Source organism: Deltaproteobacteria bacterium (assembly GCA_016178705.1).
Taxonomy (GTDB): Bacteria; Desulfobacterota; Binatia; order HRBIN30; family JACQVA1; genus JACOST01.
The window spans coordinates 1-115343 of the sequence record JACOST010000031.1 but is presented as its reverse complement, the minus strand read 5'-3'; the positions used below and the strand labels follow the sequence as shown (position 1 = coordinate 115343).

The window sequence follows — 115343 nt, the reverse complement described above, 5'->3', positions numbered from 1 at the left end:
ATTCAGGTGCCCGAACTGTTGCGGGTGCTCGGCGATCTCTCAGACGGTGGGATCTACGTCGTCCGCAACGCCGCCTGAATTGGCGGCGCGCGCTTCGCGGGTCGCCAACTCGCGCTCGCGCAGGCGCTGAATCTGGTCCCGCACTTCCGCCGCGCGTTCGAATTCCAGATCACCGGCGGCTTGGCGCATCTGCTTTTCGAGTGCGGCGATGCGTTTGGAAAGTTCCTTGAGCGACAAGTACTCCGCATCGGCTTCGGCGACAATCGGCACATCGACGTAGTCCGCTTCGGCACTCTCGACGAGCCGCGGATCAATCGCCTTTTGGATCGTTGACGGCGTGATGCCGTGTTCCTGGTTGTATGCAGCTTGCTTGGCCCGCCGGCGATCGGTTTCGTCGATGGCCCGACGCATCGAATCGGTCACATGGTCCGCATACATGATCACGGTGCCATTGACGTTGCGCGCCGCGCGGCCGGTGGTTTGAATCAACGAACGCTCCGAGCGGAGAAATCCTTCCTTGTCGGCGTCGAGGATCGCCACCAACGAGACCTCGGGCAGGTCGAGCCCCTCGCGCAGCAAGTTGATACCGACCAGCACATCACAGACCCCTTTGCGCAGGTCGCGGATGATGTCGACGCGCTCGATGGTCTCGATATCGGAATGCAGATAGCGCACTCGCAAGCCAAGTTCCTGAAAGTAGTCGGTGAGGTCTTCGGCCATCTTCTTGGTCAACGTGGTAACCAGCACGCGTTCGTTTCGCGCGATGCGCTCGCGGATTGCCTCCAGCAGATCGTCGACCTGGTTGCGCGCCGGTCGCACACTGATCTGCGGATCCGTCAGCCCGGTGGGCCGGATAACCTGCTCGACCACCACGCCGCGGGCCTGCTCGAGTTCGTAGTTCCCCGGCGTTGCGGACACGTAGACGATCTGGCGGATCAGCGCGTCGAACTCCTGGAAATTCAGCGGCCGGTTGTCGAGCGCGGAGGGCAAGCGGAAGCCGAAATCGACCAAGGTTCCCTTGCGGGCGCGATCGCCACGATACATGCCGCCGATTTGCGGAACGGTCACGTGACTCTCGTCGACAATGAGCAACCAGTCCTCCGGAAAGTAGTTGATCAGCGTCGGGGGTGGTTCGCCCGTCTGACGACCGGTGAGATGGCGCGAGTAGTTCTCGATCCCCGGGCAGAAGCCCATCTCGGCGAGCAGTTCAAGATCGTAGAGCGTGCGCTGCTCGAGTCGCTGCGCTTCCAGCAGCTTGTTGTCGGCGCGGAACTCTGCGATGCGCGCCTTCAGTTCGGAACGAATAGCGGCGACGGCCTTCTCCATTCGCTCCGGAGCCGTCACGTAGTGGCTGGCGGGATAGATCGCCACCTTGTCCAATCGTCGCAGCACCTGGCCACGCAGTGGGTCGATCTCGCCGAGCGCGTCGATGGTGTCGCCGAACAGTTCGATGCGTATGGCGCGCGCCTCTTCGTACGCCGGAAACACTTCGATCACGTCGCCCCGCACCCGGAAGGTCCCGCGGTGGAAGTCGTAGTCGTTGCGCTGGTACTGAATGTCCACCAGTTTGCGCAGCAGCGCGTCGCGGTCGACGGTGCCGCCGCGCTCGAGGAAGATCAGCATCTCGAAGTACGCTTCCGGCGACCCTAAGCCGTAGATGCAGGAGACGCTGGCGACGATCAGGGCATCGTTGCGTTCCAGCAACGCCTTGGTGGCGGAGTGGCGCATCTTATCGATGTCGTCGTTGATCGAGGAATCCTTCTCAATGTACGTGTCGGTGCTCGGCACGTACGCTTCGGGCTGGTAGTAGTCGTAGTAGCTGACGAAGTAGCGCACGGCGTTTTCGGGAAACAGCCCCTTGAACTCGCTGTAGAGCTGCGCCGCTAAGGTCTTGTTCGGAGCGATCACCAGCGTCGGCTTGTTCACGCGGGCGATGACGTTCGCCATCGTAAACGTTTTGCCGGAGCCGGTGACGCCCAACAGCACTTGGCTGCGCAGGCCGCGCGCCAAGCCATCGATGAGCTGGGTGATTGCCTGCGGCTGATCGCCTTGTGGGGTGAAGTCCGCCACCAGGCGAAAGGTACCCTCGTGTGCCACGGGATCGTCTATAGCAGAGCTGCCCGATTGAATTCATCCGCCGCTTGTGGCGAGATGCGATCCATCTTACTTAGGCGTCAGGGAGGTGACTTATGCGGAAGTGGATCGCAGTGGCGGCAATGGCCGCTGCTTCAACGCTGGCGACGGTCGGCACTGTGCGTGCGGAAGAGCAATCCTTCACCATCGTCAACATCGAATACGAGGGCTCCAAGTTGTGGCTACCCTCGACTTTGGTCGTGCACAAGGGCGACAAAGTGAAACTGAAACTGATCAACAACGTGAAGGCCGACCCCAATCAGCACGGGTACAAGATCGCAGCCGTCAATGTCGAAGAAGTCGTCACCCGCGGCGAACCGAAGACCGTCGAGTTCACTGCCGACAAGGAAGGCATCTTCCCGATCACTTGCCAACTCCATCCCGCGCACGTTGGCGGGCAGCTCGTCGTGTTACCATAGTGAGCGCTGGCGGGGGCCGAGCCCCCGCCGCACTCCCAGACGCTCAGTGCTGCAACGCCGGCCGTGTGGTGACCAACTCCGGCCTGGGTGTCGCTCGCTCACTGTTCAGAATCAACCCCAGCAACGACACCAAGAGACCGAAACCCAGCACCATTCCGACCGTGCCGGCATCTCCATACCCGAAAGCGAGTTCGGTGAGCGGCTTCGCCCACATGAGTGTTCCGATTCCGGTTGCGATCATGACGAGCCTCCTATCCTGAACATCTGTCCACGCTGCGAAATTGAAACTGCAGTCGGCGTGCCACAGATTACGGACGACGTGCGCACCTCCGTTGCGCACGTGGTAGCGAGACCGCGGGCAAGTTGGTAATAGATTCCGAGACGTGGCAGTGCTGAAACAGCGCACGAGCACGGAAGGAGCTGCGATGGAGCCGGTCTACGATTCTTCGCTCGAAGCCCACTTGCGGCGTATCGAAGGCTACATGCGTGGCTGCCACCTGCTCACGTATCCGCGCGAACACAGTGCGCTGCGCGACGAACTCGCCAACTTCATCCGCACGGCCTGTCCAACCGTGCTCGACACCTGGGTGGAACTGATCGGCACCGCGTTCAACATTCCCGAATGGGAATGGCCGGGGATTCACGAAGGCATGAGTGACGCGCTGGGGCGCTGGATCGCGCACATCGTCAATCCCGCGGACATCGACACCTACGTCTACCTGCGGAGCCACGCCCGCCGTGGATTCATTTCTCAATTCTCCGCGTCCCGCTTCCTCAGCGGCCAAATGAAGTTGCGCCATATGCTCGCCGACCGCCTGCGCGAGCAATACGCCGATCAGCCCGAAAAGCTCGATGCGCTCTCGGCCCTGCTCCAGCAAGAGTTCCAGGAGCGGCTGCTGCATATCACCGACTTCTTCGTCGAAGGACGAGAAGAAGAGTTGCGCGAACAGGAAGCCAGTTACCGCAATCGCATCGACAACTCGCCGGCCGTGATGTTCAAACTCGACTACGACATTGGCACCGTGCTCGACGCCAACATCGTCGCCGAGAAGCTCATGGGCTACCGTCGCGATGAGATGGCCGGCATGCGTCTGTGGGACCTGTTACCGCCGACCGAACGCCCTCGCGCGCAGCGGCTGTTGGAAGAGACCAAGGTGCGCGGACACTCCGAACGCGAAGATCTTCACCTGCAGACTCGCCGCGGGGAGATCGTGCCGGTATTTTTCAACGCGGGGCTGATCGAGTACGGCCATCAGCGCTATTTTCAAATCATCTGTGTCGATATTTCGGATCGCAAGCGCCTGGAGAGCCAGCTGATCCAGTCAGAGAAGATGGCGGCGATCGGCCAACTCGCCGCCGGCATCGCGCACGAGATTCGCAATCCCCTCGGCATCATTTTGAACGCGCTCTACGATCTCAGTGAGCTCGTCGACCGCAGCAATCCGGAGATTCAGGAAGATCTCCAGATCGCCAAAGACGAGATGGGGCGCGTGCAGGAGATCATCAACAACCTGCTCGAATTCTCGCGCGAGTCGCGGGCCGAGTTGGAGCCGGTCGACATCAACGATCTGCTCCGCAAGACATTGCAGCTCATTCACAAGAGCCTGCAGAACGCCGATGTCCGCGTCACCACCGACCTCGGCCTGTCGGCGCCCTGCTTGGCCAATCAGAACGCGCTGCGGCAAATCTTCCTCAACCTGATTACCAACGCCGTGCAAGCGATGCCGCACGGCGGCGAGCTGCGTCTCCGCACCGCCTCGCTACCCAACGGACGCGTGCAGATAGAGTTCAGCGACAGCGGCGTGGGCATTCCGGAGGATAGCCTCAAGGATATCTTCAATCCGTTCTTCACCACCAAAGCACCCGGGCAAGGCACCGGGCTCGGCTTGTCGGTCGTCCACTCCGTGGTGCAGCGCTATCAAGGCGAGATCACCGTCCGCAGCAAGCCGAATGAAGGCTCGACTTTCATCATCGAGCTGCCCTGCCAGTGCGGCACCGAGTCCCAGGCGATCGACGCCCACCTACACGCGGCCGCGCCCGCTGCGTCTCCTGTTCACTGAGCATGCCGAACGCACGCATTCTCCTCGTCGAGGACGAGGCCAACATGATTCGCACGTTGGCCAAAATTCTCGAACGCAAGGGTTACATGGTCGATACCGCCGCCAATGGCGAGATGGCCCTGCAGCGACTCACCGAACAGCCCGCCGACATCGTCATTACCGACCTCAATATGCCGGTGATGGATGGCATGACGCTGCTGCGCATGATGCACGAGCGTAACCTGACGCCGACCACCATCGTGTTGACCGGCCATGGCACGATTCAATCGGCGGTCGATGCCATGAAGCTTGGGGCCGCCGACTACCTCATCAAGCCGTGTCATCCCGACGAGCTGCTCATCGTCGTCGAGCGCCTGCTCGAAACCCGGCAACTGCGCCGCGAGGTCACGCACCTCAAGCAGCAACTGCGCCGGTACGACCGCTTCGGCGAGATCGTCGGCAAGAGCCGCCCGATGCAGGGCATTTACGCGATCATCGACGCGGTCAGTCGCAACAAGAGCAATGTCCTGCTCTTCGGCGAGAATGGGACCGGCAAGGAGTTGGTCGCGCGCACAATCCACGCCAAGAGCCCGCTCGCCGCGCAACCCTTCTTCGCCGTCAACTGCGGCGCGCTGGCCGAAACCCTGCTCGAGAGCCAGCTGTTCGGTCATCGCAAGGGCGCATTCACTGGGGCCGTCGAGGATCACGACGGCGTGTTCGTGGCGGCTGACGGCGGCACGTTGTTCCTCGATGAGATCGCCGAGATCCCTCTGCCGCTGCAAGTGAAGTTCTTGCGTGCGATCCAAGAGAAGGAGGTCACGCCGCTGGGGTCGACGAAGGCGGTGCGCGTGGACGTTCGGATCATCGCCGCCACCAACCGCGATCTCGAAACCGCGATGGCCGAAGGCGGCTTCCGCAGCGACCTCTACTATCGTCTCAATGTCGTGTCGATTCATCTGCCACCGCTGCGCGAGCGCCGGGATGACATCGCGCCGCTGGTCACTCATTTCACCGCCGAATTCAGCCGTGCCTATGGCGTCGAGCCGAAACAGGTGACCCCAGAGGCGATGCAACGCCTACTCGGCTATCGCTGGCCGGGCAATATTCGCGAGTTGCAGAACGTGATCGAGCGCGCCTTCGCACTGTCGCCCGCCCCGGAAATCACGGAACGTGACCTGCCGCCCGCGCTGTTCACTTCGGGGAACGGTACGCCCGCTATCGAAGGGCTGGCAGAACCGATCCCGTTCGAGGATCTCGAACGACTCAACATCCTTGCCGCGCTCCGCAAGAGCGGAGGAAACAAGAACGAGGCGGCGCGTCTGCTCCACATCGATCGCCAGCGCCTCTACCGCAAGCTCGGAAAATATGGTCTCGCGTAGCCCGCGTCTCGCCCCTCGTCGCGTTTCAACACACGTGGACGGGCAGATCGTGACCGTTCACTACTGCTACTTTGCCTCACACCTCCGCTCCGCCTTTCGCGCCCCGTGGCATTGATCCTGCTCAGCAGCTCTCCCCGCGAGGTGCGTCCGGGAATGTCAGCCGAGTGCGAGTGTAGTGAAGACAAAAAGCGGCTGCTCTTAGTCGCGTGCAATCCGAACTTTCGACGGACCCTCGAGCGCATTCTCTCCCGCTGCGGGTACGAGGTCGACGGTGCGGATTCTGGCGAAGCGGCCCTCCGCCTCTTCGAATCCAAGTCCTATGATGCCGTCATCTCCGAGGTCGCGTTGCCCGGCACCATTTGCGGCCTGACCGTGTTCGACCGAGTGCGACGCTCGCGCCCGGGGTTGCCGATTATTTTTCTGACCGAATGCGAGACCACGCGCCTGCGAGCGGTGATCGAGCAGACGATCCGAGTGAACTGCCTCTCCCTGCCGGTTGACGTCGATCAACTCAAGCAAGTCATCGCGCGCACTACCGCCAACTCGGCGGCCTCAGCCGGTTAAGGATGCCCGCAAGGGCGCGGCCGCCTGCCACAGCTCGTCGAGGCGAGCCCCGCTAATCCGTCCCCGCAGTTGCTCCACCCGTAGCAGCAACAGGTACGTCTGAATCACATCGGCCTGACAGTACCGCTCAATCGCTGCCAGTTCACCGGCTTCCCACAACTTCTGGACATCTCCACCAGCCACCGACGTCTTCCCGGGAAGTCCGATCAGCTTGGTCAACAGATCCAAACCACCGCGCACCCGATACATGCCGAAATTCGTGATGAACTCGTGGAGATCATAGTGCTTGTCAGAGTAACGGGCGCGCGCGCCGTGGCGATCGTTGAAGTGGCGTGGCGCCGGCACCCCATGGCGCAGCGCCTGGAGCTCCATGACCGGCAAATCGAAGCCGCGACCGTTGAAGGTCACCAACGTACCGCTGAAACTCTCCACTCGCGACCAGAAGTCCTGCGCGATATCGCGACCTGAGCCGTCGGCACTGCTGAGAATCTGCGCGCCCTCCCAACTCAAGTCGTCGCGTATCGCCGCCAAGACGATCACGATCGGTAGGTGAAACGACAGGGGAAAGAAGTCGCTCTGGTGCTCGGCGAGCAGCTGTTGCCGAACTTGGGCAAAGGCCTCGTCGTCGCTCACGGCTGCGCCGGGAAGATAGATGCTGCGCACCAGCCCCTTATCGATGCGCGTTTCGATGTCGAACACCAGGTAGCTCATCGTTACCGCCTTCCCTGTAGGACTCGCACCCAAACCCGATGGCCGTCCTCGATTTCGATGAGTCGCTGCTCGTGGACGGCGAAGTGTCGCTTCATCAACTGCGGCAGCGTCGCCTCTTCCGCTCGTACCGACTCGGCAATCCACGCCTCGCCGTCAGAAGCCAGAGCACCAATCAGAAAATCCATCAAGCGCTCATTCGCCGTCGGATCGTAGGTCACATCCGCGGCCAAGCAAAGATCGAACGGACCGCAGATCGCGGGCTGCCGCCAATCCATGACTGCCACGGAGCCGTGCAAGCCATTGCGACGGAGATTGCGGTTTGCAAACCGCGCCGCAGCAACGTTGCGATCAGTGAGAACAACGGCGGCACCGCAGCGAGCCGCGACCAAAGCCGGAACCCCCAAGCCACACCCAACTTCGAGCACGCGGCGACCATCCAGCCGAGCGCCCGCATTCGCCACGAGCCGCGCCAGCGCCAGTGCCGCCGGCCACAGATGCGCCCAGTACGGCGGCTCGCTTGCCCGCTCGTCGCGCAAAAGCGCGTCGCGATCGACGTGATCCGCCAAGTTGGCGAGCCGCGTGAGCCATAGAGGACCTCCGGGCAGATCGGTGAGACTGTCCTCGGTAGCGCGCGAGATACCGGTTGCAACGCTCACAGGAATGGCGCGAACACGCGCATCGCCGACAGCAACGCCTCAATGTCCGCATAGGGTTCGAGATCCTGATACAGGGCTTGGTAGTAGCCTGCGGCGCGCACCTCATCCGCCGCGCTCTCAGCTGCGGCAACCGTGCCTTCGAAGATCTTCAGCAAACCTTGCACGTTCAGCTTGGTCTCGACCGGAATCTCGTCGGAGATCGCGACCAGTAAGCGCACTCGATCGCTGAGTTTGAGCACACGTTCGACGTCAGTGAGCGGTTCAGCCATGACCGTTCCTCTCGCTAGTACCCGGCGGCGCGAACCTCGTCCTCGTCGAGGCCAACGAAATGCCCGACTTCGTGAATCACCGTTCGCAAAATCTGCCGTCGAATCGCCTCCGGTGACCGGCACGCCCGCGTCAACGGCCTGTAGAAGATTGTGATACGGTCCGGCAACCTCCCCGTGGCCAGCGCAGTGCGTTCACTCAAAGGCACACCTTCGTAGAGACCGAACAACGTATCGCGCCGCGGGTCGAGGCCCATTTGCAGCAAGACGTCGCCCGACGGCTCATCCTCGACGAGCACGGTGACGTTATCAAGGCGTTTCGCAAACTCTTGCGGGAGTGCATCCAACGCCTCGGCCACCAACTCTTCGAACCGCTCTCGATCCATACGCGCGCGGATCATACACCATCTTGACCGCTGCGCGGAATGCTGACACAAGCTGCCCACACATGCAGCGACTATTCCTTGCGATCGTGGTGTTCGCGTGCGCCACGCTGGCCGCCTGCAGTGGTAGCTCTCCGACGCCGACCCGCCCAGACGAACTGCTATTCGCCGTGGTCGGAACAAGCGGTGAAGGATTTCAGGTCGTCGACTTCAAGACCTCGAACGGCCCGGTGCATACGATCGCTCAACCGTGTAGTAAGGAGAACGCCCGCAATGACTTCACTAGCCCGTACGCGTTCTTCTTGTTGAATGCGCAACAGCCGGTGCGGGGTACCTTCCAACGCGCCGTCGAGAGCAGCGACTGCCCCGCCCCGTCTTCGACTACGTCTCCGGTTCCGCTGCAACTCTACAACTTCGGCTTCAACACCAGCACACCGTTTCGAAGCGGCGAGATTCCGCCTGACTCGGACCTCCCGGTTTCCCTCGCGACCTCCGCCCAGGAGATCAAGCCAGTCAATGGTCCCGATGTTCGCGTCGAGGTCTGCGATCAAGATCAAACTCCTCCGATCTCGAACCTATGCAGCGACCAGGTCAATCAACAACCGATCCCGTTCACGGCCTCGATTGGCGACGAGGTCGCAACTTTCATCGCCTGTAGTTTCTTCGAAACCGCCGACACCGGTCGCCCGGCCGGGACGTGCGGCACTCCCGCAATCTTCTACCTCGAAGCCCCACAGAGCTTCGCGGTAGCGTTTGTGGCCAACCAGAGCCCTAATACCGGTGACGTCGTGCTCGTCAATCTGTATATTAATGGTGTCTTGCAAGGCACCGACACTGCGTCGACGAGCAACCGCAACGCCAAGGTCCAGTTCCGATTCTGAAGATTCGCGGCAACTGTTATCCACAACGTCTCGAGCGGACACCGGTTGCGGCCGAAAACTGAACCGTCAACCGATTCGACTCTAACTCGGCAGATCTAAGCCGCCGTCGACCCAACTCTTTCTGATCGACGGACCGCTGACCACTTTTGTGGCAATTCAAGCAAACCCTTCTCTGACAAGAACCAGAGCCTTCCTGTCCACAGCTTATCAACAGAAGCTGTGGACTTGACGCGCTCAGGCGACCGTTTGTGCGGCCTTAACCGCCTTTTGCGCGGCGTCGGCCATGTCGGTAGCCGCAATAACGTTGAGTCCGGAGTCGGCCAAAATACGCCGACCGATGTCGACGTTCGTCCCCTCGAGTCGCACCACGAGCGGCACGTTGAGTTTCACCTGTCGCGCCGCCTCCACCACGCCACTCGCGAGCACGTCGCACCGCATGATGCCGCCGAAGATATTGATCAGCACCGCGCGTACCTGCCGATCGGAGAGCAGAATCTTGAACGCTTCGGCCACACGCTCGGCGGTCGCGCCACCACCGACATCGAGGAAGTTGGCCGGTGAGCCGCCGCAGTGTTTGATGATGTCCATCGTCGCCATCGCCAAGCCCGCGCCGTTCACCATGCATCCGATGGTTCCGTCGAGTGCGATGTAGCTGAGGTCGTGCTTAGCCGCCTCGGTCTCCTTCGGATCCTCCTCGTTGAGGTCGCGCAGCTCACGCACGCCGGCGCGGTAGAGGGCATTGTCATCGAAGCCCATCTTGGCATCGAGCGCCACAACGCTGCCTGCTTTGGTGATGACCAGCGGATTGATCTCCATCAGTGACGCATCGTGCTCGACGAACGCTCGATACACACCGTCCATGAACTTCACCGCTTCACGGATCGAACTCGAGTCTAGTCCCAAGGCGAAAGCCAGCTTGCGCGCCTGGAACGCTTGCAGCCCGACCGCCGGGTCGATGCTCTCGCGCAAAATCTTTTCCGGGGTTTTGGCGGCGACCTCCTCGATCTCCATGCCGCCTTCGGTGCTCGCCATCATGACCGGGCGACCTATCGCACGGTCGATCACCATGCCGAGATACAACTCGCGCGCGATCGCGCTGGCCTCCTCCACGAGCACGCGCCGCACCACGCGGCCGCTTGGCCCGGTTTGATGCGTCACCAGCATCTTGCCGATCAGAGAATTCGCAAAGTCGCGAGCTTCCTCCGGCGTGCGACAGACCTTTACCCCGCCAGCCTTGCCACGGCCGCCGGCGTGAATCTGCGCCTTCACCACGCAGGTCCCCCCGATCTCGCGCGCAATCGCTGCGGCTTCGTCGCCGCTGCTCGCCGCGCTCCCATTCGGGACCGCGACGCCGTACTTTCGGAGGATATCCTTCGCCTGGAACTCGTGAATGTTCATGCCGCTCCTTCAACCCCAGAGAAGATCTTTGACCGCCTTGATCGTCGTCTGCCGACCGAGCTCCGCGATCGCCGTCGTCAGCGGAATTTCCTTCGGACACACCTGCACACAGTTCTGCGCGTTGCCGCAATCGGCGATCCCGCCTTCGCCCATCACAGCGGCCAAGCGCTCGTCCTTGTTCAGTGCGCCGGTCGGATGCATGTTGAACAATACCACCTGCGCCATCGTAGCGGCCCCCATGAACTTCGATGCGTCGTTCACCTGCGGGCAAACTTCCAAGCAACAGCCGCAGGTCATGCAGCGCGACAGCAGGTACGCGAACTCTTGCCGGTCGGCCGGCACGCGCGGCCCGGGACCAAGGTCGTACGTGCCGTCGATCGGAATCCAAGCGTTGACGCGCTTCAGCGACTCGAACATGCGACTGCGATCGACGACGAGATCCCGCACCAGCGGAAACTTTGTCATCGGCTCCAACGTGATCGGCTGGCTGAGATGATCGACGAGCGCCGTACACGCCTGCCGCACCCGTCCATTCACCACCATCGTGCACGAGCCGCAGACTTCTTCGAGGCAGCTGGCTTCCCACACCACCGGCGACGTAGGCGTGCCGTCCTTGGTCACCGGGTTGCGGCGGACCTCCATCAGGACCGACAGCACGTTGTGTTGCGCCTTGTACGGGATTTCAAACTCTTGCCAATACGGCGTCGCCCCCGGTCCGTCCTGCCGTTTGATGCGAAGGGTGATCGAGCGCGCTTCCATCGCCTGCTCACGCCGCCTGCTTGTCGACATCGTACTTGCGCGGCCGCGGCTTGATCAGCGAGGTGTCGACCGGCTCGTAACTCAACTGTGGTCCGTCGGAACTCCAGCGCGCCACCGTCGTCTTGAGAAACTTCGCATCGTCACGTTCGGGAAACGCCGGCTTGTAGTGCGCGCCGCGACTCTCATCGCGGCGCAGCGCCCCCTGCGTGATGACCCGCGCCAGTTCGAGCATGCTCCACAGTTGCTTGATGAACGACACTTCCTGATTGGCCCATCGGCTCTTGTCGTTGAGCCCGATGTCGCTCCAGCGGTCCTTCAACTCGATCAGCTTGTTGTCGGTTTCACGGAGCTTCGCGTTGTCGCGGATCACGGTGACGTTCGCCGTCATCCACTCGCCGAGTTCCTTGGCGATCGAGTAAGCGTTTTCCTTGCCGTTCATGCGGTAGATCTTGGCGAACGCTTCCTCTTGCCGCTTCTTCTCCAGATCGAGCGCGCGCTCGGCGCCATTTGCGTGCTTCCCGCGCGCGTAGTGCGCCATCGCTGGCCCCGCGATCTGGCCGCTATAGAGACACGAAAGCAGCGAGTTCGCCCCCAATCGATTGGCGCCGTGGTACTGATAGTCGACTTCGCCGGCCGCGAACAGCCCCGGGATGTTGGTCATGTGCGAGTAGTCCACCCACACCCCGCCCATCGAATAGTGCATGCCGGGAAAAATCTTCATCGGCACTTTGCGCGGATCGTCGCCCATGAACTTCTCGTAGATCTCGAGCACGCCACCCAATTTTCGATCGAGTACGTGCGGATCGATGTTGGTCACATCGAGATAGACCATCGGCTCGCCGTTGACGCCGAGGTTCATCTCGAAGACGACCTTGAAGATCGCGCGCGTCGCGATATCGCGCGGGACGAGATTGCCGTAGGCGGGATACATTTCTTCGAGGAAGTACCACGGCTGACCGTCCTTGTACGTCCACACCCGGCCGCCTTCCCCGCGCACCGACTCGGAGATCAGCCGCAGCTTGTCGTTGCCGGGAATCGCCGTCGGATGCACTTGGATGAACTCACCGTTGGCGTAGGTGGCTCCCTGTTGGTAGGCGATCCCCGCCGCGGCACCGGTGTTGACGATCGAGTTCGTACTCTTGCCGAAGATGATCCCCGGCCCGCCAGTGGCGAGCATGACCGCGCCGGCCGCGAAGGCTTGAATCTCCATCGTGCGCCCGTTCATCGCGATGATGCCGCGGCAGCGTCCGCCTTCATCTTGCACCGCAGACAGGAACTCCCAAATCTCGAATTTTCGCACCAACCCGGCGGCCTCGTGGCGACGCACTTGCTCGTCGAGGGCGTAGAGCAATTGCTGTCCGGTGGTGGCGCCGGCAAACGCGGTCCGATGATGCTTGGTGCCGCCGAAGCGGCGGAAGTCGAGGAAGCCTTCGGGTGTGCGGTTGAACGGCACGCCCATGCGGTCGAGCAGAAACACGATCCCGGGCCCGGCCTCGCACATCGCCTTCACCGGCGGTTGGTTGGCGAGAAAGTCACCGCCGTAAATTGAATCGTCGAAGTGCTCCTGCGGGGTGTCGCCCTCGCCCTTCCAATTCACCGCGGCATTGATGCCGCCCTGCGCGCACACCGAGTGCGAGCGTTTGACCGGCACCACCGAGAAGAGATCCACCGGGATCCCCATCTCAGCGATCTTGATCGTGGTCATCAACCCCGCGAGGCCGCCGCCAACGACTATCAATCGCTCGTCTGCCATTGCGATGCGTCCTTCACTGCTTCGTCTACTGTTTTGGCGGGCCCGGACTCACCGGAACGCCGCGACAATCGCCACGCCGGACACGCCCATCACCACGAACAGCAGCGTACACGCGTTCTGCACCGCACGTTGGGCGCGCACGCCAACCGTGATGCCCCATGTGATGCAGAAGGTCGAAACGCCGTTGGTCAGATGGAACGCCGCCGCTAGAATCCCGATGAGGTAGACGCCGAACCACAGCGGATTGCTGATCCACCCGTGCATGGTCTCGTAACTGATCGGCACACTCCAGACGTAGTTGTAGAAGCGCGTGGTGAACATGTGGAAGGCGAGGAACAGGAACGCCGCAATCCCGCTGATCCGCTGCAGCGAGAAGTACACGTTGCGCGTGTAGCCATAGCTGGTGAAATTATGTTGCGCTTCTTGCACGATGAACAGCCCGTAGATCCCGTGAAACGCGATCGGCAGCCACAGCAGGAAGATCTCGATCAACAGCAAGAGGAACCACGGCGTCGACTCCAGCGTCTCGGCCGCGTGATCGAACACCTTGGGCCCGGCCAGGATCGTCACGTTGATCGCGTACACATGCACCAGCATGTAGAACCCGATCGGCACGATGCCCGACAGGCTATGTAAGCGGCGCAGCAAGAAGTGTCTGCGGTCATCCATCGGCATACGCTCAGCGTCCCCCGACATTCTCTCCATCCCTACAGAGCCATCGAACCGCCGCCAAGAAAAATGAAATCGAATTGCGGCTGGCAGAAGTGTCGCTGCTACGCCTTGGGAAGAAACTTCTCCGTCGCCTCGACCAGCTCGCGCACGTGGCTCACCGACACATCGAGGGCCTTGCGCTCGGCAGCCGTCAGCTCGATCTCCACGACCCGTTCCACGCCGCCGCTGCCGATCACGACCGGGACGCCGACGTAGAACCCATTCACGCCGTACTCGCCTTCCAACAATGCCGCGCACGGGAGCACCTGCTTGCGATCGAACAGGTATGCCTCGGCCATCTGAATCGCCGCGTGCGCCGGCGAGTAGTACGCCGACGTCTTGAGCAAGTTGACGATCTCTCCGCCGGCCTGACGGACGCGCTGCTCGATCGCATCGAGTCGCGCCGCGGGAATCAACTTCTCGACCGCGACCCCGCCGACCTGACAGTAGCTACGCACCGGCACCATGTCGTCGCCGTGGCCGCCGAGGACGATCGCGTTCACGCTCTGCACAGACACGCCCAACTCCATGGCGATGAAAGTGCGATAGCGCGCCGAGTCCAGCACGCCAGCCTGCCCGACGACGCGCTGCTTGGGAAACCCGGTCAACCGCTTCATCGCCGTCACCATCGCATCGAGCGGATTGGTGATAACGATGACGAACGCGTTCGGCGCGCGATCGCGGATGTTGCTCGCCACATCACCCATGATTTTGGAGTTCACCGACAGCAGATCGTCACGGCTCATCCCTGGCTTGCGCGCCAAGCCGGCAGTGACGATGCATACGTCGGCGCCCTCGATGTCGTCGTACTTATTGGTGCCGACGATCGCGGCGTCGAAGCCTTCGATCGGACCCGCTTCGAGCAAGTCGAGCGCCTTACCCTGCGGCAGCCCCTCGACTACATCGAAGAGCACCACATCGCCCAAGCCCTTGATGGCGCTCAAATGCGCCAGAGTCCCACCAATCATACCGGCCCCGATCAGGGCGATCTTCTTGCGTGCCATGCTGTACCTTTCTGCGCGAGAATTCGGAGACGTAAAATGCAAAACGCAATCCGGGAACCTTCTACGTTTTACGTTTCACGCGCGCAAGTCAGGCCACCTCCACCCCGACTACCGGATCGGCAGGAGCGTAGTCGAGCCTGCCGCCGATGCTCGTCAACGCAACTCTGCTCACCCTCACGATTCTTCCCGCAGGCCCGCCGGACGATATTCCCATGCCGCCGAGGAACAAATTCCGTCCATCCGGCCCGCGCGAATCGACGTACTCGTGCATATACACGGCAGCTACGCCTGGCGTAGGCTTTGCTGTTTGTAGTGCGCCGTGACCTGGATACAGACCTCACCTAGTACCCGCGACCGAACCCAGACATTGCTTCGGTTTCTACACCAGGTGGGGCGACTCAGTTCCCGCGATGCCGCGCGGCTCGTGGAGTTGGCGAGCGCCAACGATCGACCGGTCGAGCGTCTGCTGGAGCAAGAAGGGCTGATCACGCAGCGGAACCTCGCCATCCTGTTGGGTGACGCACTGCAATTGCCCCTCGTGCAACGCTTCCGCCAATCGATCTCACGTCCGCAGAGCCAACTGTCGGAGACGGCCGCTCGCGTGGCAATCGAGATGCTAATCGAGGACGGCCTTGTCCGGCTCGCAGAAGGCGCGACACCTCACATACCGAGTGGAGCAAGCGAACAGACCGTCCAACCGTCGGCACAGCCTGCGCCGCAACCGACTCCGCAGCCGAAACTCGCCACCATCGTTCGTGCCGCTCTCGCGACCCCGACGGCGGCGCGGAGTTTCCGAGCCTTAGTGGTGGACGATGACCCCGACTTGCGCCGCATCGTTCGGGCAACCATCGAGCGGTCCGGCCTCGGCCTGACGGTGATCACCGCCCAGGACGCCGACGAAGCACTCACGCTCACCGAACTTGAGCGTCCCGACGTGGTCATCCTCGATCTTTCGATGCCCGGCCTCGACGGCTACGACATGTGTCAGCGCCTGCGTCGCGCCCGCCACACGAAGCGTGTGCCGGTGTTGATTTTGAGCGCGAACGGAACCCCAGAAAGCGTCGATCGGGCCCGCCGGGCCGGTGCCAGCGATTATGTCGTCAAGCCGTTCAAGCGCGAAGACTTCATCGCCCGGATTCGCCAGCTCATCGACGGTGCCTTTGGACCGACCGTCATCACCGAGCACACTCCGGAATCGCCCTACTGAATGTCTTCCCCCTGCCTGTAGAATTCCTACGAGATCATCGAATGCCAAACGGCGACCTTCGCGCATCAACCATTGTCCGACTGGATACACTGGAGTCGCAGCGCAAGATTCTCGCGGGGCTGCTGGCGCGCTTCACCGCTGACCGCGACATGTTGATTACCACCGTGCAAGCCTGCGAGCGGCGACTCCACTCGCTCGCTGCCCGGGTCGAGAATCAACCTACTGTCGATGCCAGCGCGGCTATCGCCTCGCCCGCCATCAGCGAGATCCGCGATTCGATCGCCCAGCTTCAGGACGCGCAAACTCATGCGACCGCCGAAGCGCGCGCCACCGCCGCGCAGGCGTTAGCACGCGCCGAGGACGCCTTGCAGCGAATCGAGGGCGTCCTCAGCAACCTCTCGGACAACGGCAACAAGACCGACGAGCTGCTCGCCTGCGTCGTCGCCGATCAAGACACGCTGATGGGCGCGTTCCAGGAGGGTGTCCGACGCGTCGAAGCCATCGCCGAACGCATCGATGCGATGACCGCGACCGCCGACGGCCACACTAGCGGCGAGAGCGCGACGCCACATTCTGAGTACGTCGGCGGTTCGCATCCGTCTCGGGCGGGAATGGCCGAACACCTGCAGGCGTTGCTTGGAGCGATCGAGTGGTACTCGGATCATCACGAACGCCTCGAGGCCGAACTCGATCGCGTCAAGGCGGTCCCCGACGATCCGTCGCCCCAGCATGATGACCGCCTCGCCACTCTCGAAGCCGAACTGAGCAAGCTCCGCCGTGAGACGGAAGCTGCATCGCACAATCCCCCGACCGCGCCCGCGCCGCCAAACGGACGGACACTGTCACTGGTCCTCGGCGCCGCAGTTGGCGCGCTTGCCGTGTTCGCGGTGCTTGCCGTCGTTCAGCGACCAGACGCCCCGCCCTCCACGATCTCGCGTTCCGCTGCCGCCGACCAAGCGGTCGTCCCCCGAGCACCGGTGCCACCTGCCGCGATTGTCGAACGAAGTGCCGACCAGCCACATGTTGCCAGCGCTTCGGCGCCGGTAGTCCCCGCCGAGCCCGCAACCGAGCCGAACGTCGCGCCCGCGGCCGTTGTACCACCTCCTATCGCATCACTTGGCGAGCCGTCGACATGGCCCACCACGCTTGGAACTGAATGGACGACCACGGCGATCGTCGAGCCCGAACACAAGCAACTATGCCTCTATCGCCGTGCGACCGACACGATCGCAAATGAAGGATGTTATCCGATCATTGCCGCGCAGACATCGGCCTGGCCCCGCTGGCTGGTAGCCAGCGACATTTCCAGCGAGCGCATCCGCCTCGTCGATGAAACTGGGAAGAAGCGGCTCAAACTCGTTCCCGAGCGACACGGCCTCGGTCCTGACGTTGCCCAGCTACGGCAGCCGGACTTCGACGTGCTATCGAGCAGCACCACGCCGTGGCGAACTGTCTGGCTCGGTGCCGACCAAGCCGCGTCCTCAACGACTCCTCAAGAGGTTGACGCACTACGCGACGCGCTGGAGGGCTGGCGTCAGGCTTGGGAACAGCGCCGGCTCGATGACTACGTCGGATTCTACAGCGCCTCGTTCGTCCCGGAATTCGGCGCCAGCGTTTCGCAGTGGCGTGCTCGCAAGGCGTCGTTGTTCGAGCACAGCGGGACGATTGCGGTGCAGATTGCCGGCTCGACCGTGGCGGTTTATCCGCCCGCACCGAACGCGCCCGACACGACGGCCGTCGTGAGCTTCGACCAGTCCTATCAGTCTGCGGTCTCGATTTCCCACGCCTTCAAAGTGTTGCAGTGGCAGCGCGGCGGCGACCGTTGGAAGATTCGTGCGGAGACCGTGCTGCACGAATCGACGCCATAGCTCCGACCTACCGATCCCGTTACTGCATACGCGCCCGCTGCGGCGCCGGTCCGCTCGCCCCCGCGTCTTGCAAGCCAGCGGCACATGCGCGATTGTCCGTGGCGCGGGAGGACATTCAATGCAAACTCGCCAACTCGGCGGATTGAACGTGTCGGCCATCGGACTCGGATGCATGGGCATGAGCGAGTTCTATGGCCCGACCAACGACGCCGAATCGATCGCGACCATTCATCGCGCGCTCGATCTCGGTGTCACCTTGCTCGACACCGCCGACATGTATGGTCCGTACACCAACGAAGAACTCGTTGGTCGCGCCGTCCGTGGGCGCCGCGACGCGGCGGTGCTCGCTACCAAATGCGGCATCGTCCGCGACCAGACCAACAAAACGGTGCGCGGCATCAATGGCCGTCCCGACTACATTCGCCAGGCGTGCGACGACAGTCTCAAACGGCTCGGCGTCGATGCGGTCGATCTCTACCAACTCCATCGCGTCGATCCGACCGTACCGATCGAAGACAGCGTCGGCGCGATGGCCGACCTGGTGCATGCGGGAAAAACGCGTGGCATAGGTCTGTCCGAGGCCAGTGCTGACACCCTTCGGCGAGCCCACAAGGTCCATCCACTGGCCTCGGTACAATCCGAGTACTCGTTGTGGAGCCGCGATCCGGAGGACAATGTCCTGCAAACCTGTCGCACGCTCGGCATCGGATTTCTCGCCTACAGTCCGCTCGGCCGCGGGTTTCTCACCGGCCAGATCAAACGGTTCGACGATCTCGCGGCCAACGACTACCGTCGCTTCTCGCCACGCTTTCAGGGCGACAACTTTCAGAAGAACCTCGATCTCGTCGCACGCATCGAGGCAATCGCCAACGAGAAGCGCTGCACCGCTTCACAGCTCGCGCTCGCCTGGGTGCTGGCGCAAGGCGACTTCATCGTGCCGATCCCGGGCACCAAGCGGCGCACGTACCTTGAGGAGAACCTCGGCGCATTGAACGTCACCCTGAGTGCCACCGAGCTCGCGCGCATCAACGAAGTCGCGCCGCACGGCGCCGCCGCGGGATTGCGCTATCCTGAAGCCATGATGCAATCCGTGAATCGCTAGATCGAGGCGCCGTCGCTAGCGTGCCCCTCGTCGACGAGACGTAGCGATGATCTGCGCGAGCTGCCAAAGAACCAATCCGGCTGACGCGCGCTTCTGCGCTGGCTGCGGCAAGCCGCTGGTCCCCACGCTGCCCGGCGTGTGGACGCGAGAGCGAACCCAACGCGCAGTTCTGCCTCGGCTGCGGCGCGTGGCTAGTAGGCAGTAGGCAGACGGCATTAGGCAGCTCCCCTCTGCCCCTAACCCCCAACCCCGTAACCCCTAACCCCCTGTCCGAAGCGCGCAAAGTCGTCACCATCATCTTCGCCGACCTCATCGGCTCGATGTCGCTGCATGAACGGCTCGATGCGGAGTCCACGCGCCGGCTGATGGACCACTACTACCGAGCGCTGCGTGCCGCAGTCGAAGGGCACGGGGGCACCGTTGTGAAGTTGCTCGGTGACGGCGTCATCGCCGCGTTCGGCGTGCCGCGTGTGGCCGAGGACGACGCCATCCGCGCGGTGCGCACGGGCGTCGCCATGCAGCATGCCTTCCGCGAGCTGGCCCGTGCAGAGTTCGCAGCCGTGGGAGACATCGGCCTGCGCGTCGGGATCAACACCGGCGAGGTCGTGGTCAGCGTCGGCAACGACGACGTCGTTGGCGATCCGGTCAACGTCGCGGCGCGCTTGCAGCAGGAAGCGCACGACGGCGACGTGCTGATCGGCGAGGCGACGCGTCGCCTTGTCAGCGAACTGGTGACGCTGGCGCCGTTCGGCGTGCTCTCTTTGAAAGGTCGGGCCGAAACGGTCGCGGCGTACCGCGTGGTGTCGCTCGACCGGCCCGCCGGTGCCGCGGCAACGGCGTTCGTCGGGCGCGACGACGAGCTGCGGCGCCTGGTGGCGGTGTACGACGCGGCCGTCGCAACACCTGCCGCGCGCCTCGCGGTCATCCTCGGCTCGCCGGGGTTGGGCAAGTCCCGCCTGCTCGATGAACTCGGCCGCCGACTCGGCGACGGTGCCACAGTGTTGACCGCGCATTGCGAGTCCGCCAGCGGCGCCACGTTCGCCCCGATCGCGAAGGCGGTGCGAAAGTGGCTGGGCGTCGAGAGGACGAATCCGTCCGATCCGTCGGATCCGACCGATCTGGCCATCGCCGCCGCCTTGCCCGCCGCCACCGACCGTGCGCGCATCGCCGACAGCATCGCCGCGTTGCTCGCCGGCACGCCGGCCTCGCCGGAGGAGACCTTCTTCGTCGTCCGCCGCTTCCTCACCGCGCTCGCCACGCGGCAACCCGTGCTCCTCGCCATTGATGATCTGCAATGGGCGGAGCCGTTGCTGCTCGATCTCGTCGAGCATCTGGTGCAATGGGGCAAGGGCGTGCCGCTGCTCGTGCTCGCCGGAGCGCGCCCCGAGTTGCGCGACGCGCGCTCGTCGCTGGCCACGTCCGGTGGTCTGGTCAGTGAGGTCGTGACCCTCGGCGGGCTCGACGCCGCCGCGGCGACGCGCTTGGCCGCCAACGTGATCGGCGCCGACGCGTTACCCGCCGCCGTCGCCGGCCGCGTGCTTGCCACCAGCGAGGGCAACCCGCTCTTTCTCGCCGAGCTGGTCCGCATGCTGGTCAACGACGGTGCGCTCAAGCGCGAGGGTGATCGCTGGACCGCGGCGGTGGATCTCGCCGCGTTCGACATGCCACCCACCATTCACGCGCTGCTCGCCGCCCGCATCGAACGGCTGCGCCCGGAGGATCGCGCGGTGTTGGAACGCGCGGCGGTGGTCGGCCGACAGTTTTCGCGCACCGCCGTCGCTCATCTCTTGCCGCGCGAGATCACCGACCTCGACGCGCGACTCGAATCGTTGCGGCGTAGTGAGCTGATCGAACCCGATGCCAGTTGGTTCCTCGGCGAGCCGGCGCTGCGCTTTCATCACGGGCTGACGCGCGATGCGGCGTATCGCCGCGTGCTGAAGGGCACGCGCGCGGAGCTACACGCACGCCTCGCCGATTGGATCGAGAGCCGCGTCGGTGAAGCCATTGAGCACGACGAGACGCTCGGCTGGCACCTGGAGCAAGCGCATCAGCACTTGCGCGAGCTGGGACCGATCGACGCACACGGGCGCGCCCTGGGCGAACGCGCGGCGCGCTATCTCGCCGCGGCGGGCCGGCGGGCACTGGCGCGCGACGACTTACCGGTGGCGGCGAACCTCCTCGGCCGTGCGCTCGATCGGCTCGATGACGCCGATCCCGCGCGCGCCGATCTCGCCCTCGACTGGTGCGAAGCGCTGCTCTCCGCCGGCGACGTGGGGACAGCGGCCAAAGCCATCGACGAACTGGGCCGCTTTGTCACTCGTTCGACTCCGGCCCCTAACCCCCAACCCCCAACCCCCGTCTGCAGGCCTGGCACACCTGCTTCGTCGGCCAGCTCGCCGTGCTCACCGATCCGCAGTCGCTGCACGCCACTACCGACGCGGTCGCTGCGGCGGCCGACGCGTTGGCGGCGGCGGGTGATGCGGCCGGGGAAGCAAAGGCGCATTTGGTGCACGCGCTGGCGCTGTCGCGTCTCGGAAAAATCGGCGCCTGTGAAGCCGCGCTCGACAAGGCGCTGGCTGCCGCGCGTCGCGCGCACGACCGGCGGCGTTCGAACACGGTGCTGGCAAACGCGCCACTGGCTGCGTTGTGGGGACCGAGTCCGGTGACGCGCGCCAGCGGGCGCTGCCTCGACGTCGTGCGCGTGCTACGCATCACCTAAGGCGCACCCGCGGTCGAGGCGGTCGCACTACGCTGCCAAGCGGTGCTCGAAGCCTTGCGTGGGCGCACCGACGCCGCGCGGCGAATGATCGCTTCTTCGCGCCGCATGGTCGAAGAGTTGGGCATCACACAACAACTGCTCGAGGCTGACGTCTTCACCGGACTCATCGACCTGCTCGAGGGCGACGCCGTCGCGGCCGAGCGCAGCTTGCGCACCGCGTACGATGGCCTGCGCGCCCACGGACTCGGCATCGACGCGGCGCGAGCCGCGGCATTCCTGGGCCGTGCGCTCCTCGCACAAGGCCGCGCGGCAGAGGCCGAAGCGCTTAGCCACGAGAGCGAGGCGCTGGCCGGCGACGACCTGCAAGCCACCATCACCTGGCGCGGCGTGCGCGCCGAAGCCTTGGCGCGACATGGCGAGCAGGCAGCCGCCATCGACTTCGCTCGTGCGGCCGTCGACATCGCCGGCGCCACCGACGTGCTGCTGCTCCACGCCGACGCCCGCCAGGTGCTCGCGACGACGTTGCGCACCGACGACCGCGGCGATGAAGCCGACGTCGAGGAGCGACGCGCCATCGAACTGTGGGAAGCCAAGGGCGCGACACTACTCGCGGAACGCCCGCTACACCGCCAGGGGGCCCTACCTCCCGGGTCCCTCCCTTTGGAAAAGGGAGGTCACAAGGGATTTGAATCGTCCGAGGAAATCTCCCTCAGTCCCCGTTCTTCAAAGGGGGAAGGGGCACCACGCCGCCGCGTCCGTCCGAACGCCGCGACCGCGAACACTGCTCGCTACGCGGCCGCGATCGCTGCCCGAGACGTCGACGCGATCGCTGCCCAGATCGCGGACGATTCCGAGGTCATGGACCATACCACCGGCGCGACCTACGACCGGCAGGCAATGCTCGCCACGTGGCGGGCGTTTCTCAGGGCCCAGGGCGGGACGTACCGGTACGAGCCGCTGGCAACCCTCGGCAACTCGCTCGCGCTCGGCCGGACGCTCATTGCGGCGAGCGGCGCGGCCAGCGAGACGTTCGATGTCGGCGCCTACGAGGTGGAGAGTGTTCTTCTGATCGAGGTCGACGCGCAAGGGCGAAGGCGGCGGAGCGAGATGTTCGCCGCCGATCGGTTGGGCGACGCCGTCGCCCGGTTGTACGAACGCTACGCCCAGCTTCTTCCCGACGGCCCCGAGCGCGTTCGCGCGATGGCCATGGCGCGCTGGGCCCCGGCGTTGGCGGGACCGTGGGGGGATCTCGATCGCCTAGCGATCGCGCCTGCCATCGAGGTCGTCGACCACCGGACCTTGGGGACTTTTTCCGCGCACGGGCAGGAAGCGGCGCGGCAAGGCATCCGCTCTTGGCTCGATCTCGCCGTCGTGGTGGCAATGTCCCTCGACGACGTTCTCAGTCTGCATTCCGGCGCGCTCCTCGGCCGCGTTACGTTCCTCGGCACCGACCGAGATGGCGGCGGCACCTTCGAGAGGCGAATGCTTCAGATCGTCGTCTACGGAACCGATGGTCTCATGACACGCTGGGAGATGTTCGACGCCGATCGCGACGCCGAGGCGCTCGCGCGCTTTGACGAGATCGTCGGAAGCAACCTCGACAGACGGGAGGGCGAGCCTTCCGGCGAGCCGTGGGCTGCGAGGAGCGGCTCGGCGGGAGCCTCGCCCTCCCAGACGGGTCTACCATCGCGAGCCGCACAGAAGCGCGGGCGCCGCGTGCGGCCGAACGCCGCGACCGCGAACGCCGCTCGATTGCAAACAGCATTGGCGGCGCGAGACTTCGATGCGCTCCTCCCGCTCTTCGCCGAAGACATGGAGGCTGTGCACCATCCCACCGGTGCCACCTACGACCGGCAACGAGCGCTCGCCGAGACTCGGCGCTCGCTGCCCCGCTACGAGAACGTGACGTTCACCCACGAGCCGCTCGCGACCCTCGGCGACTCGCTCGCATTGTGCAGCTTGTCGGTATCGGCGAGCGGAGTCGCCGACGGAGACTTCTCCCCGACGGCCCCGAGCGCGCCCGCGCCGTGGTGACGGCGCGCTCGGCGAAGACGCTGTTGGAATCGTTCGAGCCTGATCGCTGGGCCACCGCGTTCGCACCGGCCATCGAGTTCTGCGATCCCCGAACCGTCGGGATGGGGTCTGTGCACGGAGCGGATGCATTGTTGCCGGGTATTCGCGCTCTGTTCGAGCTCACGGCAGACTGGAGCACGCGCGTTGATGAGATACTCGACCTGCGATCCGACGCGCTCCTCGTACGCTGGACGAACTTCGGCACGGACCGCGCCAGCGGTGGCGCGTTCGAGCGCAACCTTTGCATTCTGTGGACCTTCGGCGTCGATGGCCTGCTGACGCGCTGGGAACAGTCCGAGGCCGATCGCGACGCCGAAGCGCTCGCCCGCTTCGACGAGCTTGTCGGGAGCAACCCCTCTGTGTCTCCTCTTGGTAAGGGGAGAACAAAAGAGGGGTCGGTGGTTCATCGCCGCGTGCGGCCGAACGCGGCGACCGCGAATTGGGCCCGCATATCTGCGGTGATCGCCGCGCGCGATGCTGATGCGCTCAACTCGCTCGTCGCTGATGAGGCGAACGTCGTGAACCATCCCATGCACTGGACCCACGGCCGGAGTGAATCCCTGGACGTCCACCGCGCGTTGATCAAGGCTCAGGACGGGGCGCTCGTGTTCGAGCCCCTGGCAACGCTCGGTGACTCACTCGCACTCGGTCACCAACGGATATCTGCGAGCGGGGCAACTGGGGAGAAGTTCGACATCGGCCCGTACGAAGTCGAGCACATCGCGGTGATCGAGGCCGACGAGCGGGGGTGTCGCCGGTACAGCGAGTTCTTTGCCGCCGACCGTTTGGGCGACGCGATCGTGCGCTTGTACGAGTGCTACGCCGACCTCCTCCCCGATGGCACCGCGCGTGACCGGGCCGCGGCGACGGCGCGCTCGGTGGCGGCGATGCTGGGACCCTACGACCCCGATCGCTACGCTCCCGCGTTGGCACTCGCCATCGAGGTCGTCGACCGCCGGACTTTGGGAACTTGGTCCGCGCGTGGAGCGGAAACGTTTCTGCAACACGTTCGCGCCATGGTCGAGCTCGCCGACACCCCCACCATGCGCGAAGACGAAGTCCTCAGCTTGCAGTCCGATGCGTTGCTCGTGCGCCGGACCCACTGTGGCACCGACCGCGCCGGCGGCGGCGCCTACGAACGTCCATTCATCGACCTGCTAGTCTTCGGAATCGATGGCCTGCTGACGCGGATCGAGTGCTTCGACGCCGATCGCGACGCCGCGGCGCTCGCCCGCTTCGACGAGCTCGTCGGGAGGTACGACGCAGCGTCGGCGGCGGAACCGCCGGCGACGCGCCTCGCGAACGCCGCGACGCGCTCAAACGACCGATTCGTCAACGCGTGGGCAGCTCGCGACTGGGAACGCGTCGCCGCGACGTTCGCGCTTGATTTCCGGCTGAGCGATCGCCGGAGCTTCGTACGCCTTGACCTCGATCGCGACCAGCACCTCGAATCCCTGCGCTTGAGATTTCAGATGGGCTCGTCCCGTGTAACGTCAGCGATCCTCGCTACGCGCGGTGATCGGCTCGCTCTCGGGCGGGTGCGGTTCGAGCTTGCCGATGGCTACGTCGGGCCGAGCGATACCGAGGCGCTGTGGACCTGCGAGGTGGACGAGCAGGGCAAACGTGTGACGATGGTCGCGTTCAACGCCGACGATCTCGACGCTGCGTATGCCGAGCTCGACGAGCGCTACGCCCCCGGGGAGGCAGCGCCCTTCGCGCGATCGGCGGCGGGGGTGCGGGCATTCAGCAGAGCGCTTGCCGGCCGCGATTGGGACGCGATGACCGCGCTGTACGCCCCCGACTTCATCATGCGGGACCACCGGCCGCTCGGTTGGGAGACACTGCGCGGCTAATCGGCGCACGTCGAGACGCTGCGCTCGCTGGTCGATCTCGCGCCGGACGCCCGCTTGCGGATCGACCACGCCACAGTTTCTGATCGCGCCGTCCTCCTGATTATCACGTGGGCAGGCACCCGCGAGGGCGGCGCTTTCGAGATCGCCAAGGTCGGGGTTTTCGAGATCGACGATTTGGGAAGGATCCGCTGCATCGACCAATACGATCTCGACCAGGTCGACGCGGCCCGAGCGCGCTTCGCGGAGCTTGTCCTGGGCCCCGTCGAAGCGTTGCGGCCGGACCCGTTGCGCATCCTGCCGAACGCCGCGTCGCTCGCCCGCGATCGCGCGCTCGAAGCCTTCGCGGCCCGCGACTGGCTCGCGCTTCGTGCGCTCACGAGCCGCGACATGGTCTGGGAGGATCGCCAAAAGCGCGCGTTGCTGACTGGCGACGTCGAACTCTGGATATCGAGCTTGCAAACCGTCTCACCCTGGGTCCGGTTCGAGCACGAACTCATCGCCACGGTCGGTGATAGGGTCGCGCTCGAACACGTCGGCTGGGTGGGAGGGCCCAAGGGGGGCGAGTTCCAGATCGAGCAGATTACCCTTACGGAGGTCGACGCGGACGGGCGGATACGAGCGTCGATCACTTTCGACCTCGACGATCGCCGCGCCGCGTTCGCCGAAGCACACGCCCGCTTCGTGGCCGGGGAGGCGGCCGCGATCGGGGGACAGACTCCCATCGTTGTGCTGGCCCGCGCCTTCGCGCGGCGCAACTGGGAAACCCTGCGCGGATGTCTGGCCGACAACCTGGTGTTCCGCGACCATCGCACGCTAGGCCTGCTCGGCGAGCTTCGTCGCGACGAATGGGTTGAGTCGTTGCGGGTGCAGACCGATCTGGCACCCGACGTGGACGTGGAGACACTTCGGGTCATCACGTGGAACACCCATGGTCGGGTCGACCTCAGCCGGGCGTACGGGATCCTGCGTGACGGTGGCCCGTTCGAGAACGTCATGCTCCGTGTCATCGTAACTGACGGTGATCACATCCGGCACTGGGATCTCTTCGAGGTCGGCGACGGCGAGCGGGCACTCGCGCGCTTAGAGGAGTTGTGCGTTGAGTGTGCGCAACCGTGAGGCGCTAGAATGCAACGCACGGACATCCTCTCAACGCCAACGACTGACCGAAAGGAGATGAACCCATGAGCACAGGCACACTGTTCGATCGTCTGGGTGGCTATAGCGTCATTGCCGCAGTGGCCAGCGATCTACTGCCGCGTTTGCAAGGCGACGCGCTGCTCGGTCGCTTCTGGCAACATCGCGGCACGGATGGCCTCCAGCGCGAGAAGCAACTGCTGATCGATTTCTTGAGTTCGAGCGCGGGAGGGCCGCTGTACTACACCGGACGCGACATGAAGACCTCGCACGCCGGGATGCGCATCAGCGAACGCGACTGGGCGGCCTTCCTCGGGCACCTCAACGCCACGTTGGACGCCTTCAAAGTTCCCCAGACCGAGCGCGACCAGGTCGTCGCCTTCATACAGAGCACGAAAGCCGACATCGTCGAAGCGTAGGGCATCAAATGCGGAGTGGCGAATGAGGAGTGCGGAATTGCCGCCTCATTCCACTCCGCATTCCGCACTCCTCATTCCGCAATCGGCACTCCGCATACGTTGTTCCGCATTTGAAGTCTCGCGACCCGCGTGATTTACGACGCGCATGAAGCTTGGACTGCAGATTGGCTATTGGATGATGGGGCCGGAAGATCCCATCGATCTCGTTCTCGATGCGGAACGCTTGGGTTTTGATTCGGTGTGGACCGCGGAAGCGTACGGCTCGGACTGCTTCTCACCACTATCGTGGATCGGCGCGCGCACGAAGACGATCAAGCTCGGAACTTCGGTGATGCAGATCTCGGCGCGCACACCGGCGTGCGCCGCGATGACCGCGATGACGATCGATCATCTTTCCGGCGGCCGACTGATTCTTGGCATCGGCGTCTCCGGTCCGCAGGTCGTCGAGGGCTGGTACGGCCAACCATTTCCACGTCCGCTCGGGCGCACCCGCGAATGGGTCGAGATCTTCCGCGCCATCGTCCGCCGCGAAGCGCCGGTGAACTTTCAGGGCAAGCACTATCAGATGCCGTTTCAAGGCGGCACCGGCTTAGGCAAACCACTCAAGTCGATAGTGCATCCGCTGCGCGACACCATCCCGCTCTATCTCGGTGCCGAGGGTCCGAAGAACGTCGCGCTCGCCGCCGAAATCTTCGACGGCTGGCTGCCGCTGTTCGTATCCCCGTTCCGCATGAATATCTTCGACGAGTCGTTGAAGCACAAGAAGCCGGGCTTCGAGCTGGCCGGTACGGTGACGGTGAACATCAACGACGATCTCGAACAGGCACTGCTGCCGACCAAGATGATGCTCGGCTTCTACCTCGGCGGCATGGGCGCGCGCAGTCAGAATTTCCATCTCAACCTGATGGATCGGATGGGTTTCGGCGACGAGGCGCGCCAGGTGCAAGATCTCTTCTTTGTCGGCGATCGTGCCGGCGCATTTGCCGCCGTCCCCACTGCGCTCGCCGACGAGATCTCCCTCTGCGGTCCAGCCGACCGCATCCGCGAGCGCCTGCAAGCGTGGAAGAAGTCGGGCGTGACGACGCTGCTCGCCGGCACGCGCGATCCGGCGGCACTGCGACTGCTGGCTGAAACGCTGCTGTGAGGAAGGGGCTGGGGGTTGGCGCAAGAGCAACTGACGACTGCCCTCTGCCGACTGCCTACTGCTTCTCAAAGCTGCATCGACTTGACCTGCAAGTATTCTTCGAGCCCGTACTTGCCCAGCTCGCGACCGTGGCCGGACTGTTTGTAGCCACCGAACGGCGCCAGCGGGTTGTAGCGCCCGCCGTTGATCGCGACTTGTCCAGTACGGAGCTGGCGCGCGACGCGCTTGGCGCGCTCCGGATCTCCGGACCACACCGCGCCTGACAAACCGTAAACGGTGTCGTTGGCGATGCGGACGGCGTCTTCTTCCGTGTCGTACGGAATGATTGACAGCACCGGCCCAAAGATTTCTTCCTGCGCGATCGTCATTTCGTTCGTCACATTGGCGAACACTGTCGGCTTGACGAAGTAGCCTGTGCTCAACCCGTTCGGTGCGTCAGCGCCGCCGGTGACCAACATCGCCCCTTCCTCGATGCCCTTGCGGATGTAGCCACGCACGCGTTCGCGCTGCGTCGCCGATATCAGCGGACCCAGCTTCGTCGTATCGCCGAGCGGATCGCCGACAGTGAACTTCTCCGCCGCTGCCCGCGCCAGGCCGACCGCTTCTTCATGCCGCGCCCGTGGCACCAACATGCGCGTCAGCGCGCTGCAGGTCTGGCCGGAGTTGAGGTAGCACTCGCCGACGCCGGAGGTCACGGCCTTCGTCAGATCGGCGTCGTCAAGAATGATGTTGGCGGACTTGCCGCCCAGTTCCAGCGCGACGCGTTTTACGGTGCGAGCCGCGAGCTCGCTGACGCGTTTGCCAGCGCGCGTCGATCCGGTGAACGAAACCATGTCGATGTCGGGATGCGCCGCGATGGCTTCACCGACGACCGGGCCGGTACCACTGACGAGATTGAACACGCCCGTCGGCAGGCCAATGCCGTCGATGATCTCCGCCAAGATGAACGCCGTCAGCGGCGCCACTTCACTCGGCTTGAGCACCACCGTACACCCGGCCGCGAGCGCCGGCGCCACCTTGGCGACGACCTGATGCAGCGGGTAGTTCCACGGCGTAATGCAGCCAACGACGCCGACGGGCTCGCGCACCACCAACGAGTTGCCGATCTGTTCCTCGAACTTGAACTCGCCGAGCAGCTTCGCATAGCTCCCCGATACCAGCGCCGGTAGTCCAGCTTGAATCGCCTTCGACAGCTTAAACGGCATGCCGACTTCAGCGGTAATCGTGCGCGCGATCTCCTCGCTGCGCGCGGCCAACCCCGCGGCGATCTTCTCGATCCACGTCGCCCGCTCCGCGGCCGTCGTCTGCGACCAACTCACGAACGCCGCCTTCGCCGCCGCGACCGCCTGATCGACATCCGCCGCTGTTCCGTCGGGTATGGATCCCATCACCTGCTCGGTCGCCGCGTTGATCACATCGATTGTGGCGCCGCCGCTCGACCGCACCCACGCGCCATTGATGTAGATCTTGTCGTACGTTTGCATCATCGGTCCTCTCTCAAGCGCAACTCGCGCTACTCGGGCTTGGTATATTCGAATGAAGCGCCGGCAAATCCGGTCAGCTGCTGGATCGGCCTGGCGGTACCTTGCAGCAGACTGCCACCGGCCGTGAAACCGCCGTCGACAACCATCGCCGCCCCGGTCACGAAACTCGATTCGTCGCTGGCGAGGTAGAGCGCCATGTTCGCGATGTCATCCGGCACCCCAGCCCGAGGAATCGGCTGAAGCGCCGCCATGAACTGCGCGGTGACAGGCTCACCACCGGGAACGCGACCGGAGATCAGTGGCGTGTTGATCCCGCCGGGGCAAATGCAGTTCACGCGGATCGAATCCTTGGCGAGTTCGATGGCGACCGAACGCGTCAGATTGATCACCGCCGCCTTGGCCGCGCTGTACGAGTGCGGACCAGCGGCGCCGCGGATTCCCGCCACCGACGCGGTCGAGATGATCGACCCGCCGCCTTGCTTCCGCATCGGCGCCACCGCGTGCTTGATGCCGAGGAACACGGCGCGCAGCAACACGTGTTGCGTCCGGTCCCAATCCTCGACGCTGGTCTCTTCGATCGGCCCGATGGCGCCGCCCAAGCCCGCGTTGTTGAACAGAACGTCGAGACGCCCATACTCCTTCAGCGTCCGCGCAACGAGTGCCTTGATGTCGACTTCACTGGCAACGTCGGCGCGCTGAAAACACGCCCGACCTCGCGCGGCCACGCACTGCGCGACCACGGCGTTGCCGCCATCCGCGTTCAGGTCGCTCACCACCACCGCCGCGCCTTCTTTCGCGAACCGAATTGCGGTCGCGGCCCCGATGCCGCTCGCTGCGCCCGTGATCACTACCACCTTACCGTCGAGTCGTCCCACCGTTCGAATCCTCCTTGGTCGGCAAACACTACGGTGGTGCGCGCGCATGGTCAACGGGGTGAGTCCAGCGATGGGTTACATGAGCGAGCCCGAAAGCGGCACGGCGCAGAATGGCCCCTCGATACGCAGCCCTTCGATACGAAGCCTTCGGCTTCTACTTAGTGCCGCTACTCGGGGAAGCGGATCTTTTGAGGCAGTTCAAGATCCGTTTGCCCGAGTAGATCGCGAGGCGATCGTATCGAGGGCCGGCTGGGGCACAGCCGCCCCTGGGCTCTCGTTGCATTTGGCGCTACAACGTTCCTCGCGAGGAGATGCACATGCCCTTCGTTCAAGATCCACCCCAACTTGGCAATCAGTACCGCGACGACCGCGTGCTGCGCGATCATCTCGCGCGCACCGTGCCGCCCGATGTCGCGGCCGATATCGCGCCGTCGCTCGACGACATGGGACGGCGAGCAGCGGAGGATTTGTTCGAGTTGAACGTCCGCTACCGCACCGCCGAACCGGAGCTGATTCAGTGGGATGCGTGGGGCAATCGCATCGATGAGATTCGCATCACCCCCGCGTGGAGGGAATATGCGCGCGTCGCGGTGGAGACCGGGCTGATCGCCACTGCCTACGAGCGCCGCCACGCCGAGCATTCGCGTGTGCATCAGATGGCGCTCGTGTATCTCTTTCATCCATCGAGTCAGGTTTACACCTGCCCGCTATCGATGACCGACGGCGCGGCGCGCACACTCGAATTGCAGGCCGCGCCGGCCCTGCGCGAGCGCGCCATCCCGCGTCTGACCTCGCGCGATCCCGCGCGCGCATGGACCTCCGGCCAATGGATGACCGAACAAGCTGGCGGCTCCGATGTTGGCCTTTCAGAAACCATCGCGCGTCAGTCGCCGGAAGGCTGGCGGCTCTACGGTAAGAAATGGTTCACGTCGGCGACGACTTCCGACATGGCGCTCACTCTTGCCCGTCCCGAAGGCAATGGCCCCGGCGGGCGCGGCCTGGCGATGTTCTATCTCGAACAACGCACGCCGGACGGACGCCTGAACGGCATTCGCATCAATCGACTCAAAGACAAGCTCGGCACGCGCTCGGTGCCCACCGCGGAGCTGGAACTCGACGGCACGCTCGCCGAGCCGGTGGCGGGACTCTCCGACGGCACACGCAACATCACGCCGATGCTCAACATCACGCGCACCTGGAACGCCGTCTGTGCCGCCGCCGCGATGCGTCGCGGTGTCGCCCTCGCGCGCGACTACGCGCGCCGTCGCGTCGCCTTCGGCGCACCACTGTCGGAGAAACCGCTCCACCTCGACACGCTCGCCGCGATGCAGGCCGAGACCGAAGCCGCGTTCGCGATTGTGTTCCACGCCGTTGCGCTGCTCGGCCGCGAAGAACTCGGAGTCGTCAGCGATGAAGAGCGCGCCGTGTTGCGGGTGCTGCAACCGATCGTGAAATTGACCACCGGCAAGCAGGCGCTCGCGGTTGCCAGCGAGACCCTCGAAGCCTTCGGCGGCGCCGGCTACGTCGAGGACACGGGGTTGCCAGTGCTGCTGCGCGACACGCAGGTGTTGTCGATCTGGGAGGGCACGACCAACGTACTCTCGCTCGATGTCTTTCGCGCCATCAGCCGCGAAGGTGGTCTCGCGCCGTACCTCCACACCATCCGCCAGCGCGCCAGCGTCGCTGGACATGCGAGCCTCATTCCCGCCGCGCGCGCCGCGGTCGCCGCAGCGGACCACGCGGAAGCGTGGCTGGCGGAAGCGCAGCGACACAACGAAAGCGCGCTCGAAGCCGGCGCCCGCCGGTTTGCACTCACGCTTGGCCGCGCAATGGAGTTGGCCCTGTTGATAGAGTCGGCCGAGTGGGCGATCGCAAACCGTCATGACGGCCGCGCCGCCGCCGCCGCAGTCCGGTTTGCGAGTGCCGGTGTCGACTGCCTCAACGCGCCCGACGAAGTCGAGGCGTCGAATCGCGCGCTGGCGATGGACGAAGATCTTGCACTCGCTTAGTATCCGACGGGCTGGAGCAGAACGTGGAGGACGCCTTCAGGCAGCACGTGGAGCAGCTTCATCCAAAATACGAAGCGCTCATGCGGATGGAGCCCGTCGTGCTTGAAGGTTTGCCGAGGAAGGTTCCGACGTCAGGCATCTATCTCTTCTCGGAGGGCACTTCACATCTTTACGTCGGACGGTCGAAACGACTTCGGGATCGCCTGCGCTATCACAGCAGTCCCGCGGAAGACGCACCGTTCGCCTTCAAGCTCGCGCGCGCGCAGAGCGGCAACACCAAAGCCTCCTACTCGTCGCAAGGGTCTCGCAAAGATCGATCTCCTTGCGGATCCGCAATTTCGGGTAGCGTTTCAAGAAGCCAAGGAGCGCATCCGTCGGATGGAGATCAGATTTGTCGACGAACCCCATCCTGTGAGGCAGACCCTCTTGGAGATCTACGTCACCATCGCGCTCGATGCACGTTACAACGATTTTGACACTCACTGAGAAGGAGTCGGGACCCGCTCAACTTCTTGAACATCCCCTCGGCTCCGCATGTCCGTCGAACGACTTGCCGTTTGAGCGAGAAAGTGAAGCCGATGGACCAGATGGATTCTTATGCAGCACCAGATGCGCCGCTTCACAGCGTCGAGCACTTATGGCTGCATCGAATGTCCGACATCATCGGTGCGCTCGTTCGCGCCGGGCTGCGCATCAACTCCTTCGAGGAGTATCCGTACGTCGCATGGCCCATGTTCCCGTGGATGGAACAGCGGCCCGACGGCGCCTGGCAGTTTCCGGAAGGCGTGGACACATCCCGCCGATGTTTTCGCTCACCACCAAGGATGCGTGACCGGCGTTCGGAAGCGTTTGGAGAGATTCGTCGCTTAGAATGAAACGTTGCCTGGCTTCACCTCGGTCGCGCATGGCGTTCTTCGCCGTGTTGTTGGTTCTCCCGACGGGCGAAGCCATTCACGCCGCCGATGTCTGGACGATCAGTGGACCTGAAGCCGCCGACGTCCGAGCGCTGGCGATTGATCCCAAGACTCCGACGACGATCTATGTCGGCACCGCCGGCGGCGGCATCTTCAAGACCATGGATGGCGGTCGCCAGTGGCACGGCGCCAGTCGGGGATTGGTCAACGGCTACGTCAGCGTGCTCGTGATCGATCCGCGCCATCCGAGAATCCTCTACGCAGGCACGGACAATCAGGGTGTGTTCAAGAGCACCGACGGCACGGCGAGCTGGCATGCGATCAATCACGGACTCGACCGCTTCGGAGCGATCTGGGCCATCTCTATCGATCCGCGCGCCTCCAACACTCTGTACGCGCTGGCGCAGGAGCTGGAAACGGGGATGGCGCATAGCGCGCTATTCAAGACGACGGACGGCGGACGAACTTGGTACGTCCTGGACATGCAGATCGAGTACGGCGGCCGCGCGCTGGCGATCGACGCGAAGAGTGGCGCGGTGTACGCCGGCACAGGGAGTGGGGTCCACAAGAGCACAACCGGTGGCGCGAGCTGGAGCTTCTTGCGCTTCAAGAAGTCCGACACGCGCGGCCCGTGGGTAACGGCGCTGGCGATAGATCCAGTCAGGCCCAGTACTGTGTATGCCGGTACTGACTTTGGCCTCTTTCGCAGCCGCGATGGCGGCGAGAGTTGGGAGATAGTCAACGGGTTCTGGACGGTGCGGGCACTAGCTCTTGATCCGCACGCGCCACAAACCGTGCACGTGGCAACCGAGGATGGCCTGCTGCGCACTCGGGATGGTGGCAAGCACTGGATACGGCTCGATTCAGCCTTCGGACTGCAGGCGTTGGCATACGCCCGCTCGTCTCCTTCTACGCTCTATGGAGGCACCTCTGGCGACGGCGTCATCAAGAGCACCACGGATGGAAAGACCTGGCAGCTCGCGAGCCACGGCCTGGCGAGCAGCCACATTCAGTCGGTCGCAGTCGATCCTGCAGCGCCGAAGACTATCTATGCCGGCGTCTATCGCCGAAGCATTTTCAAAAGTGTGGACCAAGGCAGCAGTTGGGAGAACATGAGCCCGCGCTGGCTGGACGGCGCGGCGGTTAACGTGTTGGCCGTCGCCCACACCAAGCCAGCGACGATCTACGCCGGCACAGGCGACATCTGGTCGGCGCGACCGTGGAGGGGGGGCTGGGCGATGAGTTCGGATGAAGGACACACCTGGCGCTGGCCTACCGCGAACTTCGACGAGCGTTCGGTCGTACAGACAATCGCCATCGACCCCATCACACCGACCACGGCATATGTGGGCACGAACGGTATAGTCGTGCAGGGAATAACCAGCGGTGGGACTGTGTTTCGCACTACGGACGGCGGCGCAACTTGGACCGGCGTGCGTCTCGATCTCCCGCTGCAGTCCGCCGGAATCTATGGTCTCGAGATCGATCCGGCCAAACCAACAACGGTCTACGCCGCGACGGGCAAGGGCATCTTCAAAAGCACGGACGGCGCCATCAGTTGGCAGCTTCTGGCATTGGCGGACAAGTGGTTCTGGGCACTCGCGATCGATCCCGCGACAACCGCAACGCTCTATGCCGCGACCGGTTTCGACATCTTGAAGAGTACGGACGCGGGGCAAACGTGGACGGTCGTGAGCGATGGGATGCCGAAGGCCGTCGCGCGCGCGCTGCTGGTTGATCCGTCGTCGACCAACACGGTCTACGCCGGCAGCGATGATGGGCTGTTCGTGTCGACGAACGGCGGCGCTGTGTGGCGCCGCGTGCAGGCTGGTCCGATGAACACGGCAGTGAACGCGCTGGCGATTGATCCGACTGACCGCAACACGATCTATGCTGCAACGGACGCTGGAGTGTCACGGGTTCACCTCGGCGACCAACCACGTTCCCGTTCGCAAACGGCCGCAGAGAGCCCGAGCCGTTGAAGCGCCAGCTGTCCTGCCACTGTGCCGACAGGCTTGGGGACACTCCGCGTTCGTGAAGAAACCCAGACTGGAACACAGCCTGTCTGCCGACGTCGCCCGCGCTACGGAGGACAACCGTCGCTAGATCTCTGCATGGGCGGGCGCCGCGAGATGTGGCGCTAGTACCCTTCCAGCTCCGCGTAGCGATTGCGGTGAAGGGCCGCGTCGCCAAACGTCAGCTGCGTCGCGCGGGCGCGTTTGAGGAAGAAACCGACGTCGTGCTCGTCGGTCATGCCGATGCCACCGTGCATTTGGACGCCGTCGTTGCTTTCAGGGGTTCTCAGCGGATCTCGGAACCGTCATCACGCCGGTTGCCGAGCGGGCTAACTAAAGCCACCACCGGAAACGAAACCATACGATGTCCGATCGGAAGGGTTTCGGCAACGTCCACGAGATCTTCCAGTACCGATGCGATTCGGTAGGGTTGAACAAGGCGGTCTCTTCGCTTCACCGCGCCCCGATAGTAGACTCGGGCGCGGAGTCCAGGATGCGACGCGCCGATCGACTGTTTGAGATCATCCAGCGCTTGCGACGCGGGCGCGTCACGACCGCGCACTCCCTCGCCGAACAGCTCGAGGTCAGCGAGCGCACGATCTATCGCGACATCAGCGACCTGATCGCGTGCCGCGTGCCCATCGAGGGAGCGGCGGGGGTCGGCTACTCGCTCCGCAAGGGCTACGACCTCCCGCCCCTCATGTTCAAGGAAGACGAACTCGAGGCTCTCGTCTTCGGCGCGCGCATCGTCCAGAGTTGGACTGACTCCGAGATGGCGCGCTCAGCCGACGCCGCGCTCGCGAAGATCGAGAACGTGCTGCCCGACCACCTGCAGCGCCTCCTCGCCGATCACTCGCTCTGGGCTCCCGTCAGCAAGAGCCAAGTGGCGCTGGCGTTCGACCTGGCACAGCTGCGCGCTGCCATCCGCGCTCAGCGGAAGGTCCGCTTTCGCTACCGAGACGAGAAGGGCGGCGAGACCCGTCGCACGGTGCGCCCCTTAACCATCTGGTTCTACGGTCCCGTCTGGCTGGGGGGCGCATGGTGTGAGTTGCGCAATGACTTTCGCTTCTTTCGCCTCGAACGCATGCGCGACGTCGAGTTTCTCGATGAGGTCTTCCCACTCGATCCCGGCAGGACGGCCGAGGATCTCCTGCGCACAATGCTCGGCCGCGCATAATCTGCACTTCCCTCAACTCTCCTGACAGAACGGTGTCAGGAGGGTGCGGTTATCCTCCTCTGCAGAGAATCCTACAGAAACGAGGAGGAGTGCGTATGGCAGCAAGAATTCTCGATCATCCAGGAACCGGCGAGCGGCTGATCGTGCACACGGCACCGGAGGAGTCGGCGGGAGCCCTGCTCCTCTTCGAGTATGTCACCGGACTGTCGATGCCCGGAGCCCCGGACCACTCGCACGCCGACCAACAGGAACGCGTCGAGGTCCTCGCCGGAACGTTGCACTGCCGAGTCGACGGGCGCGAGCGCGTGCTCCAGACGGGCGAGGCGATCGTCATTCCGCCTGGCGTGCCGCACGCAGTATGGAACGGCGAGACGGGGGAATCGCGGTCGATGGGGGAGTTTCGGCCGGCCGGCGAGACCCTCGCGACGCTCGAGGCGTACTTCGGCAGAGGTGACGCATGATTGAGATGAAGACGACTCGTCTCGGAGCCCTTGAGTTCCGCTACGCCGAAAGCCCTGGTCCGAATCCTCCGATCCTCTTGCTTCACGGCGCAACGGACTCCCTTGAGAGCTATCTCGCGCCGTTGGGGGAACTCGCCGGGCATTTTCATCTCTTTGCCCTCGATTTCAGAGGCCATGGTTTTTCGGAGCGTTCACCAGGAAGGTACCGAATCCGCGACCACTCCGGGGACGTTCAAGCCTTCCTGGCGACCGTGATACGCCGGCCGACCATCATCGCCGGCCACTCGCTCGGAGCCCTCGTTGCGGCCTTCACCGCGGCCCTTGCTGACGACCTCATTTGCGCCGCCTTTCTCGAAGACCCGCCGCTCTACACTGCCCAAATGCCCAGGCTAAGGGCGACCCCTGACTACCAGATCTTCCTCGGGATCCGAGAAGTCCTCAGCAACTACCACCAAAGCGGACAATCGGTCGAAGAGTTGGCCGAGATCGTCGGTGCCTGGCCCATCCATCCGATGCTGTTTGACGGGAAGCCACTCCTCGAGATTGCGGGCGCGGGTGTCGTCAGAGCGCGGGCCGAGTCTCTTCATCGAGTCGATATCGGTGTCCTGGATACCCTCCTCGATGGGACGCAGTTCGATGGATTCGCTCCCGACAATGGCATGGTAAGGATTCGGTGCCCACTTCATGTCGTGGCCGGCGACACATCCCTTGGTGGGACGATCGATCGACAAGACCTGGAGCACTTGAAGTCGCTGATTTCCCACCTTAGCTACCGAGTGCTTCCGGGCCTGGGCCACTTTATCCATCACACGGCGCCGACCCTATATGCGCAGGAACTTCGTAGCTTCGCTGAAGGCTTGCGCTGAGATGGATGCTGCTCGGCGTAGCTGGCGCCGAATACAAGGCGGGGCCGCGTTGCGGCCGGTCCAAAGGAGGTTACATCATGGAAACTTTATTCACCGGTGGCTGCGCGTGTGGCGCAATCCGCTATGTGTGTACCGCTGAGCCGGTTATATCGCTCAACTGTCATTGCCGGGACTGCCAGAGATCGAGTGGCAGCGCCTACGCTTCCGGAATATTTGTTCCGGCAGAAGCACTCACATTCACCGAGGGCGACCCCAAGTATTATGTCAGCACCTCAGAGAGCGGGAATATCGCGAGTCGTGGGTTCTGTGCGGCCTGCGGATCTCCGGTCGCTGCAAAGCAGTCGGCGTTCCCGATCTTCATCATCTACGCGGCGAGTCTGGACGACCCGGCCCGCCACCGTCCGACCATGGACATCTTCATGTCCAGCGCGCAGCCGTGGGATCATACGGACCCCGCATTGCCGAAGTATCCGAGAGGAATCGAGTAACAGCCCGTAGTGCCTCACTCAACGGCGCTGCGTTGAGCCGCAACTGCCCAGGACAGTCGGACCGTGAACTTGATTGCGTGCTTCGAGGCGTATGCTCGCGACTTCGAGCAGACGTTCGTTGACGACGACTGGAGTCGTCTGGAGCCGTACTTCACCGAGGACGCGGTCTACGTGACGTTGGATCCCCCCGTGCGGCGTCAAAACGGCCGTGAAGCCGTTCTTACGGCGCTACGCCGCGCGGTCTCGAGCTTCGATCGCCGCTGCACGTCACGGGTGCTCGAGACTACGCACGGTCCAGCGCAGGCTAGCAACCAAGTTCGCCGCGAGTGGGCTTGCACCTTCACCTGTGCCGGTGCGCCACCCCTCCGCATCTCCGGACTGGAGCGCGCGGTGTATGACAAGGATCGCATAAGCTTCCTCGAGGAGCAGCTCACAGCGGAGTCCCGGCAACTCTTCGATCAGTGGCTGCATGCGCACGGAGCGAAGCTGGCATCCAAGTAGCCGCGGAGCCGCTAGTACCCTTCCAGCTCCGCGTAGCGGTCGCGGTGAAACGCCGCATCGCCGAACGTCAACTGCGTTGCGCGGGCGCGCTTGAGAAAGAAGCCGATGTCGTGCTCGTCGGTCATGCCGATGCCGCCGTGCATTTGGACGCCCTCGTTGCCGATGAGGACGAAGGCATCCGAGCAGCGCGCCTTCGCCAGCGACACCAGCGACGGCACATCCTCGCTGCCTTCGTCGATGGCTCGCGCAGCGGCCATCACGGCCGAACGTGCAAGCTCGGTCTCGATGAACATTTTCGCGGCGCGGTGTTTGAGCGCTTGAAACGTGCCGATCAATGCCCCGAACTGCGTGCGCGTCCGCAGATAGTCGAGCGTCATCTCGAACGCCGCGTTCATGCTGCCGAGCATCTCCGCGCACAGGCCAACGGTAGCGCGATCGATGACCGTCTCAAGCAACGTCGCCCCCTCGCCTACCGTTCCGAGTACATCGACCGCGGATACCGTCGCGCCCTCCAACTTCACGACGCCGGCGTTGCGATTGTCGAGGGTTGCTTGCCGCGTCACCGACACACCGCTGGCTTTCGCGCTCACCACAAAGAGCGTGACGCCGTGCCGATCGGTCGCGTTCCCCGCCGTGCGCGCACTCACAATCAAGCGATCGGCGACGTGCGCGTCCGGCACTAGCGTCTTCGCCCCGCTCAGCTTCCAATCGGCACCGCTGCGTTCCGCCCGCGTGATCACGTGGCAGAGATCGTATCGGCTCTGCGGCTCGTGGTGGGCCAGCGTGAGCAGCAGCTTCGCTTCGATCAACGGCGGCAAGAACAGCTTTCGCTGCGTCACGCTTCCACCGAGCAAGATCGCATTGCCGCCCAGCAGCACGCTCGACAGCATTGGCTCCGGCATCAGGCCGCGCCCCAGCTCTTCCATCACGACGATGAGATCCAAGTAGCCGAGCCCGGCGCCGCCGAACTCTTCGGGCAAGACGATGCCGGTCCAGCCGAGCTTCGCCATCTCGCTCCACAGCTCGCGCGAGAAACCGATCGGATCGTTGCCATCACGCAACGCGCGTATTCGCTTCAGCGGTGCGCTCTTGGTGACGAATTCACGGGCGCTATGGCGAAGGAGTTCTTGTTCTTCGGTCAGGACCAGGGGCATGTGACACCTTTGCAATGCGGAATGCGGAGTTCGGAATGTAGAATAGCGGACGGCATTGATTCCGCATTCCACATTCGCCATTCCGCATTCGTCAGTCCGGCAATCCCAACACGCGCTTGGCGATGACGTTGAGTTGAATCTCGGACGTGCCGCCTTCGATCGAATTGCCTCGGGAGCGCAACCAGTCGCGCGTGATGCCAAGTTCCTTGCCGTCGAAGCCGTTCCCTTCCCAACCCAATCCCTGCGGGCCGAGGATTTCGACCATCAACTCGCGCCGGCGCATGTTGGTCTCGGTGCCGTAGTACTTGAAGATCGAGGTCTCGGGACCCGGCTTGTGCCCGGCCTTGGCGCTGTCGCGTGAGCGATCGAGCGTCAGATCCAGACAGTGCTGATCCATCTCGCTCTGGGTCACGCGGTCGCGGATGATCGGATCGGCGATCCGCGAGTCGCCGCCAACGTAGCGGCGCGCCAGCTCTACCAACGGATTGCCGGGGACGCGATCCTTGAACACGTCGGCGATCATCGTGCGCTCGTGGCCCAGCAGCGCTTTCGCGATCGCCCATCCGCCGTTGACTTGCCCGACCACGTTCGCGCGCGACACGCGGACGTTCTCGATGAACGTTTCGCAGAACGGTGACGTGCCACTGATCAGGCGGATCGGCTTCACACTGACACCCGGCGCATCCATGTCCATCAGCAAGAAGGTGATGCCCTCTTGCTTCTTCGCCTTCGGATCGGTGCGCACCAGGATGAACATCCAGTCCGCCTTGTCGGCGTAGGAGGTCCAGACCTTCTGCCCGTTGAGAACAAAAGAGTCCCCGTCGACTTCCGCCTTGGTTTGCAAGCTCGCAAGGTCGGATCCGGAACCGGGTTCGGAATAGCCTTGGCACCAACGAATCTCTCCACGCACGATCGGTGGGATGTGCGTGCGCTTGAGCGCTTCGCTACCTTCTTGCAACAGCAGTGGTCCGATCATGCTGAGGCCGAAGCCCGTGAGCGGCGGGCGCAACTGCAAGCGCGCCATCTCTTGGTTGAGCACCTTCACTTCGTCGCGGCTCAAACCACCGCCGCCGTATTGCTTCGGCCAAGTCGGCGCGGTCCATCCGCGCTCGGCCATCACGTCGAGCCACCGCTTCACGTCGGTCGGATAGTGCGTCTTGCGCCCACCCCAGCAGATGTCGTCCATCGACTTCGGCGTGCCGAACATGGATTTCGGCGCATTGGCGAGCAGCCACTGCCGAGTCTCTTCACGGAACTGTTCAAGGTCCATCTCGTATCCTTTCGCGCATGCTCTCGAATGCCGAGCACCGTAGCGAACGACCACCGATAGCGCAATTCACGCTCGCCGCATGACAAAGCACAGGCGTTTTTGTATCGTCGCTCGCATGAGTGTCGAGTCCCGCGTCATCGAGCTGTGCCGGGCCGCCCGCACTGCAGGGCGTGTAATGAGCACTGCCTCGACGACCGCAAAGAACGCGGCGCTGACCCGCGCCGCGTCGCATCTGCGGACGCAGTGCGAGACGCTGCTCACGGCCAATCGCGGCGATGTCGCCAAGGGTCGCAACGCCAGCTTGCCACCGGCCTTGATCGATCGACTCATACTCACGGAGGCTCGCATCGAGGCCATGGCGCAGGGGCTCGAACAGATCGCGCTGCTCCCCGATCCGGTTGGTGAAACGATTGCGCAATGGCGCCGGCCGAACGGATTGGAGATCGGCCAAGTGCGCGTGCCGATCGGCGTCGTCGGCGTGATTTACGAATCGCGTCCGAACGTCACCGCCGATGCGGCGGGCCTATGTCTGAAGGCCGGCAACGCAGTGGTTCTGAAGGGCGGATCGGAAGCGCTCGCCAGCAATCAAGCCATCGCCGAGGCCATCCGTACGGCGATCGTCGAGGCGGGACTTCCGAATGCGGCGATGCAACTGATCGCGACCGCGGATCGCGAGGCGGTCCAGGTGCTATTGCGGCAGAGTGAGTTCATCGACGTCATCGTGCCGCGCGGCGGACCGAGCTTGATCAAGGCCATCACCGAATCGTCGACTATTCCGGTGATTCAACACTACGCCGGCATTTGCCACACCTACGTCGACCGGCACGCCGATCTCGCCATGGCCGAGCGCATTTGCTTCAACGCCAAGGTGCAACGTCCGGGCGTCTGCAACGCCATGGAAACCATGCTGGTGCATCAATCAGTCGCCGGTCAGTTCTTGCCCGCGATGGTCGCCCGCCTGCGATCGGCGGGCGTAGATATTCGCGGCTGCGAGCGTACTCGCGGCTTGGTGCCGGATGTTGCGCCCGCGACCGAAGAAGACTGGCGCACGGAGTATCTCGACCTCATCCTGTCGGTGAAAGTGGTCGACTCGCTGACCGACGCGATCGGTTTCATCAACGCCTATGGCACCGGCCATTCCGATGCCATCATCACCGAGCACTACGATCGTGCGCGGCGATTTTTGCGCGAGGTCGACTCGGCGGCGGTGTACGTCAACGCCTCGACCCGCTTCACTGACGGCTACGAATTCGGCTTCGGTGCCGAAGTCGGCATTTCAACCAATCGGCTGCACGCACGTGGGCCGATGGGGCTGCGCGAGCTGACCACGTACAAGTACGTGATCTACGGCAGCGGACAGATCCGCGAGTGAGCACCTCAGCGCGCAACGTCGGGCAGACCCGCTCGGCGACCCGCATTACCAAGCTCGGCATTCTCGGCGGCGCCTTCAATCCCATTCACCTCGCCCACCTGCGCAACGCCGAGGAAGTCTGCGAGGCGTTTGGACTCGATCGCGTATTGTTCGTCCCGACCGGTAATCCCCCGCATAAGGCGCCGACAGACCTGCTCCCGGCGCCGCATCGGCTCGCCATGGTGCGGCGCGCCCTTGTCGGGAATCCGAAGTTCCGCGCTTCAACGATCGAACTCGATCGCGATGGCCGTTCCTACTCGGTGGACACCGTACGCGAACTACGCGCGCGCCATCCACGGGCGCGCCTGTATCTGATCATCGGGATGGATCAGTATCGCGAACTCGGCACCTGGAAGGCGTACCGCGACCTGCTGCGGTTGTGCGACATCGTAGTCACGTCCCGGCCCGGCTTCTCATTCGTAGGCGGACCCCGCACCCTCCCCGTTGCCGTACGCGGCGAGTTTTGCTATCAGCCAAAACAGCAACGACTGGGACACGAAAGCGGGACGGCTATTCACTTCTTGCGTATCAGCGATCTGCAGATTTCGGCTTCGGCCATCCGTGCGCGTGTCCATCGTGGCGCGTCGATTCGCTACCTGGTTCCCCAGTCGGTCCAACGCTACATCGAGCAACACCACCTGTACGAATTGAGGATGCGTTCGCTTGGCCGCCGCTGACGCTCGCGAGACCGCGCTATTATGCGTCCGCTTCGCGCTGGAGAAGAAGGCGTACGACCTCGTGTTGCTGGAGGTGAGCGAACTCTCGTCGTTAGCCGACTACTTTCTGATTTGTACTGGCCGCTCCGACACGCAGGTGCAGGCGATCGCTCATGGACTTGAACAGAACCTGGCGGTGCTTGGCGTCCACTTACTGGCGCTGGAAGGCTACAGCAGCGGGCAATGGGCGGTAATGGACTTCGGGGACGTCATCGTCCACATCTTCTACGAACCGGTACGCGAGTTCTACGATCTCGAACGCTTGTGGACGCGGGCGCCACAGGTCACCCTGCCGGAGCCGTATCGCAGTCAAGCGCGCGAGTTGCGTCTCGCCGGCGCGTTCCGCTAACAGCAGCCTGCACATGAGACGTGGCGTCCTCATAGCCATCGGCATCGCGGTGGCCGCGGCGGTGGCCTACCTCGCGTTCCTCAATCCCGCCACCGTCGACGTGCGGCTCGCGCCTCAGTTCACCCTCGCTGGGCTACAGCTCGGCGTCGTGCTGATCTCGGCATTCCTCGCCGGTGCGCTCGTTGTGTTGGCCGGATTGCTCGTGCAAACCGCCGGTCGCTGGCTGCGCGCACGTTGGCAACGTTGGAATGCCCGCGGCGAACGGCGCGCCGAAGTGTTGGAGCAGCGCGGCTCGTCGCTGCTGTGGCAGGGCGAGAGCGATCGGGCACGCACGCTGCTGCTGCGAGCGTGGCGCCGGGATCCAAGCCAACGGCAAGCGGTGTTGGCGGCCGCGGCTTCCTACCTCGACGACGGCGACGCCGCCGCGGCCGAGCGGGTCCTCCGCGCCGCGCTGGATCACCATCGTGCCGATGCGGAACTCCTGCTCGCAGTCAGCGATGCCTGTACCCGTCAGGGCGACCGGAGCGGAGCCATCCAAGCATTAGAGCAACTGCGAGCGCACCACCCCTCGGCATCCCGTGGCCTAGTCGCGCTGCGGGCGCAATACGCAGCGACGGAGCGCTGGTCCGAAGCCGTCGCGGTACAACGAATCTACCTGCGTACCCTCAACCGTCCGCCGCTGATTGCGCGTGAGCGTGAGCACCTGCTCGGTCTCGAGTACGAGGCGGCGTGTAAATTGGCGACGCCGGCTGAGCGCGTTAGCGCATTGGAGCAGGTAGTCGATGCTCACCCGACGTTCATTCCCGCACTGATCAGTTTGGGCGATGCCCTTGTGGACACCGGCCGCGCCGCGGAGGCCGTCGCGTTGTGGCAGCGCGCGTTGCGCATTACTCCGCGCAGCATCCTCATCGAACGCCTAGTGCAGCACGATGCCCCGAGCCGCTCACTGCTGCGCAAACTGCGCAGCGCCAGTGTCCGCGCCGACGCCGTCCAGGTGTGGCAAGCGCGCCTTGATCTCCTGAGCGGTGCCCCCGCCGAGGCGCTGAAGGAACTCGCCGCACTGCCACCCTCCGCGCGCGACATCGCCAGTGTGCGCGTCCTACGCGCCCAAGCCCTGCGCAAGCTCGGACAGGCCGACCAAGCCCTCTCCGCCTTTGCCGAAGCCACTACCGACGGCGCCGCGCCGCCCTACAGTTGCCGCAGTTGCCACTATGCCGCCAGCGAATGGAGCGCCCGGTGTCCGCAATGCTCCGTCTGGGACAGCTATCGCGCCGCGATCGAAGTAGCCGCCGACTGAGTTAGAATCGCCCCTCGATACATGGCGCTTCGATACGAAGCCTCCGGCTTCTGCTCAGCGCCACTACAGGGGGAAGCAGTCCTTCTCTCCGAGAGTCCACATCCGTTTGCCCGAGTAGATCGCGAAGCGATCGTATCGAGGGCGCCTTCCGGGGCGGAGCCCTCACGCCGCGTCGGCGAACAGATACGGATGCATCCGCATCAGGCTGGCGATGTCGTGCAGGTCAGCATCGAAGTTTGGCACTTCGGCGATCGCCATGCTCTTCGGCAACTGACGACGGAATGATTCCATGCGTACCATGTCACCGCGGGCAACGGTCTCGAAGCGTAGGAAGTTTTGCACCAACGCTTCGGTGGCAGCAGCCCCTCCAGTGCGCGTCACCAACGCGCGCAGGCGGTCAGGATCGAGAGTGCGGGGCCGGCCCGCGTACTCTCGGTGCACGCGATTGAAGACGACCGCCCGCAGCGCCATGCGCCGTTCACCGACCATCCGACAAAAGTATTCCGCCTCGCGCAACACTTGCTCTTCGGGACTCACCACCAGGACAAACGCGGTCTCCCGCGCTCGCAGCAGCTCGTAGACGCGCCGCACGCGCGCCTCGAAGCCGTCGAACAGTCCGCCCATAGAAGTGAAGAAGTCCGACACCTCGGCGAGCGCGGCGACCCCAGTGGCTTCCTCGATCTTGCGGAACAATACTCCGACCGTACGGTTCATGAACCGCAACGTCGCCCACCCGGCAGAGAAGTACGGCTTGACGAACCATCGGACGACACTTTTGTCGAGGAAGTCAGCGATGCGTTGCGGCGCTTCGAGGAAATCGAGCGCGTGTTGCGTCGGCGGCGTGTCGACGACGATGAGGTCGTAGCGCCCGCTCTCATGCAGCTCACACAACTGCTCGACCGCCATGTACTCCTGCGACCCGGCGAAGCTCTGCGACAGATGTTGATAGAAGCGGTTCGCCAGAATGCGCTGCCGCGCTTCCTCCGACGGCGCATGCCGCTCCACCAAGGTGTCCCACGCGCCCTTTTGATCCAGCATCATTGCGGTGAGACTGCCTCCGCCGTTAATCGGCACTGCTCGTTCTTCGGAACCCATGGCGCCCAACCCCAACGCGTCGGCCAGCCGGCGCGCCGGATCGATCGTCAGCACGATCGCACGAGCGCCGTGCTGCGCGCCATAGAGCGCGATGGCTGCGGCGGTGCTGGTTTTGCCGACCCCGCCGCTGCCGGCACAGATCACGACACGGTGCTTCGCCAATACACTCGCCAACGCCTTCATCGCGCCCGCCGTTGCGCGCTGAGCGCAGCATTCGAAACCAAACCGGCGGCGATCTCACGCACCTGCTCGACACCAAACTCCTCCGCGAAGATGTACGGAATCTCGACGGCCGGGAGGTCGATCTCCGTCGCGAGACGTTCGCGATAGCGCGCGTTGATGGCGCTCCAGCCGCATTCCTCACGCCCGCGGCGCACGATCTCTTCGAGCACGGCGCGATCATCGGCGTCCCGCGCCGTCGGCAGTGCGGCCGCTACCCGCTCCACATCTGCATCGGCAAAGGCGACACGATGAACTCGGTTGACGAAGAGATACCCGGCGGGCAGCCGCAATTCCCCGCAGAGCTGGCGATACATCTCGATGGTCTCGTTGACCGGCATCTCCTCCGCGGTGGTCACCAGATTGATCGCGGTCTGCTTGCGGTCGGTGAGCAGGTCGAGCACCCGCTGCGTTTCGCGCGCCACCAAGCCGCCGCCGAATGCATCGTGGGCCGCGCGCGGCATGCGCAGATACTGCACGCTGTGGCCGGTAGCCGGCGCATCCAGGATCACGAGATCCCAGCGCCGCGCGTCGGTTGTCTCGTCGACGCGCTCGGCCTCGTAGAATATTTTTCCGATCGTCATCAGCTCCTTCAACCCGGGCGCGGCCGCGACGAAGTACTGATAGATGCGGCTGGAAAATACCGCGTCGAGCAAACGGCGAATCGGAACGATCATCGCCAGATACTCTTCCAGCGCGGCTTTCCCGTCCACCGCCATGACGTGCAGATTTGGGCGCACCGGGCGGACTTCGCCGATCGGCACGGGATCCAGGCCCAACAGCGCCGCCGCGCGGCCGCTGCCATCGACCTCGGCCAGGACAGTACGCTTACCGGCTCGGGCAGCTTCGAGCGCCAGGGCGCAGGCCACCGTCGTCTTGCCGACGCCGCCCTTGCCGGCGACCACGAGCAGGCGCCGTTGAAACAATTTGCCGATCACTGCGTCCACCGTTGCAGCGCCAGGCAGACGTTGGCGCCCCCGAAACCAAACGAGTTCGACAGCGCCACGCGCAGCGCCGCGTCGCGCGGTTGATTCGGCACGTAATCGAGATCGCACTCCGGATCGCGCTCGCTATAGTTCCAGGTCGGCGGGATGCGTTGGTGGTGCAGCGCCAAGGCCGTGTATGCCGCCTCGACCGCGCCGCCGGCGCCGAGCAGATGGCCGGTCAGCGACTTGGTCGAACTCACGGCCAAGCGGGCTGCGTGCTCGCCAAAGACGCGCTTGATCGCCTTGGTCTCGGTCGCGTCGTTGTACGGCGTCGACGTGCCGTGCGCGTTGATGTAGTCGACCGCCAGCGGATCGATCGCGCCGTCTTCAAGCGCCAGTTGCATGCACCGCGTGGCCCCCTGCCCGTCCGGGCTGGGTGTGGTGATGTGATAGGCGTCGGCGTTGGCCCCGTAGCCGACGATCTCGGCATAGATGCGCGCGCCGCGCTGCTGCGCTCGTTCGAGTGATTCCAGCACCAACACGCCGGCGCCTTCGGCGATCACAAAGCCGTCACGGGTGCGATCGAACGGGCGACTCGCCCGCTGCGGCTCTTCGTTCCGTGTCGAGAGCGCGCGCATCACGGCGAAGCCACCGACGCCGAGCGGCGTCACGGCCGCTTCAGACCCACCTGCAAGCATCGCATCTTGATAGCCGAAGCGAATCAGACGAAAGGCTTCGCCAATCGCGTGCCCGCCCGACGCGCAGGCGCTGGCAGGCGCATAGTTCATGCCCTTGAGCCCGAAACGGATGGCAATGTTTCCGGGTGCGAGATTGGCGATTAAGCGCGGAATGAAGAACGGCGACACCCGTTTCAACCCGTGCTTGAGATAGGCTTCAACGTACTCCTCGACGGTAGCGATGCCGCCCATACCGACGCCGACAAGCACCCCGACGCGTTCGGCTTCCGCCGCATCGACGCGAAACGTCGCGTCATCCACCGCCATCTGCGCCGCCGCGACGGCGTAGTGGATGAACCCATCCATCTTCTTGATTTCCTTCTTCTCGATGAAATCGCCCGGATCGAAATCGCGAACTTCGCCGGCGATTCGACTGGGAAACTCGGAGGCATCGAAATGGGTGATCGGCCCGATGCCGGATCGTCCCGTCATCAAGGCGTCGAGGTTGCTCTGGAGTGTGTTGCCGAGGGGTGTGACCAGGCCCAGGCCCGTCACCACGACGCGACGTTCGGTTCGAGCCATGGTTCTCGTTGCATACGCAAGGGGCGCTGGCCGGTCAAGGCACTACGACACGCAGCCGCCCAACGCGGCGCGCACTCCGCCGGTCAGTTCTTCCACCGTCACTTGCTCATCGTGATTGGCGTCGGCGGCGAGGCAGCGCGCCAGCGGCAACTCACCGAGAGCAATCTTCACTGCGGTCACTAACTCGTCCACGGTGGTCATGCCGTCATGATCGCAGTCAACGAGGCAGCGGCCGGGCACCGACTCCACCGCAGCCGCCACATCGAGCTTGCCATACCCCCACAACGAATTTGGGGTCGCCCCGGTGAACGCGTCGCTGCGCGCGCTCGCGTGCAGCAGGTCGGCGACGTCGGTGGCATGCAGCTGTGGATTCGATTCCAGCAACAAGGCGGCGGCGCCGGCGACTTGCGGCGCTGAAAAACTCGTCCCGCGCGATGCGGCGTGGACACCGTCGGCACTGACCCGGCGCGTATCGATCGGATCGCCGGCAATACCCGACCCGGTGCCATCGGCTTGCGACCATGCCGACAAGACCCAGTTGGCCCCGGTCACGATATCGGGCTTCACCCGCCCGTCGCGAGTCGGCCCGATGCTGCTGAAGAACGCGAGGTCGTCGGCGACGCCGGCGTCGATCGTCGTGTTCGTTCCGCTCTCACTCGGCCAGCTGCCGCGCAGGTTGGCGCCACCGACGGTGAGCGCGCCGCGCGCCGTACCCGGGATTGCCACCGTCTCGGAGCCATCGGCGTCGGCGCTGAAGCGCTGAGTGTTCACCGACCAGCAGTCAAAGTGGCCGTCGTGGACGCCACCTTCGTCGCGCAAGATGAACTGCCACGTACCGATCGAGATCGTTCCACCGGCATTGCGTGGCTCGACCAGGAAGAGCACCTCGCGGCTGCCGTTCATCGCGTCGATATCGTCGACACAGAGGCTGACGCGATTGCTCGCGTTCTGGGTTTGATCGCAATGGCCAGCGCTGACGTTCGCGTTGGCTACGCCGGTGGCGTCGGGATCGAAGAAGCCGAGGTCAACTACGTCGGTTCCGCCGAACCAGCAATCGACGGCGAGCAAGTCGTCGCTATCGGCATCCACCCGAACTTGCAGGGCGCGGCCACCGCGGGCTGAGCCACTGGTATGAATCCCCGCCGCCCGCTCGTTGCCGGCGGAGACGGCGACCACGCGTCCCGGCGTCGCGACAAAGTCATCGAGCGCCACTTCCTCCGCGCTGGTGCCATCGTGCGGGCCGAAGTGTTGGCCGAAACTCATATTGACGACCAGCGGTTCGCCGAACGCCGCGGCCTGCGCATCGATCCACTGCAGCGCGGCGAGGGTGTCGCCACTGATGTTGAAGTCGCGCTTGTCCATGCCGCCGGCGCGGACGACGACGAAATCGCTGTCGGGCGCGACCCCGGTGTACGCCCCCGCAGCGAGGCCGTTGCTGCCGGCGCAGCCGGCGGCGAAAGTTCCGTGGCCAACGAGATCCACACTGTTCACCGCCGCTCCACCATTGAGCGCGGCGTTGATCTGAGCCTCCGTGTACACCGTACCGACTGACGCATTGGTCGCATCGCGCGGCGGCGGCGAGCCGATCGTTCCGCCGGACGTGGTGAAACTGTCGTCGAGTTGGTCCCACAGCGCCCGCACGCGCGTGCTGCCATCGGCGCGGCGGAAATCAGCGTGACGCCAGTCGATCCCCGAATCGATCAAGCCGACAATCACACCTTTCCCGCTCAGCCCACTGATGGCGCGAGCCTGCACCGCTCCATTCTTCACTGTGTTCACGTCTAGGTGGAGGCGATGCGGGAGCTGCATTTCGATACGTCGCACCCCCGGCATCGCCGCGACACTCGCGACTTCGTCCGCGCCCACCTGCAGCGAGATGACACGTCCGATCTGCGCGGCCGGCGCATACCTGGCCGTGCGAAACGCCGCCGCGGCGGCAGCGGAATCGAGCTGCACCAGCACTTTGAATTCCGGCAATCGCTGCGCGGCGCGCGCATTCGGTGAGGTGAAGCCGAACGACGGCACCTGCGCCAGCGGCGTGAGGCCGTCCAGTCGCTTCAGGAGGAGATCCGCCGATGAAACCGGCAACGCGCGCGCGGCCGGTAGGGCCGTGTACGAGCTGTCGTCAGCTCGACCGATTTGCGCCAGCGCCCAGCTGAGAGCGATTGCGACAATGAGCGCTATGCGTTTCACCAGGCCGCCGTTCCATCACCTTTGTTAGCGCTATTCTGTCTGCTTAGGCGAGCAAAAAAAAGAGGGGGCCATGCGGCCCCCTCTCCGATTCTCGGTCTAGCGATCCGCGCGCGTTAGCGCGAGCGGCGCCGGAACCACAGGAACGCAGCGGCTGGCAACATCACCAGCCAACCGGTGTTGCTGTGATGCGTGGCGCTGATCTGGCAACCATCGTCGTCACCACCACCCGAACCACGCGTGTTGGTCACGGTCGGGATTGCGGTGTGCGTGGCAGGTGGCTTGGTAACGGTTGGAGGCAGCGTATTCGTCGGTGGCGCGGTGTTCGTCGGCAGCGGTGTCAGCGTCTCCGATGGCGTCGGGGTTGCCGTCGCCGGCACCACCACAGTAACGGAGCCTGGATTGCCGGTCACACCTTCAATGACGACGCCGTTGGGATCGCTGGCTCTGACGTGATCGATCGTGATCGGAGAGGTTCCACCGGCCGCGTCAGTCGCAATCTGGATCATGCAAGTGTAGAGGACCGATCCCGTCGGGATCAACGCCACATCTTCGTCGACCAGTCCGGGTGCGACGATCGCACGTATGCCAGTGCAGGCGCCCGCCGTCGGATCGCAGCTGTTCAAGAAAGCGAATCCGCTCAGGCTCTTGAAGATGGCTGGATTGACCGCGCAATTCGGCTTCTTGTTCACCTTCGCCGCAAAGTGCACGCCGGCCGCATCCAACCCAAGTTCGTTCTGGGTCCCGAGCACTTGCTCGCCGCCATCGGCGGTCAGCGTGACTGAAAAGGGAACCAGGTCGCCTGGGGCACCACTGGCGTTGCCGACGTTGATCGATACGGCTGCGTGGGCCGCTGATGCGCCCAGCGCGATTGCTGTGCTCACTGCCAACCCTCGAAGCATTGAACTCCCTGTCCGCGTTCTCATCTCTGTCCTCCTTCTGAGAGTAACCTGCAAAATGGTTGCGGCAGCGTATCGCTTTCGCAAGCTCAAGTCGCTGCCGGAGTCCTCACCCAAATCGTCGCCGTCCGGGGTCCCGCACCCTACGGATGGCCACAGCCCAGCAGCGCGTTGTTCACGCCCTGCACCAACTCCTCGACGGTCACATCATCCGAATGGTCGGCATCGAACGACGGGCAAACGCTGAGCGGTACGCTCCCCAACGCGATGTTGACGCCGCGGATCAACTCTTCGACGGTGACGCCACTCATGCCGTCACAGTCGCCAACGCAGGAGGCACCGGCTTCGACGAATCCGTCGGTGATCGCTACCTTCGCCGTGTTGGTCGTATGGTTGTACGTCTGATCGACGGCGGCCTTATCGCCGATCGACAGGAACGCACCGAACTGCGGCTTGGGTGTCGTCGCCTGCACATCGGTCTCAGTAAATACGTGTAGATCGGTACGACCACCGGCATTGATCTTCAGATCGAAGCTCACCAGTGGGCCCTCGCTCGGTAGCACAGGAATATCGACCGGACCGCTGCTCGGGAGATCCTTCGGTCCGTAGACAACAACGTTGATGAAGTTGTCCGTTTGCTGCCCCGTGCCCGGACACAGACAGCGGTTGCGCGGGGTGCCGTTGCTGGTGGTGCACTGCAGGTTCTCGATCACGACCTTGAAGTTGTTCTTGACACCATCGGCGACGTGAACCGCCGGTGTCAACCCATCGCTGCCGACGTTGCAATCCGCCAAACTCAACCCGGCCCCGCTCCCCGTGCCGGGCATGCCAAGCGTGAAAGCCAGCGCGGCGGTTTCGTCACTGCCCTGACCCGCAGTCCCATCGTCTGGACTCTGCTTGTAGCTCACGGTGATGTTGACCGTGTCGCCGACGTTCTTGCCGCTGACGTTGGATACCGACAGCACCGCGCAACTGAGGCCGGTGCATTTGCTTTGGGCGGCTGCGATGCCGGCCATGAGCCCGAGCGCGCCGAGCGCGATTCCGCTCACTATAGCTATTCGCCTAAGCATCCAAACATCCTCCCGCAGCCAATTTCATCTGGCCACTCGTCCATGAACTTCGGACTCCCATCCCCCCAATCAAGCCGAACACTCACCCAACGCATTGTTGACTCCAATGATGAGTTCCTCGACCGTGACATCCCCGCTATCGTTCTTGTCAAACGACGGACAATCGCTCAACGGGGCGGTCCCAAGGGCGATATTGACGCCGCGCACGAGCTCCTCAACGGTGACGCTGTCCGAGCCGTCGCAGTCGCCAGTACACTGTACGGCACTGTCATTCAAGAGCACCGACATACTGGCAGCGTCCGCGTTGACCGTCACGACATCGGGTTGGCCATCGCCGTTCAGATCGGTTACCTCCACCGCCAACGGGCTCGACAGGTCGGGCAGCGCGAAAAATACCGCGGTATCAAAGGTGCCATCGCCATGGCCCGTGAAGATCGCGATGTTTGCGGTCTCGTTGTTAACCGCCACGATGTCGGCCTTGCCGTCGCCATTGAAGTCAGCGATGCGGACCGACTCAGGAAAGCTGGTGAAGCCGGTGCCCAGGTTCAGCGCCGCGGCGAACGTGCCGTCGCCATTGTTGATCAGGACCGAAATATCGTCCGAGGCGTTGTTGGCCGATACGATATCGAGCTTTTGATCTCCGTTAAGGTCACCGACTGTCACGCCAGCAGGCGCGGAGTCGACGCCGCCGACGGTCAGGCACCCAGCAGGAGTCGGAACCAGCGCGCAATCGGGCGCCACAAATGTCCCGTCGCCGTTGCCGTGGAGAATCACAACACGATTGACGTCATTCGCCGAGACGACCAAGTCAAGCTTGGTGTCGCCGTCGAAATCGCCGGCCGCCATGCCAAACGGGCCGCCGGCTACGTTGACTGATCTGGCGTCGCCAAACGTCCCGGTCGCATTCCGGTTGCCGAGTCGCACCGTGACAGTATCGTCAAACAGTTCTGCGGTCGCTAGATCGAGCTTGGTGTCGCCGTTGAAGTCGGCGAGGACCACAGCTTCCGGCGGCGAGAGCGCCGTGTCGGTGTTGGTTGGTCCGGTAAACGTACCGGTCGCGGAGCCGATGAAAAGGCTGACGTTACTCGACCCGTCGTTGGCTACCGCGAGGTCGACGTTGTCGTCGTTGGTAACCTTGCCGGCAGCGATCGCGGTCGGAAAGTCGCCGGCGCCGTACGTAACGCCGGTCTCGAAGCTGCCGTCGCCCTTGCCCAAGAGCACGGCGATGTCTCCCGAATCCATGTTGGCCACCGCGATATCGGACTTCTGATCCTTGTTGAGATCGGCCGCCACGAGATCAAAGGGGGTTTCGCCCGGCACCACCACATCGGTTCTCGGCTTGAACTTCACGGCCGGGGTTTGCGCACTGGCTGCTCTGACCGCGCCGCAGACTAACAATCCAAGTGCAAGTGCGGCATACCCTCGTCGCATACTGTTCCTCTCTGGCTGAAACATCAGAGCCGTCCTGGCGCCGGTTGTGAACTGCTCCAGCCCCGAGATGAGATGTTTGGCCCTGCGATGTCGCTTCGTCAAGCTTAGTAATCCCGCGCGTCTTTCGATCGAAAAGCGCGATCCTTTTATCGAGCCACGCGTTGATTTGTCAAGCGAAGATTCTGCGCGCCAGGCGCGGCGGCGGAGTGCCCGCGTACTTGATCGACGACACTTGTGTCCGGCGCGTCACTTGTTATGATCCCGCGCCACTTATGCCTGTTTCTAGCGATCTTGTCACCGCGCGCGACATACTCGGTCCCGACGTTCTTGGACCGGAAGAAGTCCACGCCGCGCTCGCCGTAACAGCCGTCGCGGTGCCGATTCCGTACACGGTCGCCGAACTCGAAGGCGCGGCAGCCGCGGGCGAGGCGTTGATCCTACATGTCGATCGCGACGCCACCGGACCGCTGACTCTGCTCCGGCTCATCGAACGGTTCCCCGCCTGCTTCGACGCGCGCTTCCTCCGCAAGATGGGCTATCAACTGAAGGACGACTGGGGCATCGCGCTCGAACCGCGCGCCGGCACGGACACCTGCGCCCCCGGTTGGCTCTTGGTGCGCAAGGCAATCCTCGATCCGAGCCGCAACCTCGCTTACGACGGGCAGAACGCGCAACTCGCGCAGTATGCACAGCAACTGAACGTGTCATCGTCGTCGGTACGCCGCCGCACGGCTATCGAGATCGTCTACGACCTGATCGTGTACCACGCCGCTCGCGGCGAGCGCTTGCTCGCGGAGGCGTGGGATTGGTCGACGACGGGCACGCTCGACGCCGGCTATCTCAACGTTGGTGGTTTTGGCGCCAGCGGTATGCAGATCCTCAGCTATTCATCTGCAGTGCGCCATGGAGCGCTCGGCGTCTGCCCGGTCCGTACGCCACGCGGTGATGCGTAGCAACCGCTTGCCACACGCGCATCCGCTCGCTAACTAATTCGCATGTACTTCGTGACGACGAAGCATCCGGCCTACGTGCTCTTCGCGATGACGCCGAGCGAGCGCGCGGCGGTGGGCCTGACCGACAAACAGGTCGTCCACTTGCTCGTGCGCACCGCTGATGGCGAGTGGCGCATCCGCCATCAATGGGAGGCCGCGCGCTATTCGCATACCGAGTTCATGGCCGCGCTGCACTATCGCGACGAGCCGGCCGACCCGGAACGCTTGCTCGATCTCCTTCCCACCGAATTGCGCTGAACGCCCGGCGCCGTTGGCGCTGGCGTGGGTTCGTGCTACAGCCACCGCGCGCGTGAGGAGCCACAACCATGGCGGAGCAAGCACTCAGCGGCGTGCGAGTCATCGAGTACGGCGAGATGGTCGCGGCGCCATACGCGACCAAGTTGCTGGCGGATCTTGGCGCCGACGTCATCAAAGTCGAACCGCTGGGCGGCGATCCGGCACGCCGCCATGGCCCATTCCCGGGCGGCAAGCCGGATCCCGATGCCAGCGGCTTGTTCATTTATCTCAACAGCAACAAGCGCAGCATCACGCTCGATCTCCACAGCGCCCGCGGACAAGATGTGTTTGCGGCGCTAGTCGCCGACGCGGACGTCTTGGTGCACAACGCGCCGCCCGCTCAGATGGCCGGGCTGGGCATCGATTACCGAGCGCTGTCGCAACGCAACCCACGCTTGGTGATGACCTCGGTGACGCCGTTCGGGCTGACGGGCCCGCACTGCGACTACGCCACAACCGATTTGATCTTGTGGAACGCCGGTGGCGTCGCCTATCTCAACGGCGGCGGGCCGGGTAGCGGAGCCATGCCGCCGCTCAAGACGTTCGGCGAGCAGGCAGGCTTTCAAGGCGGTGTGAACGCCGCCATTGCCACACTCGGCGCGTTGTACGCAGCGGCGCGTGACCAGCAAGGCCAACATGTGGTCGTCTCGATCCAGGAATCCATCGCCGCCATCCTCGAACTCACTTTCGAGTATTGGCCGTACATGGGTCTGGTGGCCTCGCGCCTCGGTGTCAAGCCTATCCAGCCACTCGATTTCATGGAGTGCCGCGATGGTTGGATTTTTCTCTGCTGCATCGAGGAACATCAGTGGCGCGGCTTCGTCGAGCTGATGGGCACTCCCGAGTGGGCTAGTATGGAGTTGTTCGACAACCGCCTCACCCGCGCCCAAAACTGGGATGCATTGAAACTGCTGTTGCAGGACTGGGTGTCGCAGCAGAGCGTCACCGAACTCTACCGCGCCGCGCAGGCGCGCCGTATTCCATTCGCGCCGGTCTCGACGATGGGTGATCTCCTGCATTCCGAGCACCTCAAGACGCGTGGTTTCTTCGCCACCGTGGCACAACCGGGCGTCGGCGCCGTCACCCTACCCGGAGCACCGTTTCATTTTTCGCAAACCCCGTGGCGTCTGGTCACGCCCGCGCCGCGACTCGGTGAGCACACGACCGACGTGCTGACGCGGCAGCTCGGCATTGCGGCTGCGCAGGTCGACGACTTGCGTCAACGAGGCGTCGTGTAGGAGAGGCCCATGTCTACCACTGCTCCACTCGAAGGCATCCGCGTCGCCGACTTCACGTGGGTGTGGGCCGGTCCGTACTGCACGCTACAGCTCGCGCATCTAGGCGCGGAAGTGATTCGCGTCGAAACCGCGACGCGCATCTGCGTCACGCGACTGCTGCCGCCCTGGGCCGACGGGGAATTTGGCTTCAATCGCAGCGGGTACTTCAATCAATACAACCAAGGCAAGCGCAGTCTCGCCCTGGATCTGAAACAACCGCACGCCATCGACATCGCCAAGGAGCTGATCGCCAAATGCGACATAGTGTGCGAGAACTTTGCGGCCGGCGTGATGGATCGTATGGGCCTCGGCTACGAGGTGCTGCGCCAGATCAAATCGGACATCATCATGATCGCATTGTCGGGCTACGGCGCCACTGGACCCGAGAGTCACTACGTTTCCTACGGGCCGGCGCAGGTTCCGCTGTCCGGTCTCTCGTCGGTGACGGGTTACCGCGACTGGCCGCCGATGCATGTGGGTATCTCCTACGGCGATCCAAACGGGGGACTGCACGGGGCGGTTGCAGTGCTGGCAGCGTTGCACCATCGCGCCCGCACCGGGCGCGGGCAGTACATCGACCTCTCGCAGCAAGAGACCACCATCGCGGTGCTCGCCGAAGCGGTCATGGAGTACACGATGAACGGCGCGCAGCCACCGCGCGACGGCAATCGCGTGCCCCAGATGGCGCCGCACGGGGTCTTCCGCTGCCGTGGCGATGAGCGCTGGGTGGCCATCGCCGTGCGGCACGACGACGACTGGCGCCGGTTCGCTGATCTCACCGGCCTACCGGCGCTCGCTACCGATGCGCGCTTTGCTACGTTGGCCGCGCGCAAGCAGAACGAGGATGCGCTCGAAGCCATCGTCGGAACCTGGACCGAGACACGCGGCCCGGAAGAAGCAACCCGCGAGCTGCAGACGGCGGGCATTCCCGCTTTCACGTCGATGAGCAATCGCGACCTCTCCGAGGACCCCCATCTGAACGAGGCCGGGTTCTTCGTATCGTTGCCGCACCCCGAAGTCGGCATACGACAACACGCAGGAATCCCATGGCGCCTGTCGCGCACGCCAACCGCAGTCCGACGGGCGGCACCATGCCTCGGTCAAGACACCGACTATGTGATGGGCGAGATCCTCGGCTACTCCGCCGATGCCATCCAGCGGCTCAAGGAAGAAAACGTTCTCAACTGAAGAGTTTCGGTGGACTAACCGTTGCCGGCGTGGAATCTTGATGGCGTGATCGAGCGCGCCGCCAACCCGTATCTTTACCAGCTGTTTGCGTTGAACATCGTGTTGCAGATGTTCGACGGCATCGCTACCTACAGCGGCCTCAATCTTGGCTGCACAGAGGCCAACCCGCTCCTCCGTCACGCTTTCGCAGTGCTCGGAGTTGGTCCGACCTTGCTGCTCTTCAAGGCGAAGGCGTGCGCGCTCCTGCTGTTGTTACACCGCAACGTCCCGATGCCGCTGAACCAGTACGTGATGCGCGGCTTGGCCGCAGTCTACTGCGTGTTCTCCCTCGGCCCGTGGCTGGCGAAGTTCCTCGCTGTGGTCAGCGGCATGATCTGAGCACCACCGCTCAAACCGTCGCCCACCCGCCTTCCGACGCGCCGTCGTGCGACAGGGTCGAGCGTGTCAGTCGCGCGCCGCCACGCGTGTCGTTCAAGCCCACCCCTCCGATAGGAAGCAATATCCGAAACGTCGACCCTTCGCCGACGCGGCTGTTCGCTTCCAACGTGCCGCCAAGTACGCTGATCATGGCGCGCGCCAGCGCGAGGCCGAGTCCGACGCCGCCGAAGCGGCGCGTACTCGATCCATCGATCTGGCGAAAGTCGTCGAAGATGATGTGCAGATCTGCCGGGGAGATGCCGATCCCCGTGTCGCTGATGCTAATGCTGATGTGGTCTTCCCCGCGGCGGGCGACGACCAGACGCACCCGGCCTTCCTCGGTAAACTTGGCGGCGTTGCTCAGCACGCTGCGCAACACTTGGCGAAGCTTCAGATAGTCGGTCACGATCGTCGGCGGGTCGGCGGGCAGATCCACCTGCACGTCGATGGGGCGGCCGGTGAGCAAGTCCTTCACGTACGCCGCCATCTCGCCGACCAGTCCTTCGATCGGCATCGGCGCCATCATCGGCTGCGTGTGTCCGGCGCGCAGACTGGCAAAGCCCAACATCTCCTCCAAGAGATCGTGCAGTCGTTGCGCATTGACGCGAACCCGGCTGATGCCTTCCGCAATCATCGGATCGGCCGCCGGGTCAATCGCGCCCTCGACGAGATCGCTGTAGCCGATGATCGCGTGCAGCGGCGTTCGCAGCTCGTGCGACAGCGTAGCGAGAAATTCCTCCTTCAATCGCGACGCGACGCGCGCCACCTCCACCTGCCGCGCCGTGTAGAGCGCGCTTGCCACGGCGTGAATGACCAGCGCACACATCGTGCGCTCGGTGTCGCTCACCGCGCCGCCCTCGCATCGCACGGTCACTACGCCAAACCGCTCACCGTAGGCTTCGATCGACAGCGCCAGAGCGCCCGGCTCATCCTCGAGTGCCGCGCCGTTGAGACGCACCGAACAACGCAGGTGAGGAAACGCCGACTCGATGAACGTGCGAATACCTGTAGTACATTCACTCGTGATGGCCGCGCCCTCAGTCGTCCCAGCGACTTGTAGCAGCAGCCGCAGGTGTTCGCGTTCACGCTCGGCCTGTTCGCGCCGCCGCCGCTCCACTTTGAGTTCATCGGTGAGAAACGCGTAGAAAATCGCCACCACGAAGAAAAACGGTAGCCGCAGCCAGTGCGACGCGTCGAGCGGGCCAGCTGTGCTGAGCCACAGCCAATACCCATACAGACCGCTGATCAGAGTGGCGCCGACGGCGATCTGGGCCAGGCTCTCGGCTGCGGTGGTGAGAAAGATCGTGAAGAAATAGACGATCAGGAACTCCTGCGAGAACCCCACCGTCTGATACAGCCCGAGCAGCACCAGCGCCGTGTCGCCGAGCAGCAGCACCGCGGCAAACTGCGGCGCGTCGAAGACGACGCGCGGACACCACGCGAGCGCGGCGTTCGAAAGGACCAGCGCCGCCACATATCCCACATTGCTCAGCGACAGCGCGTGGCCGCCGAAGAGGACCAGGTACGAGGTCGTGAAAATCACGACCGAACGCAGCAGTATAACTGTTCGCTTCTTGTCGAGGTGCGCAGTCGAGGCGATGCGCATACGTTGTGACATGAGGTCCGGCACTGCTCCTGCCCACGCGGCTTATCCTGGCAATGGAGCAGCAACGCAAGTGCCACCGCGTGCGCGCAGGACGCGCGACGGCCACCTAAGATCAAACACGGACCGCAGCCGTGCGATCCGGTCACTCGCTGCAAAGATGACGTTGTGGCGACGCGAACGTTCAGGCGACGGCAGTCGCCTTCTCCGGCTTGCGCCGCCGACGGGGTACGAACGGCAGGATCTTGTGCCGGCGCGCCGCGCGCAATCGCACGCGCGCAACCCGCGCAAACCCGGCATCAGGTCGCGCCAAGAATGTCTCCTTCCATCGTAGAAGGCCGCCGCGCAGATACTCGGGATTCAAATCCAGCGTCTGGCAGATGGTCTCGAAGGAAAACGCCCACGTGGAATCTTGATCGAGCAGCCACTCCTCGGCCTCCTTGAACAGCCGCTCGCGCCGCCCCTTGTCTGCGCCCGAGTACTTCTGAAAGCACGAGATCGCGTCCTCCAGAACAGCCAGCATCAGCCGCTTCTCGCCTTCATACGGACTGTGGCCTCGCAACAGATCCAGATACTGCGAGGGCATAAGCACTTCGGGCTCTGCCAGCTTCGGGATTGACCGTTCGGCTGACGTTGCGGGCCCGGACCAGTTTTCGGCGGCGGCGGCTGCTTCCATCGTAGGCTCCCTCTTCCCTCAGCAATCTCTGGAAGGACGTTCTGACGGGCAGCAGGATACGTGCCGCCTGGACCGCCTGCATCGTCTAGCAACCTGTATCAACCGGAGCGCAACCTCGGCGACCGGATCGTCGCGGAACAAGACCGCGACGCCGTCTCAAAACGACACGCGCGTTAGTTGTTGCCCAAAATCACGACGCAGGAGACCGCGCCCGGGCCGCCGACGTTGTGCGCCAAGCCGAGTTCGGGTGCGCGAACCTGCCGCTCACCACACTGCCCGCGCAATTGTTCGACGCACTCGTAGATCATGCGGACCCCGCTCGCTCCGATCGGGTGGCCGAAGGATTTCAGGCCACCGCTGGGGTTGATCGGGATATCTCCATCGAGCCGCGTACGCCCTTCGTCCACCAAACGACCACCTTCGCCTTTTTTGCAAAAGCCGAGATCCTCTGTGTTGGAAATCTCGGTCCACGTAAAGCAGTCGTGAACCTCGGCAAAATCTATATCCGACGCTTCGATACCGGCCATCTTGTATGCCTGCTGCGCGGCCATCTGCGTCGAACGAAAACCGAGATAGTCGAAGGTAGGATCGAAATACGGCCGCCCGGTCGTCACCGCCAAGCCGTAGCCCTTCACCAGAATGAAGTCGTCGCGGAATCGCTTCGCCAAATCAGCCCGACAGAGGATCGCGGCCGCCGCACCATCGGTGGTCGGGCAACAGTCGAACAAGCCGAAGGGTGACGCGATCATCGGAGCCTTCAATACCTGTTCTTCCGTCACTTCCATCTGCAGGTGCGCTTTCGGATTGCGCGCCCCATTGAAATGATTCTTCACCGCAACCTTGGCGAGGGTCTCCCGTCCCATCCCGAAGGTATGCATGTAGCGATTGGCCGCTAACGCAAACAATCCCGGCGCCGAGTTCCCCTTCGCCAGCAACGGATGACCCAGACGAGGCAGCCCGCGCCCACCGCGATCCTTCAGCTTCTCCGCGCCCAGGACCAACACGATGTCGGCGGCGCCGGATTCGATCGCCAAGCAGCCGTTGCGAAAGGCGTCGGTGCCGGTGGCGCAGTAGTTCTCGACGCGCGTGATCGGCCGATCGTAGAGCCGCAACGCATCCCCCAACGACACGGCCGCTTTGCCGCCGTTTGGCCCGGGCAAGTACGTGCCGAGATAGGACGCGTTGATCTCTTGCGGGTCGATCTTGGCGTCGTCATACGCCGCGAACGCGGCATCGCAGATGAGATCTTCGTAACTCTTGTCGAACAGGTCTCCAAACTTCGTACAGCCGACGCCGACGACCGCCACTCGATCCTTCATGCGTCACCTCGCACGCGCACCGGGCGCGCCTTCCAGAAGTAATTGTGATTGCCGCCGCCTTCATGCAGCCGCCGGAACGTCAACGTCACGCGCGTGCCGACCTGCACCGCATCGGCGGCCACATCGGTGGTTTGAAGATAAATGCGCCCGCCGCCGTCGAGGTCGATCACCGACATGATGAGTGGGTGCTCGATGTTGGCGATCAGATGATCCACCGTAAATGTGAACACGCCGCCACGACGAGCGAGGCGATGGTCCTCCAACTCGCGTCCTCGGCACTTGAGGCAGACGCGCGCGATGGGAAACTGCACCATGCCGCACGAGCGACAGCGGCTGCCGTAGAGCCGCACGTCCTGCTTCAACTCTTTGAACTCGAGCACGTTGGCGATGGCTTCCGTCGGCTCGTCTCCCTCGACAATGCGGCGGAACTTGAGATACCGCTCGTACGATGCCAGCGGGACACCGGCATCGATCCATTCGCGCAAGCGACTCGCCGGCTGGGCCTGCGCGATCGCATCGGTCACCCGGAACAACAGCGCGTCGGCACCTTCACCAAAGCTGCCGACGATCACCCAATCGCCCGGCTTCGCGCCTTCGAGCACCGCTGCAAGTTGTAGAAATGCCTCCGCGCTTCCGGCGCATCCAATCGTCGGTACCAGCGACGGCGTTAGCTGCGTCTTGGGATCGAAACCCATCGACTTGGCGAGATCGCTGGCGGCGCGAGCGTCCGGCGAGTACAGCGCGAGCTTGCTGATGTCCTTCGGGCTGAGTCGATTCCGTTCGAGGAGCGCACCGATCGCTTCGCTGAGATCACGCGCGTAACCGAACTGACTGGAGAACCGCCCAGGCTGCGCTTGCACGTAACGATCGCTGTCGATGCGCCACAGATAGGTGAACTCCTCCGCGATCGACTCGGCATCGATGAATTCGGCGGCAACCTGCTCTGTGCCTACACGGACTGCCGCCGCCGCGTCACCCAGCAGCCCTTCCAGCTCCGATTCCGGGCTGCCGACACGCACATCGGCCGCAGCCACCACCGCATCATCAGCCGCGCCGGCCTGCGCCGCACGCAGCGCCGCGATCAACGCCGCGGTGCCCGCACGCGCCGAGCCGCTGTAGTCGGCCGTAAACAGTCGACGCGGTAAATCGCAGGCCGTGGCGATCACCGCTGCGATCTGCTTCTCCCAGTACGGTGCACTGGCACTCGCGAAGTACAGCCCGCGCACCGAGCCGCCATTTTCGCCGAGCAGCGCGCGCACCGCCTCGGTCGCCATCGTCAGCGCATCTTCGTCGTAGTTCGCCACCGCCCGAGTGCCCGCCAACTGCGCGGTACCCCAAGCTTGGTTGATCAGGCGACGGTCGAGCCGCAGCCTCGGCACATAGGTACTCCATCCGGTGATCCCAACGATGCCGGTGCCGGCGATCCCAACCATGCGCGTGTCCTAGCCAGCAGCCGGAACGTTTGCAATCGCACTACCGTCGCCGCCGCAGCGCCAGGAACAGCGGCAACGCGAAGCACCACAGCGCATCGGCAGGTGAAAGCGCGCCGCCGGAGACGGTACAGCCCGAGCCGCTCAAGGCAAAGCCGCCCGCCGGCGTCTCCGTAGGCGTGAAGGTCAGCGTCGGCGTGTTCGTACGCCTAGGCGTGTCAGTCGCTGTTCCCGTGAAACTCGGGGTCGGCGTGTTCGTCGGCGTCATAGTCGGCGGCAATGTCCCGGTCACCGTAAACGTCGGCCGTGAGGTGAACGTCGGGGTCGCCGGCGTGCCGGTAAACGTGGCCGTCGGCGTCACTGTCGGCGTGTCGGTCAGCGATGGCGTTGCGGTCACAGTGATCGTCGGGGTCGGCGTTATCGTCGCCGTCTCTGTTGGCCCGGGACAGTTGCAGGACGCCGCACAAGCGGCGCTCATCGCGATCTGCACGCAGCCAAGATCCCAGCCGTTGTTGCGGCAAAAGCCATCGGGGTCGATGCCGGCGACGCATTGCTCGCACGTGGCGTTCTCACACCCCGGTGACTCGTCGTGCCGCACGCAGCAATCGCGATTCGGGGTTGCGGTCGGCGATGGCAGTGGGTTCGTGGGCGTCGCCGTGTTGGTCGGCGTCGCGGGCGGGTTGCTGCTCAGCAGCACAGTGATGGTGCCCGCGGTGTTCGCCGACAAAATGTCGAGCCGGCCATCGCCATCCACATCGGCGAGAGCCAGCGCGCTGCTACCGGCACCGACCGCGTAATCAGCGGGCGCGGCGAGCTTCCCCGTACCCAGTCCAGCAAACAGACTGGCCACCGCACCGCCAGACGCCGCGACATCAAGCCGGCCGTCGCGGTTTAGGTCGCCGACGGCGATCGCCGCCAACGACCGTGTCGGTGCGTGCTCGTCCTCCACTTTGTTGTACCTGCCATCGATCTGGCGAAGGAACACCGCCAGCGACGGACTGCCCCCCGCACTGGCCACGGCAAAATCTGGGAAGCCGTCTTGATTGAAGTTGCCGACACCAATTCCCTTCGGCGCTTGCGGCACCGCGACTTGCTGGTCGATGCTGAACTGACGCGGCACTTCGCTCTGAAGCAGGATCACCACGCGGTTTCCGGTACTGTCGAGCGCGACCAGATCCATTCGGCCATCTCGATTCATGTCGTCGATCGCTACCGTATCGATCGGCCCGTCCGCGTTGACGGTGACCAGCGAGTCGAAGCCGCCACTGGCGCGTCCGAACAGCAGTTGCACGCTGCCGCCGAAGCCGTCGGCGACGGCGATGTCCTGCGTGCCATCGCCATCGATGTCCGCCACTGCCAATCCCTTCGGCACTGCGCCGGCGGCGATCGGGCTGCCGGCGGTAAAGTTCCCCATTCCGTCGTTGGTGAGCACGACCACGCCAGCCGACTCGGCCACCGCGAGATCAAGGATAGCGTTGCCGTCGAAGTCTCCGACGGCGATGCCGACCGGGGCCGCGCCGGACGCAAGCGCGACGGCGGACGATTGCACCGCGGCGTTGCAGTTGCCGACAGCGAAGATGTTACGGTTGCCGAGAAACACCAAGACCCGACTGCCGCTATTGTCGATCGCCGCGATATCCTCGCTGCCATCGCGGTTGAAGTCGTCGCTGACGATTCCGGTCAACTGGCCAGAAGCCGCAATCTCGCACCGCCCGTAGTTACTCAGTTGCTGTCCGTGCGCGCTTCCCGCCAGCAGCAACGTGAGCGCAGCGGTGAACCGGACCGCCAGTCTCACCGCTGTCTTCACAACGCGCCTCGCTGGCCGCGCGTGCCGCGCCGCCGTATCAGCCAGGCCATACCGAGCGCGGCCAGCGCACTCCAATCGTGCGGCGACGAGGTTGCGGCGATCGCGCAACTGCCGCCCTGAATGCCGAACGGCCGCAACGACGTGGGGGTGAACGTCGGCGTTCCTGTGAGGGTGCGCGTCGGCCGTGTCGTCGGACCAGTGGTGCCCGGGGTGAAGGTCGCCGTCGCCAACCCAGTGATCGTTGGCGTGCCCGAAATCGTTGGCGTGGGCGTGATCGTGGGTGTCAACGTGATCGTCGGTGTTGGCGTGAAGAGCGGACGACTGCTGCGCAGAATCGTAATCGACTGATCGGCGCTATTCGCCGTGGCGACATCGGGAATACCGTCGTCGTCGAAGTCATTAGCGACGACGCTCACCGGTCCCGCTCCAACGGTGAACGGATCCAGTGCCGCCGGTAGTTGGCCATTGTTATTGTAGAAGAACGATAGGCTCCCGTCGGCGGTGTTGGCCGTCACCAGGTCGACCTGTCCATCGCGGTTGAAATCGCTGTCGGCCAGCGCCCGCGGATCATTGCGGGTGAACGAGCGCGAGAGCTCGCTGTAAGTCAGCACGCCGCTGTGTAGCTGGCCGCCGATGAGCACCAGCTGGCCGTCGGCCAACGTGATGCCGAAGTCGAGTACCCCATTGCGATCGAAATCGTCGCAGCTGATCGCCGTCGAATCGCCAGTCAGCGGAATCGCCGACAGGGTCTGGAAGTGGACCACGCTACTGCCAGACGGTGTCGGCGGCGCGGTTTGCAGCAGCACGACCACGTCGCGCACAGTGCTGAGCACCGCAAGGTCGGGACGTCCATCGTTGTTCAAATCGCGAACCACCAGCCCCTCGGCGAAGCGGCCAACCTCGACGGTGTTCTTCGTATAGCTGCCATCGCTCTGCCCGTAGAAGATCACCACCTGCGATGCGCCCTTCAATGCGACCACGATATCCAATCGCCCGTTGCGATCCACATCGCTGAGCGCGACCGCGACCGGTTGGGCACCTGCGGCCATCGACGGTTTGATCTCGAAAGTGCCGTCGTGGTTGTTCTGCAGGATAACGATGCTGTCGCCAACTGCGACCGCAACATCGGGAGCGCCGTCGACGCTGAGGTCGCCGACAGCCAGCGCGCTCGGTGTACCGCCAACGTCGTAGGCTTGGTCGCCTAGCGGACTGTCGAGCGTGAAGCCCGGCGGGCACTCCGTTGGCGGCAACTCCGGCGCGCGCAGCCGCTGCGCATTGACGAGCATGATGCGTACGCGCCCCTTCTGCGTGCCGTCGACTGTCTCCGTGTCCGCGACCGCCAAATCCGGGGTGCCGTCGAGATCGAAGTCGCCGCTGGCGATGGCGAACAGGTCGCCGTACTTCGCCCCGTCGTTGAAGGTACACATGCTATACGGCGCGGTTGGAATCAGCGTCGGCGTCCCCGTTGGCGTCGGTGGACGGGTTGGGGTCGGCGTCGGCGTGGGAGCCAAGCTCGCGGTGATCGACATCGCCGTAGTCGGTGCCTCTGTCGGCGTGGGATCGTTGCTGCGGTTCATGGTCACGAAAAGGCGATCGCCGGACTCCGTGTCGTTCACCAGCACCACGATGTCGGGCAAGCCGTTGTTGTCGAGATCGCCAAGCGCGAGCTGAGCTTGGCCATTACCGGGAATGATATCGTTGCTCGCTTGTTGCAGGTCGCCGAAGGTCCCGTCACCGTTGCCAAGGTTGATCCCTAACGTCGAGTCCGTACTGGTGGTCACGATGCTATCCAAGATACCGTCGCCATCAACGTCCGCGATCGCGATGTCATTGGGCGACTTCTGTGGATTGTCGAAGAACTGCTTACTCTGGAAGATACCGTTGCGTTGTCCGAGCAAAATCGCCACCCCTTGCTGGACGTCAGCCGCCGTGTTGGCGACGAGCAAATCGGGCGAGGAATTCGGATCGAGCAAACCGACTGCGACTGCGCCAGCTCCGCCGCCGCCGCCGGCGGCCGAGCCCTCGGTCGAATAAAAGCGCGACGTCCCAAAGGTGCCGTCACCCGCGCTGGTCGCCAGAAGCACGCTGACGCCATTCGAAATTTCGTCGGCTACTACGAGGTCCTGATTCCCATCGCCGTTGAAATCCCCAACCGCAATGGCAGCCGCCCCACTCGCATTGGTCTGCAACGTCGGCATCGCAAACGGCTCGAAGGTTCCGTCACCTAGCCCGCGCAGAAGATACACCGTTTCGTCTGTACTCAACACGGCCAGATCGATGTCGTCACCGCGATCGATCTTAGTAGCCACCAGCGCCAGTGGCCCGATGCTGCCACCGAGGCCGAAGAACGTCGGCCCGGTGAATCCACCGTTGCCGTCATTCAGCAACACCGCCACGACGTCGTCGTCAGTGACCGCCGCGATATCTATCTTGCCGTCGCCGTCGAAGTCAGCGGTCGCCACTGCATTGGCACCCGATCCGCCGGTAGAGAAGGGCCCTGCGGCCCTAAACTGCCCGGTGCCATCGCCGAAATAGACGATGACGCCTTCGCTGTGGACGACGACGACATCGAGAAAGATGTCACTGTTGAGCTTCGCGATCGCCAGCGCTGGATGGCCGAGCGGGAGTGGCAGCTCAAGTTGCTGGAACGGACGGGCCTGTTGAAAGCGCAGCGGCCCGGCGGCCACCACTGTCGGCACGATCGCCGTGATCAGCAACGCGGCCAACAGCGTGACGCACGATTGGGAGACTGCTCTGCGTATTTTCAACCTGGCACCGTCCTCAGCTCGAACGGCCGCCTACTCTTCCCGTCACCGTCGCCTTTGTCAACGTTTAGTCTGCGATCGATGTGCCGAGCCGGTGAGGACTCACGCCGCTGCGCGATTGCGCAGCGCGCTCTCGAGCATCAGGATCGCGTCGCCCAGGGCCGGATCGGCCGCGCGTCGTTGCTCGACCACTCGCACCGCGTGCATCACCGTCGAGTGATCGCGTCCACCGAACTTCTCGGCGATGGCGGGAAACGACGCGTCGGCCACCACGCGGCACAGATACATTGCCACTTGGCGTGCGTGCGCCAAGCTGCGCTCGCGCCGGTGCGACTTGAGATCGGCGAGCGAGACATTGAAGTGCTGGCCGACCGCCTCCTGCACCGCTTCGATCGACGCTGGGGTCGGGCGCTCGGCGAACGGGCGGCTGGCTTGCTGCGCCAGTTCGGCCGAGATCGGCAACCCGCGCAACGTCGCCGTTGCGATCAGACGATTGAGCGCCCCTTCGAGTTCACGCACGCTGGGGCCACCGGTACGAGCCAGCACCCAGGCTACCTCATCGGGCAGTGCGCAGAACAAGGCGGCGGCCTTCTGCTGCAGGATCGCCACGCGCATCGCCAGGGTCGGCGGGTGGACATCGGCGATCAATCCGCCTTCGAACCGACTCTTCAAGCGTTGTTCCAGCCCAGCGATGGCCGCCGGCGGTTTATCCGACGTGAGGACGATCTGCTTACCGTTGCCGTAGAGCGTGTTGAAGGTGTGGAAGAACTCCTCCTGCGTGCGCTCCTTGCCGGCGAGGAACTGGACGTCGTCGAGGATCAACGCGTCGACATGGCGGAAGCGATCGCGGAACTGCGCCATCTGATCTTGGCGCAACGAGGTGATGAGCGAGTTCATGAACGATTCCGCCGATAGACACGCCAAACGCTGCCGCGGATTGTGCACCAACATCTCGTGCGCCAGCGCGTTGGCGAGATGGGTCTTGCCCAAGCCGACGCCGCCATGGAGGAACAGCGGATTGAAGCGCCGCCCCGGTTGTTCGGCGACGGAGACCGCCGCCTGGTAGGCGACCTGGTTGGCATCGCCGACCACGAACGTCTTGAAGGTGTAGTGCGCAACCAGCTGGCCGATCTTCGGCACGCGCGCCGCGGTGGTCGCCCGTTCGCGTCGCGCTGGCAGCGGTGGCAGCGCCGGAGGGACCGGGGCCGCCCAGGTACTGCTGACCACGGCGCGCACCGCGCGCGCGTCACCCGCAACGGCTGCGAGCGTGTTGCGGATCGTAGCGAGGAAGTGCCGCGTGATCCATTCCTGAAAAAAACGATTCGGCACTTCGAGGCACACGCCCTCGCGATCGCTGGTACAGCGGATCGGTTCGATCCATGTCACAAAATTTCGTTCGCCCACCTGTTGCCGCAGCAGCGGCAACGCTGCCGACCACAGTTCCTCCATGCGTGCCCATCCCCCCTGCGTCGGTCATGTTTAAAGCTTGTCGGTGCGCGCGCGGGTTATCCCCAGCTGGGGACAACGCAGTAAGTCACCGCCGCCGCACTAAGTTCCGCCACCTCTCCACAACCCCGTACACAGTTCGCCCCCAACACAACTGCCCTTCCTTCCTCACCAGGAAGGCAGCGCGCGACACCGACAAGAGTCATTTCGCTCGCAAAACTTTCAGAACGCGTTACGAAGAGGCGCCCGTATTAATCCCGGATGAAAATGAAGTCAAGAAATTTTTCCTGCGCGCGAAAGTTTTTTTCGCGTGCCGCGCATCACTGCACGCAGACACTCGCGCGCCGCGCGCGGCACGCCGATTTCAGTCGCCTCAGCGCGCGTTCTTCGCTATAGCGTGTGCACGTCATGCGCACTTTCGCGCGCACCATCGCGCTGATCATTGTTGCCGCACTTCTGAGCGCACCTCTGCTCGCTCATCGCGCACTCGCCACGCCGCCACCCATCGTGTTCGGACCGCGACGCAGCTACGTCGTCAGCGGCGCACCGATCGCCACGATCGGCTTGAGCGCCGACCACTTCAACGACGACGCGGCGCTCGATCTGCTCACCATCAGTGGCGACGAGAGCGGCACGAACACGCTGAATTTCTTTTTCGGACGCGGCGATGGCTCCTTCAGCACGCAAGCTCCGCTGGCGCCACCCGACTTGCAGCTCGGCGACAGTGGCGGCGTGATCGAGATCACGGCACTGGCCGCTGCGCCACTCGCGCCCGGCGATGCGCTCGCCGACGTCGTACTCGTTGGCACGGGTTTGAGTGGCGTGAACATCTTTCCACTCGCGCAAGTGTACGAGAGCCCGGCGTTCACCCTGCGCGCAAACTTTCCCGCGCGCGCCACCTGTGGGGACGCCCACACACCGCCGCAACCGTGTTCCTACGACTCGCTCTTGCTCACCGACTTCGGTGGTGCGGTCGGCGGTCCCGACGACAGACTCGATCTCATCGCCGGCGACTCGATTACCGGCTACCTCAGCCTCTACAAACAAACGTCAACCGGGCGCTTGCTCTTGCTGCCTGCCTTCTTGGCCACTGGATCGACACCCAGCGACCCTGGAGCCGCCGAACCGGTTGCGATTGAAGCCGGGCGCTTCGACGCCGATGCGCTCCCCGACCTGGCTGTCGCTCTGGCCGGCGAAGATGCGATCGGCATTCACCTCAACAACGGCAACCCGACCCAGCTGCCGTTCGGTAACGGCATCCAGTTCCCTACCGGACCGGGACCGATCAACTTGCGCGCGGCCGACTTCGACGGCGACGGCAAACTCGATATCGTCGTGCTAACCTCCGACGGCTTGGTGTGCCTGCACCGCAATACCAGCACCGTCGCCGGCAGCGTGTCGTTCGCGCCGGTCACTTGCCTCCCCATGGTCAACGACCCCGTCTCGCTTGGTGGCGGCAATGGCCCGGCACTCACGCTCGGCGACTTCAATCACGACGGCCTTGTTGACATCGCTGCGCTGGATGCGCCGCCGAACCAGCCGGGCCATGTTGCGGTGCGTCTCGGCAATGGCGACGGCACCTTCAGCCCGGTCGTGCTGAGCCCAGCGCTCGCCAACGACCCGAACGCGCTGGCCGCTGGCGACCTCAACAGCGATGGCTTCAGCGACCTGGCCGTCGTCGACACCGACCCCGTCACCGGCGGCGCATCACTTTCCGTCATCCTGACCAACGGCATCGCGCCCGCGTTCACGCCGACGCCGACGCCGACGACCACCGGCACACCCACGCGCACCGGCACCCCGACCCGGACACCGACACCGACACGCACGCCGACAAGGACTGGAACGCCGACGAAAACCGGAACCCCGACCAAGACCGGCACAGCGACCCGCACCGTACCGACAGCCACTCCGACCGCCACCCGTACCCCGACCCCCACCAATACGCCTTCGGCAACGCCCCGCCCCGCCCGCGGCGACGCCAACTGCGACGGTCTCGTCAATGCGAACGACTTGCCAATCTTGCTCGATCGCCTATTCGACCCGCGCGTCGCACCGCAATGCGACGGAGCCGATGCGAACGATGACGGCAGCTTCACCGCGCCCGACGTTTCGAAGTTGCTCGAACTCTTGAGCGGACCCTAACCGACTTACGGCGACGCCGCGCTGGTTTGCACGGCCGCGCGCGCCAATCCGACGGCATACGCCATCAGCTGCGGCGGCAGCGCGCCCTTGATCAGCCGGCCATTGATGAACCACGTCGGCGTCGACTCGACGCCCGCCGCCGTGCCTGAGCGAATGTCCCGCACCACGCGCTCACGGGTGGCGGGATCTTTCATGCAGGTTTCGAATTGCTGCCGGTCGAGGCCGGCTTGCGCCGCATACGTCAGCAGGTTGGCGTCGCCGAGATGCTGCTGGTTGGCGAACAGAAGATCGTGATACGGCCAGAAATGTTGCTGCGCCGCCGCGCACTCGGCGGCAATAGCGGCTTGGCAGGCACTGCGGTGGAATTCGTTCGGAATACTCGGATTGCACGCGTGGTCGAGCGGAAAGTGGTGAAACACCACCCGCACCAGCCCATGATACCGCGGCAAGGTCTCGTGCAGACTCTGCGCCAGCACGGCGCAATGGCCACACTCGAAGTCCGAGTAAGCCACGATGGTGACCGGCGCATTCGCCGGCCCGAGATCCTGGCCCTCATCCGCGGAGATGTGCACGACCGGCTGCGCCTGATACCACTTGTAAAATTCCGGCTGACTCTGGGCGATCGCGCCCGAGTCCAACCCTTCGGCTCCGGGAGCGACGGCCTTCCATACGACCACGCCGACGACCAAGGCCACGGCGGTGGCTGCGGCAAACGCCAGCCAGCGCTCCTGTCGCTGCCGTTGCCGCTGACGCGCAGGCTCGACCCGCACGTCGATACTCGCCGTGCGGAGCTTCCACGTCGAGACCACCGTGCCCACCGCCACCACGTACAGCGCGCTGCACATCAAGCAGACCGCCCCAATGACGAACAGCGCCAGCACGGCCATGTATGCGGAAAACAGCAACCCGCAGCACGCCAAGATAAAAGCCATGTGGGCCGCGTGCCGACCCGTGCGCACCGCGGCCCCGCTCGCCCCCACCCGCGTGCCGCGCCCGGCCACCATCGCCACCGCGGCGAGGCTCAGATAGTACAAGCCACCCCACACCGCCACCGGTACACCGAGCAACGTGGCGTAGGTGCTGGTAAGCACGACATCGCAGTTCACCACGGAATTGATGTTGCAAAAGCTGCCGAAGGTCACGTCGCTCGCCAGTTGACGGTGCAGCGCGTAGATCTCGGCGCTGACCGCAACGCCTGCCAACGCCAGCACTACCGTGGCGAGCGCAAAAGCCGGCGCGCGATTCGCGCGATTCGATGCTGGCATGGCGGCGGATTCTACGTGGTTCACCCGAGCTTGTCAGCCCCGCGCCGTCCTCCAGCGCCCGCTGTCGCCCGTTGAGCGCATCCGCCCTGCATGCTACTCGTGCGACCAATTTGATCGGCCGCCGCCCGAGCCGGCCTCAATGCCATAGCCAGGAGTGTCATGCGTATGAAGAAGACCGTATCTCTGCACGTCGCCGCCCTCGTCGCTGGCGCGCTTTCAACCGTGCCGCTCGCGGGATGCAAGGCAAGCAAACCCTCTGCACCGCCGCCGGTGAGCGCCGCCGCGGACGACTCACACGTCGCGGGCACCACGCAGACCATCGGGGCGGTTCCCGATTTGCGCGGTACGTGGCTGTTGATCAGCCACCTCGAAATCGACGGCACCCCCTCCTCACGCATCAACAATCAATGGGGCGTCTATCGAATCACGGGCACCGATGCGGAGCCACAAGCCGCCAAGCTCAACGTGCCACTACCTGACGAGATCAAACCGATCGCCATTGTGGGCGAGCCCTGGCATCCGAGCGACGCGCAACTGCGCGCCTTCTCCATCGCGGCGGGCAAAGCCCCAGGACCTTCGAAGGACGCAGCGTTCGCCTTCCATCTCATCGCCCGCGACCACTATCCACCCGGCCACCAACAGGCGCTGGCGGGCGCGAACTCGCTCTTCCTTTTCGACATCCTCGTGCGATCCAAGAAGAACACCATCGGCGGCGCGACCTATTACACCGAGAAGGTGGAGCCAGGGTTTCTCAGCGGCCGCTTCACTGCCGGGAGCGTGACCGCAGCCTACGGGGCTCCGCTTGTCCTCGGCTTCGGCGGCGCGTTCAGCATGTATCGCTTGCCCGAGTAGAGCAGCGAAGCGCGCTCATCATCAAAGTCCGTTCAGCGGAACCGAGCGCCGCCGCAATCACGCCGCAGTGAACGTAGGGTGGGCATCGCCCACCGTCCTGTCCCTGTTCAGCTTGCCGACGCATCGAGGCGACGCCTGGTGGGCAGTGCCCACCCTACCAGCGCGACTGCGCTGAAGAAGGTCGTCGACCCTTCGCTTCGCCTGGGCGCACCGCCAGGAGGCGACGTCCCCGCAATGACGACGGCCGCCGTGCTCACGGCTCGGTTCAAACGGCGACACTTACTTCCGCAGGTGCTTCCGCAAAAAGAAACGGGGCTCTCCGACGAGAGCCCCGTTCCGATTGCTTCGCGTTGGCGAGCCCAACGCGCTGGACGTGTGATTTACTTCGTAGAGAACGTCCAGTTCACGATGTAGGGTGCAACCACCCGGACCGGACCCGGGAGGCCAGCCGCTGGGTCGACTAGCGGATTGCCGCTCGACCCGGTGCAGAACAAGCCCGCTGCGACCCCCGCATACAGATTGGGGATACCGGTGGACGTCGCCTGCTGTCCCGCCAGTGTGAGGTTGTCGTCATAGAGCGGGTCATTGCGGAAGCCGGCAACGGTAGTGAAGTCGGGCGTGCCCACGCTCGGGAAATGATCGACGCAGGTTCCCAAACCGGCGGCGGTGCACTCATCTGGAGCTTCCATGCTGCAGCCGTAGATGTGCTTGCCTCCGACGGTTGCCGTGCAGGCGCCGCAGAACTTACCGCCCACGGCGGTGATGCTGGTCGTCCCACTCTTCAGATCGAACGGGTTCGGGATGGTGGCGATGTTCTGCCAGTGTGGGCCGCCGTCGTCGTAGGGCAAGCACGCCTCATCGTTGTTGCCATCCGATGCGGTACAACCGACCGGACCACCCGGCACGTCGTTACAGAAGAGGCTGCTGCATTCCGGACAGATGCTAGCAGCGGAGCTGCCCGTGAGGTAGACATCGGTGGCGATTGGCGCCTTTGTCGATGACACGCCGGTGTTGAGGTTGATCGCACCGAACGAACTCAAACCACCGCGGCAAATCTCCCCCCCCGGACAGTCGGTGTCGACATCGCAGGATGTCGCAACGGTGACGTTGCAATGCCCCTTGTCGGTCTCGACAATGCCGGCCGTGGCCTGTGCGATACGGCCGAGTTTAGTCACTAGACACGTTTGGATGATGCCAGCCTGATTTTCGGTCGGTGACCCCAGCAGGTTACCCGGCGGGACGATGTTACCGCGGGTTTCGCACACCGTCTCACCGGCCACACCGGTGCAAAAGCCCTGACCAACGGCGGAGACTGTGCCCGGAGTCGTACACGAGCCTGCGACAGCCGAGCAATCGCAACAGTCAGAGACGCACTGGGCGGTGTTATTCGGCGGTGATGCCGTAATCACCTTGATACCCCCGGTCGGACCGGCGCAGTCCGCGTCCTCGATGCAAGGAATACCGTTCTTCGCACCAGCGCCGGCACAACGGGCCAGGCTGGTGGGTGACGAAGAGCCCGCCGAGCCGGCCCCGTCTGAAGTCGTCACCGTACCGATCTGGATCAGGTTGGGCAGCGCGACGGTCGAGCGCTTGCGCGGATTCTTGTTTAGCGGCCCGGCACCCCGGGGTTTGATGTTGGGTGCAACGCGCGTCAGCGTCCGGGTGAGTGCATCGCCACTCACCGCCGTCCGCAGGTCGCCGGTCTGGCCGTGCTGAATGCAATCGGTGATGTCGTCGATCGCGGTGTCGCAGGTTCCCAGCGAACAGTCAGCATCGACAACGCAAGGGACTCCGTCGCTGCATTTAGCCTTGCACTCTGCGTTGGGAAGGCCGAGGTTGTGGAAGTTCACGCCCGTGCACTTGGCCACGATGTTGTTCCGAAGATCCTTGGAGGCTTTGGCGATGGCCTTCGCAATACCGTCGTTCTGATTGACCTCGCACAATCCGCCCGAGCAGCCCTTGGTCGTGAGGCAACCCTTGCCGAAGCCCGCGCAGACCTTGTTTGCACCACACGCGACGAGTTCCGCCGCATCATTGTAGCTGGTACACGTCAAGGTTGGGGCGTTCTTGCAGACGCCCGGACAGTCGGCGTTGCTGTCGCAACTTAGCAACTTGCGCGCGCCGTCCGCGCAACCGCCGTTGTTACCTTGGCAACCTTTCACACCCGGGGTCGATCCGCCGAAGCAGATCTTGCCGCCATCGGCTTTGACGCTCTTGCCAACTATGTTGCCTTTGACCGAGGCCTCGATCTGCGCGCGAAGCGCGATGGAGTACTTATCCGCTCTATCCAGGATCTTCGCCTCGCAGTCTTTCTCGGTCCCGGTGACTTGCGCAGACGCCGAGCCGGCACTCGTCAGTGCCCACAGCATGGCCAGCGCCGTTCCAAATATCAATTTCTTCATACGCTCTCCTCCCTCAAAATGGTTAGGTCCAACGGACCGCTTCTCCCCCGAACAAGCCAGCCGCTCACCCCGGCGGGTCACGGCCACACTCGTGTTGATTGCCGATGACGTTACGCATTCATTCGCCCAAGTTGATCGCTACATTGATCGCTACGATTGATTCGCCTCGCCCCGAAGGAGCTTCCAAGCACACTCCGATAGTCGGTCCAATTATCCGCTGCGGTGAAAAGCTTTGTCAAGCAAGAATTGCGTAGCCCGAAGAAAAGACCCTCGGCGACCGCCTCCTTTTGCAATCTCCCGCCGCCAAACCGATCAGCGGGCGGTGAACACGGTGATCACCGTATTATCGCCGGTGGTGGCGGCCTCGATTTGCGGGAACGAGGTGGCGATGCGGGAGCCCGTGGTTCCGCCGGTGGGATTGCTCATCAGCGCCGCACAGTCGAACTTGCTTCCGGTTATCGAGGCATTGCACTTGCCCACGCCCGTCCCGGTACACTGACCGTTGATGAATACGCCCCCGGTATACGCACTGCCGTCGACGAGCACTGAGCCGGCCGTTCCGGTTGTCGTTGGCAGCGTCTGCGCGGTCCCGAACGACCCCGGCGGATCGTCGGCGGTACACGGAATGCCATCCGGCCCCTTGAGGGTCTTACCGTTCGCCGTCATATCGGTGCTGCAGCTACCGCCGTCGACGATGACCCCGATGGCGCTGGTGTTGAGTAGGAACCCGGAGCCTTTCTCCGCCATGCCGCCACTGCGGATGAAGTGAACCGGGCTGTTGCAGACGTTGAGGTGAGGGCTGGTAGCATTGCAGGCGTTGCCACAGGCCCCGCCAACACCGCAATCCGCATCCTCAGTGCACGGCGAACCGGGCTCCGCAGTGCCGGCCGTGCAGATCTCCTTGCTTTCGACACACGCAATGCGGCGCGCCCGCTCGGGCAGCGGCTCGGCGGCGCTGCAGGTCGGATCGTCAGGACTCACGCACACGCCACCCGGGCACACGAGGGGATCGGCGCTGTTGCAGCGTTTGCGATTGTTGCTACCGCCGACGCACAGGCCGCCGCCGGTGAAGAGCCCCTCACACACGCCAGCGCCGCAATCCGTATTGGCTTTACACAACGCACCTATCTTCTCCGCCGGAGTGCTGCCCGCGCCGCACACCCCCGGCCCCTGTGTGTTGCAGATAGCGAATGTCTGGCAATCCGGGTCGTCCGTACAGGCGCCGCCCGGATTGGGTCCGCCCACACAGTGCAGGTGATCGGGGCAGGTGCCGACTAGACTGCAATCGTCATCGGTCGTACATGCGCTATTCGCTTTTGGCCCGTTGAGGCACTTGTGCACCGGCGTGGTGTTGTGATCGATGGCAAGGAACACGTCGATGTCTTGCAGGCCGCTGGTGCCGCACCCGATGTAACCGGAAGCGGAGTTACCCGGCCCGTGGATGGTCGCATCCACACCCCCGCGCACGCACGCACAGGCAAGGCCAACCACTCTGATCGGTTCAAAGTGGACGTTGTTCTTGTTGACCGCGACCGGAATGCGGCCATCGGGACTGGGCTTGCCAGTCGCAAAGTCCTGATAGCCCCCGATCGGACCGATGCTGATGCTAATCGACGCCGATTCGAGACGCGCTCGCGACTTGCTCAAACACGAGGGCGCCTTGGAACTCGGTCCGCAGGGATTCGCGCAGATCGATCCGCACGAGCCAACCGGCGCGGAGGTACCGCAATCCGCGTCAACGTGGCAAGCGTTGCCGATCTTCGCCAGATCGGGACCGTTGCACACCAAGATCGTGCTACACGTGACGCCGGCTCCACAATTCGCAACCTTGGTCGCTTCCGTACACGCATTGCCCACCTTGGCGCCAGTGGCGCACACCAATGTCGGACACGCGACACCGCCCGCACATCCGTTCGTTCCCGGAGGACTGTCACACGGTTTACCGGCATCCGCTCCGGAGGGACAGACTCGGCAGTCATTCTTCCCGGAGCTGAACGATGCGCCGCTGCACTGACGGCCCTTCGCCGCACCACTCAGACACACCAGGCTATTGGTGGTGACCGGACAACTTTGGCCCAGTCGTTCGACCGGCGCTAGGCACTCACCAACTCCGGCACAGGTGCCGTTCAAGCCGCACTGCGCCGTCGCCTGCGTGGCCACGGTTCCAGTCTCGCCGTAGTTGGTGCAAAACTGCCCGGGCTGCGGGCCACCGCTGCACGCCTCGCCGGAGAAGGTGAAGCGGCGCACCGATTCGGTGGTGCAGTTGTTGGCGCAGCCATCGCCACCGAACGCCTCGCAGATGCCGGCGGCGCCGCAATTCACACCGCCGGGCACACTGGCCTGGCCGGCCGGACACTTCTGGCCGTTGTTGTCTCCGCCCACGCAGCTGCCACCGTCGTCGCACTCTTCGGGCGATTGGATGATGCCGTCGCCGCAGAGCTGCTCACCAACGGTCGGCGTCAGACTGGGTGTCAGCGAAGCGGTCGCAGTCGCCGTGATGGTCGGCGTACTGGTTGGAACTGGAGTGAGAGAGGGCGTGTTGGTCGGGGTGAACGTGTTGGTCGGGGTGTGGGTCGGTGGGATCGTGAACTGAACACCGGTCGCCGTATTGGTCGGCGTCAGCGTCGGTGTAATCGTATTGGTCACGGTGATGCTGGGAGTCTGGGTCGGTGTCAAGGTACTCTGCGGTGTCGGTGTGGCGTCGACCTGCGCGCAACTGGCGGCATCGAGGAATGAAGAGATACAGTTGTCGACTTCGCTTTGCGTGACGGTGCCGTCGTTGTTCTGGTCGGCGTTGCGACAGGTGTCGATGGTGGCCGGGTTGTTCTTGATGTTCACACAGCGTTGGACTTCAGAGATGATGACCTTGCCATCGTCGTTGCAATCGCCGACGCACACGGCGCGCGCGGCGTCGCCGGCGAAACCAGCGGCAACCAAGAGGAGGGCGGCCCCGAAGACGGCCCGGAAGCGCGGCTTGTCGAAACGCGTCATAGTCATGTCCTCATCTCATCCGTTGTCTGCAAAGCCTACTGCACCATGATCATGCCATTGCCGCCGCCGACGCCGACCTGCATGCCGTCGGGACTGGCGGCGTCCGGCGTGTTGCCCAACACGATGGTCTGCCCGCTGGTGCCCTCGGCGACCACGAAGGTGCAGTGGAACGCGGCGCCGTCGACGATCTGCGTGTTGTTGTCGGGCGACACGACGCCGACGCGCAGCAACTTCATACTGTCGCTATCGAGGAGCTTGGCGAACACCGACTTGTTCGCGGCGTCGACCGTGCAGTCGGGATTGCTCTGTCCGTCGAGCATCACCGACAGCTTGTTCGGGTCGAACTGGATATCCATCGCCAACGCCGCCAATGCCTGGCCGCGGCGCTGCAGCGATCCCGCAATGCTCACGGGATTGCCGGCGGTGCCATTGACGCTGCCGAGCCCGAACGCGGGCGGCGCGGCGCTCACCTGAATGTGGCCAGCGCTGCCAAGCGCGGTGACGCTGTCGCCGCTCGGGCTGGAAGCGCCGGGGGTGTTGTTCAGCGTCAGCATACCGGCGGGCGTGTCGGCGTTGATCGCAAAGTGACAGGAGTACAGCGCACCGGCGGCGATCACGGTGTTGTTGTCACCGATCACGCCGACGCGGAGGATCTTCTTGCCCACGGGCGCTCCCGACGGGAAGCCGAGGATCAATTGCTTGCTGCCCGCCAGCCGGCCATCGATCGAGCAGTCCGGCTTGCCGGAGACCAGCGGGACATCCACCAGCGCGGGGTCGAACTCGATGTCGTTCGACAACGCGGAGACCGACGAGCCGTTGGTGGTGAGCGTCGCGGGCAGCGCCACCGTCATCCCCGCCCCACCGTTGACCGAGCCGAGATCGACTTGCACCGCATTCGGCGTCAACGTCACCGTCGGCGTATTCGTGTGCGTCGACGTGCGCGTCGGCGTCAGCGTCGGCGTGTCGGTGATCGTCGGGGTGTTGGTCGGCGTGAAGCTGACCGTCGGTGTGTTCGTGATGGTCGAGGTCGGAATCAGCGTCAAGGTCACCGTCGGGGTGTTGGTTGGCGGCGGTGTGGTCGGTGTCGGCGTCGGTGTAATCGTCGGCGTATTGCTCGGCGTGTTGGTGTTGGTTGACGTAGGGGTGTTCGTCGGCGTCGGCGAGGGACCGGTCGGCGTCGGCGTGATGGTTGGGGTATTGGTCGTCGTGGGTGTCTTGGTAAACGTCGGCGTGAACGTGGGGCCGACGGTGTTTGTGCGCGTAAAGGTTGGGGGCACGGTGGTTGGAGACGGTGTCGGCGAGATGGCCTGCGTCGGAGTCGAGGTCGGCCGGCGCGTCGTTGTCGGCGTCGGGTTGGCCCCGGCTTCGTTCAGCAGCAACTGTATGGGGGAACTACTCGCGGCAATCGCAAACGCGCTCCCATTAATGGCAGCGACCGTCGAGCCCGCGGCGGTGCCGGGAGCTTCCTCGACCGCCACGAGCAAGTCCTGCACGTCGTTCGCGCTGTAGTTGCACAGCGGCGTACCGGCGGCGACCTTGCCGAGAATCAGTCGCACGACCGCTTCGCTGTTGTAGTAGATGTCGACCGGTATCGTGAGACTGAAGACGAAGGCCCGCGTCAGCGTGCCGTCTTGGGCGTTGCCGATCTGCACCATCAAACGCCCGCCGGCGCAATCTTCCTCGCTCAAACCATCCGGGACCACGAGGGCGTAGTTCCCGCTCCCATCGGTCAATGTCTCTTTGAGGACAGTGCTCGAGACGATGACGCCACCCACGATGTCCTGCGGTGCGACGCTCACCAGTTGAACCACGACGCCGCTGCCGACCGGGACCACATTGCCGCTAATGGCCTCGGCTTGCGGCAGCGCCAAAGCGGCGAAGCGGCGCAACAGCGAAGGCTGCGCGCTGGCGACTTGCCCGTGCGGCAGACGGACTTGGCCGAATGCCGCGCTGCCTACTGGGGGCGCTGTGGGAGGTGGGAATGTTACCGACACATCGGCGTTGCCGCCGCACCCCGCCACCACTGCCACCAACATCAGAAGGACGGTGGCCCAAGCCGAGCCCCGCGCTGTGTACCGCCACATCATGGCGTGGCCTCCCCAAGCGTCATCATGCACCCGACCATGTCAGCATAGCGAAGGACTCGTGGCTACCATTTGTGATCGAGCATAGTCAACAAGAAACTGCGGCGATGAGCCGTTTTATCTATGACCCTTCACTTTGCGGCCGGTGGCGCCGGGGGTGCGGGGTGCTGACGTTCCATCGCTTTGCGCATCCCTTCCATAAACACGGTCTGCGCCTCGGTACTCAGCACGTTGTCGTTGATCCCGATCCAACTCTCCTTCAGGGTTGCGACGATCTGAGTTTGCTTGCCAACCCAGACGGGATCCGGGGCGGTCGTAGTGGGTTTTCCATAGCGCTGCTCGAGCCAGCGCTGAACCTGGTCCGCGCTATTGCCGCCGATGTAGACGATGATGACCCACAATTTTTCTTTCCAAAAGCGCAGCTCCAAGGCTACCGGGTAGGACAGACCGCGGAGCTTCACCTCGGTCTGATGATAGCGTTGGATGAACGGACTCAGTGCCACCGCGGCGCCGAGTTCCTCGGTGGTGAGCTTGCGCATGTGGGGGTAGACCTTCTGCACCTGTGCGATCGATTGATCGAAGGTTAACCGGTCGAAGCCGCGCCGCTCGCCCTTGTAGGCCAGCGCGGGCGCGGCCGTCGCTATCGCGATCGTCGCGGCAGCCACCAAACATCGCTTCCACGCCATAACTCGTTTGCACTCCTACGATGGACCGGATGTGGCAAGGGCGATGCCGTACCCGACATCGCCCTTGCGGATTTCGCGCTGGACCCGCCGTCGCGGGCGCTCGTCCTACTTCGCCGTGAAGATGCTGCTCACGACGTCATCGCCGATCATAGCCGCATCCAACGCTGCGAACGCGCTGACGTTGGCCGCGCCGGTGGTGACGCCAGTAGCCAGCGCAGCGCAGTTGTACGGATTCCCAATCTTGGTGACCACACAGTGATCCGGTTCATCGTTGCCACATAGATGATCCGCGTCGATCGCGTCATCCGAGATGGCACCATCGGTGGTGAGGCCACCGGCGTGCAGGACGTTACCGGTTGCGCTGCCGGTAGTCGTGGTCAACGTCTGCGCGGTGCCCTGGGTTTCGACCGGATCGTCGCTGTCGCACGGTATGCCGTTGGGACCCTTGGCGGGAATACACGTGCCGCCGGCACAAGCCCCGGCGTTGGTGGTGCAAGCGGTACCCGGATTCGTTCCACCGGAACAAACCTTGGTCTTCGTCTCGTTAGCGCAGGTGCCCATGTCGCTGATCGTACCGATTGCGGTGTTGGTAGTGATCAACGCAGACCCTGCCGGACCGCTCCCGTCATACGTGATCACCGGTGGGGCATTGCACAGCCCTTCATGTGGATGCGCCGCGCTACCATCCTCCACCCTGCCACCGATGTCGGCGCAGTCTTGCTCAGTGAATCCGTCCGTACCAACCAACCCAACCCCGTGGTCGAGCACGTAGAGGATGTCGACGTTGGTGAGACCCTGGGAGCCGCACCCGATGACGCCCTTGCCGGAGTTGCCGGCGCCAAACGCGGGCACTGGCTTACCGCGCACGCAGGCGCAGACCAGCCCGGTCACCTTGACCGGATCGAACTTCACATCGGCGGCTTTCACCGTAACGGGGATAATGCCGTCCGCATCCGGCTTGCCGGCAACGCTCGCCTGGCTCCCCTTCAACGATAGGGGAAGGGCAAATGCGGTCGTCTGCAGGGTCGCGCGCGTCTTGGCCGGATCGAACGTGACCGTAACCGGCGCGCCTTCAATGGTGCAGTTGGCCGCGCAGCCGTCGCCGCCGGTCGGTTCGCACACTCCGCCCGCACCGCAGGTAGTTGTCACGTCGACAGTCGTACATGCCGCGCCGACGTTTTCGCCGGCGGTGCACGTGCCGCCGTCGTCACACTCTTCGGGCGCGTCAGTTACACCGTCGCCGCAAGTAGGCGTACCTTCATGCGGCGTCACCGGCGTATTGCTCGCCGTTGGTGTTGGGGTATTCGTGACCGTCGGCGTGTTGACCGGGGTATTCGATGGTCCGCCCGTCGTGTTCGTCGCCGTCGGCACTAGGGTGTTCGTCGGAGTCGGCGTGTGCTGCACAATCGCAGTCGTGTTCGTCCGCGTCGGAGTCGGCTTGGTGGTGAACGTCGGTACGGGCGTGTCCGTCGGTGGAACTACGGAGGTTCCCTCGTTGTCGTTGTCACTCCCGCAAGCCGACAGGATCATCATTCCCGCTGCTGCGATGAGCACGCCTAGCATCTGATGCCGAGTCTTCATGCCCTCTCTCCTTTAGCTCTGACTGTTGCGTCCAGTTGAGTGCGACTCTCGCCGTTGCGCATTCGCGCCACCAAGTCGTCGAGCGGACCGACTCTTACCCGGAACGCGAAAGCAATGTCAAGAAAAAACCCGTTGCCCACGGTTGTGCGTGCCGACCCGACCGCGTCGGTGCAACAGACGATAGACAGTCCGTTCTTCGGTTTGTTAGGAGAGATCGTCCCCATGCACGACTTCGAGCTATCGGTGGTGATCCCGATTCACAATGAAGCGCCATTGCTGCGCCGCGCGGTCACCGACTTACTGGCGCAGTTGCAACCCTTGGGCTACTCCACGGAATTGATCCTGGTGGAGAACGGAAGCACCGATGGCACGGCGGCGGTCGGCCGGCAATTGGCTCGCGAGGCGTCCGCGGTCCGCGTCATCGAACAACCGGAGCCAAACTATGGCCACGCGCTGCGGGCCGGGATGGCGGCGGCCCGCGGACGCGTGATCGTGAATTTCGATCTCGACTATTGGGACGTACCGTTTCTGCTCGACGGCTACGCGCTGGTGCAGCACCGTTTCGACATCGTCATCGGCTCGAAGAACCTGCGGCTGTCTTCGGATCGCCGCAGCCTGGTGCGACGGCTGGTGTCACGGGTCTTCAGTTTCGTCCTCCGCCTGGTGTTCGGGCTGCGGGTCAGCGATACCCACGGCATCAAGGTCTGGCGGCACACGGCCACGCTCGACCAACTGTTGCAAGCGGTGTGCTTCGATCACCATCTCTTCGACACCGAGTTGATCATTCGCGGCCAGCGCGCCGGACTCCGGATCGTCGAGTTACCGGTGGAGGTCAGCGAAACCCGGCGCCCGCCCTGGGGCATTCTGCGCCGCATCCCGCGCGCGGTCATCGACATTGTGCGCTTGCGGCTCCTGCTGTGGCGCCGGTCCGACACCGGCGATGTTGCCCGTGACTGACGCTGCGTGTCCGTTGTGCGGCGGCCGCGACTCGCGTGCGTGGTTCCGCAAGTCGGGGCACGTCGTCTGTCGTTGCGCCGCCTGCGGCCTCGCCTTTGCGGCCGGCGATTGGCCGACGCGTCAGGCACAAACATTTTACGGTGCGGACTATTTCGCCGGCCACAACGCCGCCGGCTACACCAACTATGCGGGCCTCGAACGCGCCTTGCGCGTCACCGCCGAGGGCCGACTGCGTCGACTACCCCGCGGCGGGCGATTGCTCGACCTCGGCTGCGGTCCGGGTGTGTTCGCCGACGCCGCGCGTAGCCGGTTCCGCGTCTGCGGCAGCGATGTATCCGCCGCCGGCTGCGCCACGGCGCGAGCGCGCGGGCTCGACGTGACGGTGAATGATGCGACCGCCCTGCCCTTCGCCGATGCCAGCTTCGATGTCGTCACGATGTGGGACACGGTCGAGCACCTCGCGGCGCCGCGCGCGGCGCTGCAGGAGGTGAGTCGGGTGCTGCGCGCCGGCGGGGTGTTGACACTCAGCACCGGCGACATCGCCAGTTGGTGTGCGCGCCTGAGCGGCCGCCACTGGCACCTGTATACGCTGCCGGAGCATCGGACGTTTTTCTCGCTCGCCACCCTCGATCCGTTGCTCGCCGGGGCCGGCTTGCAGCGCCGCAACGTCACTCATGGCGGGGCGTACTACAGCGTGGCCTATCTGCTCGAGCGTCTGGCAAAGTCGCTCGGCGTCAGTACGCGACGAGTGGATTCGCTGTTGCGGCATCCGTGGCTCAATCGGCTCACGCTGTACGTGAACTTGTTCGACATCATCACGGTGGAAGCGGTGAAGGCGCCAACATGACCGACGAGCACGACTTTTGGGATGCCGGCGGGATCTACCGCCCGCCCACGCATCCGGTGGTCGAGTTGTTCGCCCGCCAGCGTACGGCCTACTTGAGCGCTCGCGGACTGCTCGGCGACGTGCGGTCGCTGCTCGATGTCGGGGCCGGCAGCGGCTTTTCGAGTTCCTACTATCCCGCAGCGATTCGCGTCGCCGCCTGCGACTACGCCCCGGGGATGCTCGTCAGTAACCCGGTGCGTGATCGGTTGGTCTGTTCCGCGTATGCGCTGCCGTTCAGCGATAGTCAGTTTGACGCCGTCTCCTGTTGGGAGCTGCTCCATCACCTCGACGAGCCGACCACCGCGATACGCGAGATGCTGCGGGTGGCGCGGCGGCGCGTGATCATCTTCGAGCCCAACCGCGTCAATCCCGGCCACATCTGGCTTGGGCTTACCCGCAAGAACGAACGTCGCTGCCTGCGCTTCTCGCCGCGCTACCTGCGCCGACTCGTCGAGCCGACGGGCGGGCGCATCACGCAGCACATCCGCTGCGGCCTGCTCTTCCCGAACATCACACCGCTACCCGTGGCGCGCTGGTTGGCGCGCGCGCCCTTTCGCGTTCCGCTGATCGCGATCTCGCAATTGTTGATTCTTGAAAAATGAGTGCACGACCCGCCGCCATCACGCGGTCGGTCGCGCTCGCTCGCCGATCTTGCGCGCTGGAACGCCGGCGACGATCGAGTACGGTTCGGTGTCGTGCGTGACCACGGCATTCGCCCCAACCACCGTGCCGGTCGCGATCCGTACGCCCGGTGTGACCACCGAATGGGCTCCGAGCCACACGTCGTCACCAATCGTGACCGGTCCGGCCCGCTGCCCCTGGAAGATCATCGGCACATTCGGATCGTCCCAGTTTCGCTCGGCACTGAAGACGAGCGCGCCCACGCCTAGAATCACATTCTCTCCGATCGTCACGCCACCGCGTCCATTGAGATACGCATTGGCGTCCATGTGGAAGTTGCGCCCCAGCCGAACGCCGTACGTGTGCGTCAGCCACGCGCCGGTGTAAATGACGCAAAAGCCCTCCACCTTGGCACAGAGCACCTTGTAGACGACGTAGCGGACCAGCACCCCGAGCGCGCCGGGAACGATGCGAGACAGGCTGCCGAGCCAGTCTTCCAACTCGATCACCACCAGTTGCCGGATGGAGAACCACCTGACGAACTCGCGAACCAGCGTCCAGAACGACCGCCGCGCTGGCGGTGCGAACGCACGGGAGGGCTGCTGCTCGAGGTCCACGGGGCCGCACTCTCCGCGAGGCGGCGCGGCTTGTCAACGTTCTCACCCCCTCCGGTGTTTGCACGACGCGGCATTGTGCTACTGAAGTCCGGCGAGGGACGGCGCGTTCGTGGTCGACACCAAGACGAGAGAGCCGCTTTGGCTGCGCGCAACATGGCTGACGGTGCCTCTCGCCCTGATGGTGGCCTTTGCCTGGGCCAGCTACCAGCGCCGCTACATCCTCCTCAATCCATGGGGCGACAACTGGGTGCATCTCACCTACATCCGCGCCACGATCGCGCACGGCTGGTTTCCGGGTGATGCCTTCTACGGCGGCCCGCACACACCGCCCTACTACTGCCTCGCCGACATCGTGCTCGCCGGTGTCTGCGCGCTCACCGGCCAGCCGCCGCACGTGGTGTGGCTCGCCTTACCGCCGGTGATCGCGGTGACGACCATGGCGGCGATCTTCGTGTGGCTGCGCGCGCTCACCGGCGACGATCGCATCGCGGTCATTGGCGCGGCCACCGAGATGCTGGTTTCGGTGCCCGATCAAACCTGGACGGCGATGCCGCTGCCACGCACGTTGGCGGTCGCGCCGTTGGCACTCGGGCTGTATTGCTATCTGCGCGGATGTCGCGCTCGGGAGTGGCCGTGGCTCATCGCCGCCGGGATCGCGCTTGGCGTGAGTCTGGCGACGCATCTATTCGTCGGCGGCGCCGGGCTGCTCAGCCTCGGCGCGCTCGACCTGAGTTTGAACTGGCCGCGCCGAAGACCATCACGTGAACTCGCAATCGTCGCCACACTTGGCCTGACCCTCGCCACGCCCTGGATCGCCAATGTCGCGATCGGTTGGCTGCACCGGGCCCCAACCTCGGCCAAGGTGTTCACCATAACGCCCGAAGTCTTGACCTTGCCGCTTGGGCCGATGTCTCTGCGCCTGCATCATCCGCTCGCAGTCCTCAATGTGTTGCCCAGCGCGGTCTGGCTTCCGGTGGCGCTCGGTGTCGGCCTGACGTTGTGGCGGTGCCATGAAGGACGAGCCCGCGTCGTCGACCGATATGTTCTGATCGCGACCGCGGGCGCGCTCATCATATTGTTCACGCCATTCTACGGACTGTTGCTCGCGATCGCGGGAGTGTGGACCGCGCGCGTCGTCCAGGTGGTCCCGCTCTCGCTTCTCGCTGGCATCGGGATCGTGGGCGGGTTCGATCGCTTGCGCTCATCCACGCGGCTTGGTCGCCTGCGAATCGTAGCAACGACCGTGGGGGTGCTATTGGTGGCCTTCGTCGTGTGGTCCGTCACCGGCAACATACGCGCGGGGGTGGGCGGCACAGGTTGGGGGTATTTCACGCAGGGCCCGTTGGGTGACTGGAACCTGGTCGACAAGATTGCCCAGACTGGTCCGGTGCCACGGGTCGTGCTGTCCGATCCGTGGACCTCGTATCTCTTGCCGTACTACGTGGGCTGCTCTGTTCTCGTCATGCCGGCGATGCACGGCTCCGCCTACGAAGACCACCTCACGCGCGAGCAGGCGGCGGGCCGTGTGTTCCGGCCTCGCACTCCGATCGCGGAGGTGCGCCGCACGCTCGACGAATACCAGATCGACGCGCTGGCCATCGCACGCAATCAGCCGTGGCCGCAGGCGGGCGACGCTGACGACCTACTCGTGCGTCTGCGCCGCCATCCGGCATTTCTAGACACCGGCTGCTGTGATCAATTTGTCCTGCTGCGCTATCTGCCGCAGGGTGAGTCCTAGCTAGCCGGCAACCTAGTTCCGACCAGATTAGCAACACGGTTCACCGCGTGTGTTCATCGGTCGCGTGGCTGTGCTACTGAAGCGCGGCGAGGTGCTAGGCGTTCGTGGTCGACACTGAGACAAGCGGGCCAGTTTGGTCGCGGGCAGCGTGGCGGACGGCGCTGCTCGCACTGATGGCCGCCTACGCATGCGCGACCTACAGCAACCGCTACCTCCTCCTCAATCCGTGGGCCGACACCTGGGTCCATCTCACCTACATCCGCTACACGATCAGTCTTGGCTGGTTTCCCGGCGACGCCTTCTACGGCGGCCCGCGCACGCCGCCTTACTACTCGCTCGCGCACCTCGTGCTCGCCGCCATCTGCGAGCTGACGGGCCAACCGCCGCATATGATGTGGCTCACGCTGCCTCCGCTCGTCGTCGTGACAACCATGGTCGCGATGTTTGTGTGGCTACGCGCCCTCACCGGCGACGAGCGCATCGCGGTCATTGGTGCGGCAACCGAACTCGTGGTTGCGGTGCCCGATCCCATCTGGTGGGTGATGCCGCTGCCGCGGACGTTGGCGGTCGCGCCGCTCGCGGCCGCGCTGTATTGCTACTTGCGCGGGCGACGGACCCGGGAGTGGCCGTGGCTGGTCGCAGCCGGCGTCGCCCTCGGGGTCAGTCTTACCACGCATCTGTTCGTCGGCGCCTTCGGCTTGCTCAGCCTCGCCGCGTTGGAAGTCAGTTTGAACTGGCCCCGACGACGTCCATCGCGCGAACTCGGGATTGCCGCCGGACTCGGGCTAGTCCTCGCCGCGCCCTGGATCGTCAACGCCGGCATCGGCTGGCTGCATCGGGCGGCGACGACTGCCAAGGTGTTCACGACAATCTCCGACGTATGGACGTTACCCGTGGGGCCGCTATCACTCCGCTTCCATCAGCCGACCGCTATTCTCAGCGCGCTCCCCGGGCGGCTATGGCTTCCGGTTGCTCTCGGTCTTGGCCTCACGTTGTGGCGGTTGCGTGCACGCCGTGCCACCACCGCCGACCGCTACATCATGGTCACGACCGGCAGCGCTTGCGTGCTGCTGTTCACGCCACTCTACGGGCTGCTGGTCGGAGTTGCTGGCGTGTGGGCGGAACGCGTGGTTCAAGTGATTCCGCTGTCGCTGCTCGTCGGCACCGGCATTGTCGGCAGCTTCGACGCTCTTCTTGCGTCTATGCCGGCGCGTCCGATGCGCATCGCGGCGATGACGGTCGCAGTGCTGCTGACGGCTTTTGTCGCCTGGTCGGCGGCCGACAGCGTGCGCTCGCGACTGGGAGGTGAGAGCTGGGTGTATTTCACTCAGGGCCCGCTGGGCGACTGGAATCTCGCCGACAAAATCGCCCAGCTCGGCCCGGTCCCGCAGATGGTGTTGTCCGATCCGTGGACCTCGTATGCTTTGCCATACTACTTGGGTTGTTCCGTTCTCACCATGCCGGCAGGCCACGGCTCCGCCTATGAAGACCACAACACGCGCGAGCAGGCGGCGCGACGAGTGTTCCGAGGGCGCACCCCGATCGCGGAGTTGCGCCGCATCCTTGACGAGTACCACATTGATGCCGTGGCGATCGCACGCAATCAGCCCTGGCCACAGGCCGGCGATCCTGACGAGTTGATCTTACGCTTACGCCGTAGTCCGGCGTTTCAGGATACTGGCTGCTGCGAGCAATTCGTCTTGCTGCGCTACCTGCCCGAAGCGCCCTCCCGCGACTGATCGGTCGACACTGAGACGGCGACGCCAGTGCAGCGCCTAGCATGAAAACAATGTCCCCCACTTCCACTGAGGCTCGGCTGAGTTGGATAGCGCTTGCGCTCGTCATGGGCGGCTATGCGTGGGCCACGCGCCACTTTCTGACGGTGCTACTGGTGCCGTGGAGCGACACGTGGGTGCATTTGGCGCTGATCCGCCAGGCGCTCGAGCACGGCTGGTTTGCGGGAGACCCGTTCTATGCCGGATCACCGACGCCGCCGTTCTACTCGCTCTCGCATCTCCTCTTCGCGTCGGTGTGCGCGCTCACCGGCCGTCCACCGCACGAGGTCCTGATCGCCGCACCACCGCTGCTCGCAATCGTCACGCTCGCCGCCACCTTTGCCTGGTTGCGCGCGCTCACTGGTGATCCGCGCGCGGCGGTGACCGGTACGGCGATCGTTTTGCTAGTCAACGCGCCCGGTCCGAACTGGCCGGCAATGCCCTACCCGCGCGCGATAGCGTTGACGCCCTTTGCGCTCACGCTGCTGTGTTACCTGCGGGCGCGGCAGACGGGTCGGTCGGGCTATCTCAGCGCGGCCGGCGTTCTCCTGGGCGTGTGTATTGCGACGCATCTGGTTGTCGGCGCGTTCTGCGTCCTTGCCTTGCTCATGCTGGAGCTCTCGTCGGCACCCACGCCATGGCGGCCCTCGCCGCGAATCTTAATTCCGCTCGCCATCGGCGCCGTAGCGGCCGCGCCGTGGCTGGTGAACCTCGCCAGCCAGTCACTGCAACGAGGTACCCTCGCACCGCATATGTACGGCATCATTCGCGGCGATTGGTCGCTCTCGCTCGGCTCGTTGACGCTGCGGATGTATCGCGCCGGCGCAATCTTCAACGCCCTGCCTCATCTGCTCTGGATACCGGTCGCGCTCGGACTCATCAGCGCCGTTCAGCGCTGGCGTGTCGGCCACGCCAGCATCGCCGACCGCTACGCGCTGAGTGCTACGCTCGGCACGTTGGTCATCCTACTGACACCGCTCTATGGAGTCCTGTTCTACATCAGCACCGACTGGACGTGTCGGCTGGTGCAGGTCATTCCCTACGATCTACTCGCAGGCCTGGGCGTCGTCGGGGTGCTAGATCTCCTGCGCACCGTGGCGCTCTCGGATCGCGTGCGCCGCATTCTGGCGGGCGCAGTGTGTATCGGAGCGCTGGCGCTGATATGGGACGTGGCCGCACCGATTTACACGGAGGTGGCTGCGGCTGAGGCGATTAGCGATGATCTCAAGGCGAATGGTCCGCTCGGTGACTGGAATATCGAGCGGACGGTCGCCGAGACCGGAACGCGCCCATCCGTCGTCTTCTCGGACATTTTGACCTCGTATCTGCTGCCGTATGCGCTCGGATGCTCCGTGGTGGCGATCCCGGCGGCACATGGCTCCCCCCTCGTCGATCATCCCACGCGCGAGCGTGATGTCCACCGAGTCTTCCTTGATCGCACCAAGACCTCCGCCTTGCTCGCCATCCTCGATGCCTACCATGTCGATACGATCGCCATCACGTTGCACCCGTCCGATATGTTCGACACCTGGCCGACCGCTGATCAAGCGAGTGCGCTGCTTCGCCGTCTGCGCCGCTTGCCAATGTTTTCCGACACCGGTTGCTGCAGCAACGAGCTGGTGCTGCTGCGCTACCGGTCGCTCCACGCGCCTCCAGACGATAGCCATTGAAGCGCGTGTCCGCGCTTGCTGAGCTCACCAACCGGATGCTATCGACCAGGCGCTCGAAACCGATCAGTGACTGCATGCGCCACTCCGTCTTCGTCATCATTCCCGCCTACAACGAAGCCGCGAACATCGAGACGACCTTGGCCGCCACCGTTCACGCGGTACCGGCCGACGCGGTAGTGGTGATCGACGATGGCTCACACGATGACACCAGCGCGCGGGCGCGCGCCTTCGGCGCACGCGTGGTCCGCCATCCGTTCAATCTCGGTTACGGCGTGGCGTTGCAGACCGGCTACAAGTACGCGCAGCGGCACGGCGCCGACTGGCTCGTGCAACTCGATGCAGACGGCCAGCACGATCCGGGCGACATTCCGCGTCTGCTCGCGCCACTGCAAGCCGGAACGGCCGATCTCGCACTCGGGTCCCGCTTCATTCAGCCGTCCGGCTACGCGATGGGCGCTGTTCGCGACGTCGGGCGTCTGGTCTTCCAGCGCCTCTTGCAAACCCTGGGCGGCCCATACATCGCCGATCCGACCTCGGGGTATCAAGCAATGTCGGCGCGCGTGATCGACTTCTATTGCAATGACTTCTTTCCGGTCGACTATCCCGACGCCGACATGCTCCTGCTCTTGCACCGGGTCGGCTTCCGCATCGTCGAAGTGCCCGTCGAGATGGCGCCCAGCTTGCGGGGCAACTCCATGCATCAAGGTTCGGCCATCCTTTACTATATCTACAAGATGGTGCTGTCACTGCTGCGCAGTGCATCGATGCCGCGCCCGGCGCCATAGAAGGAGCTATCATGTCCCCCGAGCCGCTCGATCCTGACGCGCTGCGGCGCTTCTTCATGCAGCAGCCGGAAGCCTTTGCCACCCGGGTGCTGGCACTGATCGCCAGCCTCATCCTCTTCGCCACCGTGCTGCATCTCGTTCGCCGCGGACGCTTGCGCGAGGAATACTCGCCGATCTGGCTCGCCGTCGCCGGTGGCATTACGCTGTTGAGTGTGTGGTTTGCCGCGTTGCGCTGGCTTACGCGCGCGATCGGTGCCTGGACGCCAAGTTCCACGATTTTCTTTTTCGGCGAACTGTTTCTGCTCGCAATCTGCCTCAACTACGCCGTGCGTCTGTCGCAGCTCGCGAATCAAGTGAAATCCCTGGCCCAGGAACTGGCAATCCTGCGCAGCGATCTGGCGCGCGACACCAACGGCCACACCAATTCGTAAGCTGAAGGATCACGACCGGTGACGAGCGAATAGCAACGCCAAGATCGTCAGCAGGGAGACGCCGGACAGTGCCGCGCCCCAACGAAACGACGCCGGGTGGAACTCGAAACGCACCTCGTGCGACCCACGCGGAACACTCACCGCGCGAAAGAGATAGTTGGCCCGCTGCAACGGCTCCGGTCTCCCATCAACCGTCGCCGCCCATCCGGCATAGGCGACATCGGTCAGCACCAAGAGGGCATCCGCGGTGGTCTCGACCAACACGGTCACAGCGTCCGGTTGATCTTCGGTGAGGGTCGCCGTACCGGAAGCGCCACTCGCTGGAGCCAGGCGCGGTGGCGCGTCGAGCATCGCTGCGGCATGCGGATCGAATCGCGGATCCGCCAACCGCCGCAACCCCGCGCGCTCGTCGGCTTCGAGCACATACTGCGATACCACGAACGCCCGCGGCAATGCTCCGGGATTGCGATAGAGGCGCTGCCCACCATAGTCGTCGACGAGTTCCAAGCCGAGCGCAAGCAAGGGGTCGGGCTCGACCAAGTCACCGCGTTGCACAACCAGCTGCGCGCTCGTGAGATCCAACAGCCTGCGGCTCGTCGCCGTCGCCCGCAACGGCATATCACCGAAGAACACGACCGCGCCGAACGGATCATCCGGCCCGCCGTGCAGCTGCTCCGCAAAATCGGCGAACCGCCGCAGCGTCATCGGTTCATAGTCGGTCACCGTGGGAAAACCGTCCAACAATCCCACCTTCGGCAGCGGCACATAGTGAATGGGTCGGTACGAGTAGAACACTCGCATCCCCGGCGCGCGTTCGCGGGCAATGCCTCTACGCAACGCGGCATCGGCGCGGCCATAACCCGCTACAGAGACGGTCGGGTGCGCGTGCGTCGCCGGATGAATATCGACGAGCTCCATCGCGAGCACGACCGCCATCACGACGCCCGCGGGCGCCCGCACCCACACCGCCGGCACCAGCAGGCAGACGCTGCTCGACGCGAACGCGGTCACCAAGGTCGTCGCGCCGACCGACGGTGCCGGGGTTTGCCAATAGATCAATACCGACGACAGAATCAGCAACCCCACTGCCCAACGTGCCCTCCCCCCCGCGCGCGCCAGTGCGTCGACTCCCACCGCGCTCAGCACACTTAGCGAAAATACCGTGAGCGACAGCATCCGTTCGGGCACGCGGAACCAGTCTCCGGTCGGTAACCGGCGGAACACGTCATACAGCGGGGTGTGCGAGCCCGCCGCCAACACGAAGAAGATCGCCGCCACGGCCGCGAAAAACCAAACCCAGCGGCGCCGCACCAAGAGCACCGCCACGGCTGCGCAACCGATCAGATGCCAGCCATAGGGCGGGAAGATGACCGCCGGATCCCAGCGTTCAGTGTCGAGAACAAGCAACGTCTGCCAGAGCTCTGGAATGTCGGGTGAGCCGGGATACGCCTCGGCGGCGAGGGCGCTGATGCCCGCGGTGGACCGCATACTGTTCACCGCCAGCTCGGTTTCCGGAATGATTTGAATCGCGGACAGTGCGCCCCCCAAAATCACTGCACACATCAGGGCAACGGCAACGCGCCGTCCCTCTTGCCGGTCATGACGCCACACGCTCCACGTGCGACCCACTGCATACGGTGCAAAGAAATACCAGCCAAACACCACCAATTGGCTTCGGCCGGCCAACAGTTGCACCCCGAGCGCCGTCGCGAGCGCCGCCACCGCGCCACGCGTCGGACGTTGCACCAGTCGCTCGCACGCCCACAGAATCCCCGCGATCCACACAGTCGTGTTGTAGCAGCCAGGAAACCAAGCGGTGCGGACGAACAATGGCATCAGCATGAACGTCAGCGCACCAATCAAACACGCAGGCCACGCGAGGTGCCGCGCACGCAAAAACTGGTGCTGGAAGAACCCCGCGAGCGCGAAGTGCAACACGGTCGTGTATCCGATCGCGATGCCGGTGGGGAGCATGAGGTGTAAGAAGTTCAGCGGATAGAAAAATCCGTTCTCGGTCGCCGCCAGCGGTAAGCCGCATGCTTGGTACGGGTTCCACAGGGTGAACTCCCCGTCGCGCAAACCGGTAAACCAATACGCCAGCATCGGATACGCGTAGGCGTAGAGATCGTAGTTGACGAAGTCGATTGCCGCCGTCGAAGCAGTCAGGAAGATGCGCTGGAAATACCACGCCCCGACCACGGTGCAGACAAGTGCGGCAGCGACGAGGTCACTGACACGCCGTTGTGTGTTCGACAGCACGGGCACTAGTGCTCCCGACGTTGGGGAATGATCTCCCAGCGCGCCGGCTGCGGCGGCGTAAGCGTGACCAACTCGGATCGCAAGCGCGTGTTCAGTTGCGTCATCTGAGCCAGGATCGCCGTGCGCTCCGGACCGTCCGGCAAGGTGGCCTGCAGCGGATCCCACTGCAGGCGGAGCATCTGCTGGCGCGTCGCAATGCGCTGAGTCAGCTCGGCCAAGTGTGGCGGCCACAACGGCGGTGCGGCCGACGGCACATACAAGCCCTCAGCGAGTTGAGCGGCGCTGAATTCCTCTTCGATCGGTTGTCCATCGACGCGCACTCGATAGCTCCCCGCGGTCAACTCGCGCACGCGCAACCATACCGCGTTCAGTTCACGCACGTCCGGCGCATACGGAAGAATCGCGCGCGCCGCGGGATCGATGTACCACCACCCCAGCGCGTCGGCGCGGACAAACGAGAGCGCGCCGTCGCGCGTTCGCAACTCGCGCACCGAGCAGCCGGCGGCCGACGCAACGGTGACCGTGGCCGCATCGATGGTCAGGTCGGACGTCATCGGCGGTGCGCCAAGATCGCGCAGCATGCGTGCCGCGATCACCAGATGGCCCGCGGCCGAGGGGTGAACGCCGGCGGGAAACATCGTGAAGTTCGGCAGCGCGGCCTTCGCCTGCTGCTGCGCCGAGCGCAGCGCACCGTACACATCGAGCACCGGCACCGCGAGTTCGTGCCCGATGTCCATCACCGCTTGAGCGTAGCGGCCGAGGACTTCAATGTACTCCGCCGCATCGCCGTGGTAGCCCTGCAATTGATCCGGATCGATCAGCGTCGGCGTGGCGAGCGCGACTGCGATTCCCGCCGCCTTGAGGCGCGCCACCATCTGGCGCTCCGCATTCACAAACGCGGCCAGGAACTCGGGCTTAAGGGCCTGATAGCGTCCGTCGTTGACGCCGAAGAGCAACACCGCCATCTGCGGCTTCACCGCGATCACGTCGCGCTGCAGCCGTTGCAACCCATCGACGGCGCGCTCGCCAAACCGGCCCCGGTCGAGCAACTCGACCCGCCAGCCGGGCCAGCGCACGGTGAAGTACATCGCGATGTCATCGAGGTAAGCGCCGTGCTCAGTGACACTGTCGCCGACGAACATCACCGTATCGCCGTCGTGAATGAGAAACACCGGCGGCACGGCCGAGGCGCGGACCGCCACTGACACGAGCCCCGCGGCCAAGATGGCTGCCAGCCGGAGATGCGGGCGCATACCCATCCGCTCTATCCGTTACTCGGACGCGCGGCTTGCGTGAGCAGGTTCTCGTAGTAGAGCACGTTCAATCCAAGCAACACGACGCGGGTCGTGCCGTCGACACGACCGTAAGCGGCGGTCTGCGCCGGGTTGCGTGCGCCGAGCGCGACGCCGACGCTGCGGCCATCGGCGAGCATGAACGTCACATGCGCCTCGGGCGGCTCCAAGCCGAACTGCGCCGCGCTCTCCCCGTGCTCGTCCACCACTTCCACCGCGGGCAACTCGGCCAGCTGCTCGACCAACGCGGCCACCAGGTCCGACGGCACGTGCACATTGGCGGGCCGCTCCACGCGCCAGCGCTCACCGTCACGTACCGCTTCTAAGGTAACCGCGCCGCGCTGCACGCTGACCGTACGGACGCTCGCGCTCGTCACCCCGAGGAACGCGTGGGGCGGCGGCGTTGCCGGCGCGCTGCCCCCCGAGCCCGGCTCGCTGGCCACGTAGTACGCAGTCAGGCCGATGAACAACCCCAGATAGGCGGTCGCACGCCACCACGTCATCCCGTGAACCTCCGGCGCAAGAACACTACCATCCCAACGACGAGAAACACGGCCGGCTGCACCACCGTACCGAGCCAGAACGCCGCCCGCCCTTGGCGCGCGCTGACGAAGAACTGATTCACGCCGGGCTGCTGTTGTTGCGGCCGCACCCCGACGAGTTCTTCCTCATGCGCCAGCCAGTTCACGGCATTGGCCAGGAGATCTTTGTTGCCAAGGTACTCGATGAAAAAGTTGTTCGCAAAATCAGAATCACCCACAACGATCAGACGTCCGGGCGGCACATCGCGGGCGTTGCTGCGCATCACCACGCTCACCGCCACCGAGACGGGACCGCGCACGTCTCGCCCATCGACGTACGTCGTCGTCCCCGCGTGCAGCACATCGGGGTCGCCGCTGCGCCAGCTAGCGGGGCTGCTCTCCAGCAACGATACGCCGCCGAAACGGGCTTCGGTATCGGCAACAAACTCGACGGAGCGCGCCTGCGCAAACAGCGGCGGCGCTTTGAGCGCTGCACTGACCGGCTGGCGCGGCGAGAGTCCGGGAATCGTCATGGTCAGGACGTCGCCGGCAAACAGCCGGTTCTCGGGATCGACGATGACATCGTCACCAACCGCCACGTGATAGCTGCGCAGGAACGCCACGAGATTTGGGGCCTGCTGCGGATCGAGCATCACCAACAGGGCCCCGCCGCGGGCAAGATAGTCAGCGAGAGTCTGCAGCTCCGCCGGCAGCACGTCCGCATGCGGACCGGCGAGAATCACCACGCTGGCGTCGGCCGGAACACTGCCGCCCGCCAGCACGCTGAGCGGCTGGACGTCATAGAACTCACCCGCGAGTGCCGCGCGCGCGGTCGACATGCCGCGTTGCCGATCGCTGTCTTGCGGGCTGCGTTCGCCGTGATCGGTTACGAAGTAGACGCGTTTTTTGTCGCTTCGCGTGATTTGCAGTATCGCCGCGATCAGCAACGGTTCGCTCGGATTGCTAAACACCTTGCGGCGGCCATCGCTCTCCACCACCAACGCGCCGTCGGCGTTGACGCCGAACTGGCGGGCAGCCATCGGGTTGCGATTGATGTCGACGACGCTGTAGCTGACGCGACTCGACACCGCGCGCAGGCGCCACAGCAAGTCCTCGATCTCGTGGTTGCGCGGATCGTCGGCGCGCAGAAAGGCGACCACTCGCACGTCGTGCCGGAGATTCTCCAAGACCTGACGCGAGTGTTGCGCCAGCGTGTAGGCGCGGTCGGGTGTCAGGTCCACCCGGAGCACATGGCGCGCGAGAATGGCTTCGGTCATCGCCATCGAACCGGCGAGGCCGATGCTGGCGACGGCTAGCTGCAGCCATTGCCGCCACGGCCCGTTCATCGCCCGCGCCAGGTGCGCGATTCGAGCGCTCGCAAGGTCAGAAAATTGAAGAAACTGATGAAGAACACGAAGTAGAGAATGTCGCGCGCGTCAATCACGCCGCGTGCCAGGGTTTCAAAGTGATCGAACATCGACATCTGCGCCAAGACGCGCAGCACGGGCGGACTGGTGGCCGCTTCGTTCCAGGTCAGCACGAAACACAACAGCAGAATGCCGAGCGTGGCGATCGCCGCGACGACCTGATTCTCCGTCAGAGCGGAGATGAACAGGCCGCACGCGATGAAGCTCAAACCGAGAAACAGCAGGCCGAGATAGCCGCTCAGCAATGGCGCCCACGGCAACGGCTGGAGCACGGAGAGGTAGGCCGGGTACACCAACGTGCCGGCCAGCAGCACCAAGAGGATGCTCGCGCACGCGGTGTACTTGGCAGCGAGGATGGTGCGGTCGCGCAACGGATAGGTGAGCAGCAGCTCGATGGTGCCCAGCTTCTTCTCCTCGGCCAACAGGCGCATGGTCAGCAGCGGCATCACCAGCAACAGTACCATCGAAATCGAATACGGGGCTCCGGCAAGAAACGCGAGCCAGAAGTTGCCGAGAATGTTCACGCCAAAACCGTACTCCACGAAGAAGATCAAGCGGGTGTAAAAAAAGAAGCCGCACAAACACGAGAACACCGCCGCCACCACGTAGAACAGTGGCGACACGAAGTACGACCGCAGCTCTTTGCGAAACAACGCGAGGAAGCTCACGATACAGCCGCCGTCTCGTCACGCGCGCTGCCGTGCTCACTCGTCACCAGCCGGACGAAGAGATCCTCGAGCGTCAGTGGCAGCGGCCGCATCTCGAGCAGGCCCCACCCCTGCTGCACCACGGCCGCGGCAATGGCGCGTCCGACGTCCGGCGTACCTTCCGCGGAATACGCCACCACACTCACCGCCCGCTCGGTCATGCCGTTGCTCACCTCGACGCGCTCGACGCCTGCCACGGCTCGCACGGCGGCGCACACCGACGCCGCCGGCCCGTCCACCCGCACCAGCGTCCGTTCGCTGCCCGCCACGTGACGCGACAACGCCGCCGCGCTATCTTCCGCCACCTTGCGGCCGCGATCGATGATCACCACGCGATCGCAGGTGGTGCTGACTTCCGGCAGAATATGGGTACTGAGCAGCACCGTGGTGCGGCCGCGTAGATTGGCGATCAGCGAGCGGATCTCGATGATCTGGCGCGGATCGAGTCCAACCGTCGGTTCATCGAGGATCAGCACCGCCGGTTCGTGCAGCAGCGCTTGCGCGAGGCCGACGCGCTGGCGATAGCCTTTCGAGAGTTTGCCGATCAGGCGCTGCGCGACCTCCGTCAATCCGCAGTCGTGCATCACTGCCCCAACGCGCGCGCGTCCGGCGCGGCCGAGACCGCGCACGTCGGCGCAGAAACGCAGAAACGCCTCGACCCGGATATCCGGATAGAGCGCGGTGGTTTCGGGTAAGTAGCCGATCTGCCGGCGCAGCCGCATGGCTTCTGTCGTCACATCGAAGCCCGCCACGCGCGCCAGGCCCGCGGTTGGCGGAAAGAAGCCGGTGAGGATGCGCATCATCGTCGTCTTACCCGATCCGTTGGGGCCGAGCAGGCCGATGATCTCCCCGCGCTCGACGCGGAAGGACACGTCGTCGACGGCGCGATGCGCGCCGAACTGCTTCGTGAGGTGCTCGACTACGATCATGGGTGCGGACGCCCAGCCAAGCGCCGTGTGCCTACTGACGGTGCGCGCCTTCGACGTCGTACGCCACCAGCTCGATCTGCGCGAGCGCGGGACCGTCGGGGCGGCTCGATTGAATGGTACGGACGAGGCCGACGTTCGGGGCGTACCAGTCGGCATAGTACAACACCACCGCCTGCTCAGCCGCGTGGCCCGAGCCCGATTCCGGATGCACACCGCGATGCTTGGCCACCGTATCGACGCGCAAACAGCGCGCGAACGTTCCCGCCGGCACCGTGACGGTTTGCGGATCAACCGTCGCACGATGCTGTTGCGTGACGCCGTACGAGTGGTTGGCACCCAGATCATAGGCGGTGGTCAGACTTTCCCAGCTGCTGTTGTCGTTGGGGTTATCCGGCAGGAAGCGCTCCTGCGCCGTGCCGATGCCGGCATCGGCGACCTCGCCGTCGCGATATTCGAGCGCTAGGGCGCGAAAGAGAAAACCATCCTCGCGATAGTAGGCGATCGGATAGGTCTCGGGATTGCCACCATTGTTGGTGTCGGCCGAGTAACTCTCTTCGACCAAGTGGCAGCGGCGTTTGAGCGGCGCGACGAACTGGTCTCCACGAGCCCGCACGGTCATCCGCGTATGCTCGTTGCGCAACGGCCGCGCCACTTCATAAACCCAAGTATCGTCGGTGTGCAGCGGAAAGAAGTCGAGTGGCTCCGGAGCGGCCTGTTCCCGATGGCAGCCGTTGGCCCCGCCGCCGGCTAGCACCACGACGAGCACCCAGCGCGGCACGCTCTTCATGACTTCGAGTTCGCCCTCCGGTCCACGCGCGCGGATGGTAAGCTAGCCCTTCCAAGCAGTCAATTGCGCGGCGTACACGCCGCCCGGCTACAGACGATTGAGAATCGAGAGGACGCCGCCCGCCGCCGCTCCCCACAAGAGATCCTTCTGGACGGTGGCCTCGCGACCGCGCGTGCCCTCGAGGACCACGGCCCGAACAAAAAACAACAGCGACAGCACACCCAGCGCCCAGGACGTGCCGGGGACCGGTTCGTTGCCTTGTGCCCTCCCGACCTCCTGCGAAAGCCACGTGAGCCCGGTGATCAGCAGCGCCAGCGCGCTGATGCGTACGACACGAAGCACAGCCATGCGAAGTGCGGGCTCTTGGTTGGTGGGGCGCGGCGCGGTTCAAAAGCGCGCCGCGCGCCCTTCCCATCATTCGTCCACGACTTTGGCCGACTTGGCCACGCGGATCAGCTCCTGCGATTCCTTGTCGCCCGAGGCGGCGCGCCGCTCCCACAACCGCTCGCGCCACGGCTTGACCACATACTCGTCGAGAAAGATCACGAGGAAGCTGAACCCAACGACGATGATGACTGAACTCCACATGCCAAGTTCCATAGTCGCTCCTACGCGGTCGCGGCCTGCTCGTGTATGCGGGTGCGCCCGGCCGCGTGCTTGGCTTCCTTCATGATGAAACGTGGCTTCAGCATCACGATCAACACGGGCGTCAACGTCTGCGAGCCGACGTAACTGATCCCCATCCAGATCGCCAGCAGCAATCCCATCTCCGCGTTGAACCGGATGTGCGAACTGATCCAGAAGGCCGTGCTGATAATCATCGTGACGGCGGTAAACGTCACCGCTTTGCCCGACGTGACCAGCGCCTCGCGTACTGAGTCTTCGAGATTACCGCGGATTCGGATCTCTTCAATCACGCGACTGACGATGTAGAGACCGTAGTCGATCCCGAAACCGACACCGACGGTGACCAGCGGCAGAGTGTGGATGTTCACGCCGATGCCGTTGATCGCCATGTAGGCGTTGACCATCACGTTCGAGAGAATCAGCGGCCCGAGCAGGTACAGACCGCAGGCGAACGAGCGGTAGGTGAACAGCAAAATGACCCAGATGGTGAAGAAGCCAAGGAAGTTCATCAGCGCGTCGTTTTTGACCAGCTCTTCATTGGCGGCAGCGAGCACGCCGATCAACCCACCGGCGAGCTTGAAGACCGCCTTCCACGGCACCGAGATGGTGCTGTCGACGACTTGGCCGCCGCGGCGCACTTGCACATCGATCAAGCTGCTGTTGGCGGTTTCCTTGGTGAGCGCCGCCAAGAAGCTTTCCATGTTGGTGACCGGCGAGCGGCCGAGTTTAACGACACGGTCGCCCGAGCGGAAAGGGCCATCGCCTTTTTCGCCGGCGGCGGTCTCCGACACGATCCACGACGGGCCGGCTTTTTCCCACGCGGGGTCGGGGTAGACCTTCTTGATCACCACCGCCCCTTCTTCCTCGGCAACGTCGATGCCGAGGTCACGGATCTGCGTTCCGAGAATGAACTCCTTGCTGCGGTGGATGATGCGACGGATGTTGTCGCCCTTGTGATCCTTGCAGAAGAACGTGACGTGCGCCGTCGTGTAGCTTGGATCGACGTACTTGGCGGTCTCGGTCGGCGGCGAACCCGAGAAGTAGATGAAGAAGAGGCCGCCGACATCCACCCAGTTGTTCGGAATCACCCCCCACTTGGGTTCCAGTTCGTGGAACACCATGTTGACCGCGCGAATGATATCGGCGAGCGAGAAGCTGTAGCCGATGCCGGGATCGCGTTCGAGGCGGCGCTGGAATTTCTCCATCGTGCGCAGCGTGTGCGGATCCTTCATCGCGTCCTTGTCCAAACCTTCGGCAACAACGATGAGCGGCTCGACGCCGCCGAACTTCTCCTGAATGGCGTGATGCGCCACATTGTACGGCGAATTGTCCCACACCAGCGGCGAGGCCGAGGTCGGATCGCCGATGGTGAGGCCGCGCAGGAAGTAGATGGCTACCAGTGTTCCGCTGCCCCACGCCGCCAAGGTGACCCAGCGCCCCGTGGGCGTTAGGAGCTTGGCGACAAAGCCCTCGATCCATCGGCGAAAGGCGCCGCGCTCGCGCAACATGACCAGCTCCGGCTCGGGCGCCTTGAGATAGTAGTACACGATGGGATTGAGCATCATCTCGGAAATCGTGATCGCCAGAATCCACCACGACGCGGTCACCGCCAACTTCTGCAGCATCACGACTGGCACCAGGAGGATCACCAACACGCCAAAGGCGTCGGTCGAGATACCGGAGAGTGTCGGCACGAACAGTTCGCCAAACGAAGCGACGATCGCGCGCCGCTTGTTCCAACCGCACTTCTCAAACTCCTCGTAGTAGCGGTCGTGCATCTGGATCGCGTGGCTGACCGCGCGAGCGGTGATGAGAAACGGCATCACCAACATGAGCGGGTCGAGCGCCAGGCCAATCAGATGAATGAAGCCGAGGCCCCAGAAGGCCGCGATCAACCCGGTAATGGTCGGCCGCAAGGCGCCGCGCCAGTCGTGGAAGTACATCCAGCGCAGCACCCATTCAATGCAATAGGTCACAACCAAGATGAAGAACACGTCGCCCGCATAGTAGTAGACCCAGCCGTAAAGGCGCGGCTCGCCAGCGACGAAGATCTCGGTGTTCTCGTCCTGAAACGGTTCGATGACCTTTTCGTTGACGTCCTTGAAGATGCGCTTGTAGTCGAGGCGTCCTTCGATGAAGTTCCCGCGAATCAGTGCGGCCTTGTCATCGAGCGACACCAAGAGCCCGTAGATGTTCTCCGCGTTGTGGACGATGCGCCGGATCGCGGCTGCCTCTTCCTCGTTCTTGAGCGGCTCCAACATCACCGGCTGGGCACGCATGGTACCGCCGGCCGCTACCTTCAGATAGCGCACGGTGCGATGCGCGATCGAATCAATCTGATTGTGGTTGACCCCGTAGACTTGGTCGAGGCCGACCGTCATGTTCCAGATCTTGTTGAGCGTCGCCTGGTTGAAGATGCTGCCCTCTTTGACCTGCAGCATGACCATGATGTTGTTGGCACCGCCAAAGTCCTTGGAGAAGCGGTTGTGGATCTTCACGTACGCGTGGTTCTGCGGGAGGAGTTCGCCAAAGCTGGTCACCAGACTGAGCTGGAAGCTCCAGTACGCGAACATGGCGGTGATCAGCAACACGACGATCGAGACGGGGTGTCGATAGTCGATCAGCTTGTCGCCCAACCAGTACAGCAGGCGCTTGTCTTCCGGAACTTCGTAATTGATCGCCATGAACGCCCCCTTATCTCGCGCCGATCTCTACCCGAGCGACGGCAACCACGTCTTGCCGCCGTCCTTCGTGTGCAGGATCAGGCCAAAGCCCCCCACGAGCCAGCCGTCCTCGGCGGAAACGAACGCCATGCCGCGCAGCCACGTGAGCACTTCCATCCCGAGCTTCGCGCGCGTCCACTCGGTCGCGCCGGGATCCCGGTGTACAATCTCGCCGGCTGCGCCCACCGCCCACGCCGTACCGTTGGGCATCGTGAACGCGCGGAACAGCGGATCGATAATCGGATAGTCGAGCTTCATCGGCTCGAACCGCCAGGTTGCGCCGCCGTCGCTGGTGCGGGCGATCTTGCCATCGAGGCCGGCGACCAGGCCGTTTTGGCGGTCGGTGAAGTGCACGCCAAAGAAGGTCGGGATGTCGAGCACATCGAACACGCCGTGACCAAGCAGACTGTTCTGTTGCTCGACCCAGGTCGCCCCGCCGTCGCGCGTGTGCATGATCTTGCCGAACTCGCCGACCACCCAGCCGTACTCCTGATCGACGAACTGCACGCCGTAGAGCACCGGATCTTGCGACGTGATCGCTTGCTCGGCAGTTAAGCCCGCCGACTGGGAGAGTTTGCGCAGACTCCAGTTCTGACCGCCATCGCGGGTCTCAAGCAGCGTTGCCCGGTCGCCGACAGCGAACCCATGTTTGCCGTCGAGAAACGAAAGCGCGAAGAGATAGACGGCGGTGCCGGTATTCTGGCGCTGCCACGTCTTGCCGCCATCGGTGGTGTGCAACATGATCCCGTCCTGACCCGAGATCCACCCGTTGGCGCTGTCCGCGAAGTGAACATTGTAGAGGGCGCGATCCGTGCCACTCGGCATCACTTGCCACGACTTGCCGCCGTTCTCGGTAGCCAGAATCTTTCCCAAGTACCCGACGACGAAGGCGTGATCGGCATCAATCGCCTTCACATCATAGAATTTGTCCGCGATAGAGATCTTGCGCTCGACCAACGGGACATCTTCAACCTCCGCATGGCAGCCCGCGAGAGCGACAACAACCGCCCCCGCCAGCGCCAGCACACGCCAATGACCGCGCATGTATCCTCCTTACCTCTGGGTTCTGACGCGCTCGCATCCAGGTTGGGCGACTCGCCCTTAGCGACTCCCTTGTTGCGGTGTCAAGGCGCCTGCGGTTTCTGCGGCTCCGCGACGGCGGGAAACCACTTGGGGATGTCGGCCTTCTCGACGATCTGCTGTTGATTGATCTTCCACTTGCCGTCTTCACGAACGAGGGTGTACAGCTCTTGCTCCTCCACCCCCAATTGGTTGAGAAACTTATCCTGCGAGCTGAGGATGTTGGGAACGCGCGCGGACTCGCCGTCGATCTTGCCCGGGTACACCTTGAACTCGAAAATCTTGGCCTCCGTCGCCTGCATCACCCACTGCTGTTCCTTCGCCCACTCCTCACGGTTCTTGTTTTGCGCCATGTCTTTCGAAACATAGTCGTAGGCGTCGGCGAATTTCCCAGCCTTCATCGCGGTCAGGTAACGGTTCACCGTTTCCTCAGGACTGATGGATTCCGCGCGCGCTCCACCGGCGACGGCGAGCAGAGCAATCGCTATGACCGTCAGCACCCGTCGCCGCACTGGAGACCTCCCGTTCACCGATCCTTCAACCACGGCGCAACGTCAGCGCCACGGCGATCACCTGCAGCACGATCAGCACAGCGATAAATGCGCCGGAGCTGAAGCGGAAGTTTCCGAAACTCGCACTCACACTCTCGATATCCTTGCTGAGTTGAGCGATGTCACCTTTGACGCCGTTGCTCTCAACGTACAATCCCCGCACTTCTTCGCGCATGCCCTTCGCTTGTTCACGATCCGCTTGCGCGCCCTCGCGCGCTTGCCGCAGCTCGTCGCGCACTTCCGCGATCCGTTCATCGAGTTGCTTGAGTTGTTCCCGCACGCCGCCGAGAGCACTGGCGAGCGAGCGTTGCGCCTCCTCGACGGCGGCGAGTCGCTTGCCCACCTCGACCGGTTTGGGTTCCGCGGCCATTGCCGTTGCGCCCGTCCACCACAGTATGCTGAAGCCCAGCACCCACAGACCTCGCCACCCGAATCGCACCCCTGTCTCCTTCCACCGCCGGCTTGCCCCGCTCGACACCGGTTTGCCCGCTCGCCGCCGGCTTGCGCCCGTCTCTCTATGACGAACCGGCGCAGCTTGTCCAGTACGGCTCACGGGTCGCCCGATCACACGCACCGCGCGCGCGTCAGTGATACATGTCCATGAAGTCGATAACGCCCAGCGAGCGCATGCCCTCGAAGAGACATCCTTTGATCTCTTTCACGGTTGCGAGGGTGAGCAACTCCGCCGCCAGTTGGCGGGCGCGGCTCAGATCGACCGAGCGGATGAGGCGCTTGATCACCGGGATGAAGAACGGGCCCATGCTGAGGCCATCGAGCCCCAACCCGATCAGCATCAATGTGCAGGCTGGGTCGGCGGCCATCTCGCCGCAGATGGTCACCCGTTTTCCGGCCGCCTTGGCCGCCGCCACGGTATCGGCAATGGCCCGCAGTACCGCCGGGTGCAGCGGCTCATAGAGCGGCGCCACCTTGGGGTTGTTGCGGTCGACCGCCAGCAGGTACTGAATCAAATCGTTGGTGCCGATACTGAGAAAGTCGACTTCCTGACTGAGCAAGGGCGCCAGGCGCACCGCCGAAGGTACCTCGATCATCACCCCGATCGCCATGTTCTCGTTGAACGCGTGGCCCTCGCGCCGCACGTCGTCCTGCGCTTGCCCCAGCAACTCCTTGACGCGTCGGATCTCCTCGAGCCCGGAGATCATCGGAAACAGAATGCGCACGTCGCCGTACGCACTGGCGCGCAAAATCGCCCGCAACTGCACGCTGAAGATCTCCGGCATCTCGAGTGAGATGCGAATCGAGCGCCAGCCGAGAAACGGATTGTCCTCGCGCGGCAGTCGCAAGTACGACGGATACTTGTCGGCACCCATGTCGAGCGTGCGAATCGCGATCGGCCGTCCCTCCAGCCGTTGCAGCATAAGGCGATAGAGTTCCACCTGTTCGTCTTCGGTCAAGAAGTCGCGGTGCGACATGAACGGGAACTCCGTGCGATACAGCCCCACGCCCTCGGCTCCATGGTGAAGCGCCAGGACCAAATCGCCGAGCAACCCGACGTTGGCGGTGAGCGCGATCTGATGTCCGTCGCGCGTCATCGCCGGCAGCTCCCGCAAGGTCTCCAACTCGCGATTGAATGCCCGATACTCGCGCCCGAGGCGCTCGTACTCGCGCACGATGTCAGCGGGCGGATTCACATACACCGTGCCGGCGTTGCCATCGACAATCAGTTGATCGCCCTCGCGCAGAGTCTCGGCGAGATGCCCGACGCCGACCACCGTCGCGATCTCGAGTGACTTGGCCAGAATCGACGCGTGCGAGGTCACGCCGCCGGTGGCCAGCACGATACCTTTGAGCCCCTGCTGCTCCAGCATCGACAAGTCCGATAGTGTCAACTCATGCGCCACCACCACAAACGTACTCGTGGCCGGGGTGTGGCGCTCGGTGACGCCCAAGAGATTGCGCAGCACCCGTTGGCCGATGTCCTTGATGTCGGTGACCCGATCGCGCATGTACGCGTCGTCGAGTCGGGTGAACTCCGCAAGCATGTTCCCGATGACCTGTTCGAGCGCGTGCTCGGCGCTGTCGCCGGCCTGGATCAAGGCTTCGAGACGACCAATCAAGTGCGGATCGGTCAGCAGCATGCCCTGGGCTTCGAAGATCGCGGCGTCGAACTCGGGTAACGTGACCGCGACCCGCCGTCCGAGGCGGGCAATCTCTTCAATCGAGTGATCGATCGCGCTGCGCAGGCGCGTCAACTCCCGCTTCGCCGATCCCTTTCGCCGCGCCGGCAGCGCGGCGAAACTCACGATGGGAGTCAGCAAATGTGCGCGGCCGATCCCGAAGCCGGGCGACGCACCCAGCCCCGACAAGCGTCCCGGTGCCCCCGGTGCGCGGACGGGCGCCTCAACCCGCTCGTAGGCCTGCAAGCGCTGGGTCACTTCGACCATGCGGTCGTGGGCTGAGCGCCGCTCCTCTTCCTTGGTGCGCAAACTCTCCTGGAGCTGCGCGCGGACCAGCAGCCCACTCACCGGCACCGTAATCGCCTTGAGCAACCGAATTTGATCGCGCGTGAAACGCCGCCGGCGCGACGTCTGCACCACCAACACGCCGAGCGGCTCGCGCTTGTCGATCACCGGCACCCCCATGAACGAGTGGTAGCGCTCTTCGCCGGTTTCCGGAAAATACTTGTACCGCGGGTGCGCCAGCGCATCGACGGCCATCACCGGCTCCATTTTCTCGATGGCGTAGCCGGTCAGTCCTTCGTCGACCCGCATCGTGACCTTGCCCACCGACCCCGGGTCGAGGCCCTTGGTGGCGGCCAATACCAATTGGCGGTGGGGCGCATCGTAGACGTAGAGGGAGCACACCTCCATGTCGAGCCGATCCGCGAGCAGCTCCACGATCTCACGCAGCGATGCACGCACATCCTGCGCGTGGGCGATCACGGTGCCGACGTCTTCGATCAGCAACAGCCCCCAGTTGCGTCCGCTGGTGCGGCGAACCGGCCGTGCGGCCGCTGTGGCTTCTGTCGCTGTGACGGTCATGCGCTGGTATCCCGCCGCGGCTTATATCCCAGCCCGCGGGGAGCAACAACGCGCGATCTCACCCGGGTCACGGCGTGCCAAACACGATCGCCGCGTAACTCACCGAGTGCTGGTAGTCGCCGGTGACATCGAGCGACGTGGCGTAGCGCAGCAACGTGCCACGCCGCTGCGCGCCGTTCCATGCGAGAAACACCGCCATCGGAATCTGCCCGCAAATGGTGATCGCGGTATCGGCGACATAGCGTTGAAAGCCCGCGAGATCGCCGGCGACGACGCGATCGATGGCGCCCATGTCGAGCTGCCGCAAACCCGTCCGCACCGCCTCCGCATCGCACGGCGCAAACGGCAGGTAATCGAACTTCGCCCCGTAGTGGGCAAAGTCGGTACTGACGATGAACAGCGTCGCGGGTCCAGCAAGGCACTCGAGCAGGCAGCCGAACTCGTCCACCTCATCAGGGTCGAGCCCACCGAGCAGCAGCGGAACCACCGCCACCGCCGGCAACACACGTTGGAGCAAGGGCAGTTGGACCTCGATTGAATGCTCGACCGCAAACGGCTCGGGATCACGCCGCACCAACGCGTGTCCGCCGAGCAGCCCAAGCGCATCGGTATCCACCGGCACTTCGCCCAGTGGCGTGCTGAAGGCGTCGACGTCGAGCATCGCGGCGCCGGGCAGGAGCGTTCGATGACTCGGCGCCACGATCACCGCGCGCCGATACGGACCGCCTTGGACCAGGCGATAGGCCGTCGCCGCGACCGCGCCCGAATAACGATAGGCCGCGTGCGGCACTGTGATCCCCGCCACGCGAACCGGCGCAACCGCGGGCGCCGCAGCCGCGAGCAGTGCATCGGTTTGATCACGCAACCGCTCGGCGCTGCTTTCGTACCAGGTGCCGGCCAGGTGCGCCGGCTTCACTCGCCTCATGCGCCCTCGCAATCCATCTCAACCATCAACGCTCGACCATCAGCGCTCGATCATCAGAGGAAGAGCAGCATGTCTGTCTGCGAGCGCAGGTCCGCGTAGACGCGTTCGAGTTGCTCACGGCTGTGGACGAAGGTCGTGATCGAGACGCACACGTACCGGCCCTGGGCGCTGGCGCGGATCTTCATGCTGTCCAGTGGGATCGGCCCGACCGTGGCGGCGATGGTGGCGCGCACCTGCTCTGAGAACTCCTCGCTGCGACGGCCGAAGACCTTGAAGGTGTGGAAGTCCGGAAGTTCGAGCGCCGCGTCGTCCTTCATGCGGAGGCCTCTTCCGCCACGGCGGCGACTTCCGGCCGAAAGCGGCGCTCGCGTTCATCCTGTATCGCCGGCTCACGGTAACAATCCGCGCAGGTGATCACCAACTCGGGCGCCAGCAATCGCTGGTAAACGTGCAGTGGACCATCTTCGCTCCGCCGGAAGGTCGACTCCTCTACCGGCCCGGTGTGCAATTCGTAGTAGTCCACGCGGTAGCACGAGCGCGTGTGGATGGTTTCCCGCACGACCCGGCCACAGTGCGTGCAGCGAGCATCCGCGCCCGCCTCCGGCGCTTCGGATCGTTTGGTCGCCTCACGGATCATGCCGGCATCCTACTTCATTCGCTCGACCGGCACAGCTTTGAACCGCAGCGGCAGTTCGATGGTGAAGCAACTCCCCACCCGCGGCGTGCTCACCACCGAGATCGTCCCGCCGTGCAGCGTCACGATCGCCCGCGCGATCGCCAGACCCAAACCGAGTCCGCGCGCGCCAAACGCCAGCGATCCCGACGCATGCAGAAACGGATCGCCGCCGGCCGCCGAGAACGGCTCGAAGATGTCCTCAACGTGGACGGGATCGATGCCGATGCCGGTGTCGCGCACCGACAGCGTCACCCGATCCGTGGCCGCCGCGGCCGTGATCGTCACGCTACCGCCATCGGGAGTGAAGCGAATCGCATTCGAGACGACACCCATCACAGCATGATGCAGCCACGTTGCGTCCGCTTCGATGGTCGGCAAGCCGTCGGCCACTTGCGCCGTCAGCGTGAGCGCGCGCGTGCTCATGTGCGCGCGTAGCTCATCGCAAACACTCGTCCACAGCCCCGCGAGCTGCACTAGTGCCGGCCGCAGCCGCAATCCATCGTTCCGCGCCCGCGCGGCGGTACTCATCTGCGCCAGCCCGCGCGCTAACCAGTCGGTGTTGCGCTGCGCCGTGCGCAGCCATGGCTCCGCGCTCGCGGGCAGGTCGAGCATACTCAGCAGATCGAGTGCATTGAGCAGCACGTGCAACGGCGTACCGAGTTCGTGCGCCGCCATGGTGAGCAGCCGACCCTTTTGTTCCGCTTCGCGACGCGCGCGCCCGCACGCCTGCTCGAGTTCGCGCAACAGCCGCCGCCGCTCCTGCTCGGCTTCGTAACGTTCGAGGCCTCGCTGCACCACCAACTGCAGCTCGCGCGCCTCCCATGGCTTGGTCAGATAATAGTAGACTTGGCCGGTATTGATGGCGCCCACCACCGTATCAATGTCAGTGTAGCCCGTCAGCAACACGCGGATCGCGTCGGGATGCAGCGTGGCGCTGCGCGCCAAGAACTCGGTCCCGGTCATCTCGGGCATGCGATGATCGGCGATGATCAATGCGACAGATTCGGATTCGAGCAGCCGCAAACCCTCCGGCCCGCTACCCGCCGTCAGCACCTGACACTGGTCCGCCAGCGTCCGCTGCACGGTCCGCACACTCGCCGGCTCGTCATCGACCACCAACACGGTCTGTCGCGCCATCATTCGCCTCGATTGGCGCGGGATTATCGGAGAGTTGCGCCTACGGAGCAAGCGGACGAGCGTATCGCTCAGAACGTCCCAGCGTCTTCCGCGTCTGCGGTCGGCGACTTTGCACCAACAGTCGCCCCTTGATACGCCGCCCTTCGATACGAAGCCTCCGGCTTCTACTCTCAGGACGACTACTCGGGGAAGCGGCTACTCTTCACGCTATTCCAAAGTCCGTTTGCCCGAGTAGATCGCGAAGCGATCGTATCGAGGGCCTGCTTGCACAAAGCCGTGGAGGGCTTTCTCTTCGCCGCCTTTCGATTCGCGCGCTCATCGCCTACAATCCGCCGCGATGCGCATTTTGTACGTCATCGATCCGCTCGCGAACCTCAACCTCGAGACCGAGACCTCGCTCCTGATCATGGAAGAAGCGGCGCGCCGGGGTCACGAGAATCTGATCAGCACCATCGACGATCTCTATCTCAGCGACACCCAGGCGCGCGCCGGCGCGCGCACCATTACGCTCGATCTGACGCAGCAGCCGTTCTACCGACTCGGCAACCAATCCGATCTCGCCTTGGGCGAACTCGATCTCGTGGTGATGCGCAAGGACCCGCCGATAGATGCGGCCTATCTCGCGGCCACCTTCATCCTCGAATGCGCGGCGGCCCGGGTGCCGGTGATCAATGACCCGGTTTCGCTACGGACGGTGAACGAGAAGCTTCTGCCGCTCGCCTTTCCGGCCTTTACGCCGCCGACGCTGGTGACCAACAATCCGCAGCGGGTCGCCGACTTCGTCGCGCACCACGGCCGATCGATCCTCAAACCGCTCGATGACTGCAGTGGCCGCGGCATCCGCATCCTGCCGGCGGGCGCGCTCTCGCCCATCGACACCGGCGGGCGCTTCGTCCTGGTGCAGCAATTCATCGACGCCGTGAGCGAAGGCGACAAGCGGATCTTTCTGCTCGCCGGCGACGTGCTCGGCGCGGTGAATCGCATCCCGCGCCACCCCGACCAACTCGCCAACATCCATCAAGGCGCCCGGGTCGCGCCCACAACGATCACCGCGCGGGACCACGAGATCATCGCCGCGGTGGCGCCGATGCTGATCGCGCGCGGCCTGTGGATGGCCGGCATCGACGTGATCGGCAGCTACCTCACCGAGATCAACGTGACGAGCCCGTCCGCCGCGCGCCAGATCAACGCCGTCTCGGGCACGCACATCGAGAAGGAGCTGGTGGACTTCCTCGAAACCAAAGCCCGGCGCTGACCACAACCACTTCGATTCCACTTGAAGCCAGATGCAGGCGAGACGCCTGCACCACAACGCCAGAAAGCGACACCAAGGCCCTCGTTGTGGTGCGGCCGTCCCGGCTGCACGGGCTCGATCCGGCCAGATGTTCGGTTACCAATCCCACCCACTCGCGGGATGCTCTCGCCGCTTGCAGTGATGCCATCAGAGGCGCTAGGGAAGGACCGCAGCGTTTATCCAAACCGACGGAAGCGGTTCCGCGGCGATTCCGCAGAGAGGGACGTTCGAAATGTTGGTGCCAGTAGGTATCGGCTGATCCCTGAACAACACCGGAACACGACAGCGATGGACGAAGCGCCCCGCATTCTTGGCGTCGACAGCAGTCTGACGATTCGGAAAGCACTCGACGTCGTCCTGCACCTCGCCGGCTATGAGGTCAATACGACCGCGGACGGCAGCGAAGCGCTCGCGCTGGCGAAGTCGTTCAAACCCGCGCTGATTCTCCTCGACGCCAGCTTGCACACGATGCCTACTGCGGAGGTCTGTCGCCGGTTAGCCACCGATGCCGCCACTGCACGGGTTCCGATCGTACTGATCGGGGCCCCTGACGGTGAGGCCCAGCAGGCGTGCCGAGACGCTCCCAACGTCGTTGGCTATCTGACCAAGCCGTTCAAATCACAGACCGTAACCAGCCTCGCCGCCAAGGTGTTGAGCCAGGCCGCGGTCGGCGACTTCTTCAAGACCCCCCTAGCCGCAGAACGCGCTCTTTCGAAGGCACCAGCGCCGGTAACGACGGCACCTCGACCCGCCCCTGTCGCTGAGCCCACGCGATCCGCAACCGAGACAAATTTGCGTGAAGCCCTCGCGCAAATGGATGCCCTGACCCACAACGCGCTGACGCTGCGTGCGCAATTGGAGGCCGAAAACCGGACCGCGAAGGAACGCGCCCGCCAAGCGCAAGCGGAGGCGGAACGCAGCCGCGCCCGAGCTGAACAGTTGCACCGCGACAATGTCGAGCTGACCGCCCAACTCGACGCAGCGCATAGCCGACTGGCCGATCTGGAGACCGAAAGCGGCATCTATACCGCAGAGCTAGAGCGCGTCGAGCAGGAACGGGCACAGGAACACGTCAGCGACGCGCAGCGTCTCGAAACCGACGCGCAGCATCTCGCGACCCTGGACGCAGCACTGGCCAATCTGCGCACTCAGCTCGATTTCGTCACTGACTCAACCGCGGCGCGCGAGGCGGATCTCGCCCAGGAATTGGTAGAACTGCGCACGCATACGGCAACCGTCGAGCAGACGTTGAGTCGAGTGAGCGCGGAACGGGCGGACTTGCACTCGACCCTCGACGCGGCGCGCCAACAGTTGGCTCGCGAAGTCCAGGTTGGTGACGAGCAGATCAACCGCCTGGCATCGCTGGAAGCGGAGCGGCAAGGCCTCATCGATCGCCTCGCCGCGACCCGTACCTCACACGCCCAGGCGGCGAGCGCGTGGCAAGCCACCACCGCACAGCACGCGGCGGAGCAGGAACTGGTTCGTGCCGAATGGACGCAGCGGCTACAGGCGCAGCAGTCGCAGCTCTCCGCGCATATCGCCGAATTGGAAGCGGAGCGAGCCACCACCCAACAACAACGCGTCGAACTCGACCGCGAGCTGACGACAGCACGGGTCGAATTGTCGCAGCGGGAAGCGGCGCTGCACGGATTGCAGCAACAGCTCGGCTCCGTTGAAAAGGAGACCGCGACATCGGAAGCGATTCACCGCGAGCTGATCGACCGCACCGCAACGCTCGAGGCGGAACTGCACCGCGGTGAGATCGCACTCGCGGCGGCCCGTCTTGACTCGGCGCAACAACTCGAAGCGGCGCACGCTCAGGCCAAGGCCGCACAGACGAGGGTCGCCGCGGCAAACGGCCGCCTGCAGGCGCTGACAGCGGAACGCGCCACAGCGCAGCAGCAATGCGCCGCTGCCGAGCGGGAGCTGGCGACGGCGCGGGAAGAACTGGAACAGCAGCGCGCCGCAACCGAAGTCGCCGCGCGCGAGTCGACCGCCCGCTTGGCCACACTCGATGCCGAGCGACAGGCGCACGTGACTCGCATCGCGGAACTC

General features: G+C 64.1%; 98 protein-coding genes (1 of these 98 running past the window's edge). 44 read left to right on the top strand and 54 right to left on the bottom strand.

All coding sequences use genetic code 11. The annotated features are described in order from the left end of the window. Positions 1-78: the end of a response regulator gene (locus HYR72_23650; GenBank protein MBI1817985.1), read on the top strand. 354 nt of this gene lie to the left of the window's left edge; the window shows 78 of its 432 coding nt (coding positions 355-432); the start codon falls outside the window, past its left edge; the stop codon is at positions 76-78. On the opposite strand, the gene uvrB is transcribed toward HYR72_23650, so the two are convergent. Next, positions 40-2097 carry an excinuclease ABC subunit UvrB gene (gene uvrB / locus HYR72_23645; protein ID MBI1817984.1) on the bottom strand — a complete coding sequence of 686 codons (2058 nt, stop codon included), beginning with the start codon at positions 2095-2097 and terminating at the stop codon, positions 40-42. The genes HYR72_23650 and uvrB overlap by 39 nt on opposite strands. A gap of 92 nt (positions 2098-2189) precedes the next feature. Here uvrB and HYR72_23640 point away from each other — a divergent pair, with 92 nt between their 5' ends. Beyond that, positions 2190-2552 (top strand): cupredoxin domain-containing protein, encoded by a 363-nt coding sequence (locus HYR72_23640; protein MBI1817983.1) that lies wholly within the window; start codon positions 2190-2192, stop codon positions 2550-2552. Between the two features lie 43 nt (positions 2553-2595). On the opposite strand, the gene HYR72_23635 is transcribed toward HYR72_23640, so the two are convergent. Then, a complete protein-coding gene (locus HYR72_23635) occupies positions 2596-2793 on the bottom strand; it encodes a hypothetical protein (protein ID MBI1817982.1) in 198 nt (65 codons plus the stop codon). Positions 2794-2977: 184 nt separating this feature from the next. On the opposite strand from HYR72_23635, the gene HYR72_23630 reads away from it, so the two are divergent. From HYR72_23630 to HYR72_23620, 3 genes are all read left to right on the top strand, one after another. Further along, positions 2978-4612, top strand: a complete 1635-nt coding sequence (locus tag HYR72_23630; protein MBI1817981.1) for a PAS domain S-box protein — start codon at positions 2978-2980, stop codon at positions 4610-4612. Positions 4613-4614: 2 nt separating this feature from the next. Beyond that, on the top strand, positions 4615-5970 hold the full coding sequence (locus HYR72_23625) for a sigma-54-dependent Fis family transcriptional regulator (protein MBI1817980.1): 1356 nt from the start codon (positions 4615-4617) through the stop codon (positions 5968-5970). Between the two features lie 153 nt (positions 5971-6123). Then, the gene (locus HYR72_23620) at positions 6124-6534 is read left to right on the top strand and encodes a response regulator (protein ID MBI1817979.1); all 411 of its coding nucleotides are present in this window, start codon (positions 6124-6126) and stop codon (positions 6532-6534) included. On the opposite strand, the gene HYR72_23615 is transcribed toward HYR72_23620, so the two are convergent. From HYR72_23615 to HYR72_23600, 4 genes are read right to left on the bottom strand one after another with little or no spacing between them, the layout of a single operon-like run. Continuing rightward, positions 6523-7245, bottom strand: a complete 723-nt coding sequence (locus HYR72_23615) for a 3'-5' exonuclease (GenBank protein ID MBI1817978.1) — start codon at positions 7243-7245, stop codon at positions 6523-6525. The genes HYR72_23620 and HYR72_23615 overlap by 12 nt on opposite strands. A gap of 2 nt (positions 7246-7247) precedes the next feature. Continuing rightward, on the bottom strand, positions 7248-7901 hold the full coding sequence (locus HYR72_23610; GenBank protein ID MBI1817977.1) for a methyltransferase: 654 nt from the start codon (positions 7899-7901) through the stop codon (positions 7248-7250). Further along, positions 7898-8170, bottom strand: coding sequence for a hypothetical protein (locus HYR72_23605; protein ID MBI1817976.1), 273 nt, complete (start codon positions 8168-8170; stop codon positions 7898-7900). The genes HYR72_23610 and HYR72_23605 overlap by 4 nt, the downstream gene beginning before the upstream one ends. A gap of 14 nt (positions 8171-8184) precedes the next feature. Continuing rightward, positions 8185-8553: a metallopeptidase family protein gene (locus HYR72_23600; GenBank protein ID MBI1817975.1), complete on the bottom strand. Its 369-nt coding sequence runs from the start codon at positions 8551-8553 to the stop codon at positions 8185-8187. Positions 8554-8615: 62 nt separating this feature from the next. On the opposite strand from HYR72_23600, the gene HYR72_23595 reads away from it, so the two are divergent. Beyond that, positions 8616-9431, top strand: coding sequence for a hypothetical protein (locus HYR72_23595; protein ID MBI1817974.1), 816 nt, complete (start codon positions 8616-8618; stop codon positions 9429-9431). Between the two features lie 234 nt (positions 9432-9665). On the opposite strand, the gene sucC is transcribed toward HYR72_23595, so the two are convergent. From sucC to mdh, 5 genes are all read right to left on the bottom strand, one after another. Then, positions 9666-10829 (bottom strand): ADP-forming succinate--CoA ligase subunit beta, encoded by a 1164-nt coding sequence (gene sucC, locus HYR72_23590; protein ID MBI1817973.1) that lies wholly within the window; start codon positions 10827-10829, stop codon positions 9666-9668. 9 nt (positions 10830-10838) lie between these two features. Beyond that, on the bottom strand, positions 10839-11588 hold the full coding sequence (gene sdhB, locus HYR72_23585) for a succinate dehydrogenase iron-sulfur subunit (GenBank protein MBI1817972.1): 750 nt from the start codon (positions 11586-11588) through the stop codon (positions 10839-10841). Between the two features lie 7 nt (positions 11589-11595). After that, positions 11596-13341: a succinate dehydrogenase flavoprotein subunit gene (sdhA, locus tag HYR72_23580; protein MBI1817971.1), complete on the bottom strand. Its 1746-nt coding sequence runs from the start codon at positions 13339-13341 to the stop codon at positions 11596-11598. Between the two features lie 48 nt (positions 13342-13389). After that, positions 13390-14010, bottom strand: coding sequence for a succinate dehydrogenase (locus tag HYR72_23575; protein MBI1817970.1), 621 nt, complete (start codon positions 14008-14010; stop codon positions 13390-13392). A 104-nt stretch (positions 14011-14114) separates the two neighbouring features. After that, the gene (gene mdh, locus HYR72_23570; GenBank protein MBI1817969.1) at positions 14115-15056 is read right to left on the bottom strand and encodes a malate dehydrogenase; all 942 of its coding nucleotides are present in this window, start codon (positions 15054-15056) and stop codon (positions 14115-14117) included. 424 nt (positions 15057-15480) lie between these two features. Between mdh and HYR72_23565 the strand changes: the two genes are divergently transcribed. From HYR72_23565 to HYR72_23525, 9 genes are all read left to right on the top strand, one after another. Beyond that, positions 15481-16263: a response regulator gene (locus HYR72_23565; GenBank protein MBI1817968.1), complete on the top strand. Its 783-nt coding sequence runs from the start codon at positions 15481-15483 to the stop codon at positions 16261-16263. Between the two features lie 41 nt (positions 16264-16304). Continuing rightward, complete coding sequence (locus tag HYR72_23560; protein ID MBI1817967.1) at positions 16305-18131, top strand: hypothetical protein; 1827 nt, start codon at positions 16305-16307, stop codon at positions 18129-18131. 118 nt (positions 18132-18249) lie between these two features. Then, the gene (locus HYR72_23555) at positions 18250-19233 is read left to right on the top strand and encodes an aldo/keto reductase (protein MBI1817966.1); all 984 of its coding nucleotides are present in this window, start codon (positions 18250-18252) and stop codon (positions 19231-19233) included. Between the two features lie 320 nt (positions 19234-19553). After that, positions 19554-21899 carry an AAA family ATPase gene (locus HYR72_23550; GenBank protein MBI1817965.1) on the top strand — a complete coding sequence of 782 codons (2346 nt, stop codon included), beginning with the start codon at positions 19554-19556 and terminating at the stop codon, positions 21897-21899. 137 nt (positions 21900-22036) lie between these two features. Then, complete coding sequence (locus HYR72_23545) at positions 22037-23986, top strand: DUF4440 domain-containing protein (GenBank protein ID MBI1817964.1); 1950 nt, start codon at positions 22037-22039, stop codon at positions 23984-23986. Further along, entirely contained in the window at positions 23980-25878 is a 1899-nt protein-coding gene (locus HYR72_23540; GenBank protein MBI1817963.1) for a hypothetical protein, read from the top strand. The genes HYR72_23545 and HYR72_23540 overlap by 7 nt, the downstream gene beginning before the upstream one ends. 54 nt (positions 25879-25932) lie before the next feature. After that, on the top strand, positions 25933-26994 hold the full coding sequence (locus HYR72_23535) for a nuclear transport factor 2 family protein (GenBank protein ID MBI1817962.1): 1062 nt from the start codon (positions 25933-25935) through the stop codon (positions 26992-26994). A 65-nt stretch (positions 26995-27059) separates the two neighbouring features. Next, entirely contained in the window at positions 27060-27431 is a 372-nt protein-coding gene (locus tag HYR72_23530) for a group 1 truncated hemoglobin (GenBank protein ID MBI1817961.1), read from the top strand. Positions 27432-27576: 145 nt separating this feature from the next. Continuing rightward, complete coding sequence (locus HYR72_23525; protein ID MBI1817960.1) at positions 27577-28575, top strand: LLM class F420-dependent oxidoreductase; 999 nt, start codon at positions 27577-27579, stop codon at positions 28573-28575. 65 nt (positions 28576-28640) lie between these two features. On the opposite strand, the gene HYR72_23520 is transcribed toward HYR72_23525, so the two are convergent. Both HYR72_23520 and HYR72_23515 read right to left on the bottom strand, forming a co-directional pair. Next, positions 28641-30059, bottom strand: a complete 1419-nt coding sequence (locus tag HYR72_23520) for an aldehyde dehydrogenase family protein (GenBank protein ID MBI1817959.1) — start codon at positions 30057-30059, stop codon at positions 28641-28643. A gap of 29 nt (positions 30060-30088) precedes the next feature. Beyond that, on the bottom strand, positions 30089-30934 hold the full coding sequence (locus tag HYR72_23515; protein MBI1817958.1) for an SDR family oxidoreductase: 846 nt from the start codon (positions 30932-30934) through the stop codon (positions 30089-30091). Between the two features lie 317 nt (positions 30935-31251). On the opposite strand from HYR72_23515, the gene HYR72_23510 reads away from it, so the two are divergent. From HYR72_23510 to HYR72_23475, 8 genes are all read left to right on the top strand, one after another. Continuing rightward, on the top strand, positions 31252-32943 hold the full coding sequence (locus HYR72_23510) for an acyl-CoA dehydrogenase family protein (GenBank protein MBI1817957.1): 1692 nt from the start codon (positions 31252-31254) through the stop codon (positions 32941-32943). Between the two features lie 557 nt (positions 32944-33500). Beyond that, on the top strand, positions 33501-33818 hold the full coding sequence (locus HYR72_23505; protein MBI1817956.1) for a hypothetical protein: 318 nt from the start codon (positions 33501-33503) through the stop codon (positions 33816-33818). Between the two features lie 29 nt (positions 33819-33847). Then, positions 33848-35839 carry a hypothetical protein gene (locus HYR72_23500; protein ID MBI1817955.1) on the top strand — a complete coding sequence of 664 codons (1992 nt, stop codon included), beginning with the start codon at positions 33848-33850 and terminating at the stop codon, positions 35837-35839. A gap of 526 nt (positions 35840-36365) precedes the next feature. Continuing rightward, on the top strand, positions 36366-37049 hold the full coding sequence (locus HYR72_23495; GenBank protein MBI1817954.1) for a YafY family transcriptional regulator: 684 nt from the start codon (positions 36366-36368) through the stop codon (positions 37047-37049). A gap of 95 nt (positions 37050-37144) precedes the next feature. After that, positions 37145-37510, top strand: coding sequence for a cupin domain-containing protein (locus tag HYR72_23490; protein ID MBI1817953.1), 366 nt, complete (start codon positions 37145-37147; stop codon positions 37508-37510). Beyond that, positions 37507-38376 (top strand): alpha/beta hydrolase, encoded by an 870-nt coding sequence (locus tag HYR72_23485; GenBank protein ID MBI1817952.1) that lies wholly within the window; start codon positions 37507-37509, stop codon positions 38374-38376. Before HYR72_23490 ends, HYR72_23485 begins: the two co-directional genes overlap by 4 nt. Positions 38377-38453: 77 nt before the next feature. Continuing rightward, positions 38454-38864, top strand: coding sequence for a GFA family protein (locus tag HYR72_23480; GenBank protein ID MBI1817951.1), 411 nt, complete (start codon positions 38454-38456; stop codon positions 38862-38864). A 63-nt stretch (positions 38865-38927) separates the two neighbouring features. Next, positions 38928-39365 (top strand): nuclear transport factor 2 family protein, encoded by a 438-nt coding sequence (locus HYR72_23475; GenBank protein ID MBI1817950.1) that lies wholly within the window; start codon positions 38928-38930, stop codon positions 39363-39365. A gap of 11 nt (positions 39366-39376) precedes the next feature. Here HYR72_23475 and HYR72_23470 read toward each other — a convergent pair whose 3' ends face one another. After that, positions 39377-40519, bottom strand: a complete 1143-nt coding sequence (locus tag HYR72_23470; protein ID MBI1817949.1) for an acyl-CoA dehydrogenase family protein — start codon at positions 40517-40519, stop codon at positions 39377-39379. Positions 40520-40610: 91 nt separating this feature from the next. Continuing rightward, positions 40611-41789 (bottom strand): acyl-CoA dehydrogenase family protein, encoded by a 1179-nt coding sequence (locus tag HYR72_23465; GenBank protein ID MBI1817948.1) that lies wholly within the window; start codon positions 41787-41789, stop codon positions 40611-40613. 115 nt (positions 41790-41904) lie between these two features. Here HYR72_23465 and HYR72_23460 point away from each other — a divergent pair, with 115 nt between their 5' ends. The 4 genes from HYR72_23460 to HYR72_23445 are packed head-to-tail and all read left to right on the top strand — an operon-like array spanning position 41905 to position 45562. Further along, positions 41905-43161 (top strand): glutamate-5-semialdehyde dehydrogenase, encoded by a 1257-nt coding sequence (locus HYR72_23460; GenBank protein ID MBI1817947.1) that lies wholly within the window; start codon positions 41905-41907, stop codon positions 43159-43161. Beyond that, a complete protein-coding gene (locus HYR72_23455) occupies positions 43158-43877 on the top strand; it encodes a nicotinate-nucleotide adenylyltransferase (protein ID MBI1817946.1) in 720 nt (239 codons plus the stop codon). The genes HYR72_23460 and HYR72_23455 overlap by 4 nt, the downstream gene beginning before the upstream one ends. After that, on the top strand, positions 43864-44265 hold the full coding sequence (rsfS, locus tag HYR72_23450; protein MBI1817945.1) for a ribosome silencing factor: 402 nt from the start codon (positions 43864-43866) through the stop codon (positions 44263-44265). The genes HYR72_23455 and rsfS overlap by 14 nt, the downstream gene beginning before the upstream one ends. 13 nt (positions 44266-44278) lie before the next feature. After that, positions 44279-45562 (top strand): tetratricopeptide repeat protein, encoded by a 1284-nt coding sequence (locus HYR72_23445; GenBank protein MBI1817944.1) that lies wholly within the window; start codon positions 44279-44281, stop codon positions 45560-45562. A gap of 162 nt (positions 45563-45724) precedes the next feature. Here the strand turns inward: HYR72_23445 and HYR72_23440 are convergent, their stop codons facing one another. From HYR72_23440 to HYR72_23410, 7 genes are all read right to left on the bottom strand, one after another. Beyond that, on the bottom strand, positions 45725-46840 hold the full coding sequence (locus tag HYR72_23440; GenBank protein MBI1817943.1) for an ArsA family ATPase: 1116 nt from the start codon (positions 46838-46840) through the stop codon (positions 45725-45727). Next, positions 46837-47814, bottom strand: a complete 978-nt coding sequence (locus HYR72_23435; GenBank protein MBI1817942.1) for an ArsA family ATPase — start codon at positions 47812-47814, stop codon at positions 46837-46839. The genes HYR72_23440 and HYR72_23435 overlap by 4 nt, the downstream gene beginning before the upstream one ends. Beyond that, positions 47811-49061 carry a beta-ketoacyl-ACP synthase II gene (gene fabF / locus HYR72_23430; GenBank protein ID MBI1817941.1) on the bottom strand — a complete coding sequence of 417 codons (1251 nt, stop codon included), beginning with the start codon at positions 49059-49061 and terminating at the stop codon, positions 47811-47813. Before fabF ends, HYR72_23435 begins: the two co-directional genes overlap by 4 nt. A 42-nt stretch (positions 49062-49103) precedes the next feature. Then, positions 49104-51254 carry a S8 family serine peptidase gene (locus HYR72_23425; GenBank protein MBI1817940.1) on the bottom strand — a complete coding sequence of 717 codons (2151 nt, stop codon included), beginning with the start codon at positions 51252-51254 and terminating at the stop codon, positions 49104-49106. 113 nt (positions 51255-51367) lie between these two features. Next, the gene (locus HYR72_23420) at positions 51368-52135 is read right to left on the bottom strand and encodes a hypothetical protein (protein MBI1817939.1); all 768 of its coding nucleotides are present in this window, start codon (positions 52133-52135) and stop codon (positions 51368-51370) included. 158 nt (positions 52136-52293) lie between these two features. Further along, positions 52294-53220, bottom strand: coding sequence for a hypothetical protein (locus HYR72_23415; GenBank protein MBI1817938.1), 927 nt, complete (start codon positions 53218-53220; stop codon positions 52294-52296). 69 nt (positions 53221-53289) lie between these two features. Further along, positions 53290-54651: a VCBS repeat-containing protein gene (locus HYR72_23410; protein ID MBI1817937.1), complete on the bottom strand. Its 1362-nt coding sequence runs from the start codon at positions 54649-54651 to the stop codon at positions 53290-53292. 272 nt (positions 54652-54923) lie between these two features. Here HYR72_23410 and HYR72_23405 point away from each other — a divergent pair, with 272 nt between their 5' ends. From HYR72_23405 to HYR72_23385, 5 genes are all read left to right on the top strand, one after another. Next, positions 54924-55604, top strand: coding sequence for a hypothetical protein (locus tag HYR72_23405; protein MBI1817936.1), 681 nt, complete (start codon positions 54924-54926; stop codon positions 55602-55604). Positions 55605-55655: 51 nt separating this feature from the next. Further along, on the top strand, positions 55656-55901 hold the full coding sequence (locus HYR72_23400) for a hypothetical protein (protein MBI1817935.1): 246 nt from the start codon (positions 55656-55658) through the stop codon (positions 55899-55901). A gap of 68 nt (positions 55902-55969) precedes the next feature. Further along, on the top strand, positions 55970-57178 hold the full coding sequence (locus tag HYR72_23395) for a CoA transferase (GenBank protein MBI1817934.1): 1209 nt from the start codon (positions 55970-55972) through the stop codon (positions 57176-57178). A gap of 9 nt (positions 57179-57187) precedes the next feature. Then, positions 57188-58405, top strand: a complete 1218-nt coding sequence (locus HYR72_23390) for a CoA transferase (GenBank protein MBI1817933.1) — start codon at positions 57188-57190, stop codon at positions 58403-58405. 21 nt (positions 58406-58426) lie between these two features. After that, positions 58427-58783, top strand: coding sequence for a hypothetical protein (locus HYR72_23385; protein ID MBI1817932.1), 357 nt, complete (start codon positions 58427-58429; stop codon positions 58781-58783). Between the two features lie 10 nt (positions 58784-58793). Here the strand turns inward: HYR72_23385 and HYR72_23380 are convergent, their stop codons facing one another. The 7 genes from HYR72_23380 to dnaA all read right to left on the bottom strand — a co-directional run bounded on the left by HYR72_23380 (position 58794) and on the right by dnaA (position 69871). Further along, positions 58794-60440, bottom strand: a complete 1647-nt coding sequence (locus tag HYR72_23380; protein ID MBI1817931.1) for a HAMP domain-containing histidine kinase — start codon at positions 60438-60440, stop codon at positions 58794-58796. Between the two features lie 169 nt (positions 60441-60609). Next, positions 60610-61101, bottom strand: a complete 492-nt coding sequence (locus tag HYR72_23375; GenBank protein ID MBI1817930.1) for a hypothetical protein — start codon at positions 61099-61101, stop codon at positions 60610-60612. A gap of 173 nt (positions 61102-61274) precedes the next feature. Next, entirely contained in the window at positions 61275-62420 is a 1146-nt protein-coding gene (locus tag HYR72_23370) for an acetyl-CoA acetyltransferase (GenBank protein MBI1817929.1), read from the bottom strand. After that, positions 62417-63853 carry an OB-fold domain-containing protein gene (locus HYR72_23365; GenBank protein MBI1817928.1) on the bottom strand — a complete coding sequence of 479 codons (1437 nt, stop codon included), beginning with the start codon at positions 63851-63853 and terminating at the stop codon, positions 62417-62419. The genes HYR72_23370 and HYR72_23365 overlap by 4 nt, the downstream gene beginning before the upstream one ends. Before the next feature lie 40 nt (positions 63854-63893). Continuing rightward, positions 63894-65645 (bottom strand): VCBS repeat-containing protein, encoded by a 1752-nt coding sequence (locus HYR72_23360; protein ID MBI1817927.1) that lies wholly within the window; start codon positions 65643-65645, stop codon positions 63894-63896. Positions 65646-65653: 8 nt separating this feature from the next. Next, positions 65654-68425: a VCBS repeat-containing protein gene (locus HYR72_23355; GenBank protein ID MBI1817926.1), complete on the bottom strand. Its 2772-nt coding sequence runs from the start codon at positions 68423-68425 to the stop codon at positions 65654-65656. 99 nt (positions 68426-68524) lie between these two features. After that, a complete protein-coding gene (gene dnaA, locus HYR72_23350; GenBank protein ID MBI1817925.1) occupies positions 68525-69871 on the bottom strand; it encodes a chromosomal replication initiator protein DnaA in 1347 nt (448 codons plus the stop codon). Between the two features lie 405 nt (positions 69872-70276). Between dnaA and HYR72_23345 the strand changes: the two genes are divergently transcribed. Continuing rightward, on the top strand, positions 70277-72013 hold the full coding sequence (locus HYR72_23345; GenBank protein MBI1817924.1) for a VCBS repeat-containing protein: 1737 nt from the start codon (positions 70277-70279) through the stop codon (positions 72011-72013). 5 nt (positions 72014-72018) lie between these two features. Here HYR72_23345 and HYR72_23340 read toward each other — a convergent pair whose 3' ends face one another. Continuing rightward, complete coding sequence (locus tag HYR72_23340) at positions 72019-73278, bottom strand: thioredoxin domain-containing protein (GenBank protein ID MBI1817923.1); 1260 nt, start codon at positions 73276-73278, stop codon at positions 72019-72021. 165 nt (positions 73279-73443) lie between these two features. Between HYR72_23340 and HYR72_23335 the strand changes: the two genes are divergently transcribed. Beyond that, complete coding sequence (locus HYR72_23335; GenBank protein ID MBI1817922.1) at positions 73444-74130, top strand: hypothetical protein; 687 nt, start codon at positions 73444-73446, stop codon at positions 74128-74130. A gap of 380 nt (positions 74131-74510) precedes the next feature. On the opposite strand, the gene HYR72_23330 is transcribed toward HYR72_23335, so the two are convergent. From HYR72_23330 to HYR72_23310, 5 genes are all read right to left on the bottom strand, one after another. After that, positions 74511-76532, bottom strand: a complete 2022-nt coding sequence (locus HYR72_23330) for a hypothetical protein (GenBank protein MBI1817921.1) — start codon at positions 76530-76532, stop codon at positions 74511-74513. A 312-nt stretch (positions 76533-76844) separates the two neighbouring features. Then, positions 76845-79529, bottom strand: coding sequence for a hypothetical protein (locus tag HYR72_23325; protein ID MBI1817920.1), 2685 nt, complete (start codon positions 79527-79529; stop codon positions 76845-76847). A gap of 29 nt (positions 79530-79558) precedes the next feature. After that, positions 79559-81610, bottom strand: coding sequence for a hypothetical protein (locus tag HYR72_23320; GenBank protein MBI1817919.1), 2052 nt, complete (start codon positions 81608-81610; stop codon positions 79559-79561). Between the two features lie 128 nt (positions 81611-81738). Further along, on the bottom strand, positions 81739-82272 hold the full coding sequence (locus tag HYR72_23315) for a hypothetical protein (protein ID MBI1817918.1): 534 nt from the start codon (positions 82270-82272) through the stop codon (positions 81739-81741). A gap of 126 nt (positions 82273-82398) precedes the next feature. Beyond that, on the bottom strand, positions 82399-83874 hold the full coding sequence (locus HYR72_23310; GenBank protein MBI1817917.1) for a hypothetical protein: 1476 nt from the start codon (positions 83872-83874) through the stop codon (positions 82399-82401). 114 nt (positions 83875-83988) lie between these two features. Between HYR72_23310 and HYR72_23305 the strand changes: the two genes are divergently transcribed. Genes HYR72_23305 through HYR72_23295 form a run of 3 tightly spaced genes read left to right on the top strand, consistent with a single transcriptional unit; the run spans position 83989 to position 86319 of the window. Further along, on the top strand, positions 83989-84831 hold the full coding sequence (locus HYR72_23305; GenBank protein MBI1817916.1) for a glycosyltransferase: 843 nt from the start codon (positions 83989-83991) through the stop codon (positions 84829-84831). Beyond that, entirely contained in the window at positions 84824-85678 is an 855-nt protein-coding gene (locus HYR72_23300; protein MBI1817915.1) for a class I SAM-dependent methyltransferase, read from the top strand. The genes HYR72_23305 and HYR72_23300 overlap by 8 nt, the downstream gene beginning before the upstream one ends. Further along, a complete protein-coding gene (locus tag HYR72_23295; GenBank protein MBI1817914.1) occupies positions 85675-86319 on the top strand; it encodes a class I SAM-dependent methyltransferase in 645 nt (214 codons plus the stop codon). Before HYR72_23300 ends, HYR72_23295 begins: the two co-directional genes overlap by 4 nt. Positions 86320-86337: 18 nt before the next feature. On the opposite strand, the gene HYR72_23290 is transcribed toward HYR72_23295, so the two are convergent. Beyond that, on the bottom strand, positions 86338-86955 hold the full coding sequence (locus HYR72_23290) for an acyltransferase (protein MBI1817913.1): 618 nt from the start codon (positions 86953-86955) through the stop codon (positions 86338-86340). 109 nt (positions 86956-87064) lie between these two features. On the opposite strand from HYR72_23290, the gene HYR72_23285 reads away from it, so the two are divergent. From HYR72_23285 to HYR72_23265, 5 genes are all read left to right on the top strand, one after another. Then, positions 87065-88693 carry a glycosyltransferase family 39 protein gene (locus tag HYR72_23285; GenBank protein ID MBI1817912.1) on the top strand — a complete coding sequence of 543 codons (1629 nt, stop codon included), beginning with the start codon at positions 87065-87067 and terminating at the stop codon, positions 88691-88693. Positions 88694-88866: 173 nt separating this feature from the next. Further along, a complete protein-coding gene (locus HYR72_23280) occupies positions 88867-90432 on the top strand; it encodes a glycosyltransferase family 39 protein (GenBank protein ID MBI1817911.1) in 1566 nt (521 codons plus the stop codon). Between the two features lie 50 nt (positions 90433-90482). Next, positions 90483-92138, top strand: a complete 1656-nt coding sequence (locus tag HYR72_23275; GenBank protein ID MBI1817910.1) for a glycosyltransferase family 39 protein — start codon at positions 90483-90485, stop codon at positions 92136-92138. Positions 92139-92212: 74 nt separating this feature from the next. Then, on the top strand, positions 92213-92923 hold the full coding sequence (locus HYR72_23270; protein ID MBI1817909.1) for a glycosyltransferase family 2 protein: 711 nt from the start codon (positions 92213-92215) through the stop codon (positions 92921-92923). 11 nt (positions 92924-92934) lie between these two features. Then, entirely contained in the window at positions 92935-93354 is a 420-nt protein-coding gene (locus HYR72_23265) for a DUF2304 domain-containing protein (protein MBI1817908.1), read from the top strand. Positions 93355-93363: 9 nt separating this feature from the next. Here HYR72_23265 and HYR72_23260 read toward each other — a convergent pair whose 3' ends face one another. The 18 genes from HYR72_23260 to HYR72_23175 all read right to left on the bottom strand — a co-directional run bounded on the left by HYR72_23260 (position 93364) and on the right by HYR72_23175 (position 111997). After that, entirely contained in the window at positions 93364-95619 is a 2256-nt protein-coding gene (locus tag HYR72_23260) for a YfhO family protein (protein MBI1817907.1), read from the bottom strand. Next, positions 95619-96866 carry a hypothetical protein gene (locus HYR72_23255; GenBank protein ID MBI1817906.1) on the bottom strand — a complete coding sequence of 416 codons (1248 nt, stop codon included), beginning with the start codon at positions 96864-96866 and terminating at the stop codon, positions 95619-95621. The genes HYR72_23260 and HYR72_23255 overlap by 1 nt, the downstream gene beginning before the upstream one ends. Before the next feature lie 11 nt (positions 96867-96877). Further along, the gene (locus HYR72_23250) at positions 96878-97408 is read right to left on the bottom strand and encodes a DUF4340 domain-containing protein (GenBank protein MBI1817905.1); all 531 of its coding nucleotides are present in this window, start codon (positions 97406-97408) and stop codon (positions 96878-96880) included. Beyond that, positions 97405-98772: a GldG family protein gene (locus tag HYR72_23245; GenBank protein ID MBI1817904.1), complete on the bottom strand. Its 1368-nt coding sequence runs from the start codon at positions 98770-98772 to the stop codon at positions 97405-97407. The genes HYR72_23250 and HYR72_23245 overlap by 4 nt, the downstream gene beginning before the upstream one ends. Next, a complete protein-coding gene (locus tag HYR72_23240; GenBank protein MBI1817903.1) occupies positions 98769-99521 on the bottom strand; it encodes an ABC transporter permease subunit in 753 nt (250 codons plus the stop codon). The genes HYR72_23245 and HYR72_23240 overlap by 4 nt, the downstream gene beginning before the upstream one ends. Beyond that, positions 99518-100489 (bottom strand): ATP-binding cassette domain-containing protein, encoded by a 972-nt coding sequence (locus HYR72_23235; protein MBI1817902.1) that lies wholly within the window; start codon positions 100487-100489, stop codon positions 99518-99520. Before HYR72_23235 ends, HYR72_23240 begins: the two co-directional genes overlap by 4 nt. Before the next feature lie 31 nt (positions 100490-100520). Then, complete coding sequence (locus tag HYR72_23230; GenBank protein ID MBI1817901.1) at positions 100521-101276, bottom strand: hypothetical protein; 756 nt, start codon at positions 101274-101276, stop codon at positions 100521-100523. Between the two features lie 87 nt (positions 101277-101363). Beyond that, a complete protein-coding gene (locus HYR72_23225) occupies positions 101364-101624 on the bottom strand; it encodes a hypothetical protein (GenBank protein MBI1817900.1) in 261 nt (86 codons plus the stop codon). Between the two features lie 66 nt (positions 101625-101690). Further along, positions 101691-101876: a hypothetical protein gene (locus tag HYR72_23220; protein MBI1817899.1), complete on the bottom strand. Its 186-nt coding sequence runs from the start codon at positions 101874-101876 to the stop codon at positions 101691-101693. Between the two features lie 8 nt (positions 101877-101884). After that, positions 101885-104587: an MMPL family transporter gene (locus HYR72_23215; GenBank protein MBI1817898.1), complete on the bottom strand. Its 2703-nt coding sequence runs from the start codon at positions 104585-104587 to the stop codon at positions 101885-101887. Between the two features lie 27 nt (positions 104588-104614). After that, positions 104615-105670 carry a hypothetical protein gene (locus HYR72_23210; GenBank protein ID MBI1817897.1) on the bottom strand — a complete coding sequence of 352 codons (1056 nt, stop codon included), beginning with the start codon at positions 105668-105670 and terminating at the stop codon, positions 104615-104617. Positions 105671-105750: 80 nt separating this feature from the next. Then, complete coding sequence (locus HYR72_23205; GenBank protein MBI1817896.1) at positions 105751-106218, bottom strand: DUF4878 domain-containing protein; 468 nt, start codon at positions 106216-106218, stop codon at positions 105751-105753. A gap of 25 nt (positions 106219-106243) precedes the next feature. Beyond that, a complete protein-coding gene (locus HYR72_23200; protein ID MBI1817895.1) occupies positions 106244-106696 on the bottom strand; it encodes a hypothetical protein in 453 nt (150 codons plus the stop codon). A gap of 145 nt (positions 106697-106841) precedes the next feature. Further along, positions 106842-109256 carry a phosphoenolpyruvate--protein phosphotransferase gene (ptsP, locus tag HYR72_23195; GenBank protein ID MBI1817894.1) on the bottom strand — a complete coding sequence of 805 codons (2415 nt, stop codon included), beginning with the start codon at positions 109254-109256 and terminating at the stop codon, positions 106842-106844. A 67-nt stretch (positions 109257-109323) separates the two neighbouring features. Next, complete coding sequence (gene amrB, locus HYR72_23190; protein ID MBI1817893.1) at positions 109324-110181, bottom strand: AmmeMemoRadiSam system protein B; 858 nt, start codon at positions 110179-110181, stop codon at positions 109324-109326. A 53-nt stretch (positions 110182-110234) separates the two neighbouring features. After that, positions 110235-110498, bottom strand: coding sequence for a DUF493 domain-containing protein (locus tag HYR72_23185; GenBank protein MBI1817892.1), 264 nt, complete (start codon positions 110496-110498; stop codon positions 110235-110237). Continuing rightward, positions 110495-110818: a hypothetical protein gene (locus tag HYR72_23180; protein ID MBI1817891.1), complete on the bottom strand. Its 324-nt coding sequence runs from the start codon at positions 110816-110818 to the stop codon at positions 110495-110497. Before HYR72_23180 ends, HYR72_23185 begins: the two co-directional genes overlap by 4 nt. Positions 110819-110827: 9 nt before the next feature. Beyond that, complete coding sequence (locus tag HYR72_23175; GenBank protein ID MBI1817890.1) at positions 110828-111997, bottom strand: hybrid sensor histidine kinase/response regulator; 1170 nt, start codon at positions 111995-111997, stop codon at positions 110828-110830. A 334-nt stretch (positions 111998-112331) separates the two neighbouring features. On the opposite strand from HYR72_23175, the gene gshB reads away from it, so the two are divergent. Together gshB and HYR72_23165 are read left to right on the top strand one after the other, a co-directional pair. Further along, the gene (gshB, locus tag HYR72_23170) at positions 112332-113249 is read left to right on the top strand and encodes a glutathione synthase (GenBank protein ID MBI1817889.1); all 918 of its coding nucleotides are present in this window, start codon (positions 112332-112334) and stop codon (positions 113247-113249) included. Positions 113250-113576: 327 nt separating this feature from the next. Continuing rightward, positions 113577-115343: response regulator (locus HYR72_23165; GenBank protein ID MBI1817888.1), on the top strand; the 1767-nt coding region annotated here is incomplete at its 3' end.

Excerpts from the sequence above, each read along its gene's own strand:
- HYR72_23640 (MBI1817983.1), top strand. The coding sequence starts at position 2,190 with ATGCGGAAGTGGATCGCAGTGGCGGCAATGGCCGCTGCTTCAACGCTG.
- HYR72_23635 (MBI1817982.1), bottom strand. The coding sequence starts at position 2,793 with ATGATCGCAACCGGAATCGGAACACTCATGTGGGCGAAGCCGCTCACC.
- HYR72_23630 (MBI1817981.1), top strand. The coding sequence starts at position 2,978 with ATGGAGCCGGTCTACGATTCTTCGCTCGAAGCCCACTTGCGGCGTATC.
- HYR72_23625 (MBI1817980.1), top strand. The coding sequence starts at position 4,615 with ATGCCGAACGCACGCATTCTCCTCGTCGAGGACGAGGCCAACATGATT.
- HYR72_23620 (MBI1817979.1), top strand. The coding sequence starts at position 6,124 with ATGTCAGCCGAGTGCGAGTGTAGTGAAGACAAAAAGCGGCTGCTCTTA.
- HYR72_23615 (MBI1817978.1), bottom strand. The coding sequence starts at position 7,245 with ATGAGCTACCTGGTGTTCGACATCGAAACGCGCATCGATAAGGGGCTG.
- HYR72_23605 (MBI1817976.1), bottom strand. The coding sequence starts at position 8,170 with ATGGCTGAACCGCTCACTGACGTCGAACGTGTGCTCAAACTCAGCGAT.
- HYR72_23600 (MBI1817975.1), bottom strand. The coding sequence starts at position 8,553 with ATGGATCGAGAGCGGTTCGAAGAGTTGGTGGCCGAGGCGTTGGATGCA.
- HYR72_23595 (MBI1817974.1), top strand. The coding sequence starts at position 8,616 with ATGCAGCGACTATTCCTTGCGATCGTGGTGTTCGCGTGCGCCACGCTG.
- sucC (MBI1817973.1), bottom strand. The coding sequence starts at position 10,829 with ATGAACATTCACGAGTTCCAGGCGAAGGATATCCTCCGAAAGTACGGC.
- sdhB (MBI1817972.1), bottom strand. The coding sequence starts at position 11,588 with ATGGAAGCGCGCTCGATCACCCTTCGCATCAAACGGCAGGACGGACCG.
- sdhA (MBI1817971.1), bottom strand. The coding sequence starts at position 13,341 with ATGGCAGACGAGCGATTGATAGTCGTTGGCGGCGGCCTCGCGGGGTTG.
- HYR72_23575 (MBI1817970.1), bottom strand. The coding sequence starts at position 14,010 with ATGGATGACCGCAGACACTTCTTGCTGCGCCGCTTACATAGCCTGTCG.
- mdh (MBI1817969.1), bottom strand. The coding sequence starts at position 15,056 with ATGGCACGCAAGAAGATCGCCCTGATCGGGGCCGGTATGATTGGTGGG.
- HYR72_23560 (MBI1817967.1), top strand. The coding sequence starts at position 16,305 with ATGCCAAACGGCGACCTTCGCGCATCAACCATTGTCCGACTGGATACA.
- HYR72_23555 (MBI1817966.1), top strand. The coding sequence starts at position 18,250 with ATGCAAACTCGCCAACTCGGCGGATTGAACGTGTCGGCCATCGGACTC.
- HYR72_23550 (MBI1817965.1), top strand. The coding sequence starts at position 19,554 with ATGTCGCTGCATGAACGGCTCGATGCGGAGTCCACGCGCCGGCTGATG.
- HYR72_23545 (MBI1817964.1), top strand. The coding sequence starts at position 22,037 with ATGATCGCTTCTTCGCGCCGCATGGTCGAAGAGTTGGGCATCACACAA.
- HYR72_23530 (MBI1817961.1), top strand. The coding sequence starts at position 27,060 with ATGAGCACAGGCACACTGTTCGATCGTCTGGGTGGCTATAGCGTCATT.
- HYR72_23525 (MBI1817960.1), top strand. The coding sequence starts at position 27,577 with ATGAAGCTTGGACTGCAGATTGGCTATTGGATGATGGGGCCGGAAGAT.
- HYR72_23520 (MBI1817959.1), bottom strand. The coding sequence starts at position 30,059 with ATGCAAACGTACGACAAGATCTACATCAATGGCGCGTGGGTGCGGTCG.
- HYR72_23510 (MBI1817957.1), top strand. The coding sequence starts at position 31,252 with ATGCCCTTCGTTCAAGATCCACCCCAACTTGGCAATCAGTACCGCGAC.
- HYR72_23500 (MBI1817955.1), top strand. The coding sequence starts at position 33,848 with ATGGCGTTCTTCGCCGTGTTGTTGGTTCTCCCGACGGGCGAAGCCATT.
- HYR72_23495 (MBI1817954.1), top strand. The coding sequence starts at position 36,366 with ATGCGACGCGCCGATCGACTGTTTGAGATCATCCAGCGCTTGCGACGC.
- HYR72_23490 (MBI1817953.1), top strand. The coding sequence starts at position 37,145 with ATGGCAGCAAGAATTCTCGATCATCCAGGAACCGGCGAGCGGCTGATC.
- HYR72_23485 (MBI1817952.1), top strand. The coding sequence starts at position 37,507 with ATGATTGAGATGAAGACGACTCGTCTCGGAGCCCTTGAGTTCCGCTAC.
- HYR72_23480 (MBI1817951.1), top strand. The coding sequence starts at position 38,454 with ATGGAAACTTTATTCACCGGTGGCTGCGCGTGTGGCGCAATCCGCTAT.
- HYR72_23470 (MBI1817949.1), bottom strand. The coding sequence starts at position 40,519 with ATGCCCCTGGTCCTGACCGAAGAACAAGAACTCCTTCGCCATAGCGCC.
- HYR72_23465 (MBI1817948.1), bottom strand. The coding sequence starts at position 41,789 with ATGGACCTTGAACAGTTCCGTGAAGAGACTCGGCAGTGGCTGCTCGCC.
- HYR72_23460 (MBI1817947.1), top strand. The coding sequence starts at position 41,905 with ATGAGTGTCGAGTCCCGCGTCATCGAGCTGTGCCGGGCCGCCCGCACT.
- HYR72_23445 (MBI1817944.1), top strand. The coding sequence starts at position 44,279 with ATGAGACGTGGCGTCCTCATAGCCATCGGCATCGCGGTGGCCGCGGCG.
- HYR72_23440 (MBI1817943.1), bottom strand. The coding sequence starts at position 46,840 with ATGAAGGCGTTGGCGAGTGTATTGGCGAAGCACCGTGTCGTGATCTGT.
- fabF (MBI1817941.1), bottom strand. The coding sequence starts at position 49,061 with ATGGCTCGAACCGAACGTCGCGTCGTGGTGACGGGCCTGGGCCTGGTC.
- HYR72_23415 (MBI1817938.1), bottom strand. The coding sequence starts at position 53,220 with ATGCTTAGGCGAATAGCTATAGTGAGCGGAATCGCGCTCGGCGCGCTC.
- HYR72_23410 (MBI1817937.1), bottom strand. The coding sequence starts at position 54,651 with ATGCGACGAGGGTATGCCGCACTTGCACTTGGATTGTTAGTCTGCGGC.
- HYR72_23405 (MBI1817936.1), top strand. The coding sequence starts at position 54,924 with ATGCCTGTTTCTAGCGATCTTGTCACCGCGCGCGACATACTCGGTCCC.
- HYR72_23395 (MBI1817934.1), top strand. The coding sequence starts at position 55,970 with ATGGCGGAGCAAGCACTCAGCGGCGTGCGAGTCATCGAGTACGGCGAG.
- HYR72_23390 (MBI1817933.1), top strand. The coding sequence starts at position 57,188 with ATGTCTACCACTGCTCCACTCGAAGGCATCCGCGTCGCCGACTTCACG.
- HYR72_23380 (MBI1817931.1), bottom strand. The coding sequence starts at position 60,440 with ATGTCACAACGTATGCGCATCGCCTCGACTGCGCACCTCGACAAGAAG.
- HYR72_23375 (MBI1817930.1), bottom strand. The coding sequence starts at position 61,101 with ATGGAAGCAGCCGCCGCCGCCGAAAACTGGTCCGGGCCCGCAACGTCA.
- HYR72_23370 (MBI1817929.1), bottom strand. The coding sequence starts at position 62,420 with ATGAAGGATCGAGTGGCGGTCGTCGGCGTCGGCTGTACGAAGTTTGGA.
- HYR72_23365 (MBI1817928.1), bottom strand. The coding sequence starts at position 63,853 with ATGGTTGGGATCGCCGGCACCGGCATCGTTGGGATCACCGGATGGAGT.
- dnaA (MBI1817925.1), bottom strand. The coding sequence starts at position 69,871 with ATGGAGGAACTGTGGTCGGCAGCGTTGCCGCTGCTGCGGCAACAGGTG.
- HYR72_23345 (MBI1817924.1), top strand. The coding sequence starts at position 70,277 with ATGCGCACTTTCGCGCGCACCATCGCGCTGATCATTGTTGCCGCACTT.
- HYR72_23340 (MBI1817923.1), bottom strand. The coding sequence starts at position 73,278 with ATGCCAGCATCGAATCGCGCGAATCGCGCGCCGGCTTTTGCGCTCGCC.
- HYR72_23335 (MBI1817922.1), top strand. The coding sequence starts at position 73,444 with ATGAAGAAGACCGTATCTCTGCACGTCGCCGCCCTCGTCGCTGGCGCG.
- HYR72_23330 (MBI1817921.1), bottom strand. The coding sequence starts at position 76,532 with ATGAAGAAATTGATATTTGGAACGGCGCTGGCCATGCTGTGGGCACTG.
- HYR72_23325 (MBI1817920.1), bottom strand. The coding sequence starts at position 79,529 with ATGACTATGACGCGTTTCGACAAGCCGCGCTTCCGGGCCGTCTTCGGG.
- HYR72_23320 (MBI1817919.1), bottom strand. The coding sequence starts at position 81,610 with ATGATGTGGCGGTACACAGCGCGGGGCTCGGCTTGGGCCACCGTCCTT.
- HYR72_23310 (MBI1817917.1), bottom strand. The coding sequence starts at position 83,874 with ATGAAGACTCGGCATCAGATGCTAGGCGTGCTCATCGCAGCAGCGGGA.
- HYR72_23305 (MBI1817916.1), top strand. The coding sequence starts at position 83,989 with ATGTCAAGAAAAAACCCGTTGCCCACGGTTGTGCGTGCCGACCCGACC.
- HYR72_23295 (MBI1817914.1), top strand. The coding sequence starts at position 85,675 with ATGACCGACGAGCACGACTTTTGGGATGCCGGCGGGATCTACCGCCCG.
- HYR72_23280 (MBI1817911.1), top strand. The coding sequence starts at position 88,867 with ATGGCCGCCTACGCATGCGCGACCTACAGCAACCGCTACCTCCTCCTC.
- HYR72_23275 (MBI1817910.1), top strand. The coding sequence starts at position 90,483 with ATGTCCCCCACTTCCACTGAGGCTCGGCTGAGTTGGATAGCGCTTGCG.
- HYR72_23270 (MBI1817909.1), top strand. The coding sequence starts at position 92,213 with ATGCGCCACTCCGTCTTCGTCATCATTCCCGCCTACAACGAAGCCGCG.
- HYR72_23265 (MBI1817908.1), top strand. The coding sequence starts at position 92,935 with ATGTCCCCCGAGCCGCTCGATCCTGACGCGCTGCGGCGCTTCTTCATG.
- HYR72_23255 (MBI1817906.1), bottom strand. The coding sequence starts at position 96,866 with ATGCGCCCGCATCTCCGGCTGGCAGCCATCTTGGCCGCGGGGCTCGTG.
- HYR72_23250 (MBI1817905.1), bottom strand. The coding sequence starts at position 97,408 with ATGACGTGGTGGCGTGCGACCGCCTATCTGGGGTTGTTCATCGGCCTG.
- HYR72_23245 (MBI1817904.1), bottom strand. The coding sequence starts at position 98,772 with ATGAACGGGCCGTGGCGGCAATGGCTGCAGCTAGCCGTCGCCAGCATC.
- HYR72_23235 (MBI1817902.1), bottom strand. The coding sequence starts at position 100,489 with ATGATCGTAGTCGAGCACCTCACGAAGCAGTTCGGCGCGCATCGCGCC.
- HYR72_23230 (MBI1817901.1), bottom strand. The coding sequence starts at position 101,276 with ATGAAGAGCGTGCCGCGCTGGGTGCTCGTCGTGGTGCTAGCCGGCGGC.
- HYR72_23225 (MBI1817900.1), bottom strand. The coding sequence starts at position 101,624 with ATGGCTGTGCTTCGTGTCGTACGCATCAGCGCGCTGGCGCTGCTGATC.
- HYR72_23220 (MBI1817899.1), bottom strand. The coding sequence starts at position 101,876 with ATGGAACTTGGCATGTGGAGTTCAGTCATCATCGTCGTTGGGTTCAGC.
- HYR72_23215 (MBI1817898.1), bottom strand. The coding sequence starts at position 104,587 with ATGGCGATCAATTACGAAGTTCCGGAAGACAAGCGCCTGCTGTACTGG.
- HYR72_23210 (MBI1817897.1), bottom strand. The coding sequence starts at position 105,670 with ATGCGCGGTCATTGGCGTGTGCTGGCGCTGGCGGGGGCGGTTGTTGTC.
- ptsP (MBI1817894.1), bottom strand. The coding sequence starts at position 109,256 with ATGACCGTCACAGCGACAGAAGCCACAGCGGCCGCACGGCCGGTTCGC.
- amrB (MBI1817893.1), bottom strand. The coding sequence starts at position 110,181 with ATGAGGCGAGTGAAGCCGGCGCACCTGGCCGGCACCTGGTACGAAAGC.
- HYR72_23185 (MBI1817892.1), bottom strand. The coding sequence starts at position 110,498 with ATGAAGGACGACGCGGCGCTCGAACTTCCGGACTTCCACACCTTCAAG.
- HYR72_23180 (MBI1817891.1), bottom strand. The coding sequence starts at position 110,818 with ATGATCCGTGAGGCGACCAAACGATCCGAAGCGCCGGAGGCGGGCGCG.
- HYR72_23175 (MBI1817890.1), bottom strand. The coding sequence starts at position 111,997 with ATGATGGCGCGACAGACCGTGTTGGTGGTCGATGACGAGCCGGCGAGT.
- gshB (MBI1817889.1), top strand. The coding sequence starts at position 112,332 with ATGCGCATTTTGTACGTCATCGATCCGCTCGCGAACCTCAACCTCGAG.